General features: G+C 58.8%; 121 protein-coding genes, 2 tRNA genes and 1 pseudogene (2 of these 124 running past the window's edge). 78 read left to right on the top strand and 46 right to left on the bottom strand.

Features of this window, described 5'->3' with window-relative positions; genetic code table 11:
* The 3 genes from BLP23_RS06815 to pncB all read left to right on the top strand — a co-directional run.
* Positions 1-824 carry the 3' portion of a 2-hydroxyacid dehydrogenase gene (locus tag BLP23_RS06815; protein ID WP_092584061.1) on the top strand. 136 nt of this gene lie to the left of the window's left edge, so only the last 824 of its 960 coding nucleotides appear in the window; its start codon lies off the left edge, out of view; the stop codon is at positions 822-824.
* Positions 825-921: 97 nt separating this feature from the next.
* The gene (locus BLP23_RS06810) at positions 922-1,290 is read left to right on the top strand and encodes a flagellar basal body-associated FliL family protein (RefSeq protein WP_092584060.1); all 369 of its coding nucleotides are present in this window, start codon (positions 922-924) and stop codon (positions 1,288-1,290) included.
* A gap of 165 nt (positions 1,291-1,455) precedes the next feature.
* Positions 1,456-2,760 (top strand): nicotinate phosphoribosyltransferase, encoded by a 1,305-nt coding sequence (gene pncB / locus BLP23_RS06805; protein ID WP_092584059.1) that lies wholly within the window; start codon positions 1,456-1,458, stop codon positions 2,758-2,760.
* 6 nt (positions 2,761-2,766) lie between these two features.
* On the opposite strand, the gene BLP23_RS06800 is transcribed toward pncB, so the two are convergent.
* Together BLP23_RS06800 and BLP23_RS06795 are read right to left on the bottom strand one after the other, a co-directional pair.
* Entirely contained in the window at positions 2,767-3,738 is a 972-nt protein-coding gene (locus tag BLP23_RS06800) for a DUF72 domain-containing protein (protein ID WP_092584058.1), read from the bottom strand.
* Positions 3,739-3,791: 53 nt separating this feature from the next.
* Positions 3,792-3,983, bottom strand: coding sequence for a DUF2735 domain-containing protein (locus tag BLP23_RS06795; RefSeq protein ID WP_092584311.1), 192 nt, complete (start codon positions 3,981-3,983; stop codon positions 3,792-3,794).
* 407 nt (positions 3,984-4,390) lie between these two features.
* Here BLP23_RS06795 and BLP23_RS06790 point away from each other — a divergent pair, with 407 nt between their 5' ends.
* Both BLP23_RS06790 and BLP23_RS06785 read left to right on the top strand, forming a co-directional pair.
* On the top strand, positions 4,391-5,431 hold the full coding sequence (locus BLP23_RS06790; protein WP_022713293.1) for a glutamine synthetase beta-grasp domain-containing protein: 1,041 nt from the start codon (positions 4,391-4,393) through the stop codon (positions 5,429-5,431).
* Positions 5,432-5,546: 115 nt separating this feature from the next.
* Positions 5,547-6,785, top strand: coding sequence for a DUF763 domain-containing protein (locus BLP23_RS06785; RefSeq protein ID WP_092584057.1), 1,239 nt, complete (start codon positions 5,547-5,549; stop codon positions 6,783-6,785).
* Between the two features lie 42 nt (positions 6,786-6,827).
* On the opposite strand, the gene BLP23_RS06780 is transcribed toward BLP23_RS06785, so the two are convergent.
* Positions 6,828-6,917 (bottom strand) — tRNA-Ser (locus BLP23_RS06780).
* A 223-nt stretch (positions 6,918-7,140) separates the two neighbouring features.
* On the opposite strand from BLP23_RS06780, the gene BLP23_RS06775 reads away from it, so the two are divergent.
* From BLP23_RS06775 to deoA, 10 genes and pseudogenes are all read left to right on the top strand, one after another.
* The gene (locus tag BLP23_RS06775; protein WP_092584056.1) at positions 7,141-7,458 is read left to right on the top strand and encodes a hypothetical protein; all 318 of its coding nucleotides are present in this window, start codon (positions 7,141-7,143) and stop codon (positions 7,456-7,458) included.
* Between the two features lie 85 nt (positions 7,459-7,543).
* Positions 7,544-7,711 (top strand): annotated as a pseudogene (locus BLP23_RS33005) (peptide-methionine (S)-S-oxide reductase MsrA); the annotation flags it as partial.
* 228 nt (positions 7,712-7,939) lie between these two features.
* Positions 7,940-8,932: a BMP family lipoprotein gene (locus BLP23_RS06770; RefSeq protein WP_092584055.1), complete on the top strand. Its 993-nt coding sequence runs from the start codon at positions 7,940-7,942 to the stop codon at positions 8,930-8,932.
* 71 nt (positions 8,933-9,003) lie between these two features.
* Positions 9,004-10,515, top strand: coding sequence for an ABC transporter ATP-binding protein (locus tag BLP23_RS06765; RefSeq protein WP_092584310.1), 1,512 nt, complete (start codon positions 9,004-9,006; stop codon positions 10,513-10,515).
* A 7-nt stretch (positions 10,516-10,522) separates the two neighbouring features.
* Positions 10,523-11,626 (top strand): ABC transporter permease, encoded by a 1,104-nt coding sequence (locus BLP23_RS06760; RefSeq protein ID WP_092584054.1) that lies wholly within the window; start codon positions 10,523-10,525, stop codon positions 11,624-11,626.
* Positions 11,627-11,636: 10 nt separating this feature from the next.
* The gene (locus BLP23_RS06755) at positions 11,637-12,608 is read left to right on the top strand and encodes an ABC transporter permease (RefSeq protein ID WP_092584053.1); all 972 of its coding nucleotides are present in this window, start codon (positions 11,637-11,639) and stop codon (positions 12,606-12,608) included.
* A gap of 3 nt (positions 12,609-12,611) precedes the next feature.
* Positions 12,612-13,001: a cytidine deaminase gene (locus BLP23_RS06750; protein WP_092584052.1), complete on the top strand. Its 390-nt coding sequence runs from the start codon at positions 12,612-12,614 to the stop codon at positions 12,999-13,001.
* The gene (locus BLP23_RS06745; RefSeq protein ID WP_092584051.1) at positions 12,998-13,807 is read left to right on the top strand and encodes a purine-nucleoside phosphorylase; all 810 of its coding nucleotides are present in this window, start codon (positions 12,998-13,000) and stop codon (positions 13,805-13,807) included. Before BLP23_RS06750 ends, BLP23_RS06745 begins: the two co-directional genes overlap by 4 nt.
* Positions 13,800-14,576, top strand: coding sequence for a deoxyribose-phosphate aldolase (gene deoC, locus BLP23_RS06740; RefSeq protein ID WP_092584050.1), 777 nt, complete (start codon positions 13,800-13,802; stop codon positions 14,574-14,576). Before BLP23_RS06745 ends, deoC begins: the two co-directional genes overlap by 8 nt.
* Before the next feature lie 2 nt (positions 14,577-14,578).
* Entirely contained in the window at positions 14,579-15,886 is a 1,308-nt protein-coding gene (gene deoA, locus BLP23_RS06735) for a thymidine phosphorylase (RefSeq protein WP_092584049.1), read from the top strand.
* Here deoA and BLP23_RS06730 read toward each other — a convergent pair whose 3' ends face one another.
* The 7 genes from BLP23_RS06730 to BLP23_RS06700 all read right to left on the bottom strand — a co-directional run bounded on the left by BLP23_RS06730 (position 15,887) and on the right by BLP23_RS06700 (position 21,318).
* Entirely contained in the window at positions 15,887-16,459 is a 573-nt protein-coding gene (locus tag BLP23_RS06730; protein WP_092584048.1) for a TIGR02281 family clan AA aspartic protease, read from the bottom strand.
* A 126-nt stretch (positions 16,460-16,585) separates the two neighbouring features.
* Complete coding sequence (gene upp / locus BLP23_RS06725; protein ID WP_022713305.1) at positions 16,586-17,215, bottom strand: uracil phosphoribosyltransferase; 630 nt, start codon at positions 17,213-17,215, stop codon at positions 16,586-16,588.
* Positions 17,216-17,323: 108 nt separating this feature from the next.
* Positions 17,324-18,292, bottom strand: coding sequence for an adenosine deaminase (locus BLP23_RS06720; protein WP_092584047.1), 969 nt, complete (start codon positions 18,290-18,292; stop codon positions 17,324-17,326).
* Complete coding sequence (locus BLP23_RS06715; RefSeq protein WP_092584046.1) at positions 18,289-19,509, bottom strand: phosphopentomutase; 1,221 nt, start codon at positions 19,507-19,509, stop codon at positions 18,289-18,291. The genes BLP23_RS06720 and BLP23_RS06715 overlap by 4 nt, the downstream gene beginning before the upstream one ends.
* A 91-nt stretch (positions 19,510-19,600) precedes the next feature.
* A complete protein-coding gene (locus BLP23_RS06710; protein WP_092584045.1) occupies positions 19,601-20,185 on the bottom strand; it encodes a TadE/TadG family type IV pilus assembly protein in 585 nt (194 codons plus the stop codon).
* Positions 20,185-20,826 (bottom strand): TadE/TadG family type IV pilus assembly protein, encoded by a 642-nt coding sequence (locus BLP23_RS06705; RefSeq protein ID WP_092584044.1) that lies wholly within the window; start codon positions 20,824-20,826, stop codon positions 20,185-20,187. The genes BLP23_RS06710 and BLP23_RS06705 overlap by 1 nt, the downstream gene beginning before the upstream one ends.
* 78 nt (positions 20,827-20,904) lie before the next feature.
* Positions 20,905-21,318 (bottom strand): pilus assembly protein N-terminal domain-containing protein, encoded by a 414-nt coding sequence (locus tag BLP23_RS06700; RefSeq protein ID WP_092584043.1) that lies wholly within the window; start codon positions 21,316-21,318, stop codon positions 20,905-20,907.
* 413 nt (positions 21,319-21,731) lie between these two features.
* Between BLP23_RS06700 and BLP23_RS06695 the strand changes: the two genes are divergently transcribed.
* From BLP23_RS06695 to BLP23_RS06650, 10 genes are all read left to right on the top strand, one after another.
* Positions 21,732-21,914 (top strand): Flp family type IVb pilin, encoded by a 183-nt coding sequence (locus tag BLP23_RS06695; RefSeq protein ID WP_074066274.1) that lies wholly within the window; start codon positions 21,732-21,734, stop codon positions 21,912-21,914.
* Between the two features lie 162 nt (positions 21,915-22,076).
* Positions 22,077-22,589 (top strand): A24 family peptidase, encoded by a 513-nt coding sequence (locus BLP23_RS06690; protein ID WP_092584042.1) that lies wholly within the window; start codon positions 22,077-22,079, stop codon positions 22,587-22,589.
* 110 nt (positions 22,590-22,699) lie between these two features.
* Positions 22,700-23,512, top strand: a complete 813-nt coding sequence (gene cpaB / locus BLP23_RS06685) for a Flp pilus assembly protein CpaB (protein ID WP_092584041.1) — start codon at positions 22,700-22,702, stop codon at positions 23,510-23,512.
* A 10-nt stretch (positions 23,513-23,522) separates the two neighbouring features.
* Positions 23,523-25,028, top strand: coding sequence for a type II and III secretion system protein family protein (locus BLP23_RS06680; RefSeq protein ID WP_092584040.1), 1,506 nt, complete (start codon positions 23,523-23,525; stop codon positions 25,026-25,028).
* Positions 25,025-25,765, top strand: coding sequence for a CpaD family pilus assembly protein (locus BLP23_RS06675; RefSeq protein ID WP_092584039.1), 741 nt, complete (start codon positions 25,025-25,027; stop codon positions 25,763-25,765). Before BLP23_RS06680 ends, BLP23_RS06675 begins: the two co-directional genes overlap by 4 nt.
* Positions 25,766-25,781: 16 nt before the next feature.
* Positions 25,782-27,062, top strand: coding sequence for a CpaE/TadZ family protein (locus BLP23_RS06670; RefSeq protein ID WP_092584038.1), 1,281 nt, complete (start codon positions 25,782-25,784; stop codon positions 27,060-27,062).
* A gap of 32 nt (positions 27,063-27,094) precedes the next feature.
* Positions 27,095-28,570 (top strand): TadA family conjugal transfer-associated ATPase, encoded by a 1,476-nt coding sequence (locus tag BLP23_RS06665; RefSeq protein ID WP_092584037.1) that lies wholly within the window; start codon positions 27,095-27,097, stop codon positions 28,568-28,570.
* Positions 28,570-29,577 (top strand): type II secretion system F family protein, encoded by a 1,008-nt coding sequence (locus BLP23_RS06660; RefSeq protein ID WP_092584036.1) that lies wholly within the window; start codon positions 28,570-28,572, stop codon positions 29,575-29,577. The genes BLP23_RS06665 and BLP23_RS06660 overlap by 1 nt, the downstream gene beginning before the upstream one ends.
* A 15-nt stretch (positions 29,578-29,592) precedes the next feature.
* On the top strand, positions 29,593-30,576 hold the full coding sequence (locus BLP23_RS06655; protein ID WP_092584035.1) for a type II secretion system F family protein: 984 nt from the start codon (positions 29,593-29,595) through the stop codon (positions 30,574-30,576).
* Between the two features lie 133 nt (positions 30,577-30,709).
* Positions 30,710-31,342, top strand: a complete 633-nt coding sequence (locus BLP23_RS06650; protein ID WP_092584034.1) for a LysE family translocator — start codon at positions 30,710-30,712, stop codon at positions 31,340-31,342.
* A 7-nt stretch (positions 31,343-31,349) separates the two neighbouring features.
* On the opposite strand, the gene BLP23_RS06645 is transcribed toward BLP23_RS06650, so the two are convergent.
* Positions 31,350-32,174, bottom strand: coding sequence for a tetratricopeptide repeat protein (locus BLP23_RS06645; protein WP_092584033.1), 825 nt, complete (start codon positions 32,172-32,174; stop codon positions 31,350-31,352).
* A gap of 143 nt (positions 32,175-32,317) precedes the next feature.
* Between BLP23_RS06645 and BLP23_RS06640 the strand changes: the two genes are divergently transcribed.
* The 3 genes from BLP23_RS06640 to BLP23_RS06630 all read left to right on the top strand — a co-directional run bounded on the left by BLP23_RS06640 (position 32,318) and on the right by BLP23_RS06630 (position 35,035).
* A complete protein-coding gene (locus tag BLP23_RS06640) occupies positions 32,318-33,703 on the top strand; it encodes a leucyl aminopeptidase family protein (protein WP_092584032.1) in 1,386 nt (461 codons plus the stop codon).
* Between the two features lie 115 nt (positions 33,704-33,818).
* Complete coding sequence (locus tag BLP23_RS06635; protein WP_092584031.1) at positions 33,819-34,169, top strand: MarR family winged helix-turn-helix transcriptional regulator; 351 nt, start codon at positions 33,819-33,821, stop codon at positions 34,167-34,169.
* 17 nt (positions 34,170-34,186) lie between these two features.
* Positions 34,187-35,035 (top strand): C40 family peptidase, encoded by an 849-nt coding sequence (locus tag BLP23_RS06630; protein ID WP_092584030.1) that lies wholly within the window; start codon positions 34,187-34,189, stop codon positions 35,033-35,035.
* On the opposite strand, the gene BLP23_RS06625 is transcribed toward BLP23_RS06630, so the two are convergent.
* The 10 genes from BLP23_RS06625 to BLP23_RS06580 form a co-directional block, all read right to left on the bottom strand.
* Positions 35,036-35,887, bottom strand: coding sequence for an ABC transporter permease (locus BLP23_RS06625; RefSeq protein ID WP_092584029.1), 852 nt, complete (start codon positions 35,885-35,887; stop codon positions 35,036-35,038). It lies immediately after the preceding gene.
* A 2-nt stretch (positions 35,888-35,889) separates the two neighbouring features.
* On the bottom strand, positions 35,890-36,837 hold the full coding sequence (locus BLP23_RS06620; RefSeq protein ID WP_092584028.1) for an ABC transporter permease: 948 nt from the start codon (positions 36,835-36,837) through the stop codon (positions 35,890-35,892).
* Between the two features lie 246 nt (positions 36,838-37,083).
* The gene (locus BLP23_RS06615) at positions 37,084-38,616 is read right to left on the bottom strand and encodes an ABC transporter substrate-binding protein (RefSeq protein WP_092584309.1); all 1,533 of its coding nucleotides are present in this window, start codon (positions 38,614-38,616) and stop codon (positions 37,084-37,086) included.
* A gap of 123 nt (positions 38,617-38,739) precedes the next feature.
* Positions 38,740-39,645, bottom strand: a complete 906-nt coding sequence (locus tag BLP23_RS06610) for a LysR family transcriptional regulator (protein ID WP_092584027.1) — start codon at positions 39,643-39,645, stop codon at positions 38,740-38,742.
* A 40-nt stretch (positions 39,646-39,685) separates the two neighbouring features.
* Positions 39,686-40,672, bottom strand: a complete 987-nt coding sequence (locus BLP23_RS06605; RefSeq protein ID WP_092584026.1) for a P1 family peptidase — start codon at positions 40,670-40,672, stop codon at positions 39,686-39,688.
* Positions 40,673-40,794: 122 nt separating this feature from the next.
* Positions 40,795-40,989: a hypothetical protein gene (locus tag BLP23_RS06600; protein WP_027510551.1), complete on the bottom strand. Its 195-nt coding sequence runs from the start codon at positions 40,987-40,989 to the stop codon at positions 40,795-40,797.
* Between the two features lie 518 nt (positions 40,990-41,507).
* On the bottom strand, positions 41,508-44,435 hold the full coding sequence (locus BLP23_RS06595) for an aminotransferase (RefSeq protein WP_092584308.1): 2,928 nt from the start codon (positions 44,433-44,435) through the stop codon (positions 41,508-41,510).
* A gap of 94 nt (positions 44,436-44,529) precedes the next feature.
* A complete protein-coding gene (purU, locus tag BLP23_RS06590) occupies positions 44,530-45,414 on the bottom strand; it encodes a formyltetrahydrofolate deformylase (protein WP_074066290.1) in 885 nt (294 codons plus the stop codon).
* A gap of 214 nt (positions 45,415-45,628) precedes the next feature.
* Positions 45,629-46,873 (bottom strand): hypothetical protein, encoded by a 1,245-nt coding sequence (locus tag BLP23_RS06585; RefSeq protein WP_092584025.1) that lies wholly within the window; start codon positions 46,871-46,873, stop codon positions 45,629-45,631.
* A gap of 5 nt (positions 46,874-46,878) precedes the next feature.
* On the bottom strand, positions 46,879-47,943 hold the full coding sequence (locus BLP23_RS06580) for a glycoside hydrolase family 5 protein (RefSeq protein WP_233426641.1): 1,065 nt from the start codon (positions 47,941-47,943) through the stop codon (positions 46,879-46,881).
* A gap of 133 nt (positions 47,944-48,076) precedes the next feature.
* Between BLP23_RS06580 and BLP23_RS06575 the strand changes: the two genes are divergently transcribed.
* The 12 genes from BLP23_RS06575 to nusG all read left to right on the top strand — a co-directional run bounded on the left by BLP23_RS06575 (position 48,077) and on the right by nusG (position 58,336).
* Positions 48,077-49,666, top strand: a complete 1,590-nt coding sequence (locus BLP23_RS06575) for a GumC family protein (RefSeq protein ID WP_092584024.1) — start codon at positions 48,077-48,079, stop codon at positions 49,664-49,666.
* Between the two features lie 100 nt (positions 49,667-49,766).
* Entirely contained in the window at positions 49,767-50,114 is a 348-nt protein-coding gene (locus tag BLP23_RS06570; RefSeq protein WP_092584023.1) for a hypothetical protein, read from the top strand.
* 279 nt (positions 50,115-50,393) lie between these two features.
* Positions 50,394-50,960, top strand: coding sequence for a sigma-70 family RNA polymerase sigma factor (locus BLP23_RS06565; protein ID WP_092584022.1), 567 nt, complete (start codon positions 50,394-50,396; stop codon positions 50,958-50,960).
* Positions 50,947-51,582, top strand: a complete 636-nt coding sequence (locus BLP23_RS06560; protein ID WP_092584021.1) for an NrsF family protein — start codon at positions 50,947-50,949, stop codon at positions 51,580-51,582. The genes BLP23_RS06565 and BLP23_RS06560 overlap by 14 nt, the downstream gene beginning before the upstream one ends.
* Before the next feature lie 228 nt (positions 51,583-51,810).
* On the top strand, positions 51,811-53,004 hold the full coding sequence (locus BLP23_RS06555; protein ID WP_092584020.1) for a tyrosine-type recombinase/integrase: 1,194 nt from the start codon (positions 51,811-51,813) through the stop codon (positions 53,002-53,004).
* A 2-nt stretch (positions 53,005-53,006) separates the two neighbouring features.
* Positions 53,007-53,942 carry a hypothetical protein gene (locus BLP23_RS06550; RefSeq protein ID WP_092584019.1) on the top strand — a complete coding sequence of 312 codons (936 nt, stop codon included), beginning with the start codon at positions 53,007-53,009 and terminating at the stop codon, positions 53,940-53,942.
* Positions 53,943-54,108: 166 nt separating this feature from the next.
* Complete coding sequence (locus BLP23_RS06545; protein ID WP_092584018.1) at positions 54,109-54,306, top strand: helix-turn-helix transcriptional regulator; 198 nt, start codon at positions 54,109-54,111, stop codon at positions 54,304-54,306.
* A 14-nt stretch (positions 54,307-54,320) separates the two neighbouring features.
* Positions 54,321-54,545, top strand: coding sequence for a hypothetical protein (locus BLP23_RS06540; RefSeq protein WP_092584017.1), 225 nt, complete (start codon positions 54,321-54,323; stop codon positions 54,543-54,545).
* Complete coding sequence (locus BLP23_RS06535) at positions 54,545-55,261, top strand: DUF1376 domain-containing protein (protein ID WP_092584016.1); 717 nt, start codon at positions 54,545-54,547, stop codon at positions 55,259-55,261. Before BLP23_RS06540 ends, BLP23_RS06535 begins: the two co-directional genes overlap by 1 nt.
* Positions 55,261-56,991 (top strand): bifunctional DNA primase/helicase, encoded by a 1,731-nt coding sequence (locus BLP23_RS06530; RefSeq protein ID WP_092584015.1) that lies wholly within the window; start codon positions 55,261-55,263, stop codon positions 56,989-56,991. Before BLP23_RS06535 ends, BLP23_RS06530 begins: the two co-directional genes overlap by 1 nt.
* 3 nt (positions 56,992-56,994) lie before the next feature.
* Positions 56,995-57,414, top strand: a complete 420-nt coding sequence (locus tag BLP23_RS06525; RefSeq protein ID WP_092584014.1) for a hypothetical protein — start codon at positions 56,995-56,997, stop codon at positions 57,412-57,414.
* A 415-nt stretch (positions 57,415-57,829) separates the two neighbouring features.
* Positions 57,830-58,336 (top strand): transcription termination/antitermination protein NusG, encoded by a 507-nt coding sequence (nusG, locus tag BLP23_RS06515; protein ID WP_092584012.1) that lies wholly within the window; start codon positions 57,830-57,832, stop codon positions 58,334-58,336.
* A gap of 119 nt (positions 58,337-58,455) precedes the next feature.
* Here nusG and BLP23_RS06510 read toward each other — a convergent pair whose 3' ends face one another.
* Together BLP23_RS06510 and BLP23_RS06505 are read right to left on the bottom strand one after the other, a co-directional pair.
* Positions 58,456-58,809 (bottom strand): hypothetical protein, encoded by a 354-nt coding sequence (locus BLP23_RS06510; protein ID WP_092584011.1) that lies wholly within the window; start codon positions 58,807-58,809, stop codon positions 58,456-58,458.
* 11 nt (positions 58,810-58,820) lie between these two features.
* On the bottom strand, positions 58,821-59,000 hold the full coding sequence (locus BLP23_RS06505; RefSeq protein WP_092584010.1) for a hypothetical protein: 180 nt from the start codon (positions 58,998-59,000) through the stop codon (positions 58,821-58,823).
* Between the two features lie 100 nt (positions 59,001-59,100).
* Between BLP23_RS06505 and BLP23_RS06500 the strand changes: the two genes are divergently transcribed.
* On the top strand, positions 59,101-59,607 hold the full coding sequence (locus BLP23_RS06500; protein ID WP_092584009.1) for a DNA-packaging protein: 507 nt from the start codon (positions 59,101-59,103) through the stop codon (positions 59,605-59,607).
* On the opposite strand, the gene BLP23_RS06495 is transcribed toward BLP23_RS06500, so the two are convergent.
* Positions 59,588-59,878 carry a hypothetical protein gene (locus tag BLP23_RS06495; protein WP_092584008.1) on the bottom strand — a complete coding sequence of 97 codons (291 nt, stop codon included), beginning with the start codon at positions 59,876-59,878 and terminating at the stop codon, positions 59,588-59,590. The two genes, BLP23_RS06500 and BLP23_RS06495, sit on opposite strands and share 20 nt — an antisense overlap.
* A 61-nt stretch (positions 59,879-59,939) precedes the next feature.
* Here BLP23_RS06495 and BLP23_RS06490 point away from each other — a divergent pair, with 61 nt between their 5' ends.
* The 4 genes from BLP23_RS06490 to BLP23_RS06470 all read left to right on the top strand — a co-directional run bounded on the left by BLP23_RS06490 (position 59,940) and on the right by BLP23_RS06470 (position 64,705).
* The gene (locus BLP23_RS06490; RefSeq protein WP_092584007.1) at positions 59,940-61,514 is read left to right on the top strand and encodes a terminase family protein; all 1,575 of its coding nucleotides are present in this window, start codon (positions 59,940-59,942) and stop codon (positions 61,512-61,514) included.
* 209 nt (positions 61,515-61,723) lie between these two features.
* Positions 61,724-63,397, top strand: a complete 1,674-nt coding sequence (locus tag BLP23_RS06480; protein ID WP_092584005.1) for a portal protein — start codon at positions 61,724-61,726, stop codon at positions 63,395-63,397.
* A gap of 44 nt (positions 63,398-63,441) precedes the next feature.
* Positions 63,442-63,834: a hypothetical protein gene (locus BLP23_RS06475; RefSeq protein WP_092584004.1), complete on the top strand. Its 393-nt coding sequence runs from the start codon at positions 63,442-63,444 to the stop codon at positions 63,832-63,834.
* A complete protein-coding gene (locus tag BLP23_RS06470; RefSeq protein WP_233426640.1) occupies positions 63,761-64,705 on the top strand; it encodes a hypothetical protein in 945 nt (314 codons plus the stop codon). The genes BLP23_RS06475 and BLP23_RS06470 overlap by 74 nt, the downstream gene beginning before the upstream one ends.
* Positions 64,706-64,707: 2 nt before the next feature.
* Here the strand turns inward: BLP23_RS06470 and BLP23_RS06465 are convergent, their stop codons facing one another.
* Positions 64,708-64,926: a hypothetical protein gene (locus BLP23_RS06465; protein ID WP_092584003.1), complete on the bottom strand. Its 219-nt coding sequence runs from the start codon at positions 64,924-64,926 to the stop codon at positions 64,708-64,710.
* Between the two features lie 264 nt (positions 64,927-65,190).
* Here BLP23_RS06465 and BLP23_RS06460 point away from each other — a divergent pair, with 264 nt between their 5' ends.
* The 9 genes from BLP23_RS06460 (at position 65,191) to BLP23_RS06420 (ending at position 77,828) form a co-directional block, all read left to right on the top strand.
* Positions 65,191-66,027, top strand: a complete 837-nt coding sequence (locus tag BLP23_RS06460; protein ID WP_092584002.1) for a phage capsid protein — start codon at positions 65,191-65,193, stop codon at positions 66,025-66,027.
* Between the two features lie 12 nt (positions 66,028-66,039).
* Positions 66,040-66,348 (top strand): hypothetical protein, encoded by a 309-nt coding sequence (locus BLP23_RS06455; protein ID WP_092584001.1) that lies wholly within the window; start codon positions 66,040-66,042, stop codon positions 66,346-66,348.
* Positions 66,349-66,415: 67 nt separating this feature from the next.
* Positions 66,416-66,853 carry a hypothetical protein gene (locus BLP23_RS06450; RefSeq protein WP_092584000.1) on the top strand — a complete coding sequence of 146 codons (438 nt, stop codon included), beginning with the start codon at positions 66,416-66,418 and terminating at the stop codon, positions 66,851-66,853.
* A gap of 3 nt (positions 66,854-66,856) precedes the next feature.
* Positions 66,857-67,528, top strand: a complete 672-nt coding sequence (locus tag BLP23_RS06445) for a phage connector family protein (protein WP_092583999.1) — start codon at positions 66,857-66,859, stop codon at positions 67,526-67,528.
* Entirely contained in the window at positions 67,528-70,206 is a 2,679-nt protein-coding gene (locus BLP23_RS06440; RefSeq protein ID WP_092583998.1) for a phage tail protein, read from the top strand. The genes BLP23_RS06445 and BLP23_RS06440 overlap by 1 nt, the downstream gene beginning before the upstream one ends.
* Positions 70,199-70,564, top strand: a complete 366-nt coding sequence (locus BLP23_RS06435) for a hypothetical protein (protein WP_092583997.1) — start codon at positions 70,199-70,201, stop codon at positions 70,562-70,564. Before BLP23_RS06440 ends, BLP23_RS06435 begins: the two co-directional genes overlap by 8 nt.
* A 50-nt stretch (positions 70,565-70,614) precedes the next feature.
* Positions 70,615-71,076 carry a hypothetical protein gene (locus BLP23_RS06430; RefSeq protein ID WP_092583996.1) on the top strand — a complete coding sequence of 154 codons (462 nt, stop codon included), beginning with the start codon at positions 70,615-70,617 and terminating at the stop codon, positions 71,074-71,076.
* 123 nt (positions 71,077-71,199) lie between these two features.
* Positions 71,200-73,668, top strand: a complete 2,469-nt coding sequence (locus tag BLP23_RS34340; protein WP_233426639.1) for a hypothetical protein — start codon at positions 71,200-71,202, stop codon at positions 73,666-73,668.
* Positions 73,668-77,828, top strand: a complete 4,161-nt coding sequence (locus BLP23_RS06420) for a YtxH domain-containing protein (RefSeq protein WP_092583995.1) — start codon at positions 73,668-73,670, stop codon at positions 77,826-77,828. Before BLP23_RS34340 ends, BLP23_RS06420 begins: the two co-directional genes overlap by 1 nt.
* Here BLP23_RS06420 and BLP23_RS06415 read toward each other — a convergent pair.
* Positions 77,800-78,105 carry a hypothetical protein gene (locus BLP23_RS06415; protein WP_092583994.1) on the bottom strand — a complete coding sequence of 102 codons (306 nt, stop codon included), beginning with the start codon at positions 78,103-78,105 and terminating at the stop codon, positions 77,800-77,802. The two genes, BLP23_RS06420 and BLP23_RS06415, sit on opposite strands and share 29 nt — an antisense overlap.
* Before the next feature lie 90 nt (positions 78,106-78,195).
* Here BLP23_RS06415 and BLP23_RS34045 point away from each other — a divergent pair, with 90 nt between their 5' ends.
* The 4 genes from BLP23_RS34045 to BLP23_RS06395 all read left to right on the top strand — a co-directional run bounded on the left by BLP23_RS34045 (position 78,196) and on the right by BLP23_RS06395 (position 82,187).
* Complete coding sequence (locus BLP23_RS34045; protein ID WP_208603123.1) at positions 78,196-80,271, top strand: hypothetical protein; 2,076 nt, start codon at positions 78,196-78,198, stop codon at positions 80,269-80,271.
* A gap of 281 nt (positions 80,272-80,552) precedes the next feature.
* Positions 80,553-81,443 carry a glycoside hydrolase family 108 protein gene (locus tag BLP23_RS06405; RefSeq protein WP_092583993.1) on the top strand — a complete coding sequence of 297 codons (891 nt, stop codon included), beginning with the start codon at positions 80,553-80,555 and terminating at the stop codon, positions 81,441-81,443.
* On the top strand, positions 81,424-81,705 hold the full coding sequence (locus BLP23_RS33610) for a hypothetical protein (protein ID WP_167363831.1): 282 nt from the start codon (positions 81,424-81,426) through the stop codon (positions 81,703-81,705). The genes BLP23_RS06405 and BLP23_RS33610 overlap by 20 nt, the downstream gene beginning before the upstream one ends.
* A gap of 158 nt (positions 81,706-81,863) precedes the next feature.
* Positions 81,864-82,187 (top strand): DUF1515 family protein, encoded by a 324-nt coding sequence (locus BLP23_RS06395; RefSeq protein ID WP_208603130.1) that lies wholly within the window; start codon positions 81,864-81,866, stop codon positions 82,185-82,187.
* 40 nt (positions 82,188-82,227) lie between these two features.
* On the opposite strand, the gene BLP23_RS06390 is transcribed toward BLP23_RS06395, so the two are convergent.
* Together BLP23_RS06390 and BLP23_RS06385 are read right to left on the bottom strand one after the other, a co-directional pair.
* Positions 82,228-82,467: a hypothetical protein gene (locus tag BLP23_RS06390; protein ID WP_092583990.1), complete on the bottom strand. Its 240-nt coding sequence runs from the start codon at positions 82,465-82,467 to the stop codon at positions 82,228-82,230.
* A gap of 446 nt (positions 82,468-82,913) precedes the next feature.
* Positions 82,914-83,153, bottom strand: coding sequence for a hypothetical protein (locus tag BLP23_RS06385; protein ID WP_092583989.1), 240 nt, complete (start codon positions 83,151-83,153; stop codon positions 82,914-82,916).
* Positions 83,154-83,262: 109 nt separating this feature from the next.
* On the opposite strand from BLP23_RS06385, the gene ligD reads away from it, so the two are divergent.
* Positions 83,263-84,306, top strand: coding sequence for a non-homologous end-joining DNA ligase (ligD, locus tag BLP23_RS06380; protein ID WP_092583988.1), 1,044 nt, complete (start codon positions 83,263-83,265; stop codon positions 84,304-84,306).
* 28 nt (positions 84,307-84,334) lie between these two features.
* On the opposite strand, the gene BLP23_RS06375 is transcribed toward ligD, so the two are convergent.
* Genes BLP23_RS06375 through BLP23_RS06365 form a run of 3 tightly spaced genes read right to left on the bottom strand, consistent with a single transcriptional unit; the run spans position 84,335 to position 85,372 of the window.
* Complete coding sequence (locus BLP23_RS06375) at positions 84,335-84,739, bottom strand: hypothetical protein (RefSeq protein ID WP_092583987.1); 405 nt, start codon at positions 84,737-84,739, stop codon at positions 84,335-84,337.
* A gap of 13 nt (positions 84,740-84,752) precedes the next feature.
* Entirely contained in the window at positions 84,753-85,091 is a 339-nt protein-coding gene (locus BLP23_RS06370) for a helix-turn-helix domain-containing protein (protein WP_233426638.1), read from the bottom strand.
* Positions 85,088-85,372, bottom strand: coding sequence for a hypothetical protein (locus BLP23_RS06365; protein ID WP_092583986.1), 285 nt, complete (start codon positions 85,370-85,372; stop codon positions 85,088-85,090). The genes BLP23_RS06370 and BLP23_RS06365 overlap by 4 nt, the downstream gene beginning before the upstream one ends.
* Positions 85,373-85,798: 426 nt before the next feature.
* On the opposite strand from BLP23_RS06365, the gene BLP23_RS06355 reads away from it, so the two are divergent.
* The 3 genes from BLP23_RS06355 to BLP23_RS06345 are packed head-to-tail and all read left to right on the top strand — an operon-like array spanning position 85,799 to position 86,908.
* Positions 85,799-86,296 carry a hypothetical protein gene (locus BLP23_RS06355; RefSeq protein ID WP_092583985.1) on the top strand — a complete coding sequence of 166 codons (498 nt, stop codon included), beginning with the start codon at positions 85,799-85,801 and terminating at the stop codon, positions 86,294-86,296.
* Complete coding sequence (locus BLP23_RS06350; protein WP_092583984.1) at positions 86,296-86,688, top strand: hypothetical protein; 393 nt, start codon at positions 86,296-86,298, stop codon at positions 86,686-86,688. The genes BLP23_RS06355 and BLP23_RS06350 overlap by 1 nt, the downstream gene beginning before the upstream one ends.
* Entirely contained in the window at positions 86,675-86,908 is a 234-nt protein-coding gene (locus BLP23_RS06345) for a hypothetical protein (protein WP_092583983.1), read from the top strand. Before BLP23_RS06350 ends, BLP23_RS06345 begins: the two co-directional genes overlap by 14 nt.
* Positions 86,909-87,040: 132 nt before the next feature.
* Here BLP23_RS06345 and BLP23_RS06340 read toward each other — a convergent pair.
* Positions 87,041-87,127: transfer RNA gene (locus tag BLP23_RS06340), tRNA-Leu, on the bottom strand.
* Between the two features lie 203 nt (positions 87,128-87,330).
* On the opposite strand from BLP23_RS06340, the gene BLP23_RS06335 reads away from it, so the two are divergent.
* Positions 87,331-87,750, top strand: coding sequence for a BA14K family protein (locus BLP23_RS06335; protein WP_092583982.1), 420 nt, complete (start codon positions 87,331-87,333; stop codon positions 87,748-87,750).
* Between the two features lie 3 nt (positions 87,751-87,753).
* Here the strand turns inward: BLP23_RS06335 and BLP23_RS06330 are convergent, their stop codons facing one another.
* Positions 87,754-88,047 (bottom strand): Rdx family protein, encoded by a 294-nt coding sequence (locus tag BLP23_RS06330; RefSeq protein ID WP_092583981.1) that lies wholly within the window; start codon positions 88,045-88,047, stop codon positions 87,754-87,756.
* Between the two features lie 157 nt (positions 88,048-88,204).
* Between BLP23_RS06330 and BLP23_RS06325 the strand changes: the two genes are divergently transcribed.
* Together BLP23_RS06325 and BLP23_RS06320 are read left to right on the top strand one after the other, a co-directional pair.
* On the top strand, positions 88,205-88,750 hold the full coding sequence (locus BLP23_RS06325; RefSeq protein WP_092583980.1) for a sugar O-acetyltransferase: 546 nt from the start codon (positions 88,205-88,207) through the stop codon (positions 88,748-88,750).
* A 76-nt stretch (positions 88,751-88,826) separates the two neighbouring features.
* The gene (locus BLP23_RS06320) at positions 88,827-89,279 is read left to right on the top strand and encodes a GFA family protein (RefSeq protein WP_092583979.1); all 453 of its coding nucleotides are present in this window, start codon (positions 88,827-88,829) and stop codon (positions 89,277-89,279) included.
* On the opposite strand, the gene BLP23_RS06315 is transcribed toward BLP23_RS06320, so the two are convergent.
* Together BLP23_RS06315 and lepA are read right to left on the bottom strand one after the other, a co-directional pair.
* Entirely contained in the window at positions 89,213-89,494 is a 282-nt protein-coding gene (locus BLP23_RS06315; RefSeq protein ID WP_267890073.1) for a type II toxin-antitoxin system CcdA family antitoxin, read from the bottom strand. The genes BLP23_RS06320 and BLP23_RS06315 overlap by 67 nt on opposite strands.
* A gap of 88 nt (positions 89,495-89,582) precedes the next feature.
* Positions 89,583-91,415 (bottom strand): translation elongation factor 4, encoded by a 1,833-nt coding sequence (lepA, locus tag BLP23_RS06310; RefSeq protein WP_092583978.1) that lies wholly within the window; start codon positions 91,413-91,415, stop codon positions 89,583-89,585.
* Between the two features lie 143 nt (positions 91,416-91,558).
* On the opposite strand from lepA, the gene BLP23_RS06305 reads away from it, so the two are divergent.
* The 5 genes from BLP23_RS06305 (at position 91,559) to BLP23_RS06285 (ending at position 95,326) form a co-directional block, all read left to right on the top strand.
* Complete coding sequence (locus BLP23_RS06305) at positions 91,559-92,125, top strand: helix-turn-helix domain-containing protein (protein ID WP_092583977.1); 567 nt, start codon at positions 91,559-91,561, stop codon at positions 92,123-92,125.
* A gap of 17 nt (positions 92,126-92,142) precedes the next feature.
* The gene (locus tag BLP23_RS06300; RefSeq protein WP_208603122.1) at positions 92,143-92,664 is read left to right on the top strand and encodes a GNAT family N-acetyltransferase; all 522 of its coding nucleotides are present in this window, start codon (positions 92,143-92,145) and stop codon (positions 92,662-92,664) included.
* A gap of 61 nt (positions 92,665-92,725) precedes the next feature.
* Positions 92,726-93,751, top strand: coding sequence for a histone deacetylase family protein (locus BLP23_RS06295; protein ID WP_092583975.1), 1,026 nt, complete (start codon positions 92,726-92,728; stop codon positions 93,749-93,751).
* A 10-nt stretch (positions 93,752-93,761) separates the two neighbouring features.
* Positions 93,762-94,316, top strand: a complete 555-nt coding sequence (recX, locus tag BLP23_RS06290) for a recombination regulator RecX (RefSeq protein WP_092583974.1) — start codon at positions 93,762-93,764, stop codon at positions 94,314-94,316.
* Between the two features lie 98 nt (positions 94,317-94,414).
* Positions 94,415-95,326, top strand: coding sequence for an EamA family transporter (locus tag BLP23_RS06285; RefSeq protein WP_092583973.1), 912 nt, complete (start codon positions 94,415-94,417; stop codon positions 95,324-95,326).
* Here the strand turns inward: BLP23_RS06285 and BLP23_RS06280 are convergent.
* Entirely contained in the window at positions 95,323-95,790 is a 468-nt protein-coding gene (locus tag BLP23_RS06280) for a group III truncated hemoglobin (protein ID WP_092583972.1), read from the bottom strand. The genes BLP23_RS06285 and BLP23_RS06280 overlap by 4 nt on opposite strands.
* Positions 95,791-95,958: 168 nt before the next feature.
* On the opposite strand from BLP23_RS06280, the gene mbfA reads away from it, so the two are divergent.
* Complete coding sequence (gene mbfA / locus BLP23_RS06275; protein WP_092583971.1) at positions 95,959-96,942, top strand: iron exporter MbfA; 984 nt, start codon at positions 95,959-95,961, stop codon at positions 96,940-96,942.
* Between the two features lie 152 nt (positions 96,943-97,094).
* On the opposite strand, the gene BLP23_RS06270 is transcribed toward mbfA, so the two are convergent.
* Positions 97,095-97,694, bottom strand: a complete 600-nt coding sequence (locus BLP23_RS06270) for a transglutaminase-like cysteine peptidase (protein WP_092583970.1) — start codon at positions 97,692-97,694, stop codon at positions 97,095-97,097.
* 186 nt (positions 97,695-97,880) lie between these two features.
* Complete coding sequence (locus tag BLP23_RS06265) at positions 97,881-98,681, bottom strand: alpha/beta hydrolase (protein WP_092583969.1); 801 nt, start codon at positions 98,679-98,681, stop codon at positions 97,881-97,883.
* A gap of 171 nt (positions 98,682-98,852) precedes the next feature.
* Between BLP23_RS06265 and infC the strand changes: the two genes are divergently transcribed.
* The 5 genes from infC (at position 98,853) to pheT (ending at position 104,008) form a co-directional block, all read left to right on the top strand.
* Positions 98,853-99,389: a translation initiation factor IF-3 gene (infC, locus tag BLP23_RS06260; protein WP_074063010.1), complete on the top strand. Its 537-nt coding sequence runs from the start codon at positions 98,853-98,855 to the stop codon at positions 99,387-99,389.
* 299 nt (positions 99,390-99,688) lie between these two features.
* Complete coding sequence (gene rpmI, locus BLP23_RS06250) at positions 99,689-99,892, top strand: 50S ribosomal protein L35 (RefSeq protein ID WP_004108077.1); 204 nt, start codon at positions 99,689-99,691, stop codon at positions 99,890-99,892.
* A gap of 39 nt (positions 99,893-99,931) precedes the next feature.
* Positions 99,932-100,336 (top strand): 50S ribosomal protein L20, encoded by a 405-nt coding sequence (rplT, locus tag BLP23_RS06245; protein WP_092583968.1) that lies wholly within the window; start codon positions 99,932-99,934, stop codon positions 100,334-100,336.
* 150 nt (positions 100,337-100,486) lie between these two features.
* A complete protein-coding gene (gene pheS, locus BLP23_RS06240; RefSeq protein ID WP_092583967.1) occupies positions 100,487-101,569 on the top strand; it encodes a phenylalanine--tRNA ligase subunit alpha in 1,083 nt (360 codons plus the stop codon).
* A gap of 15 nt (positions 101,570-101,584) precedes the next feature.
* Positions 101,585-104,008, top strand: coding sequence for a phenylalanine--tRNA ligase subunit beta (pheT, locus tag BLP23_RS06235; protein WP_092583966.1), 2,424 nt, complete (start codon positions 101,585-101,587; stop codon positions 104,006-104,008).
* Positions 104,009-104,073: 65 nt separating this feature from the next.
* Here the strand turns inward: pheT and BLP23_RS06230 are convergent, their stop codons facing one another.
* On the bottom strand, positions 104,074-104,433 hold the full coding sequence (locus BLP23_RS06230) for a nuclear transport factor 2 family protein (protein WP_092583965.1): 360 nt from the start codon (positions 104,431-104,433) through the stop codon (positions 104,074-104,076).
* A gap of 117 nt (positions 104,434-104,550) precedes the next feature.
* Positions 104,551-105,051: a YciE/YciF ferroxidase family protein gene (locus BLP23_RS06225; protein ID WP_092583964.1), complete on the bottom strand. Its 501-nt coding sequence runs from the start codon at positions 105,049-105,051 to the stop codon at positions 104,551-104,553.
* 153 nt (positions 105,052-105,204) lie between these two features.
* Here BLP23_RS06225 and BLP23_RS06220 point away from each other — a divergent pair, with 153 nt between their 5' ends.
* The gene (locus BLP23_RS06220; RefSeq protein ID WP_092583963.1) at positions 105,205-105,822 is read left to right on the top strand and encodes a hypothetical protein; all 618 of its coding nucleotides are present in this window, start codon (positions 105,205-105,207) and stop codon (positions 105,820-105,822) included.
* On the opposite strand, the gene BLP23_RS06215 is transcribed toward BLP23_RS06220, so the two are convergent.
* Positions 105,812-106,255 carry a GNAT family N-acetyltransferase gene (locus tag BLP23_RS06215; RefSeq protein WP_092583962.1) on the bottom strand — a complete coding sequence of 148 codons (444 nt, stop codon included), beginning with the start codon at positions 106,253-106,255 and terminating at the stop codon, positions 105,812-105,814. The genes BLP23_RS06220 and BLP23_RS06215 overlap by 11 nt on opposite strands.
* A 9-nt stretch (positions 106,256-106,264) precedes the next feature.
* On the bottom strand, positions 106,265-107,212 hold the full coding sequence (locus BLP23_RS06210; protein WP_092583961.1) for an aldo/keto reductase: 948 nt from the start codon (positions 107,210-107,212) through the stop codon (positions 106,265-106,267).
* A gap of 179 nt (positions 107,213-107,391) precedes the next feature.
* Between BLP23_RS06210 and BLP23_RS06205 the strand changes: the two genes are divergently transcribed.
* The gene (locus tag BLP23_RS06205) at positions 107,392-108,378 is read left to right on the top strand and encodes a Gfo/Idh/MocA family protein (RefSeq protein ID WP_092583960.1); all 987 of its coding nucleotides are present in this window, start codon (positions 107,392-107,394) and stop codon (positions 108,376-108,378) included.
* Here BLP23_RS06205 and BLP23_RS06200 read toward each other — a convergent pair whose 3' ends face one another.
* The 4 genes in view from BLP23_RS06200 to BLP23_RS06185 are tightly spaced (at most 30 nt apart) and all read right to left on the bottom strand, a layout consistent with a single transcriptional unit that may run on beyond the window.
* Complete coding sequence (locus tag BLP23_RS06200; protein ID WP_092583959.1) at positions 108,379-108,771, bottom strand: hypothetical protein; 393 nt, start codon at positions 108,769-108,771, stop codon at positions 108,379-108,381.
* Positions 108,764-109,126: a DMT family transporter gene (locus tag BLP23_RS06195; RefSeq protein ID WP_092584303.1), complete on the bottom strand. Its 363-nt coding sequence runs from the start codon at positions 109,124-109,126 to the stop codon at positions 108,764-108,766. The genes BLP23_RS06200 and BLP23_RS06195 overlap by 8 nt, the downstream gene beginning before the upstream one ends.
* An 11-nt stretch (positions 109,127-109,137) precedes the next feature.
* A complete protein-coding gene (locus BLP23_RS06190; RefSeq protein ID WP_092584302.1) occupies positions 109,138-109,842 on the bottom strand; it encodes a class I SAM-dependent methyltransferase in 705 nt (234 codons plus the stop codon).
* Positions 109,843-109,872: 30 nt separating this feature from the next.
* A protein-coding gene (locus BLP23_RS06185) for a glycosyltransferase (protein WP_092584301.1) crosses the window boundary here: on the bottom strand, positions 109,873-110,401 show its 3' portion. It continues 473 nt past the right edge of the window; 529 of the gene's 1,002 nt are visible here — the last part of the coding sequence; its start codon lies off the right edge, out of view; the stop codon is at positions 109,873-109,875.

The following is a 110,401-nucleotide window of genomic DNA, read 5'->3' as shown; positions in this document are numbered from 1 at the left end:
CAATCGACTATGCGTTGCTGTGGAAACCGGATGTCGACCTGTTCGAACGCGCACCGAACTTGAAGGTCATCTTCTCGGGCGGCGCCGGCGTCGATAGTTTCATGAACCTTTCGGGGTTGCCGGACGTGCCGATCGTTCGCTTCGTCGACAGCAGCCTGACGGTGCGCATGAGCGAATGGGTGGTGCTGCAGTGCCTGATGCATCTGCGCCAGCAGCGCGAACATGACCGGCATCAGCGCGATCGGATCTGGAGCCAGATGGCGCCGCCGGAAGCTGCCGAAATCACCGTTGGCGTTATGGGACTTGGGGTATTGGGGCAGGATGCCGTTCGCAAGCTTAAGGTCATGGGCTTCAACGTCATTGGCTGGTCGCGAAACCGCAAAAGGCTTGATGGGATCGAAACCTTCGATGCGAGCGAACTCGATACCTTCCTGTCGAAGACCGATTTCCTCGTCGGCCTGCTGCCGCTAACTCCGGAAACGGCGGGCCTTTATGATGCGCAGCTGTTTGCAAAGCTCCGTCGGGAGGGCGCACTCGGAAAGCCGGTCTTCATCAATGCCGGCCGTGGCAGGAGCCAGGTGCAACGCGACATCGTTGCGGCGATTGAAAGCGGTGTGCTCGGCGGCGCATCGCTCGATGTCTTCGAGGTCGAGCCGCTCCCGGCGAACGATCCGCTCTGGGGTTTGGAGCGTGTCTTCATAACCCCGCATGATGCCGCAATCTCCGAAGAGAATGCGCTCTTCCGCCATGTCGAGGCACAGATTGCCCGCTACGAGCGCGGGGAGCCGCTGGAGTTCGTGGTGGATCGGAAGGCAGGCTACTAAGGCGGGGTGGAACCATGCCGCCGCATAGCCGTTGCTCCTAACGACAGTTCTGAGACGGGCCGGCATACGGCCCGCGAGACATCGAAGGGAGACGAAGATGGCTCATCAGATGGAAAAGCGCTGGGAAAACGCCGATGGAAAGCGGCATGCCGAAGAGCAGATCCCTGCGGTGAAGGCGAAACAGGGCCGCACTGGCGCCCGCATCCTGATGGTTCTGGTCGTTGCGCTCATTCTTGCATTCGTTGTTTGGATACCAGTCGAGATCTGGGGCAACCGCGAAGCCGATAAAGTAGCGCCACAGCAGCCCGGTCAGGAAATACAGTCCCAGTCGCCGGCACCGGCTGAGCCGCCAACCACGCAGAATGGCGGTGCGGTCCCCACGGAAACGCCGAACACGCAGCCGCCGGCACCGACCGCTGAGCCCGTGACGCCTGCCACACCAGCGCCGTCTCAGCCGGCGCAATAGGCTTGAGTCGAAGGCGATCATCGAAAGTGGCCCTGCCGCCTTGCTGCGGCGGGGTTTTTATTTGCGCTGGACATTACCCGCTGATTTTTCGATAAGAAGGCGCACGAGCCGGTCGTCGTGTGCCGGCCTTTTGCGGCACCCGACCGGATTGGGACGGGATGGAGCATGGCCAAGACAGATATCGCAAGGCGCGTTTACAATCACGCCTGGAAGCTTGATCCCATCGTCCGTAGCCTCATCGATACGGATTTCTACAAGCTTCTGATGCTGCAAATGATCTGGAAGCTTTATCCGGATGTCAGCACTACATTCACGCTTATCAACCGCACCAAGCGCGTCCGTCTCGCCGAAGAGATTGACGAGGGAGAACTGCGCGCTCAACTCGATCATGCCCGCACGCTGCGGCTCTCCAAGAAGGAGATGATCTGGCTCGCCGGTAACAGTTTCTATGGCCGTGCGCAGATTTTCGAGCCGGAGTTCCTCGCCTGGCTTTCTCATTTCCAGCTGCCGGAATACGAGCTGTCAAAGAAGGACGGCCAGTACGTGCTCGATTTCCATGGCTCGTGGAAAGAGACGACGATGTGGGAAATCCCGGCGCTTGCGATTATCAACGAGATGCGCTCGCGCTCGGCGATGAAGGCGCTCGGACCCTTCACCCTTGATGTGCTTTATGCACGTGCCAAAGCCAAGATGTGGGCAAAGGTCGAGCGGCTGCGCGAATTGCCTGGCCTGCGTATCTCAGATTTCGGCACGCGCCGCCGCCACAGCTTTCTGTGGCAACGGTGGTGCGTTGAGGCGCTGAAGGAAGGTATCGGCCCGGCTTTCACGGGCACAAGCAATGTCTTGCTCGCTATGGATTCCGATTTGGAAGCGGTAGGAACGAACGCCCACGAGCTGCCGATGGTGGCCGCTGCGCTTGCCGACACCGACGAGGAGTTGCGCAATGCGCCCTACAAGATCCTGCGGGATTGGAACAGGCTCTACGGCGGCAACCTGCTGATCGTCCTGCCGGATGCCTTCGGCACCGCGGCCTTTCTGCGCGACGCGCCCGAGTGGGTCGCTGATTGGACCGGCTTCCGCCCGGACAGTGCGCCGCCGATCGAGGGCGGCGAGAAGATCATCGATTGGTGGAAGAAAATGGGCCGCGATCCGCGCCAGAAGCTGCTGATTTTCTCGGACGGACTCGATGTCGACGCGATCATCGATACCTATAAGCATTTCGAGGGCCGTGTTCGCATGAGCTTCGGATGGGGCACCAACCTGACCAACGATTTTGCGGGCTGCGCGCCGACCGAAATTTCCGGCCTCAACCCAATCTCGATCGTCTGCAAGGTCAGCGAGGCAAACGGTCGCCCAGCGGTCAAGCTCTCCGACAATCCTCATAAGGCAACCGGAGATCCGGCAGAGGTTGAGCGTTACCTCAAATTCTTCGGCGCGGAGGACCGCACTGAGCAGACGGTTCTCGTCTGATACAGGTTACGGGGAAGGCCAGTGCGGCCTCGCCTCCTCCTTTTCGCTCCGCCGGCTTTTTCTGCGTGGTCTTGTTGACATGGCAGCCTCCGAAAATGGCGTGGCAACGCCAAGCCTCTCGGCAAGTGAGCGTGCATCTGCCGGCGCGCGCACCTTCACGTCATTGTCGAAATAGACAAAGACGTCACGGCCTTTGGTTGACTTCTTGAGCGGCGGCAGCACGCGACTGGCATCTTCGGGCTCGTGTCCGCGCGCCCATGCTGCGATACGTTTGGCCCAGACATCGAGCGCCGCATCGTCGTATCCGCTGACATAAAGCTCCTCGGATCCATGAAGGCGGCAATAGACGAAGTCGGCAGTGACATCCATCAGAAGCGGCCACTGGACCGTGTCGGCGCAGACGAGCCCTACGTGATGTTCACGCAGCAGTTCGATGAATTCCTTGGCGCAGAAACTGTCGTGGCGAATTTCCAGCGCGTGGCGAAGCGGCTGCTGCACATCGCTTTCCAACCAGTCACGGCCGTTCAGCCGGTCATCGTGCCGCTTTGCAAGCTTTGCCGCGTCATCGGTGTCTTTCGGCAGCATTGCCAGAAATCGCGCGAAAAGTTCTCCGTCGAATTTCATGGTCGGCGGAAACTGCCAAAGAATGGGGCCGAGCTTTGACCCCAGCCGCAGGAGGCCGGACGCCATGAAATTGGCAAGCGGCGTCTCGATATCGCGAAGCCGCTTCATATGCGTGATGTAGCGTGAGCCTTTAACGGCGAAGACGAAGCCATCCGGTGTCGCCTCCCGCCAGCGCGCGAAGGCGTCTGGCTTTTGCAATCCGTAAAACGTGCCGTTGATTTCAATGGAGGCAAAACTGCGCGCGGCAAAATGCAATTCGTGCTTCTGCGGCAGGCCCCCAGGATAAAATACCCCGCGCCACGGCGCATAGGTCCAGCCGGATATGCCGATACGGATGGTGCCGTTCCTTGCCATGAAAGACAAACTGACCGCGCGGCCGCTTGTTCCCCCGCCGCGTCGGTCAGATATCAGGCTTGCGGTTTTCGCTTTTCGTCAGCTTCGCGGATGGCGTCTTCGTGGTACCAGGTATCGAAGGCGGCGTCGCAGACATCGTTATCGATGTCGAGCGGCTGGCGGGTGCCAAAGCGTTCGCCCGACCTGCGGAATTTAACTGGAAACTGATAGATCTTCGCGGTTTCGCGATGGACATTTGCTGGCATCGAATTGCCTTCCATTATCTTCGCATACCGGTTGCCCGGGTATTCATAGTAGCAGAGTGCACATCATTTGCGCAAATCGCCTAAAAAAGCGCCAATAACTGTGGGATTCATAAGCATTTGATAAAACGAATAAAATGCCCGCAAGGCCTGCATCTTTTTGAGGCGTTAGGTGTAGATCAAAAAAACGTCCGGCGCGCCGATGAGTTCCATGGCCCTAAACCCTCGCTTTCGTTGAAAGTTGACGATTGTCTGAAGGTTGATTCTTGCCGCGCGTCTCATGGCAGCCCGTATGCCTACTCGAAACTGGCACGCCACGTGCTTGGTATCTGGCATCCGGTGGTGATCAAGCACGCGCTTAGCGGTCGCTTCGGAATTTGCTCACACCCTTACGTTTGAGAGACTGGCCAATGACAAAGTATAAGCTCGAGTACATCTGGCTCGACGGTTACACACCGACGCCGAACCTGCGCGGCAAAACGCAGATTAAAGAATTTGACGCATTTCCTGCTCTTGAGCAGCTTCCGCTCTGGGGCTTTGATGGTTCCTCCACGATGCAGGCCGAAGGCCGCAGCTCCGATTGCGTGCTGAAGCCTGTTGCCGTCTACCCGGACCCGGCTCGTACCAACGGCGCTCTCGTCATGTGCGAAGTCATGATGCCCGACGGCGTGACTCCGCATCCGTCGAACAGCCGCGCAACCATCCTTGATGATGAAGACGCCTGGTTCGGCTTTGAGCAGGAATACTTCTTCTACGAAAATGGCCGTCCGCTCGGCTTCCCGGAGCAGGGTTATCCGGCCCCGCAGGGCCCGTACTACACCGGCGTCGGCTACAAGAACGTCGGCAGCGTTGCTCGCGAAATCGTTGAAGAGCATCTAGACCTCTGCCTGGCTGCTGGCATCAACCACGAAGGCATCAATGCCGAAGTGGCCAAGGGCCAGTGGGAATTCCAGATTTTCGGCAAGGGCTCCAAGCGCGCCGCCGACCAGATCTGGATGGCTCGCTACCTGCTTCTTCGCCTCTGCGAAAAGTACGGCATCGACATCGAGTTCCACTGCAAGCCGCTCGGTGACACGGACTGGAACGGCTCGGGCATGCATTGCAACTTCTCGACCAAGTTTATGCGCGAAGTCGGGGGCAAGGCCTACTTCGAAGCGCTGATGGCGCAGTTTGACAAGAACCTGCAGGCTCACATCGACGTCTACGGCCCGGACAACCATCTGCGCCTGACCGGCAAGCACGAAACGGCCCCGTGGAACAAGTTCAGCTATGGCGTTGCCGACCGCGGCGCGTCGATCCGCGTTCCGCACTCCTTCGTCAAGAACGACTACAAGGGCTATCTGGAAGATCGCCGCCCGAACTCGCAGGGCTGCCCGTACCAGATCGCTTCGCAGGTCCTGAAGACGATATCGGAAGTCCCGACCTCCGGCTTCGCTTCGGCTGCTGCCTAAGCCTCAGGCTTTCCTCCCAAGGGCGCCGGTTGCCTCGCAACCGGCGTTTTTTATTTGCCGAAGCGTGTCCAAGGAAAACATTCCTTCACGCCGTCGGTCGCGCTATAGTCGCAGCATGGCACAAAGAGCAGGCAGCGCTGATCTCCCATTGCATGGCGGCAGAGTTCCGAAGTGGCTCGGCGAGCGGATGACGAAGCTCGGCGCCGTGATCACCGAAGCAGTCGTGCACCATTATGGCCGGGACGAACTGCTCCGGCGCCTCGCGCATCCTTTCTGGTTCCAGTCTTTCGGTGCCGTGATGGGCATGGATTGGCATTCGTCAGGCATAACCACCAGCGTGCTCGGCGCCCTCAAGCGCGGGCTCACTCCGCTTTCAAGCGAGCTTGGCCTGCATGTCTGCGGTGGCCGCGGTTCGCATTCCCGCAAGACGCCGGACGAACTAGTTGCGATCGGTGACCGTGTTGGTTTCGACGGCGGGGCGCTCGCGACTGCGAGCAGGCTTGTGGCGAAAGTCGACAGCGCCGCCGTTCAGGATGGCTTTGATCTTTATCTCCATGGCTTCATCGTCACGGATGACGGCAAATGGGTCGTGGTGCAGCAAGGCATGAATGGCGACAAGCGTCAGGCGCGGCGTTATCACTGGCTCTCGGAAGGTCTCGAGAGCTTCGTCAATTCGCCACACACGGCAATCGAGGGCCGCAGCCAGGGTAGTATCATCAATCTGGCCGACAGGCGTGCTGAGCGTTCGCGCACCGGGCAGCTTGATCTTCTAGCAACGCTCGGTCCGGATCGTATTTTGCGCGAAGCGGCAGCTCTGGCACTCGATATTGCAAAGCCCGCGCCGCAGCCCGACCAGCCGCTTCTGCCGCATCTCATCATGCCCGCCCATCACGACGTTCGCGAAAAGGACGTCAACATGAAGCGCCTGCACGGCAATCTTGCAGCCGCTGCCGACCGCGGACCGGAGGATTTTGAGCAGCTTCTGCTCGTGCGCGGGGTCGGAGCCCGAACGGTACAGGCGCTGGCGATGGTTGCCGAAGTGGTTCATGGTGCGCCCTGCCGCTTCTCCGATCCCGCGCGTTTCTCGCTTGCCCACGGCGGCAAGGACCGGCATCCCTTTCCCGTCCCGCTGAAGGTCTATGACGAGACGATCAAGATGATGAAGTCGGCCGTGCAGAAGGGCAGGCTCGGCCGCGAGGAGGAACTGCAGGCGCTGAAACGTCTCGACGACCAGTCGCGCCAGCTCGAGCGATATGTCACTGGTCCAGACCTTAAGGAGATCGTCGCCGGCGAATTCCGAAACTCACCCGACTGGGGCGGCAGAAGCGTCTTCGGCTGGGAGGAAGAGCGTTGAGGCGCCCTATACGATAGAAAATCTTTGATTTTTATTGAGAAATGGCGGACAGAGAGGGATTCGAACCCTCGGTACGCTTTCACGTACACACGCGTTCCAGGCGTGCGCCTTCAACCACTCGGCCACCTGTCCATTTGCGTTTCGCACCCGGAAAGGAGCAAATCGTCGGAACGGCGCGATATATACCGATGAATTTTCGCTGATCAACCTAAATCTAACAGTTTTTTGACTTCTTCCGATAAAACTCCGCCCGCGCTGTGCATTGCGCTATGGCCGTGAGATAATTATTTATTGGATAGGGTGGAGAATGGCGCGGCTGACCGGAAAATCCGGCGGTAGGGCGTCGGAGGTATTGATGCGTTTCTTGTTGCGTTTGGCTAGCCTTGTCGCGCTTGCTGTAGCCGTGATTGCAGGAACGATCGATTCAATTCAATCCGTTGCGGCGTCGGCAGTCGTGGTGACACCCATGGGCGATGCCTGGCAGGAATTGAGCCCTTCGTCGCTTTTGGCACTGCAATCGTCCGTTTCCTACTATGTGCACCCGCGCTTTTATGCCTTCGTATTCCAATGGCTGATGCTGCAGCCTGCTTTTGCCGTCTTTCTGGTGATCGCGCTGCTGCTTTGGATGATCGGCTACAAGAAGCCGCCGGTGGCGGGCCGCTTTACCGCGTAACGCGCCCTGGGCGTATCACCTTTAAGGCTCGTATCCACGGCGACGACGCAACAGCTAGCCATGGCAGGGCGCGTGCCGCGACACGTTCCAGACGGCGCTCAAATCTGCCGGCCGCGCGTCGAAGATCACCCCGGAGATCGCTCCGGCAGGTGAATTCTACTATGCCGAGAACTATTGCAAGCAATATCTGCCGAAGAATCCGGATGGCTGTCGCGGTCTTGGCGGAATGGGCATGAGCTGCCCAATTGGTTAGTAAAATCGCATTCTATCAGCTCATTTTGCGCAAAAATCAGCCCATCTGAACTGATTTTCAGCATCTACGCGGAATTTTTACCAGCCGAAAAATTTCTCGTGAATTTTTCCTTTAGCCATGCAAGGATGCGCGCAGCCAGGCCTCCGGGGGGAGGCCGGTGGTTCCGCAGACATGCCTGCCAAAGGCTTGCGGGAGGACCCAGACAAATAGCAACAATAGGGCTGCACTATGAAAAAAACCCTTCTTTCTTTCCTGGCCGTGGCCGCGATGTCCACGACGGCGCTCGCTGCCGACGTCAAGCCGGCTCTGGTTTACGGCACTGGCGGAAAGTTCGACAAGTCCTTCAACGAGGCAGCCTATAATGGCGCTGAGAAGTTCAAGGCCGAAACCGGCATAGCCTATCGCGACTTCGAGCCGACCGGCGACACACAGGGTGAGCAGGCGATCCGCAATTTCGCAAGCCGCGGTTTCAACCCGGTGGTAGCCGTGTCCTTCGCATGGACCTCGGCAATCGAAAAGGTCGCTGCCGAATTTCCGGACACCAAGTTCATCATCGTTGATTCAGTCGTCGACAAGCCGAATGTCCGCTCGGTCGTCTATAAGGAAGAAGAAGGTTCGTTCCTCGTCGGCGTTCTCGCCGGCATGGCTTCCAAGACCGGCAAGGTTGGTTTCGTCGGCGGCATGGATATTCCGTTGATCCGCAAGTTCGAATGCGGCTATGAGCAGGGCGCCCGCTCCGTCAAGGCGGACATCGAAGTCTTTCAGAACATGACCGGCACAACCGGTGCTGCCTGGAACGACCCGGTTCGTGGCGGCGAGCTCACCAAAAACCAGATCGACCAGGGCGCCGACGTCATTTACGCCGCTGCAGGCGCGACCGGCCTCGGCGTTCTGCAGACGGCTGCCGACAACAAGAAGTTTTCGATCGGCGTCGATTCCAACCAGAACCATCTGCATCCGGGCTCCGTGCTGACCTCGATGGTCAAGCGCGTCGATCTCGCCGTGTACAATGCCTACATCGATACGAAGAACGACAAGTTCACCGGTGGCGTGCAGGCTCTCGGCGTCAAGGAAGACGGCGTCGGCGCTGCGATCGACGACAACAACAAGCCGCTGATCACGCCGGAAATGCAGGCCGCCGTCGACAAGGCAAAGGCTGACATCATCGCAGGAACCATCAAGGTTCACGATTACACGACGGACAACTCTTGCCCGAAGTGATCCGCGACTGAGATGGGCGTATGGCGGCCAGATTTTTCCGCCATACGCCCTTTTCGTATTTGGAGCCTGCAGTGACAGACACGCCCGCTATTGAACTTGTGGGCATCGATAAGAAATTCGGTGCCGTTCACGCAAACAAGGACATCAACCTTACCGTCGCCAAGGGCACGATCCACGGCATCATCGGGGAAAACGGTGCTGGTAAATCGACGTTGATGTCGATTATCTACGGGTTTTATCACGCCGATGCCGGGGAAATCCGCGTCAACGGCACGCCGGTGACCATCCGCGACAGCCAGGCAGCGATCGCTGCCGGTATCGGCATGGTTCACCAGCACTTCATGCTGGTCGATAATTTCACGGTCCTGGAAAACGTCATGCTCGGGGCCGAAGGCGGCGCACTGCTGGCAAAGGGCGTTGCGTCTGCTCGCGCCGAATTGAAACGGCTGGAGAAGGAATACGGCCTCGAGGTCAATCCGGATGCGCTGATCGAGCAGCTCCCGGTCGGCCTGCAGCAGCGCGTCGAAATCCTCAAAGCCATGTATCGCGGCGCCGAAATCTTAATCCTCGACGAGCCGACCGGCGTCCTGACACCGGCTGAAGCCGACCACCTGTTCCGCATCCTCAAGGTGTTGCGTGATCAGGGCAAGACCGTCATCCTCATCACGCATAAGCTGCGCGAAATCATGGCCATCACCGACACCGTCTCGGTGATGCGCCGCGGCGAAATGGTCGCGACCCGTAAGACCGCGGAAACGACGGTCGAAGAGCTCGCCGAGCTCATGGTTGGCCGCCGTGTTCTTTTGCGGGTCCAGAAGGGCGAGGCGACGCCCGGCGATGTGCTGCTGTCAGTCCGCAACCTGACGGTCAAGGACAATCGCGGCGTGACGATGGTCGACAACGTCTCCTTCAATGTCCGGGCCGGCGAAATCGTCGGTATTGCAGGCGTTGCGGGCAACGGCCAGTCGGAGCTGCTGGAGGCGATCGCGGGCATCCGCAAGCCGCATTCCGGCGAGATTTTCCTTGATGGCCAGCCGATCGACAAGGCCGACGCGGCGCGGCTGCGCGAGCTGGGCCTAGCCCATATTCCTGAAGACCGCCACCATATGGGGCTCGTGCTGAAGTTCGAGGAATACGAGAACTCGGTTCTCGGTTATCACCGCAAGCCTGCCTACAGCAGAGGCCCGCTACTCGATCTCGATGCGATCCGCAAGGATGCCATGGAGAAGATCGAGAAATACGACATCCGTCCGCCGAACCCACGGCTGAAGACCGCCAATTTCTCGGGCGGCAACCAGCAGAAAATCGTGGTTTCCCGCGAAATCGAGCGCGACCCCGCCGTGCTCATTATTGGCCAGCCGACGCGCGGCGTCGATATCGGCGCCATCGAATTCATCCACCGCCGCATCATCGAGATGCGCGACGCGGGCAAAGCGATCCTGCTCGTCTCCGTCGAACTCGATGAAATCCGCGCCCTTTCAGACCGTATCCTTGTCATGTTTGCCGGCCATGTCGTCGGCGAGAAGACGCCCGATGCCGGTGAACAGACCCTCGGCCTGATGATGGCCGGCATTGCCGCGTGAGGCCTTAATGAGCACTGCTTCCGTTTCTCTTCCAAACTGGATCACCTACGGTCTCATCCCGGTTTTGAACCTGATCGTTGCCTTCCTGATCTCCGGCGTTGTCGTCTGGCTGATCGGAGAGAGTCCGCTTGGTGCTCTTTCCTTGCTGATCGAGGGTGCGCTCGGCAGCGGCGAAGGCATTGGGTTCACACTGTATTACGCCACAAGCTTCATTTTCACCGGCCTTTCCGTCGCGGTGGCGATCCATGCCGGTCTCTTCAACATCGGCTCGGAAGGTCAGGCCTATCTCGGCGGTCTTGGTTGTGCACTGGTTGCGCTGGCGCTCGACCGCTTCGTGCCCTGGTATGTCACCATGCCGGTTGCCGTCGTCGGTGCCGGCCTTTTCGGCGCCGCCTGGGCATCCATTCCGGCCTTCCTCCAGGCAAAACGCGGCAGTCACATCGTCATTACGACTATCATGTTCAATTACATCGGCGCGGCGCTGATGGTTTACCTGCTAGTCCACGTGCTGATCGTCCCCGGCAAGATGGCGCCGGAAACGCGCACCTTCCTCGAAGGCGGCCAGTTGCCGAAGCTCGGAGGGGTGATGAACCTCTTCGGTACGAAGCTCGGAGCCGCACCGTTCAATGTCTCCTTCATCATCGCCCTTGTCGCCGCCTACTTCGTCTGGCTGCTCATCTGGCGAACGAAGCTTGGATTTGAGATGCGCACGCTCGGCGTCAGCCCCACTGCCGCCTCTTATGCAGGCATCCCCTATGCCCGCACGGTCATGATCGCTATGCTGCTCTCAGGCGCGCTGGCGGGCATGATGGCGCTGAACCCGGTCATGGGCTCTTCCGCCCGCCTGCAGGTCGAGTTCGTCGGCGGCGCCGGTTTCGTCGGCATTGCCGTGTCGCTGATGGGACGCAATCATCCCGTCGGGATCATCTTCTCGGCGATCCTTTTCGGCATCCTCTATCAGGGCGGCGACTGGATCTCCTTCGAGATGCCGAACATTACCCGCGAAATGATCCTCGTGATTCAGGGGCTGGTCATTCTCTTTGCAGGCGCGCTCGAATATATGTTCCGCCCAGCGCTCGTCCGCGTCTACCAACAGTTCAAGGCCAAGTGAGGGGCGGACGATGGATTACTACGACATCCTTATCAACGTTCTGAGTTCGACGATCAGACTGTCGATCCCGCTGATCTTTACCGCCCTTGCTGGCCTTTTTTCCGAACGCGCCGGCGTCTTCGACATCGGTCTCGAAGGCAAGATGCTGGGGGCGGCCTTTGCCGCCGCCTGCGTTGCATATATCACCGACTCGGCCTGGCTCGGTCTCGTCGCGGGTATCCTGTGCTCTGTCGCGTTGAGTTTGGTGCATGGCTTTGCATCGATCACCAATCGGGGCAATCAGATCATTTCGGGCGTTGCCATCAACTTCTTCATCGCCGGTATCACCATTGTACTTGGCCAGGCCTGGTTCGGTCAGGGCGGCCGCACGCCGCAGCTCTCGCCTGCAAGCCGGTTCTCGCCAATTACGCTTCCGGGCGCAGGCGCGATGCGGGAGGTTCCGGTCATCGGTCCGCTCTATTCGAACGTGATCTCCGGCAATAACATCCTGACCTACCTCGCATTCCTGGCGGTTCCGCTTTCCTGGTGGATCCTCTACCGGACGCGCTTTGGGCTGCGCCTTCGCGCCGTCGGCGAAAATCCCGGAGCAGTCGATACAGCCGGTATCTCGGTCAGTTGGCTGCGCTATCGTGCCGTCATGTGCGCCGGTATTCTTTGTGGTTTCTCGGGCACCTATCTGGCGATCGCGCAGTCGGCGGCCTTCATCAAGGATATGTCGGCTGGCAAGGGCTATATCGCCCTTGCCGCCCTGGTCTTCGCGAAATGGAAACCGGTGCCGGTGATGTTCGCCTGTCTGCTCTTCGGCTTCCTCGATGCGCTGGCGAACTTCATGCAGGGCAAGCAGGTGCCGCTGATCGGCGCAGTGCCGGTTCAGATATTCCAGGCTTTGCCGTATATTCTCACCTGCATCTTGCTTGCTGGATTCATCGGTGTTGCAACTCCGCCGAAGGCTGGTGGCGTGCCCTATACGAAGGAGCGTTGAAACATGTCACACGACCTTTTCGAAGCCGCCCGCAGTGCCATGGCCTTTGCCCACGCACCTTATTCCAAGTTCCCGGTCGGCGCGGCGATCCGCGCAGAGGACGGCAAGGTTTATACCGGCGCCAATATCGAAAACCTCTCCTTCCCGCAGGGTTGGTGTGCCGAGCCGACGGCCATCAGCGCCATGATCATGGGCGGAGCGAAGAAAATCGTCGAGATGGCGGTCATCGCCGAGAAGCTGCCGCTTTGCCCGCCTTGCGGCGGCTGCCGGCAGAAGATTTCTGAATTTGCGTCGAAGGATACGAGGATTTATCTTTGCGATGAGATGGGCGTGAAGAAGACCATGACGATGGACGAGCTTCTTCCCTTTAGCTTCGAGACCGAACTCGGATGAACGCCGCTATCGATCTGCTCGTTGGCAAACTCGGTGGGCTTGTACCGCGTCACGGCATCGTACTCGGCTCCGGCCTTGGCTCGCTGGTAAGCGAACTGACGGATGCGGTGCGTATTCCCTATCGGGATCTGCCGGGCTTTCCTGTCAGCGCCGTCTCCGGGCATGCGGGCGAGGTCGTCGCCGGTCGTCTCGGCGGCGTGCCCGTCATCATGCTGTCGGGCCGCGTCCATTATTACGAAAAAGGCGATGCCGACGCCATGCGGCTGCCGATCGAGGTGCTGAAGGGCCTTGGTGTGCAATCGCTATTCCTAACCAATTCCGCAGGCTCGCTGCGTGAGGAGATGGCGCCGGGCTCGGTGATGCAGATCACCGACCACATAAATTATTCCGGCATGAATCCGCTGATCGGCGAAGAAAACGACCGCCGCTTCGTCGGCATGACGAGCGCCTATGATGGGGACCTTTCCGTGTCCATGCGCAATGCGGCCGAGAAGCTTGGCATCAAGCTCTTTCACGGCGTCTATATGTGGTTTTCGGGACCAAGCTTTGAAACGCCTGCGGAAATCCGCATGGCGCGGATTCTCGGTGCGGATGCCGTCGGCATGTCGACCGTACCGGAGGTCATCATCGCCCGAATGCTGGGTTTGAGGGTTGCCGCAGCTTCGGTAATCACCAATTATGGAGCTGGCATGACGGGTTCCGAACTCAGCCACGAAGAAACAAAAGACATGGCGCCCGTCGGCGGCGCGCGTCTCGCCGCAATCTTGAAAGAAATGATTGCGGGTGGAGGAAGCGATAATGAATAGTCACTCGCAGAAGGAAACGGCAGCTGTCGCGCTGTCGCTGCTTGATCTCACCAATCTCAAGGACGATTGTACGCAAGAGCAGATCGATACGCTTTGCGCCCGCGCGCAGACGCCTTACGGTAATAGTGCCGCGATCTGCATCTGGCCACGCTTCGTGGCACATGCCCGCACGGTTCTCGGCAAAGGTCATCCGGTCCGCATCGCAACGGTCGTCAATTTCCCGACCGGCGATATGGAGGTGGCCGATGTCGCCGCCGAAACACGGGAGGCAATTGCGGACGGTGCGGATGAGATCGATCTGGTCATTCCCTACCGCAAGTTCCGCGACGGAAACGAAAAGGCCGTAATCGACATGGTGACGGCGGTGCGTGCGGAATGCACCGGTGGCGTATTGTTGAAAGTGATCCTGGAGACGGGTGAGATCAAGGACCCCGGCCTCATTGGCCGCGCGTCCGAACTTGCAATCGATGCGGGCGCGGACTTCATCAAGACATCCACCGGCAAGGTCGCCGTGAACGCGACGCTCGAAGCTGCGGATATCATGATCCGCGCGATCCGTCACAGCGGCCGCAAGGTAGGCTTCAAGCCGGCCGGTGGCATTGGCTCCGTCGCCGATGCCGCCCTTTATCTCAGCCTTGCCGAAACGATCATGACGCCGGATTGGCCTATGCCATCGACTTTCCGTTTCGGGGCCTCCGGCCTGCTCGATGACATTCTCGCTGTCCTCAGCGGCGTCCAGTCAGCGCCCGCCAAGGCCTCGAGCTATTGAGCATGATCCCGCAGGAGATCATCCGGCAAAAGCGGGATGGCGGTGTCCTTTCCACGGATGAGATTCAGTCCTTCATTGCGGCTCTTTCCGCCGGTGAATTATCAGAGGGGCAGATCGGTGCCTTTGCGATGGCCGTCTGGTTCAAGGGCATGTCGCGCGGGGAGACCGTCGCGCTGACGCTCGCCATGGCGCGATCCGGCGACATGCTGACATGGCCCGGGATCGATCATCCGATCGCCGACAAGCATTCGACCGGCGGCGTCGGCGATAACGTTTCGCTGATGCTGGCGCCGATTGCGGCTGCTTGCGGGCTTGCGGTACCGATGATCTCGGGCCGCGGCCTCGGCCACACCGGCGGAACGCTTGACAAGTTGGAATCCATTCCCGGCTATCAAATCACGCCGGACGCTGCTCTTTTCCGCAACGTCGTCAACCAAGCCGGCTGCGCCATCATCGGACAGACGGGCTCGTTGGCGCCTGCCGACGGCAAACTATACGCCGTGCGTGATGTCACGGCGACGGTCGATTCCATTCCGCTGATCACGGCATCCATTCTCTCCAAGAAACTCGCCGCCGGGCTTCAGACCTTGGTGCTCGACGTGAAAACCGGCAACGGCGCCTTTATGGCAGATCATGAGCAGGCAAAGTTTTTGGCGCAATCTCTGGTGGATGTGGCAAATGGAGCAGGGATCAAGACCTCCGCCTTGATCACCGATATGAACCAGCCGCTGGCGGACGCAGCAGGCAACGCCGTGGAGATATGGAACTGCTTGGATTTCCTGGCCGGCAGAAAAGCTGGAACCCGGCTCGAGGCCGTCGTTGTGGCCTTCGCAGCCGAGATGCTGGTGAGCTCCGGTATTTGCCAGTCTCTGAAAAACGGCGAAGTGAAAGCCCGCGAGGCGCTGACGTCTGGCAAGGCGGCGGAGGTTTTTGCCCGCATGGTGCATATGCTCGGCGGTCCGGCGGATTTTGTCGAAAAGCCCGCAAAATATCTGGTGAAAGCGCCGATCGAAAGGCCGGTTCTCGTAAGTGAGAGCGGATGGCTTTCAGCTTGCAATGCGCGCGAGATCGGCATGGCCGTCATCGATCTCGGCGGCGGGCGGCGCCGTCCGGCAGACAAGATCGACCATCGGGTCGGCTTTGCTGCTCTGCTACCGCTTGGCACGCGTGTCGAGAAGGGCGATACGCTCGCGATCGTGCATGCTGCAAGCGAGGCGGCGGCGCAAAAGGCCGCAGCCTCGATCGCGTCAAGCTACCGCATCGGCGGCAACGCGCCTTCGCTGCCGCCGATTATTTCCGGCCGCATTTGATTACTGCTTCAGATTCAGTGAGCCGTCGGCAACGGAATAAGACTCGAGTTTCTTCAGGAAACTCATGCCGATCAGAGTCGTCGAAAGCGCGTCATCCTTGAGCACGAAGGCTTCCACGCCCTGCACGCGGATGCCGCCGATCTCCATGCGATCGAGCGTGACATGTGCGGCCTTGGTCTGGCCGTTGGCTGTGTTTACGGCGTACCGGAAATCGAGCTGATTGGCACTGTAGCCGAGACGGCGGGCAAGGCTTTCGTTCAGCGCCACATAGGTCGCGCCGGTATCGATCAGGCCCTTAACGGGTCTGCCGTTGATCTTGAAGTCGCCTGTATAGTGCCCCTGCGCATTGGCCTGAAGGCGCATGCGGCCATTACCGGGAACCTGCGCGGGAGTCGTCGGCTGGTCGGTCGCGGTTGAGACGATGTTGGCCGAAGCGGTCTCAGTAGCCGGCTGGCCGCCATTGCCTTCGAAGAAGGAGGGAACTTGCGTGGCGAGCGCGGCGACGATGCTCGCGAAAATGACGATACGCATGAGCATGACACAGAAATCCTGCCTGTATAAACCACGCCTCATGCGGGCTTGACTCTTCAAGATCGCTACGCCGCAATTGCTGAAAAGTCGCTAATGGCGATGTTAAAAAGACCCGGATTAATGCTCCGGGCCTTCGATATCGTTGGATTTGGTAAAGGAAAGCTGAAGTTACTTTGTACCGTACATGCGGTCGCCTGCATCACCAAGCCCGGGCATGATATAGCCCTTTTCGTTCAGATGGCTGTCGATCGCTGCCGTAAAGACCGGCACATCGGGATGCGCCGAACGGAAATTCTTGATGCCTTCGGGAGCAGCGAGCAGGCAAAGGAAGCGGATATTGTGTGCGCCACGTTCCTTCAGCTTGTCGATTGCGGCAATCGAGGAATTGCCGGTCGCTAGCATCGGATCGACGACGATGATGAGACGTTCTGCTACGTCCTCCGGCGCCTTAAAGTAATATTCCACAGGCTGGAGCGTTTCGTGATCGCGATAGACACCGATATGGGACACGCGGGCAGAAGGCACGAGATCGAGCATGCCTTCGAGCAGCCCATTTCCGGCGCGCAGGATCGAGGCGAAGACGAGTTTCTTGCCTTCCAGGATCGGCGATTCCATTGTCTGTAGCGGCGTTTCGATGGTTTCCATCGTCAGTTCGAGATCGCGCGTAACTTCGTAGCAGAGCAGCGTCGAAATCTCGCGGAGCAGCCGGCGGAAACTGCCCGTCGATGTCTCCTTGCGCCGCATGATGGTGAGTTTGTGCTGCACAAGCGGGTGATCGATGACGATGACGCCTTCCATGGCCAGGCCTTCCTCTAATTGTTCTTATCGGACGTTTCTTTCATGGAAAGCGCCTCAACTGCAAGAGTGGAGGCGATTTTCACGGCATGATCTTCAAGCCCGGTCGGCTCAAAGCCGGGCGAGCAGCGCCATGCGGGTTGCTTCATCGACGAAAGCCGCTTCGATGCCGGTCCGCGTCAGCTCGTTGATTTCGCTGTCGCTGAAACCGAACGCATCGGCGGCGAGCTCATACTCGCGCTTCAATGAAGTATGAAAAAAGGGTGGATCGTCTGAACTGATTGTCACGCGAACGCCTGTTTCCTTGAACTTGCGCAAGGGGTGCGAAGCGAAATCGGGAAAGACGTTCAGCGCAATATTGGAGCCAGGGCAAACCTCGAGGACGGTACCGAGATCGGCAAGCCGCCTGACGAGATCTGGGTCTTCGATCGCACGAACGCCATGCCCGATGCGCGAGGGACGCACGACGTCGAGCGCATCGGAGACGCTGAAGGCGCCACAGACTTCGCCGGCGTGAATGGTTAGGCCAAGACCGGCGTCGCGGGCGATATCGAAGGCGCGGGCATAATCCGCAACGCGTCCCATGCGCTCCTCGCCGGCCAAGTTGAAGCCGGCGATCAGCGGGTTGTTGGCCTTGGCCGCGTATTTCGCAGCGGCGATCACGCGCTCAGGCCCGAAATGCCGCTCGCCGGTGACGATCAGCCGCGCTTCGATGCCACTCTTTGCCTTGGCCTGGCGAATGCCTTCGCAGATACCGGCGATATAGGCATCTGCACCAAGCCCGATACGCTCGCCGTGGTCGGGTGAAACGATGAGTTCGCTATAGATCGTACCGATCCCCGCAAGCTCCTGCAGATAGGTCTCGGTAAGAAGCCCGTAGTCCTCGTCGGTCTGGTAGACCTCGGAAACCTTGTCGTAGCATTCGAGGAAGCTCGCAAAATCATGCCAGACATATGTTCCGTCGCAAAGATAAGCGCTGATGTCGGTGTTGTATTTTCTCGCCTGGGCTTCGGTCAGCGCAGGAGGTGCCGCGCCCTCCAGATGGCAGTGCAGCTCGACCTTCTTCAAATGTGACGTCACAGAAAGCTTCTCCCATGCTGTCCGGCGGCGATGCCGAGATGCCGGGCAACCGTCTCGCCGATATCGGCATATGTGCTGCGAATGCCGATATTGCGAGACTTCAGCCCCGGACCGTAAGCGATGATCGGCACGCGCTCGCGTGTATGATCCGTACCGCGCCAGGTTGGATCGCAGCCGTGGTCGGCCGTAAGGATGACGAGATCGCCGGGGGCAAGCTTGCGGTGCACGTCCGGCAGCCGCGCATCGAAGGCTTCGAGCGCGGCGGCATAGCCAGGCACATCGCGCCGATGGCCATAGACCATGTCGAAATCGACGAAATTGGTGAAGACGAGGTCGCCGTCCTTGGCCTCTTCCATTGCGGCGAGCGACGCGTCCATGAGTGCGTCGTTGCCGTTCGCCTTGATGATCCTCGAAACACCCTGATGCGCGAAGATATCGCCGATCTTGCCGATGGCATGAACGTTGCGCTCCGCCTTGAGGAGACGATCGAGCAGCGTCGGCTCCGGCGGTGGCACCGAGAAATCGCGGCGATTGCCGGTGCGCTCGAATGTTGAGGACGTCTGGCCGATGAAGGGCCGGGCGATCACCCGGCCTATGTTGTGGCTGTCGAGGAGTGTGCGGGCGATGCGGCAAAAGCCGAGCAACCGGTCGAGACCGAAGTGCGTCTCATGTGCCGCGACCTGAAAGACGGAGTCGGACGAGGTATAGCAGATTGGCTTGCCGGTGCGGATATGCTCTTCGCCGAGCCGGGCGATGATTTCCGTGCCTGAGGCGTGGCAATTGCCGAGAATACCCGGAACCTCCGCCGCGGTGCAGAGCGCCTCGATAAATTGCGACGGAAAGGCATCGCCTTCCGTGGGAAAATAACCCCAATCGAATGTCACCGGCGTTCCCGCGATTTCCCAATGGCCCGAGGGCGTATCCTTGCCACGGGAGATCTCATTGGCGCAGCCATGAATGCCGTAGACTTTATCTGGAACCGGCATGCCGGCTGGAGCGCGCCCGGTCGCGGTCTTGGCAATCTGCATCAGGCCGAGTGCCGACAAATTGGGAAGCGACAGCGGGCCAGACCGCAAGCCTTGCCTGTCGGCAGCGCCGGCCGCGCAAAATTCCGCGATATGGCCAAGCGTATCCGAACCCTCGTCGCCATACTGCGCCGCGTCCGGCCCGCCGCCGACGCCGAAGGAATCAAGAACGAAGAGAAATGCTCGTGCCATCGCAAACCATCAAGCTAGGCGGCTAAAAAGCCGCAATTCCGCTCAGGCATATAATGCCGCCGAAGGCTTGGCAAATTTCAATGGATCGCCATCAGCAATCGCTGCAGGCGACATTGTCGCCCTGCCGCTGGCGGTAATAGTAGGTGCGGTGGATCGTGAGTTCCTGCATGTCGCCTGGAAGAAAATCGGGGCCGAACGCGAACAGCTTGTAGGGGATGCTGAGATCGGCCCGCACGAGAAAGCTATCTGCCTTCTGCATGTCGGTCGGAACGCCTGTTACGGTAGAATTTGCCGCATAGGGCGCCGTCGTCGCGTCGTTTGCCCAAGACCATAAAACCTTGGCATTGGCACCGGCATCGATGGTGATGCCGGTGACTTTGATCTGCATGCCGGTCGAATCGAAGGGAGCGAAAATCGCGCCGGTAAGGGAACTGATATCGCTCAGCGAACTCCTGGTCACATTCTGCTGCTGCGTGATCAGGTCGGCGATCGAGCCGGCAGCGCGGCTGGTGCGTTTGCTGACGTTTAGTCCGATCGTGATTTCGAAGGCGCCGATATAGAGCATCACCAGGACGGGAAAGAGGATGGCGAATTCGATTGCGCCAACGCCGCTGCGATCGCGCCCGAGCCGGAGGAGCTTCTCTTTCAACCGCATCAGGGTTCTGCTCGCCGCCATCAGTATTGCTCGTTCTGGAAGGCGGCTGTGGCGACGATAAGGTAGTCGTTCAGCCTTGATCCGTCGGCTGTGCGGTATGGGGTGATATAGGGCCGGACAAGATCGGTGACGACCTGCCAGTGGTAGTAGGCGCGAACCATGTTGATCGAGCTTGAGCCGCCGGGTGAATATTGCATCGCTGTCGTATCGAGGCCTGTCGCATTCATCGGAATGGTGTCGGGGATATCGGCGAACTTGCTGAATGTGCGGACATCGAGCCAAAGCTTGTTCGGCGTGGCGATTTCGGTGTCGGAGCACTGGATCAGGATTGAGACTTCTTCGCAAAATTCCTGCCGGAATGCCGTCCGGTCCTTATAGGTCGTCTGCCCGACGACATTGGTGATCTGTCCGGTCCGCAGCTTGCGGCTCATGGTGTCGACAGCGTTGGAGACAAGTTCTTCCGCGGCGAAGGCGATGAAGGTCTCCAGGATTGCGAAGATCACCATGAAATAGGGAATGGCAAGCAGCGCGAATTCCATCGCTGCCGATCCGTCGCGCGAGCGCGCAAAGGCCCGCCATCCGCCACGCCTGCCGGGCGGCGTGCAGGTTCTATCTGCCTGGTGATCATTGGCCGCGACGGCGCCATCCGATGGAACGTTCATGCCGCGATCGTAAAGTGCGTTCGTTGATTTTCCGTTTCAGGGCGGGTCAACAGTTTAACGGATGACGACGATCCTGCGTCAGCCGCCGGCATCTGCCGCATTGTTCTGCTGCGTGTGTTGTTCGCAGTTCGGCGTGCAGGAAAGGACGGAGCGATCGGTCTGTCGGTAGACGCGAACGGTGTTGCCTTCGTCGATTGAAACGAGGACCGTCTCGTCGAGTATCGCATTGCCATCGGCATCGAGCAGCACCAGATTGGTCGTCCCGAAACTGCGGCCTGTCAGCACGATCGTCTTCGGATCGGCAACGGTCGCGTCGGCAACCTTGGAATTGCCGATGATCACTTTGCTGGCTGGCCGGTCGAGCTTCAAAACACGCGCGTGGTTCATATAGACGCGCAGTACGCCTTCCTCGGCGCGCACGGGAGCCTGAAACCCGCAAAGCACGAGGATGGCTGCCGCGGTAAAGGAGATAGTCTTGCCGCTCGATGGCATAGCGTTCTCTTTATTGGATCCGGATCAGAGTCCGGCAGAAATCTCAAGACACAATGGGAAAAAATGGTGAATGAAGCTTTAAGAACTGCCGGGCATGCCTGATGATGGCACGTGTTTATCCAAATTGGGTCAGGCAAGAAGGATTTCCTGAGGCATGGTGATCAGTAATGGCGCAGCCTATGTAATGTTTTGATGCATCCCGAAGATCGGTGTTTTATACGATTTGCAGTATAGATAAAATTGAATATATCCGGGTAACGCAATACTTACCATGGATGTTTCTACTTTAGCATTTACGATCTGGTAACCCTCTTCCTTAAGCCGATCGAAATAGCCGCTTGCTAGGTTGTGGCATCCGATCAACGGCAACAGTTGGCGGACGTGCTGAACCTCAACTGGAGTTAGGAGTAACCATGACCAAGCTTTTTAGCCGTTTTCTGAAGGATGAATCCGGCGCGACCGCAATCGAATACGGCCTGATCGCAGCGCTGATTTCCGTAGCGCTGATCGCCGGTGCGACGACCCTCGGCAATACGCTGAGCAACACGTTCAACAATCTCTCCACGAAGATGAATACCGCGACCGCGGCGCACTAACCATCGTTTCGACGATGCAGCGCACTACGGAAACCGCTCGCAAGGGCGGTTTTTTGTTTTGATTCCAAGTGCAGTCAATAATTTGGCACTCGCGCTCGCCGTTTTCGCGATTTATTAAGTCTGCACGGATCATGATCGTGCGAGTTTGCAAGGAAGCCACAGATGATCGCCGCCGCCGTTTTTGTGATCTTTCCTCTCTGCCTCGCGATCGCAGCATTCTCGGATCTGTTCACGATGACGATCCCGAACCGTGTATCGCTTATTCTCGCCATTTCGTTTCTGATCATCGCACCGCTTACGGGGATGGCAATCCCGGTGATAGGCATGCATCTTGCCGCAGGGCTTGCCGTGTTCTGTGGCTGTTTCGCCCTCTTTGCCTCAAATGTCATGGGCGGAGGCGACGCGAAGCTTCTAATAGCCGCTGCGCTCTGGTTTGGCTTCAATCAAAGCTTAATCCTCTTCATCGGCTGCGTCGGCGTGATCGGCGGCTTGCTGACGTTTGCAATCCTGATGATACGATCACAATCCAACACGATCCTGGCTATAGGCCTGCCTGTTCCGGGTTCGATTCTATTTGCGAAGAAAATCCCGTACGGCATCGCAATCGCGATTGGCGGTTTCATGGCGTTCCCGCACTCGCCGATGCTGATCAATGCGTTGGAAACGCTGAAGTAACGGCGATTTAAACCTCCGTTAACTTAAAATGTAAGTGTTCCGTTAACTATAATTACACCAATTCCTGAGCATTCTTCGGGGTGAAGATACCGTCTCCCGAGGACTGAATAATGAAGCCCGCCCGTTTGATGATACTTTCAGTGGCCGTCGTTGCCGCTGGGCTCGCCGGCTTTCTGGCGATGAAGCTTGCCGGGCGGGGCGGTGTCGTCACGCAGGTTCAATCGGTGGTCGAAAAGGAACCGACGGTCAACGTGCTGGTCTCGAGCGCCAATCTGCCGGTCGGCGCCCGCATTGACGACAAGGCGGTTCACTGGATGCCCTGGCCGCGGGGCGGTGTCATCCAGGGCTTCATCACCGAAGCCGACAAGCCCGATGCGATCAAGGTTATGTTAGGGGCGGTGGTCCGCCTGCCGATCTTCGAAGGCGAGCCGATCCGGCCGGAAAAAATCGCCGACTCCAACAGCCGAATACTCTCGGCACTTCTGCCGGCCGGCAAGCGCGCCGTCGCGACGGAAATCTCGGTCGCAACCGGCGCCGGCGGCTTCATCCTTCCGAACGACCGGGTCGACGTCATCATGGTCCGCAGGGCGCAGGGGAGCGACAAGTTCCTGACCGAAGCCGTGCTGAGCAATGTCCGCGTTCTCGCCATCGATCAGCAGATCCAAGAAAAAGACGATGGTTCCAAGGCCGTCGTGGGCACGACGGCGACCCTGGAACTGACGCCCGATCAAACCAAGGTTCTGACGGTCGCGCAGCAGATGGCCGACAAGCTGTCGCTTGCCTTGCGTTCCGTAGCCGACGCGCAGGAGCAGGATACGAGTGCCGCCGATTATCTCCTGAACGGAGACAATGGAAGCGCGCTGGTTCAGGTCATCAAGTCCGGTTCGATCGTCACAGACAGCAGTGCGCCAAAGGCCGAATGAGGGGAACTTAATGGTCAACACAATGCGGCGCAGCAAGTCTTTCCTCGCAGGCTTTCTTACACTGGCGATCGTCGTTTCGGGGCTGACGCCACCTGCCTTCGCGCCACTCGTTGGCGCAGGGATTGCCCATGCGGAATCGGAAGGCGTCATCCAGATCTCGCGGACCGGTCCCGGCGCCCACCGCCGCCTGAAACTCGGTCTCAACAAGGCAGTCGTCGTCGACCTGCCCGAGGAAGCACATGATATTCTCGTCTCCGATCCGTCGATGGCGGATGCCGTAACGCGCACCTCGCGCCGTATCTACCTCTTCGGCAAGAAGGTCGGCCAAACGAACATCTTCATTTTCGGGAGCGATGGACAGGAGGTCGTGAGCCTCGACATCGAAATCGAACGCGATGTCTCCGGCCTCGAGACGAACCTGAGACGCTTCATCGTCGACTCCAATATCAAGGTCGAGATCGTGTCCGACAACATCGTGCTGACCGGCACCGTCCGTACGCCGCAGGATGCCAAGCAGGCGGCCGACCTTGCCCAGGCATTTCTGAAGGGCGGCGAAGCGACGACGCGAACCGAGACGGCCGCCAGTAGCGCTCAGCAGGGCGATGTCGCGCTTTTCGCCGAGGCGCGCCAGGAATCGCAGGTCGTCAACCTGCTGCAGATTGAAGGCGAGGATCAGGTCACGCTCAAGGTGACGATCGCCGAGGTCCGTCGCGAAATCCTGAAACAGATCGGCTTCGACAATCTTGTATCGAATTCCTCTGGCATGACCGTGGCGCAGCTAGGCGTGCCTTCTGCGGATGGCGCCGCTGCGACGGTCGGTGGCGGACTTGCAGCCCTCTTCAAGAGCTCGATCGGCAAGTATGACATATCGACCTATCTAAACGCCCTGGAACAGGCGAAGGTCGTCAGAACGCTTGCCGAGCCTACGCTGACGGCGATTTCCGGTCAGGCTGCCACCTTCAATTCGGGTGGTCAGGTTCTCTATTCGACCACCGACAATGACGGCAACGTGACCGTGGTTCCCTACAACTACGGTATCAATCTGGCCTTCAAGCCGGTGGTTCTCTCTTCAGGCCGCATCAGTCTTGAAATCGTGACCAATGTGTCCGAGCCTGCACCATCCGTCTCGGGTTCGCAGCCGACCTACCAGCGCCGTTCGGCCGAGACATCCGTCGAGCTTCCCTCCGGCGGCTCGATCGCGCTTGCCGGCCTTATCAGGGACAACGTTTCGCAGACATCGAACGGCACGCCGGGTGTGAACAAGATCCCCCTGCTGGGCACATTGTTCCGCCAGAGGACTGTGCAGCGAGAAGAAACCGAGCTTGTCATTATCGCGACCCCCTATCTGGTACGCCCCGTCGCCCGCAACGAGCTTAACCGGCCGGATGACAATTTCAGTCCGGAACATGATGGCCAGGCGTTCCTCATGAACCGTGTCAACAAGGTTTATGGCCGCCGCGAAGCGCCGGTGGCAGACGCGCAATTCCACGGTTCCATTGGGTTTATCTACAAATGAGCGGCGCAGGATCGAAAACGATGAAACGATATGGTGACCGGGCCATGGCTCAAAGCGCGAAATCCACGATGCAGTGGGCCATGCTTGGCGCGGCGGCACTTGCGGGTGCGATGCTCTCCGGCTGCGCGGCTCCACGCGACAATCTGACAACCGGCGGTATCCCCGACGACTACCGCCAGCGCCATCCGATCGTGGTGGCAGAGGCCGAGCAGACGGTCGATATCCCGGTCGCCTCGACGGATCGGCGCTTGACGATTGCCCAGCGTGATATGATCCGCGGTTTTGCAGCCAATTATATATCCCGGGCTTCCGGCCCGGTTTACGTCATGACCCCGCAAGGTTCGCCAAATTCGGCTGCCGCAAGCCAGTTGCGCAACCAGGTGCGGGCCGAGCTCTCGAAGAGACGGATACCGAGCTCGAAGATCGTCAATGCGAGCTATTCGGCAACTCCTGGCGATGCAGCGCCGATCCGGCTCAGCTTCGTCGGCATGACAGCCATGACCACGCAGTGCGGCCAATGGCCGAAGGATATCGGCGGCGGCTTCGACAACCAGAATTATTACAATTTCGGCTGCGCTACCCAGAACAATCTGGCTGCACAGATCGCCAATCCGGAAGACCTGATTGCGCCGCGCGGCATGACGCCGATCGATGCTGCGCGCCGCAATGACGCCATCACTGAATATCGCGAATACAGGACCGTCCTTGAACACAACAACTCAGGCACCTTCCAATGAGGAGCGGATCCAGACGATGAGCCCGATCGAATACGAGATCAAGAACACGACGGAGCTCCAGCATGCTGAAGACGCCGTTCGCATGGGCGAGCTGGAAAATATGCGGCCGCTGCCGCGTATTTCCGTGCACGCTTTCTGCGAAAGTGAGGCGCTTCAGCGGGTGATGGAGCGCTGCGGCAACGACCGGCGGATGGCGAAGGTGAGCCTGCGGATCACCAGCGGCGGCATTGCGGCTGCTGCGAACATGTTCGCCAGCGCTCCGACGCCCAACCTGATCATCCTCGAAACCAAGGCCAATGCGGCAAGCCTTCTCTCAGAGCTTGCGCCGCTTGCGGCCGTCTGCGATCCGAGCACCAAGGTCGTCATCATCGGCCAGTACAACGATATCGCGCTTTACCGCGAGCTGATCCGCAACGGCATTTCCGAATACATGGTTCAGCCGATCGCGATGCCGGACGTCATGATGGCCATGGCGTCGATTTTCGTCGACCCGGATGCCGAGCCGCTTGGCCGCAGCATTGCCTTTATCGGATCCAAGGGAGGCACCGGTGCCTCGACGATCGCCCACAATTGCGCTTTCGGCATCTCCAATCTCTTTTCGACCGAGACGATCCTCGCCGATCTCGATCTGCCTTACGGCACGGCAAATATCGATTTCGACCAGGATCCGACGCAGGGGATCGCCGAGGCGGTCTTTGCTCCCGATCGGCTGGACGAGGTCTTTCTCGACCGATTGCTGACGAAATGTTCGGAACACCTGTCGCTGCTTGCGGCACCGTCGCTACTCGATCGCGCTTATGATTTCGATGGCCAGGCATTTCAGCCGGTTCTTGAAGTCCTGCAGCGCAGCGCGCCGGTGACGGTGCTCGATGTCCCGCACGCCTGGTCGGAATGGACGCGCTCGGTCCTGACTGCCGTGGATGAGGTCGTTATCTGCGCCGTGCCCGATCTTGCGAACCTGCGCAACGCAAAGAACATGCTCGATGCCCTGCGCAAGCTGCGTCCGAACGATAAGATGCCGCATCTGATTCTCAATCAGGTCGGCATGCCGAAGCGGCCGGAAATCGCCCCGTCCGATTTCTGCGAACCGCTCGAGATCGAGCCGATCGCGATCATTCCTTTCGATGTCGGTCTTTTCGGCAATGCCGCCAATAGCGGTCGCATGATCTCGGAGATGGATCCGAAATCGCCAACCGCCGAAACCTTCTCGCAGTTGGCACACATCGTCACCGGCCGTGTGGCCATCAAGAAGGCGAGGCGCGGCGGGCTGATGGGGCTGCTGAAGCGCGCCAAGTAAGAGTCGAAAACGAGTAGATTGGATTTTGTGGCATGTTCGGAAAACGCGGAAATGAAGGCTTCGGAAAGGGCGGGGGTGTAAGCGCACCGCCACCGCCGCCTGCCGCGGCGGTTCCTTCTTCCGCGCCCGCCGTGCTGGTCGAGCCGGCAAGAGAGCCTGGCCGGCCCCAGGTGACACCGCCGCCGATGCAGACGCCACAGCGCCGGCGACCGGCCCGCACCGACGAATATTACGACACCAAGGCGCAGGTCTTCTCGGCGCTGATCGATACGATCGACCTGTCCCAGCTTGCCAAGCTCGATGCCGAAAGCGCTCGCGAGGAAATTCGCGACATCGTCAACGATATCATCACCATCAAGAACTTCGCGATGTCGATATCCGAGCAGGAAGAGCTGCTTGAAGACATCTGCAACGATGTTCTCGGCTACGGCCCGCTGGAACCGCTGCTCGCGCGCGACGATATCGCCGACATCATGGTCAATGGCGCCGGCAAGACCTTTATCGAAGTCGGCGGCAAGACGGTCGAATCGGAAATTCGCTTCCGCGACAACGGCCAGCTTCTCTCGATCTGCCAGCGCATCGTCAGCCAGGTCGGCCGCCGCGTCGATGAATCGAGCCCGATCTGCGACGCCCGTCTTCCGGATGGCTCGCGTGTCAACGTCATCGCCCCGCCGCTCGCCATCGACGGACCGGCGCTCACGATCCGTAAATTCAAGAAGGACAAGCTGACGCTTGATCAGCTCGTCCGCTTCGGCGCGATCACGCCTGAAGGCGCAAAGCTGTTGCAGATCATTGGCCGGGTGCGCTGCAACGTCGTGATCTCCGGCGGTACCGGTTCCGGCAAGACGACGCTTTTGAACTGCCTGACGAACTATATCGACAGAGACGAGCGGGTCATCACCTGCGAGGACACGGCGGAACTGCAGCTGCAGCAGCCGCATGTGGTTAGGCTGGAAACCCGCCCGCCGAACATCGAAGGCGAAGGCGAGATCACGATGCGTGATCTCGTCAAGAACTGCCTTCGCATGCGTCCGGAGCGTATCATCGTCGGCGAAGTGCGCGGACCGGAGGTTTTCGATCTTCTGCAGGCGATGAACACCGGTCATGACGGCTCGATGGGAACGATCCACTCGAACTCGCCGCGCGAATGCCTGAGCCGTATCGAATCCATGATCGCCATGGGCGGCTACAGTCTCCCGGCAAAGACAGTTCGCGAAATCATCGCCGGCTCGATCGACGTCATCATTCAGGCAGCGCGTCTTCGCGACGGCTCGCGGCGCATCACGGCGATCACCGAGGTGATCGGCATGGAAGGCGACGTGATCATCACCCAGGATCTGATGCGTTACGAGATCGAAGGCGAGGACGCCGGCGGCCGACTGATCGGCCGTCATATGTCGACCGGTATCGGCAAGCCGAATTTCTGGGACCGCGCGCGCTACTACAACGAGGAAAAGCGCCTGGCCGCCGCCTTGGATGAGATGGAAGCAAAGTCGAAGGAGGTATGATGTTCGGTCTCGATCCGATAGTGCTCGCCATCATCGTGCTGGTTGCGGTCGCAGCCGGCGCGGTTTGCTATGGCCTGCTCTTCAGCCGTATGGAGACCGAGAAGAAGGCTGCCAATCGTGTCAGCCGCGTCGCTTCAACCGAGACCGACCGTGTGAAGGTCAAGGCCGCACGGGACCGTGTCCAGGAAATGTCGAAGCGCCGCAAGTCGGTGCAGGACAATCTCAAGGACCTCGAAAAGCGCCAGCAGGAAAACACAAAACGGAAACTGTCGCTGAAGTCGCGGCTGACCCAGGCGGGCTTTGCGATCACGCCTGCCAAATTCTACATGTTCAGTGCCGCCTTCGGCCTGTTCCTGATGCTCGTCGCGCTGCTTGCCGGCGCGCCGATGCTGGTCGTACTTGCGCTTCCGGTCGTTGCCGGCCTCGGCCTGCCGCGGTGGATTCTGGGCTTCCTGATAAAGCGCCGCCAGAACAAGTTCCTCGACGAATTTCCGAATGCGCTCGACGTCATCGTGCGTTCGATCAAGTCCGGCCTGCCGCTCAACGACGCGATCCGCCTCATCGCAAACGAGGGCCGCGATCCGGTGAAAACCGAATTTCGCCGTGTCGTGGAATCGCAGCAGGTCGGCCTCAGTGTTCCCGACGCCTGTGCGCGCATGACCAACTACATGCCGCTGCAGGAAGTGAGCTTCTTTGCGATCGTCATCGCCATTCAGTCGCAGGCCGGCGGCAATCTTTCCGAAGCGATCGGCAATCTCTCGAAGGTTCTCCGCGACCGCAAGAAGATGAAGGCCAAGGTGAAGGCGCTGTCGATGGAGGCCAAGGCTTCCGCCGTCATCATCGGCGCTTTGCCCTTTATCGTCGCCACGCTCGTCTATCTCACATCACCGCAATACATGATGGTCCTGTTCACCGATTCGCGCGGGCACCTCATCATGGGTGTATCGGCGGTGTGGATGTCGATCGGCATCTTCGTCATGCGCAACATGGTCAATTTCGACATCTAGCCGGAGGCAAGCGTCATGTCAGCAGATCTTGCAGCGCGATTGACCGATCCGGCCATGCTGGTCGCGCTTCTCGTTGCGATCGCTGTCTTTGCGACCTTCTACACGATCGCCGTTCCCTTCTTCGAGCGCGGTGATTTGAACAAGCGCATGCGCGCCGTTTCGACGGAGCGTGATCAGATTCGCGCACGCGAGCGTGCCCGTATGAACACGGAGGCGGGAAACAAGGCGTCGCTTCGCAACCAAAACAATCGCTCTGTCCGCCAGATCGTCGAGCGCTTCAATCTGCGCAAAGCGCTGGTCGACGAAAACACGATGAACAAGCTGCGTGCAGCCGGCTACCGCTCCGAAAACGCTCTGAACACATTCCTCGTCGCCCGCTTCCTTCTGCCCTTCGTTTTCCTCGCGCTCGCCGCCTTTTGGATTTTCGGTCTCGGCAACCTCGCAGCCAAGCCGCTTCCTATCCGCCTGCTTGCTATGATCGGCACGGGCTATCTCGGTTTTTATGCGCCGAACATCTTCATCTCGAACCGCATGTCGAAGCGTCAGCATTCGATCAAGCGTGCCTGGCCCGATGCGCTCGACCTGATGCTGATTTGCGTCGAGTCCGGCATCTCGATCGAAGCGGCGATGCGACGCGTATCGGAAGAGCTTGGCGAACAGTCGCCGCCGCTTGCCGAAGAAATGGTGCTGACGACGGCCGAGCTTTCCTTCCTGCCGGACCGCCGTCAGGCGCTGGAAAACCTCGGCACGCGTACGCAGATCGATCTCGTGCGTTCAGTCACCCAGGCGCTCATCCAGGCCGACCGTTACGGCACCCCGATTTCTCAGGCGCTGCGCGTTCTCGCACAGGAGGGCCGAGACGAGCGCATGAACGAGGCTGAAAAGAAAGCTGCTGCCCTGCCGCCGAAGCTGACCGTTCCGATGATTTTGTTCTTCCTTCCCGTTCTCGTTGCCGTCATCCTCGGCCCGGCCGGCATCCAGGTCGCCGACAGGTTCTGATGCCGCTTGCAGGCGAGGCGGAAACCAGCTAGCCGTAGTTCCGCGTGACTGGCGAATGAGATCGAAGACCATCGGGAAGCGCTGATGTGACCGACGCTCGCCTGGCGTCTTTCGAAATCAGGAGCGAGCCTTTATGTCTTCCGCAGCCATCCTCACGAACATTTTTGCAGCACTGATGGTCGGCGCGATGAGCCCCGGCCCGAGTTTCGTCGTCGTTTCCCGCATCGCCATTTCCCGCTCGCGCCTTGATGGCCTGGCAGCGGCGCTCGGGATGGGTGTTGGTGGCGTCATGTTCGGCATTCTTGCGCTCGCAGGCCTGACGGCTTTGCTGATGCAATTCGCGTGGCTTTACCTGGTGCTGAAGTTTGCAGGCGGTGCCTATCTCGTCTATATCGCATTTCGCATCTGGCAGGGCGCGAAGGCGCCTCTCGATGTATCCGGTGCGGTTGAGGGCAGGGTGGCGCTCGGCCGCAGTTTCTCGATGGCGCTTTTGACACAGCTCAGCAATCCGAAGACCATCATCGTCTATGCGAGCATATTCGCAGCGTTTCTGCCGAAAACCGTACCTGCAGGTGTCATGATCGGCCTGCCGATCGGAATCTTCGCGATCGAGGCCGGATGGTATGCGATCGTGGCGCTGGCTTTTTCCGCCCGCCGTCCCCGCCAGGTCTATTTGGCCGCCAAGCACTGGATCGACCGCGCTGCTGGGCTTGTCATGGGCGGGCTGGGTTTGCGCTTGATCTTCTCCGGCGCGATGCTTCGGTAGCCGGAGATCAGTTGGTGTTGCTTGCCGGGGCGCTGTCCTTTGCCGCGAGCTTCTGCCATGAATTCTGCTGGGAAAGCATCGAACGCAAATAGGCGACGTTGGCGTCTGCCTGCTGCGGCGCGAGCTCGCGGCGGGCGATCTCTTCGGCCTCCGGAAAACGTCCCTGCAGGCCGACTGCAAGGGCGAGGTTCTGCCTGACACGGCTATCGGCGCCCGGCTGGCTCGCCGCCTGCTTGAGATAGGTTTCGGCGGTCCTGAGATCGCCTGTCAGCACGTAGGACATGCCGAGATTTGAAAGCACGGAAGGCTCGTTCGGCATGATGTCCAGCGCATCGCGATAACGCGCTCGCGCATCGCTGGGCTTGCCCATCTGATCGAGAATCGCGCCCTGGGCAGAAATGAGCCTCCAGTCAGGCCGGTCGGGGGTTTGCGCCCGGCCTATCGTGTCGAGCGCTTGCTGGAACTGTCCTGCCGCCGCCTGGGCCTTGCCGTAGGCAGCAAGGACATTGCGGTCTTTAGGATTGGAAATCGCAACCTGCTGCATGACGGCAAGCGCCTGCGCGTCGCGCCCGGCCATGCGCAGCAGGTTGGCATAGTTGACGCCGTTTACCGGATCGCGGGGGTTTTTCTCGTAGGCCTGCCCGACCCGTTCCGTCATTGCGTGGAGCTCGTTCGCATCCATGGCCTCGACTGGCTTTGTCAGCTTCGGCACCGAACCCGTCGTCATCTTGTCCTTGGTCGTCGAGCAACCTGCGAGCGCGGTGACAACCAGCGCTGCCGTGACGCACTGGAGAATACGGTTCTTGAATGGATGGATGGCCGGGAGAGGCATTGCGCTTTCCTGAATTCAGAAACTGGCGTTTGACCTCTAAGCGGAACAGGGAAAGGTTTGACGCAATCTTCACTCCAGCAATAGTCTGTTAACCCTAACGGACCGTTAAAAAAACGATTCCCAGACATCGTCGAAGGATAAATATGGCCCCCTATCAGTTCATCGAGAGACCGACGCCTTTCAACACGAAAGGCGGTTCCACATTGCCGATCTTCGCGGTCACGCCGGCGCATATCGAGACCGGCACGATCGATCCGATCGCGCTCGATTGGGCGAAGAAGGCAGGCTACAAGGCGGAAAGCGGTTCACTGCTGCTGATCCCGACTGACGCCGGCCATCTTGGCGGGGCGCTTTTCGGCCTCGGCGCCAATCCATCGGAGCAGCCCTATATCACCGGCAAGCTTGCCCGGTCACTGCCAGCCGGCGACTGGCATATCGAAACCGCACCGCTGACGGCAAACCGCCTGTCGCTCGGTTTCGGTCTCGGCAGCTACCGTTTCGACCGCTATCGTTCCGACAAGCAGGCAGCCGCGACGCTGATGATCCCGCGCGATGCCGATGGCACCGATATTAAGCGCCAGCTCGCAGGCGTCTTCCTCGCTCGCGATCTCATCAACACACCGACCAATGACATGGGCCCCGAACAGCTCGAAGCTGCCTTCCGCGGCCTTGCCGAGCACTACAAGGCGGAAATGTCGGTCACCATCGGCGATGATCTGCTGAAGGAGAACTTCCCATTGGTTCACACCGTCGGCCGCGCCAGCGCTGACGCGCCAAGGCTTCTGGAACTGCGCTGGGGGAAGAAGGGTCACCGCAAGGTTACGCTCGTTGGCAAGGGCGTCTGCTTCGATACCGGCGGCCTCGACATCAAGCCGGCCTCCTCCATGCTCTTGATGAAGAAGGACATGGGCGGTGCGGCGAACGTGATGGGGCTTGCGCTGATGATCATGGACGCGAAGCTGAAGGTCGACCTCCGCGTCATCATTCCCGTCGTTGAAAATTCGATTTCGGCAAATGCGTTCCGCCCGGGAGACATTTACAAGAGCCGCAAGGGCCTGACAGTCCAGATCGACAATACCGATGCGGAAGGCCGCCTGATCCTCGCCGATGCGCTGGCTTATGCCGACGAGGAATCACCGGATCTCCTGATCGACATGGCGACGCTGACGGGCGCTGCCCGCGTTGCGCTCGGCCCCGATCTGGCGCCCTTTTTCACGGATGACGAAAACCTTGCCCACGATCTGACTGACGCAAGCCTCGAGACGGACGACCCGCTGTGGCGGCTCCCGCTCTATATGGGCTATGACAAGGATATCCGCGCCAAGATAGCCGACATCACCAACGCTCCGGCGGGCGGCATGGCGGGTTCGATCACGGCGGCGCTGTTCCTGAAACGCTTTGTCAGCAACGCGAAGAGCTGGGCGCATTTCGACATCTACGGCTGGGCGCCGACCGAGCGGGCTCATTCGCCAGGCGGCGGCGAGGCGCAGGCGATCCGCGCGCTTTACCACCATATCCGCCGCGGCTGACCGCGATCGTTAAAATTTTATTCACCTTGCGGGGCGGCAGATTCTGCCGCCTCTTGCCTGCCAGCATTCTCTCCGGGAAAATAGAACGCCAGCGTAATGATTTTCCGGAGGAGCCTTGCCGATCGAATTGACTGCTTCGCAGGCCCTGCGGCTTTGGCACGGCGTTACGCTCAGCCAGGTTCACCATGACGAGCGTGATTTGACGTTGCGCCAGATGGCGATCCTGCTGCATATCTATCTGGTTCCGCCGCCCCATACGGTGCGGGGGCTTGCCGCGACGCTGAACGTGACGAAACCGGTTATCACCCGGGCGCTGGATACCATGGGCGAAATGGGCCTTGTCGATCGGGCACGCGACGAAAGCGACCGGCGGAACGTGATCATCAAGCGCACCGTGGGCGGCGCGCTCTATCTCGAGAAGCTCGGCGACCTGGTGCGTGACCAGGGGCGCCGCCTGCCGATTTAAGTGGAATGGAGAAGACGATGCTCGACCGCCGCCTGAATGCCTATCGGCCGGATCTTGCCGATGCGAGCCTGGAAGGCAGGGTCGAAGCCTTGCGCTTCGTTTCCGGGACCTCGGCGCGGATCGCCGTTCCCGTTGCACCGCTTCGCCCGCAACCGGAACCTTCAGTCGGCATCGATACGGAGCTGCTCCTCGGGGAGGATGTAACGGTCTTTGACCGCGCCGGCGGCTGGTGTTGGGTAAAGGCCCGTTCGGACGGTTATGTCGGCTATATGCCTGAGAAAATGCTGTCGGCCCCCCAGGCGGAGCCGACACATGTCGTCACCGTGCAGCGCACGTTCCTCTATCCGCAACCGGAATTGCGAAAGCCCTATGAATCCGTGCTTTCCATGGGCAGCCGCGTCAGGGTCGCGGGTGAGGCAGAGGTGCGCGGAAATCACTACGTCGTTCTGGAGGATGGCACCGCAATTTTTGCAAGGCATGTCCAGCCGGTCACCGCCGGAAAGGATGACGATTATGTCGAGATCGCGTCGCGCTTCATGAATGCCCCCTACTTGTGGGGTGGCCGTTCGGGCCTTGGCATCGATTGTTCCGGTCTCGTTCAACTGGCCATGCTGATGACCGGCAAAAGCGCACCGCGCGACACGGACATGCAGGCATCAAGCCTCGGCGAGAGGATTGATCGCTCCGGACTTCGCCGTGGCGACCTCGTCTTCTGGAAGGGACATGTCGCAATCATGGAGGACCCGGAAACGATCATTCACGCCAATGGCTACACGATGACTGTCGCCCGCGAGAATTTCGAGGCAGCTGTCAAACGTATAGGCCAGCTCTACCAACAGCCGACCGGTTACCGCCGTCCGGTCTGATCAAGATCGCCGCGGGTCGAAGAAGTCGCGCAGTCCATCGCCCAGCAAGTTGAAGCCTAGAACGGCAAGCGCGATCGCAAGCCCGGGCAGGATGGCAAGCCATGGCGCCAGCCCAAGATAGGTTTGGGAATCGGCGAGCATCCGACCCCAGGTCGGCGCCGGCGGCGCCACGCCGAGGCCAAGGAAACTTAATCCGGCCTCGGTAAGGATCGCCAGCCCAAGCTGGATTGCGGCATGGACGATGATCTGGTTGATGATGTTCGGCAACACATGGCGCACCGAGATGGTCAAGCGGCTGTTGCCGATCGCGCGCGCCGCCAGCACATAGTCGCGGCTCCAGGCCTGGAGGGCAGCAGCAAGTGTCACCCGCGCGAAGACCGGGATCATGAAGACGGCAATCGCTGTGATCGCCGTGAACCTGCCGGATCCGAGAAAAGCGCCGAGGATCATCGCCGAGAGGATCGGCGGCAGCGCGAAGATGACGTCGCAGACGCGCATCAGCAGTGTTTCGAAAATCCCGCGGGTCGCTGCGGCCGAAATGCCGATAACCGAACCGATTGTGCCGCCGATGGCCACCGCGGTGATGGCGATCGACAGCGAATTCCAGCATCCGGCCATCAGCATCGAAAGAACGTCGCGTCCGAATTGATCGGTGCCGAGCACGCCGAAGGCGAAGGGTGGCTGCAGTTTGTAAATGATCTGCATCTTTGCAGGCGGCAGCGGCGTCCAGACGAGTGACAGAAGTGCAACCGCGACAAGCAATCCGACGATGGATGATCCGGCGAGAAGCCTTATTTGCCGGCTAATTATAAATGAAAGCCGTTTGATAGGGGTTTCGGAAGCGATCGCCATTGTCACACATCCCTTCGCAGTCGCGGGTCGATCGCGAGATAGGACATATCGACGAGGAAATTCATGATGACGACGAGCGCTGCAAAGAACAGTACGACGTCCTGCATGGCGATGATGTCGCGTTGCGACAATGCCTGAAACGCAAGCCTTCCAAGACCTGGAAGGTTGAAGACGTTTTCGACCAGAACCGCGCCCGCTACCAGGAACGTAAACTGCAGTCCAAGGGTCGTCAGGATCGGCACCAGCGCATTCGGCACGACGTGCCGCCATAAGACTGCCCGCGCCGACAGCCCCTTCGCGATCGCCGTCCGCGTGAAATCCTCATGCAGCGTTTCCAGTACCGCTGTGCGGGTGACGCGCGTCAGCACGCCGGCTTGCGGAAGCGCTAAGGCTGTGGCGGGCATAACCAGCGCCTGCAGTGCAGGCCAAAGCCCGGCACCCCAGCCCGGAAAGCCACCTGCCGGCATGAGGCCAAGCGTTGTCGAAAACAGAATGATCAGCAGCAGTGCCACCCAGAAAGCGGGAACGGCAATGCTTACCTGTGAAAATAGCGTCGCTATGATATCGACGATGCCGTCCCGCCGTGCTGCCGCGAAGGTGCCGAGCGGCACGGCGATGACGACGGAAAGGACGATCGCGAGCAGCGCCAGCGGCATCGTCACCGCCAGCCGCTCGAGGATCAGCCCCGCAACCGGCACCCCATAGGTATAAGAGTGCCCGAGATCACCGGAAAACACCCCGGCTACCCATTGACCGTAGCGAAAGAGCAGAGGCTGATCGAGCCCGAGTTCATGGCGAAGTGCTGTCAACGTCTCCGGCGTCGCCGATGTTCCGAGCATGATCGAAGCGGGATCGCCCGGCAGAAGGTCCATGACAGCGAAAATCAGGAAAGAGACGGCGGCAAGCGTCAGGATCAGTCCGGCAAGGCGGCGGCCAAGAAGCGCGATCATGGGCGTGGCTTACTTGCAGCCGACGCATTTGTCGTTCTCCTGATTCCTATCCTTCGACTTGCTCCGCGGATCAGTACAGGATTCCGGCCACGGCGCGTCGGCGTCGCGAATGCCTCGATCGAACGGGTCTTTTGCGCCCAAGGACTTCGGCGTTCTGGATCCCTGTGACAAGCACAGGGATGAGCGAGAAGAGAATTGCGCGTCACCTATTCACGGCCTTTTAGATATCCAGCACAAAACTCAGCCTCACTCCTTCCACGACACATCCGTCAGAACATTCGAAGGAATCGGCTCGTTTTCCCACAAGCCCTTCAGATTCTTGTCCCACACGCCGAGCTTGGGCATGACGAATAGATATAGCGCCGGCACATCCTCGGCGAGGATTTTCTGCGCCTCTTCGTTGATCTTGATCTGCAAGGCGGGATCTGTCGTCTCCTGCACCTTCTTCACCAGATCGTTGAAGACCGGGTTCTTGTAGTTGAAGTAGTAGGGATCGCGGGAATAGATGTCGATATCCATCGGCTCGGCATGCGCCACGATGGTCATTTCGTAAGCGCGGTCCTTCATCACATCCTGAACCCATTTTGCCGGAAATTCGGTCGGTTCAATGTTCATGGTCACGCCGATTTCGGCAAACATTGCCTGCATGACCTGGGCGCTGCGTGGCGCATATGCCATCTGCGGCGATTTGATCGTGAAGGTGAAGCCATTCGGATAGCCGGCTTCCGCAAGGAGTGCCTTCGCCTTTTCGGGATTGTAGGGCAACACGCCAGTCATGTCCTGATAACCCGGATCGTTCGGCGTATAATGGCTGCCGATCGCCGTGCCGAGGCCCGACCAGGCCCCGTCGATCACCGTCTGGCGGTCGATCGCCATCATCAGGGCCTGGCGCACTCGCTTGTCGTCGAAAGGCTTCCTGGAATTGTTCATGCCTGCAATGACCTTGAGCTCGGTATTGCCGATCTTCGTCACGAGCCGCGGATCACTTTCGAACGAGCTCATGAGCTCGGGTGCTGCGAATTCCGGAATGGCGTCCACGTCGCCTGCCTTCAGTGCGGCAGCCTGTGCTTGCGGGTCGGCTATGAAGCGAAAGGTCACCTTGTCGAGCTTCACGGATACTTGGCTGTTCCAATAGGCTTCGTTTTTCGCGAGCTCGACCTTGTCGCCCTTCGCCCAGTTGACGAATTTGAACGGACCGGTTCCGACCGGGTGCGTCTTGTCGCTCGCAGCGGACTTCGGACCAACCATGACCGATGCCGGCCAACCAAGCCAGTAAAGCAGGCTTCCCGTCGGCTGCGAGAGGTGCAGCACCAGCGTTTCGGAATCCGGCGTATCGATGGCGGCAATCGAGGCGAAGAAGCGCTTCTGCGGATTGACCGAATCTTTCCCGCGGGCACGCTCCAACGCGAACTTGGCCGTAGCGGAATCGAATGCTTCGCCGTCGTGGAACTTGACGCCGGTCTGCAGCTTGAACGTATAGGTCAGCCCGTCCGGCGAAATTTCCCAGCTCTTGGCAAGCTGCGGTCGGACCTTGCCGCTCTCATCGATAGACACCAGCCCCTCGAAGATATTCTGCCAGGTCACCTGACCGATCGCGACCGGTGCGGCGATTGTCGGATCAAGCCCCGTCGGCTCGACGCTCATGCCGAGATTGAGCACGGCCTTGCCCGCTTGAGCCGGCATGACGGCGCTCGCCATCATCACGACGGAAAGGGCAGCGCTGAGAAAGAGGCGGTGGGCAAGGCATGTGAAACGTGCCGGCAACAGGCTGGTGATCATAATCCTGCGGATCCCGAAAAAGCGGTTTGAAAGCGATGCGAACATTTTGTGTTCACAGTGTATCGAAAAAAGCTACACACTAAAAACAGAGAAAATGCAAGCTGTCTCCTTGCGCGACTGGCCTCAGCGGCTCTTCAGTTTCGTCCGCATGAAATTCTCGATGAAGCCGATGAGCTTGCCGGCCGCGAAGGAGAGCTGCCGGTCCGGTGCGATCGAGAGCTCGGCATGGGTGCGGATGGAGGTTTCGCTGGAAAGGGGGATTGCAGCAAGCTGACCCGCCTCGATCTCGCGGCGAACAGCAAGTGCCGGCAGTAGCGTCACTGCGCTGTCGCTGAGCACGAGTTCCTTAAGCATTTCCAGCGAACTTACCGTGAAAACCGGATCGATCGTCAGCCCCTGCCGCTCGATAAGTGCATCGAAGCTCTGGCGGAAACCAAAGGACTTCTCGGGCAGGGCGAGCGTATCGCGCGCAAGTTCGCGAAGCGTGATTTCCCTGCGGCCTGCCGCTGCATGACGCGCCGAAACGATCACGTCGTAAGCGATTTCAAAGCGCGTCACCACTTTTGCCTCCGACATCGGCGGCGCAAAAAGCGTCAGCGCCATATCGGCCTGTGCTGCGTTCACCGCTTCGATGGCCTGCCGCGCGCTGGTGATCATCACTTCGAAACGGATATTGGGGTAGCTGCGGCTGAATTCCGAAAGCGCGGGTGCGAGCAGGCTGGTGACGATCGCTCCATTGGCGTAGATGGCCACCCTACCGCGCGCGATCCCCTTGAGATCTTCGATCAGTTGTTGCACGTGCTCGAGTTCGCGAAGTGTCCGCCCGGCGCGCGCGGCAAGCAGCTCACCTGCGGCTGTCAGTGTCACGCCGCGCGCGCTGCGTTCGACGAGCGCCGCGCCGAAATGCTCTTCGAGATTCTCGATCTGGCGGCTGACGGCAGTCGGCGCAACGCCCAGGTTCTCGGCAGCCTGGCGCATGGACTTGGTCCTGACCAGCTCGTCGAAATACATGAGGGCCCGGATCTGCATTTTTTCTCTCCGCCGCTTGGCCTTCATACTGTCCAGGCAATCAGCGCCCGTCCGGGTAGAGCTCCCGCCAGGCCCGCTGCGCACCCTCGTAAGGCAGCGCGGTCGCTTCGTAAACACCGCGCGCGATGGCGCGGGCCATGACCGTCCCCGCGAGATGGCAAAGCTCCATCAGTTCGCCCATGTCGGCCATCGCTCGTGCACCGGTAGAGGCGGCAAAGACCGTATCGCCGTCGAGCGGCAGATGGGCCGGAAGCAATGCCCTTGCAAGCCCGTCATGTGCGCCCAGCGAAAGCCGGTGAGCCTCGGCCTTCGTCAGCACCGCATCGGTCACGACCGCACCGATCGTGGTTGCAGGCGCCATCACGCCCTTCAGCCGCAAGCGAGGATCAATCACCTCCGGCATTCCGAACCCGCCGAATTCGTTGTCTCGTTCGAAGGGTGCCGCCCAGAAATGCGGCCCGTCGCCGATCGCTGCCGAACCGAGCGCATTGACTGCGACGATTGCCGCCACCTGATGCCCAGTGCTGCTGACCGTGCTTGCCGAGCCGAGCCCGCCCTTGAATGTCGCTGTCGTCGCACCCGTTCCGGCCCCCACCGTTCCAAGCGGGAATTCGCCTTTCGTCGCCGCCTTGAAGGCCGCATAGCCCATCTCCCGGTAAGGCGAATGCAGACCCCAATCCTTGTCGCCGCCGTTTAAGAGATCGAAGAGGATCGCCTGGGGTACGATTGGCACGCGCACCGTTCCCACCTGGAATCCGCGGCCGGCTTCCCTGAGGCCGGCCTGGACGCCACCTGCCGCATCCAGCCCAAAGGCCGAGCCGCCGGAAAGAACGAAGGCATCAACCTTCTCGACCGTCATCGACGGATCGAGCAAGGCGGTGTCGCGGCCTCCGGGCGCGCCGCCGAGAGCGGTGGCCGAGGCTGTCGCCGGTTGGTCGAAGATAATCGCGGTGACGCCGGAACCGAGCTTCAGGTCCGTTGCGTGGCCGATCGAAACGCCTTGGATATCGGTAATGAGATTGAGCAAGTGCGTCGTCCTTGTTGACGCCGGATAGGATCGCAACCAGCACGAAAAAACAAGACCGGCCCCTTTTGGGGACCGGTCATAAACCCTGGAAAGCGATGAAGCGCGGAAGCCTAAGCCTGTTTTCAGGCATGGATCGGCTTTGGATGGCGTCGGGTCATCAGGTCATGGATCGCGAGCTTCACCTCATCCGGCGAGCTGAAACGCTGCTCGTCAAGGTCGTGCACGTGAAACTTCACGGCAATGAATTTCAGCCGGTCTTCATCTGGAATGACGATCCCCACGGGGACGCCTGCATATTCGATAACTTGCTTTTTCATGCGTAGAACTCCTGCCGCGCGGATTGCGAGGCGATGACGAATTGACTTGTCTGATACCGTTGAAAGGGGACGAAGGTCACATTCGACAGTTCGGGCGGGAGAGGGCGCCCGGACGGTCATTGCCGAGCACAATTCGCCCAAGGATGGTGGCGAGAATACCGATATCAATCATGTCTCGTTCCTTGTGTTGGCGTTGCACTCTTGAGGTCTCGAAAGGCTCAAGACCCGGCGACGACTATCTTTATAATCTACCTTGTTTGTAGAGAATATAGGACAGTCTGTCAGAAACATATTCCGAAACGTGTCAAAATCTCGACGATCCGAAAAAAATAATTCCACCACAGTCATAGTTGCTAAAAGAACGTTATCAGGTCTTTGTGCAAATTGCGTGACGGCCGGAAGCCTCGTTTCGATGACCGGGACAGACATAGGAAGTCGTTTTGATTCCGGCAATGGGGCTTTTGATTAAAAAACCGAAAGCCTCGAAATGACCGCATTGGTTAATGGCGAAGGAGAGGTCACCAGCCCTCGGAAAGGACCTTTTCCAGCATGTCCGCAAAGAAGTCGGCGCTCTCGGTGGTCAAGCAAAGCGGCGGTTTGATCTTCAACACATTCAGGTGATCGCCGGTTGGCTGCACGATCACGCCGAGTTCGAGAAGACGGTTGCAGATGGCCGCCGTCTCTTGCGTCGCCGGCTCCAGCGTCGTTCTGTTGCGCACGAATTCAAGGCCGAGGTAGAGTCCCATGCCGTGGACGGCGCCCGCAATCGGGTGCTTGTCGATCAGCGCTGCCAGTCGGCTCTTAAGATGATCGCCGACGTCGCGTGCATTGTCCTGGAGTTTTTCGTCCACCATGACGTCGAGCACCGTCATGCCGGCAACGCAACTGACCGGGCTGCCGCCGGAGGAGGAAAAGAAATAGCCTTCCTTCTCCAGCGATCCGGCGATTGCCTGGGTCGTGATCACCGCGCCGAGCGGGTGGCCGTTGCCCATGCCCTTGGCGATGGTGACGATATCCGGCACCACGCCCTGCTGTTCGAAACCCCAGAAGTGATGGCCAAGCCTGCCATAGCCGACCTGCACCTCATCGGCTATGCAGACTCCTCCGCGGGCACGCACTTGGGCATAGACTTCTGATAGATATCCGTCCGGCAGGGAAATGCCGCCGGCGTTCCCGTAGACAGATTCGGCAATGAAGCCCGCAACCCCTTGCCCGCCGGCATCGATCGACTGCAGCACAGGCGCCATCGCGGTGAGATAGTCTCCGGCCGAATCCGGCCCACGAAATTCGCCGCGATAGGTGTTGGGTGAAGCGACGGCACGCACCCAGTCCGGCCGGGTCGCCGGGGCCTGAGGGTTGTCAGCAATTGAGGTGGAGACGGCGTCGCTTGCCACCGACCAGCCATGATAGGCTTCCAGCAGGCATAGCATGTTGCGCGCTCCCGTATGCGCCCAGGCAAGCCGGATCGCCAGGTCATTTGCCTCCGATCCGCTGTTGACGAGGAAGACGCGGTCTAGTCCGTCCGGCGCCAGAGCTGCCAATCGCTCGCAGAACTCGCCGATCGCCGCATAGTGAAATCGCGAATTGGTGTTGAGCTTCAGCCATTGATCGCCGATCGCTTCTGCCAGGCGCGGATGCCCGTGGCCGAGAATCGTGACATTGTTGACCATGTCGAGATAGGCGCGCCCCTCGACATCGAACATGTATTCCCTCCAGCCGCGCTCGATCTGCGGGGGTACCTCGTAGTAATTCTTCTGCGGTTTTGCGAGATGCGCCTGGCGCCTGGAGAACAGTTCTGCGGTCTCTGGCTGGGGCGCACTGGCGCCCGGTCCAAGCAGGCCTGCAGGCGAGGGGCAAAGCACGGACCAGGCGGCTGCCTCCTGCGGTGCGGCAAAGAGCGGCGGTTCGAGCGCTGGAACCGTGCAAAGCTGGATACGCAAGCCGCCGAGCGAAGAGGCGTCGCCCGAGACCGTCCCGATGATCTGCCCCTGTTCCACCTCGGCGCCATCCTCAACGGACAGATCCAGGCCATCAAGATGCAGATTGATACCGTCGCCGATCAGGACGAGATGGTGGTTCTTGCAATCAATGCGCCCGGCAAATGGTGCGGCGACGCTGTTGCCGCCTGGGAGGCAGATGTCGGTATGCAACGCGTAGGTCGATGGCTGCCTGACGCTTCGAAGAACGGCGCGCGAAAGCCGGTATTCGCCGTAGCGGGTCGCGGCGATGCCCGCCTCGTTCGCCGCGCGTGCCAAAAGCCGCCAGTCCATTTCCGCGTTCAGCCAGTTTCCGGCCGCAAAATGCGGGCTCTGAACGCCGAGGTCGAGATAGACGATGTTCGCAAGGTCGATGTCTGGCAGAAGCGCGTGCCAGCCGGACATATCGACCGGCGTCATGTCGGCGCCTACGACGTCAAGGATTGCCGCCTCCATCAATTCGAAGGAAACGGACATGGCCGTGTCGAAGATTTGCCGTTCAAGCTCCAGATTGTCGCGAACGTAGTCGTTTTCCGGGTCGATCGAAATCTGCTGTTCGCTACTTGCGACGAGAATGACGGCGCGCGCGACAATCAGAGGCCAGAGCGCCTTCAGTTCCTCGTCCGTCAGCGGATAGATCTCGTGATAGGCCTTGACCGCGGGCAGGATGTAGAAGGGATCGCCATCAGCCTGATGCAGCAGCGATGCGCAGGTAACAGCAAGATCGCCGACGAGCCAGCCGCGAATGATATCGCCGAAATCGATGACGCCATCGGGCATCGGCCGCCCTTGCGCATCAATCCGGCAGACGACGTTGTCGCCTGTTACATCATGATGCACGGCCTGAACGCGAAGCGATGGTGCGAGCGGCTGGATGCGGCGTACGGCAAGCACCATGCTCTTGGCGATCCGGTCGCGCGCAGCGCTGTCGGTGATGGCCGAAAGCAGCTGAACGGCAACAGGCCCCGCCCGGCGCAGGTCCCATTGCAGGCTGCGGTCGAGGCCCGAATGATTGAAGTCCGCGAGCGCCTGTGCCAGCCGGGCGCAGAGTGCGCCAAGGGCCGCGACGGAAGCCTTCGGCAGGTATTTGCGATGCGTCAGTCCTTCGCCTTCGAGATATTCGAGCAGGCGCACCTTGAAGGTCTGTTCGCGAACTGTGACGGCGATGATATCCTGGCCATCCGTCGAGCTCATGACCCTCGGGACACGCGGCGTACCCTCCTTGCTGGTCAGATACCGGATTGCAGCATTCTGCGCTTCCAGCTCCAGCGTATCGTAAGCCATGTGGCAGATCTTCAGCACATAGCTGCCATCACCAGTATTGATCCGGTAATTGCGGTCCTGCTGGCTGCCGAGTTCGGTGATCGTGCCGTGGAGGCCATAGCGGGCTTGCAGGATGCTCTCTGCTTCGGCCGGCGTTACGTCCGGGCGCGGCAATTCCATACGATCGGCACGCGCATCATCGGTCATGGCATCCCCCAGCATGATTCGATCTTCCACATTAAGCAGATAATCGAATGCATGTCATAGGCAAGCGCTCACTACTACCCTTTCGGGTGAGGTTTCAACCCATACGTTCGGAGGCGTAGCTTCCTGGGCTTGCCGGAAAGACGATGGTGCGGTTGCCGTTCAGGAAGACGCGGCGATGGATATGGGCATGGATGGCGCGCGCCAGCACCTGGCTTTCGACGTCGCGGCCGATCGAGACATAGTCCTCGGCACTCTGGGCATGGGTGATGCGCGCCGTATCCTGCTCGATGATCGGACCCTCGTCGAGATCGGCGGTCACGTAGTGCGCCGTAGCGCCGATGAGCTTTACGCCGCGCTCGTAGGCCTGCTTGTAGGGGTTGGCCCCCTTGAAGGATGGCAGGAAGGAATGGTGGATGTTGATGATCCGGCCGGACATCTTGCGGCACATTGCATCGGAAAGCACCTGCATATAGCGGGCGAGCACGATCAGTTCCGTGCCGGTCTGGTCGACGAGTTCAAGCAACTGGGCTTCGGCCTGCGGCTTGTTCTCCTTGGTAACCTTGATGTGATGGAAGGGAATGTCGTGGTTGACCACGACCTTCTGATAGTCGAAGTGGTTGGAGACGACGCCGACGATATCGATCGGCAGGGCGCCGATTTTCCAGCGATAGAGCAGGTCGTTCAAACAGTGGCCGAAGCGGGAGACCATCAAGAGCACCTTCATGCGGCTGTCCCCATCGTGGATTTCAGCCTCCATGCCGAATTTCTCGGCGATCGGCTTGAAGCCTTCCTTCAGCGCCGGCAGTGCAACGCCTTCCTCGGAAATGAAGCTGACGCGGGTGAAGAACTTGCCGGTGTCGAGGTCGTCGAACTGCGAGCTGTCGACGATGTTGCAGCCCTGATCGGCGAGATAATTTGCAATCGCCGCTACGATGCCGCGTGTCGATTGGCACGATACGGTCAATACATAATGCGTCATGGCCCTCTTCCCTCTCGCGGCAACAGCCGACAGGTCTGCTTAGATCAAAGCAGCTACGCCGCATAGGCGAAGCTCTTTCATTCGTGCAACAATCTGCAGGAGACGCTGTCAAGGACATGCAGGCTCTTGCACCGTTCGTTACGCCCCAACTTACGGAAGTCATAGCGAGAGTCCGTTCCGCCTGCGCCGTCTCGTATCCCCGCCGCGCAGCCGTTCAAGCAGAAACCGAAATGCCTACTTTACCGGCCGCCCGTTTCCCGCGCACGCCCTCGTTGACCTTCAGGAAGCCGACAAGCAGCCAGACGAGGCCGGCCGTCTTCATGGAGAAGATCGCCGTGGAGCCGATCATCAGGTTCAGGAACATGAAGAGCGATAGCGAATGCGCAAGACGCTTCTGGTTCGGCGTCTCGCCTGCCGGGAAAAAGGAGACGAACAGCCAGAAGAGGATGAGACCGAAGATCGTCGCGCCATAGGTTATGTAGACATAGCCGCTGTCGACGAAAGTCGTGGCTTTCTCGAGTTCAAGGCCGAGTGCCGCCGGGATATCCATCGCGATGATGTTCCGGATTGTTCCGCTGATGCGGCCGACGAAGTCGTCCTCATGGGCATCGGGACGGTATGCATGAATGACGAAGCCCATGACGACAATCGTCGGCATCATCAAGAGATCGCAGATCTTCGGAATCCACGGAAAGATAAAATAGCCGCAGAGGCAGGCCATGCTGAAAATCAGCATCGTACGCGTGTCGTTGGTAATGAGGATCAGCAAGACGGTGAAGACGAAGAGCAGCCGGTCGGACAATCTCAGGCGATTGGAAAAGCTGACGAGATAGATGACCAGCACGCCGCAGAAATTGGCAAGGGATACCTGCTCCAGGAAGATCGATGAGGACCGGTGATCGATAATCCCGAAGGAAAAGCGGGATGGGAACCCGAGCGCGCCGCGAAAAAGCCCGATGTCACTATAGGTGGCGCGGGGCACGCCGCGGGTGTTTTCGAAATATTCAGCCGGATGGAATAGGGCCACATAGGCTTGCACCGAGACAATCTCGCAGATCAGCACCGCCAGCACCACAACGCTGCATATCTTGAAAATCAGCTTAAGCGTTCGTTCGTTCGTCCATCGGCCCATGATGACGAAAGCGAAAATGATCAGCACGTTGCGCAGGTGGTCGATATAGCCTGCGCGGTTGACCGCGATCACATAGACGGTGAGGAAGATCGTCGCCAGCAAATAGCCAAGCGGAGCGAGGTCTTCTTCGTAAAGGCCCCTCTTTAGAAGGAAGCCGAAACTATAGATCAGCAGCAGGATTTCGCTGAGTGCGACATGCGACGACGCAAGGGGCGTGATGTTGTGATTGATGAAGGCGAGAAGGCAATTATAGGTGACCGACAGCACGCCGACGGCCAGGATCCCGTAGTCGATCGGCTCCTCCGCTGCTGCATCTCGCTGTTTCATCGCCGCTACCTGCCCATTGTCCGGCACGCATCCGCGGCAGGAGAAGGCGCCTTGGCGGCGGCTTCCAGCACCGCGATCTGCTTTCGCTCATGGCTGTCGTGGGGCTGCACGTTCAAGGGCTCGCTCGCCGGCCACCAGTCACCGGCCACCCAATAGGTCCAGCCAAGCCAGACGTCGCCGTTCTCCTGCATCGCATCCAGAACCGTCTTCAAGCCGGCGACGCATTCAGGTGCTTGCGAAACGCCGAATTCGCCTAGCAGCACCTTGGTGCCGTGCTGGCGCGCCCAATCGGACATGCGGATGATGGCATTCCTGGCGTTCTCATTGCCGGAGCATTCCTCATGCGTACCGGAAGAATCGCTGTCGAAATACTGGTGAACTTCGTAGGCAAAGTTCTTGCGCGGATCCTTGACGCCGAGCATTACAGTGCCATTTGGCCCGCCTGGGCCATCGGCCTGCCAGGAATGGGCGCCCGTCCACTTCGTGCCCGGCACGAGGACGAGATTGTTGGCGCCGACCGCCCGGATGCCGCGGAACGCCGCATTGGCTGCGCTTAGCCATTTGTCGCTGGCAATGTCGTGGGGTTCGTTCATCAGCCCGAAAATCACGTCGTCCTGATTGGCAAATTCGGAAGCAAGCCTAGTCCAGAAATCCGCGAATGCGAGGGTCGTCGCCGGCGGTGTCCCGACCTGCGTTTTCTTGTACTGGGCATAATTGTGCGGATCGAGAATGGCAGTCATGTCATGTTTCCGCAAAAGGGCCACCGTATTCTTGATGCGCTGGAGTTCTGCGTCGTTCAGTGCCTGCCCGAGTTCGGGCTGCAGCCGCTCCCACAAAAACGGCAAGCGAACGATGTTCATCCCCTTCTGCTTGAAGTAGCCGATCGTCTCTTCGGAGGGGTAGGCATAATCCTTGGAAATCTCTCCACCCGGATTGCCGAATTCCGCACCGGAAAGATTGATGCCACGAAAGCAGGGCCCTGCGGCTTCGGCAAGGCCGGCGTGCCACGGCAGTATCGCTGCCGCGGCGATCGTCAGCATGAGGCGCCAGGGCGAAAACGCGGCTTTCATCGATCTCGCTTTCAGGAGTTCTGCCATGTTCCGGCAATATCGGGTAGGGTATCTTAACGCTCCGTTAGCTAAGGATTTCTAAAGTTGGTCTACCTCCGCCAAAGATCTGCGTCGGCGGGTCACGAGTGTGTTTATGAGCCAATTTGACAGGAACAGGGTTAGTCGGCTGCCTAGCTGGCGAAGCTACGAGCCTGCGCCAACCGCGCCGGAAAGCTCTCCCGCGCGCGCGCCTGTCCTGAGGCCCGGTGATTTCGCAAAACCCGTTCCGGAGGCGTCGCCGTCGCCTGCCACTCCCGAAAAGGACTTGCGCCAGACACAGCCCTTGCCGTCGCAGCCAGAGCGTTCAGTTGCCCGCGCAGCGCCGGTTTCCGTCGACCCTGACGCGCCGCTTGTTGATATGCGATCGGTCATCTTTGCGATCTGGAACAGAAGGCTGTTTGTCCTCGGCCTGGCCGCGCTCGGCGCTTTGGCGGGGGGAGCACTGCTGCCGTTGCTGCCGCAGAAATTCACCGCAAGCACCAGCCTTTATTTCGATCCGCGCCAGATCGGCCTTGCTGATCCGGCGACACAATCATCGACGATCTCGCCGGAGATGATTTCGTCGATGATCGACAGCCAGGTGCAGATCCTGATGTCCGGCAATGTGCTGCGCCGGGTTGCCGATACCATGAAGCTTGCGCAGGATCCGGAATTCAACGGCGGCCGGAGCGACGACGCGGCTGTCGTCAGCGCCCTGCAGAAGTCCCTTACGATCACCCGCCAGAGCAGCACCTATGTCGTATCGTTGACGGCCGTGACGAACAATCCGGAGAAATCCGCCAAGCTTGCAAACCAGGTCGTGACCTCGTTCATGCAGGAGGAAAGCAGTGCCTCGACCGGACTATACGAAAATACCACGGCGACGCTCGATGTTCGTTTGACCGATCTGCGCCAGAAAGTGCAGGAGGCCGAACAGGCCGTCGAAACCTTCCGCTCCGACAACGATATGGCGGCGACGGAGGGCAATCTGATTTCCGACCAGCGCCTTGCCTCGCTCAATACGCTGTTGCTGACTGCGCAGGAAAAGACAATTCAGGCCAAGGCCCGCGCGGATGCCGCCGCGAACATGAGCTTCGAGGATGTCGTCGCCAACAGCCGAACGGACGGCAATTCTGTCAACTCGTCGCTCGCGAGCCTTCGACAGCAATATGCCACTCAGGCCGCAGTCGTCGGTAGCCTCGAGAGTCAGATGGGCGCTCGCCATCCGCGACTGCAGGCCGCCCGCTCGTCACTGCAAAGCATTTCGGGCGAGATAAAAGTTGAATTGCAGCGCATGGTGACTTCGGCGCGCGCCGATTATGAGCAGGCGACAAAAGCCGAGGAGGCGATTGCCAAGGAACTGAACATTCAAAAGGCGCTGCAGGCGACCACATCCGACAAGCAGGTCGAACTCAACGAACTGCAGCGCAAGGCGACGGCCGCCAGGGAAATTTACGAGACCGTCCTGAAGCGCTCCAGCCAAACGACCGAGGAGCAGAACCTTCCGCAGAGCAACATTCGTGTCATTTCAGAAGCCGAACCGCCAACGAAACCGGACGGTCCCGGCAAGAAGGTTCTTTTGATCGCCGGCGTTATCGGCGGGCTCTTCACCGGCTTTGCCGTCGGCGCGGCATTTGCGATCCTCGCAAGCCTCTTTGCACATCCGGTCATTCGGGGCTACTTCCGCCGGGAGGCCCAGCGGTAAAGGTGCTCCGAAATCAATTTGTCGTGCCCGGCCTACCGCTTGATGGCTGCTTGGCTGCTTCCTAAATTTGAAGACAAATGTCGCTGGAGCCAGTGCTGCAATGAAAGGTCACCGATATGCGATCCCTGCCGATTTGCTCGCTGCCCTTTCTGTAGTCAGCAGCCTGATCGCCGAGCCGGCTTTTGCGACGGATTGGAGCCGGGCGGGCAAAGCAGCCGCTCAGCCGCTCTATCCCTATCCCGATCTCCCCGGCGTCAAGTCTCAGCCTGACAAGAAGGATGAGGAACAATATGTCTGCCGCACCGAAACGCGCGGCATCCGGCGTTCGGGGGACTGGATCTTCCGCTCCGGCGGCATGCCGACCACCGTCTATGTATGCGACCGAGACGGTTACGTGAGCCAAGGAACGCAAGTGCCTGCAAGAGGCCACTATCAGCCCGTGCGCTGACGCTTCATGCCATAAAGGGAAAAAGTCCGCGCGATGAAGTCGTCGATTGAGACGCGTCCCGGTGTGCCGGCGCACGCGGTCCTGTGTAATGATGCTGTTTCCTTGCATTGCGGGCTTCGGAGAAAGCAGACGGAAATGTTGCAGCTCTTCTCACGGTTTCCTTGCCGGCCCGGCTTTTGCAGGGGTAAACGCCAGACAACAAAGGCTCGCCCGCTACCGCGAAATAATCTCGAACGAGCGGTAACAAAGGTGTGTACCCTCTCGTAGAGGATGATGCGGGTGAAATACTCAGCGCGGGAAGAGGAATGGGCAGGCTGGATGCGTAGCGCGATGGCTGGCGATGCGCAGGCGTATCACCGCTTTCTTTGCGCTGTCACACCTCATCTGCGCGCCATGGCCCGCAGGCGCTGCGATCAGTTTGGCGCGCCGGCAGGCGAGGCGGAGGATGTCGTGCAGGAGGTGCTGCTTGCTGTTCACCTGAAGCGCGGAACCTGGGATCCGGGCCGCCCGATCGGCCCTTGGCTGTCGACGATCGTGCGCAATAAGATGATAGACGCCCTGCGCCGGCGCGGCCGTCACATCGATGTGCCGATCGACGACGTGATGGCAACGCTCGAAGCGGAAGAACAGGCGGGTAATTTGGATCGGCTCGACGCCGAACATATGTTGGTTCGCCTTAAGGATCCGCAGCGGGACATCGTGCGCTCGATTTCGATGGAGGGAGCAGGTGTTCGCGAAACGGCTGAAAGGCTGAAAATGAGCGAAGGTGCGGTGCGCGTCGCGCTGCACCGGGCGCTGAAGTCGCTGGCGGCCATATACCGGAGTGAGACGAGTGAAGACCGATGACCTGATCAGCCTCCTGGCACAAGATGCGCCCATCCGTACGCGGCTCGGCTCTTTGCTCCTGTGCGCCTTGCTGATCGGCGTCGTGGTTTCTGCAGCGTTGCTTTTGTCGGCAGTCGGTATCCGCCACGACATGGCAAGCGCGATCGAAACGGCACGCGTGCTCTTCAAGGTGGTCCTGACCCTGACGCTCGCCGTCACCGCTTGCGGGCTTGTCTTTCGCATAGGCCGTCCAGGCGTACCGTTGGGGCTTTCAAGCCTGGCGCTGTTCGTGCCGCTGGTCCTTCTCGCAGCGGGCACCGCGGCCGAATTGTCGGCCATTCCTCAGGATGCATGGGAAACGGCGATGCTCGGCCGCAACGCACGCTTCTGCCTGTTCTTTATCCCGGTCCTGTCGTTCGCGCCGCTTGCGGGTTTCCTCTGGGCGCTGAAGAACGGCGCTGCGGAACGCCCAAGCCTTGCAGGTGCCGCAGCAGGCCTTGCCGCCGGTGGTATAGCGGCAGCGCTTTACGCCTGGCACTGCACGGACGACAGCCCGCTGTTTCTCGCAGTCTGGTACACCACGGCAATCGCGGCAGTGACAGCCATCGGCGCGCTGATTGGATCACGATATCTGACGTGGTAAGAAAGCCAGGTCGCGAGACCACGGCCGTTGGCATCGGCTCTTCTGCTATCTTTTTAAGGGAATGGTGCCCAGAAGATGCACCAGACTAGAACATCAATGTAAATCATCCCGTATCAATCAATATCAAAATCCTTTATTTTCAGGACCTTACTTGTCTATTCGTGACTCATGATGTATCACCGAAGACCAGCAAATCTTCCTTTTTTGGGTGGATTAAAAGGTGGATATATGGGGCGTGAATTAAACAAACTGACAGCCTTATCCGTCAAGAAATTGGCGGCAGGCAAGTACGCTGACGGCGGTGGCTTGTGGCTCCACAAGCGCGACGATGGCGGCGGGCAATGGGTGCTCCGCGTGACGGTCCACGGGCGCCGGCGTGAGATGGGCCTAGGATCTGCCGCAGAGGTTTCTTTGAAGGATGTCCGCGACGAGGCGACAAAATGGCGAGCGCTAGCCAGGCAAAATGTTGATCCAATCAAAGAGCGGGAGAGGCTTAAGCGGGAAGCAGCTCGGCACCTCCACCTGTTGGAAGAGATTGCCGAAGATGCGTTTGAAAGCCGCAAAGCAGAGCTGAAGGGCGACGGCACCGCTGGGCGCTGGTTCACTCCTCTGAAGCTCCATGTCATTCCGAAGCTTGGCAAGGTTCCGATCGCCGAGATTGATCAGATCGATATCAGGGATACGCTGTCTCCGATTTGGCATAAGAAAGCTGAGACGGCCCGCAAGGCGCTGAACCGGCTTAGCATCTGCTTCAAGCACGCCGCAGCGCTGGGCCTCGATGCCGATATCCAGGCGCCGGAGAAAGCTCGCGCGCTACTCGGCCAACAGCGGCACAAAGTGAAAAACATCCCCGCGATGCCCTGGCGCGAGGTTCCGGCCTTCTATGGCACACTTGCGGATGGCAGTGTGACACATCTCGCCCTGCGTCTACTCATCCTAACCGGCGTGCGCTCAAGTCCTTTGCGCTTTATCCATGAGAGCCAGATCAGCGGCGATGTCTGGACGATCCCAGGCGAGGCCATGAAGGGTCGCAAGGACAAGACCCCGGACTTTCGCGTCCCGCTTTCGGAAGATGCGCTATCGATCGTCGAGAAAGCGCGCAAGCTATCCCGCGACGGCTTCCTCTTCCCGAGCGTTCAACGCGGCGTCATCAGCGATATGACCATGGGCCGGCTGATGGAGCGTGCGAAGCTTGAAGCGCGCCCGCATGGCTTCAGGTCCAGCCTCCGCGACTGGATTGCTGAAGTGACCGAAACACCACATGACATTGCTGAAACCATGCTCGGCCATGTCGTCGGTGGAGCGGTCGAGCGAGCTTACAGACGTACCGATTTCTTAGAGCAGCGTCGAGTTCTTCTGGCGCGATGGGCAAAACACGTCACGGGCCAAAACGGCCAGGTGATCCACCTTGTAAAGGAATGAAAATGGACCTGAGCAACAAACCAGCTTCATGGCAAAAGGTGAAGATCGCGGGACGGCAGTTCTGGAGGATTCCACACAAGGAATTCTCTGAAATGATGAACTCGATGTTTCCAAATAATCCGCGAGAAAGTGACGGCGCCGATTTTCTCATGCCTTGCTTCCCCGATGATGACAAGAGAGATTTTCCGACCCGTTACGAGTTCGAAGACGCTGGTCCGCTAATTGCTTCAGGCATTGCTCGCCACTCGTTAACGCTAGAGGGGATAAGTGCTGAGCGGTCGAACCGGGGGCTAAGTGCCAGACACCTGTCGGTATTCAACGAAACGGACTGGTATGGCGAATGCTTCGGCGTTCTGGAAGCGCATGGCTGGACGACAAGCGGAAACCTAACCCCCGAGATATTAGCGAAGGTTGAAGAGATCGAGGGCAAGTCAGTGATCGACGAAGCAAAGCAAAGCTATGGCGAAAACTGGGAAATTTACTTGATGGAACTCGCGGCGCAGCACCTGGCGAAGCCTCTAAGTAGGCTTTGGTATGCTGCGAACATGAAGTCGCTGTATTACTGCCACCATGACGATTTGCGCTTAGGATTTCTCTGGGCAGAGTATCAGATGAAAATGCAGTACGAATCCTTTGCCTTGAAGCATATGGAGGTGGTTGAGCGGAATTCCGAGAATGGGAAGAAAGGCGGCCAGGGTGCAGCGCGTGTCGAGCGCTACAGAGTCCTTGACCAGCTCGTGATGGCTCAGGGAGATAAACTGGCGTTTTCTGACAATGATGAAATTATTAAAGCCGCAAAAAAACTAGCGATGGATTACGACCGGCAAGAAGGCGCACAGCTTTTCCAAATCAATAATAAAAGCCTTGGGCCGAGCTGGTACAAGGATTGGGTTGGGCACTATCGCAGCCTGATAAAAGCCATGAGGGCAAGGACTTAGTGAAGGCTAACCAGTGGTTCTTCAGCTTTTTGCACCGGAACCACTGGTTAGAGAAAAATATAGCAACTAACCACCGCTTGTGACGATTTATAGCGTGTAACCGTCGGTTCTACGCTTTTTCGTCAAGTATGTTCAGCCTGTATCAATCGAACAGCAGGCTAGACAGATGCAAATCAACGATCCGCTTCTTACCAAAAAAGAAGCCGCTTCCATTCTGAATATCAGCGTTCCTACTTTTTACCGTAGAGTTGCTGACGGGACTTTACCAAAGCCCATTAAAATCGGCGCTCTTTCAAAGTGGCCGATGTCGGATATCCTTGGCGCAATAGAAGACGCCAAAGCCGCGCGCAACCCGAAGCAGTAGGGTAGGGCGCGTCAATGATTACAACTGAAGACCAAATTGCGGCCTGGAACCGCTACGCCGAGGCGAAGCGCCGCGCCGATAAGACGCTCGTCATGGAGGATGGCCTCGCTGCTATCCGGGCGTGGAAGGAATTCAACAACGTCTTCCTACCTGAGGATAGGCATTTTCCACTCGACGCCATCCCGAGCAATACCGCAGTTTTTCCAGTCCATAAGACGCGCCCGCCTGGTGTCCGCTAATGGCAGCAGGGAAGGCGCGCCACGTCGATTTTCACTTCGACGAATACATTGCCGGTGTCGCCGGCATACTCAACGCTGAAGAACAGGGCGTTTATTGGATGATATGCTCTCTCATCATGTCTGAAGGCGGGCCGGTCGACGAGAACCATAAGCGCCTATCGATGCTTTGCGGAGTGCGGCCGGCAGACATCAAAAGGATACTCGCAAGCCTGATCAATAAGGGCAAAATATCCCGGGGAAATGACGGCAAACTGTTGCAGAAGCGTGCGCAAAGTGAGGTTGAACGTTCACTGAACCGCATCCAAAGTGCATCCGAACGTGGTTCAAAGGGTGGCCGTCCGTCTGGAAAAGACAAGCAAGAACAACAGAACGCGAAAGCTACGGGTTTTTCAGAGCGAAACCTAACCACCAACCACCAACCACCAACCACCAACGTAGAAGAAAAAAAAGAACCTAGCGGTTCTTCCAAAAAGCGCGCTGCGCGACTTCCCGCCGATTGGTCTCCGCCATCCGAGTGGATCGACGAAGCCGTGGAGTACGGCATGCCCAGACCAACGGCGCTGGCATCGGCCGAGAAGATGAAAAACTGGTCCCTCTCGACGACTAACGGCGTCAAGCTTGACTGGCACGCGACCTGGAAAAATTGGTTTAAGCGTGAAATGCCTAAGCCGAGAGCGAGCGTCACGACCAAATCCCAACTGTTCGGGAGAATGTGATGGCGGACGTCTTCGCAGCCCTTGCCGAGCACAACATCCGGATACGCAGCACCAGCGTCGGAAACCACAAGACCACCTGCCCAGCCTGCTCGTCGACACGGCGGAAGAAAAACGACCAGTGCCTGTCCGTCACGGTGAAGCCCGACGACAGCGTCGTTTGGCACTGCCACCATTGCTCATTTTCCGGAGGAGCAGGCGGCAGTGAATATCGGCCCGTTCGGGAGCGCCGCGTCTATCGCAAGCCGGCGAGGGAAGCCTCTCCGCAGCGGCCCGACAGCCTGCGTGCTTGGTTCGAAAAGCGCGGCATCTCCCGCGCTGTCGTCGATCGCTTCGGCATCTACAAAACCCGCCAATGGTTTCCGCAGACCGACAAGGAAGAGGATTGCATAGCGTTCCCTTACGAGTGGGACGGCGAGTTGCGCAACGTCAAATACCGGACAGCGAACAAGCTCTTCCGGCAGGAGAAAGATCCGGAACCGGTGTTCTTCAACGCCGACAGCATTGGCGCTGGCGAGGATCTGATCATCTGCGAAGGCGAAATCGACGTTATGGCGCTGATCGAAGCTGGTTTTCACCATGTCGTATCGTTGCCGAACGGCGCGCCTTCCGGGCCTGAGACCAGCGAGAAACGCTATGAACCTTTCGGCACGCACTGGGAGTTGTTGCTGCAGGTGAAGCGGTTCCTGATCGCGACGGATATGGACGGTCCCGGTGAAGCGCTGGCAAATGAGATCGCGCGGCGCGTTGGCAAGGATCGTAGCTTCCGCGTGCGGCTTCCAGCCGAGAGCAAGGACGCGAACGAGTGCCTGCTCAATCACGGCAAGCAGATGCTCGTGGATTGCGTTAATGCGGCCGAGCCGTGGCCGATCGACGGCCTGCATGATATCGAAAGCTTCGCGAATGACGTCCTGGACATCTATCACGGCCGGGGCCCGCAGCCGCTGACGACCGGGTTCAAGGAATTTGATAAGGCGTTCAGATACATCCCCGGGCAGTTCATAGCCGTCACCGGTATTCCCAATCACGGCAAGTCCCGGTTCATTGACCAGGTGGCCGTTCAGACGGCGCGCCTACGCGATGAACGGTGGGGGTTCTTTTCTCCCGAGACCGGCGAATCCAATCACATCGTCGATCTAAGTGAGATCTGGGTAGGTCAGCCGTTCTATGATGGCCCAACGGTTCGGATGACAGAGGATGAGCTCGTCACGGCCATGGCGTGGTTGAACGAGCGGATTTTCCTCTTGGGCGCTGTCGATCATACACCGTCGATAGACTGGCTACTGGAACGAGCCCGCGCCGCGGTGATCCGATATGGCGTCACGAACATCGTCATCGATCCCTACAACGAAATCGAGGCGTCCCGTCCCGACAAACTGACGGAAACGGAATTCATTTCGCAGCTCATCTCGAAGTGCAAGCAGTTCGGCAAGCGGCACGGCTGCACGATCTGGATGATTATCCATCCGACCAAGCTCAAGGCCCACGGTGAAGGGAAAGAACCGATCCCCGGCCTCTATGACCTCGCCGGCAGTGCGCACTGGCGCAACAAGGCGGATGCCGGTCTCGTCGTCTATCGCGACTATGAGGAGCAGGTGACCTTCGTGATTTCAAAGAAGATCCGCAGGCAGCCGATTTGCGGCAGGCCGGGTTCCGTCACCTTTCAATTCGTCGGCGCCGATCGGCGCTTCGAAGAGATGCCAGCCAGTTTCAAAAATCTTGGGAGTGAATAGCCCGTGAGCACCCTCATCAACGTCACCCGAAACGACGACGGCCAGTTCGAGTTGACCGACCAAGGGGGCAATCTCGTAGCGGGACCATTCGAAACCAATGCCGCAGCCTGGAAAGCGCTTGATCGTATCGACGACGATAGCGCCAACCGGCCGGACAAGTCGCGCAGCTCCAAGAAGGTTCGCTGGGGAAAACCCGGGCTGCCGAAAGGCAAGTCCAAAAAGGCCCTGAAGCGTCAGGAAAAGCAGATGAAGATCAACGCGGCGAAGGCACCGGGATGGCTGAGAACCGTCGCGGCTAAGACCTTCGATCCCGTTGGAGAACGTAAATATAGGGATTACCGACTCGGTACCTTTGGCGCAGCATCCGAAGTGAAGCGCATCGATCCGGCAATCTATCTTGCAGAAAAGGCAGCGAAGAAATGACTATCAAGGAAAGGCAAGAGCGAGAGGCACACGACCGCGAAAACCCCTGGCGGCCGATGAGCGAGGCTCCGCGGGGTACCGGCTTGATCTGCGATCTACTATTTGATGACATGGCCGGACACTACGCGAATGAAGGCCTTCAGTACTTCCTGGACGCTAATGGCGACTGGTACCAAATCGAGCCCCCAAAATGGATAGCCCACGGACCAACGCCAATGAACTGGCGACCGTCCTACGTTCGCATGACACCTGAACGCCGGGGCATCATTAAGAAGAGGGCAAGAACCGAATAGGAATCCCCGGCGAAACTGGGGATTACCTCACGGAAGAGTACCGGCGCGTTATGGCCGAATAGCAAAATCAACTGGAAACTGATATTGTTACGTAGCCGTAACGATCTGTACGAGGGCAATCAATGAAGTGGTTTGTTGTTCGAACGGTGCCAGGGCAGCAGCAGCGCGCAATGGCGGAATTTGCAGAGGCCAGAATCGAAGCCTACTGCCCGATGATGAGGCGGGAGACCCGCCACTACCAGACAAAGAAATGGATCACGCGGGAGTATCCGCTCTTTACCGGCTACTGCTTCGTGCGATTGGTCGAAGGCGCCTATGAGCGGCTGCATGAGCTGGACTACACAGCGTCAATTCTCGGCGGCAGCGTGGGCCCGATTTCCATACCGGACAGCAAGGTTGCCGAGATCCAAGAAGAGCAGGCGAGAGGCGCGTTCGATATCCTCCGGCCGCCTCCGATGGCAGCGATCAAGCCTCAATCCCGCGTATACATCCAATCAGGTCCGCTGGCCGGTCACTATGCCTCGGTGACGAAGGCGCGCGGCAAGAAAATTGTGCGCGCAATTGTGGAAAGCTTCTCAGAAATGCGCGAGATCGACATAGATATTGCAAATTTAAAGCTCGTAGCATAGATTATGCGCAAGCGATTTGCGGCCTGATTGCTGCTGGGGGCCTTAAGTGTCACCCACGGGGCCACGGGAAATCTGGCCGATTTCCTCCAACGTCGAATATTGCCCAATTTTCAAGATGCTCAAGCAGAGTACGAGAAGTGCGCCGATTCGCCGTAGTCGTAAATGTCTGCATTATTGCCTCGGACGGTGACCTCGAAATGGCTGCTCGTATCATAGTCGTAGCCTGAGTATTTCCCGCCGCCCGTGATGTTCAAATCGATGTGTTTGCCGGTGCCGTAATGGTACATGCCCGGAAATGAACCGCCAAAATGGCAGCTGCTTCCGTAGTCGTAGCCATTAATTGTGTTGCCGCTCACGTTTGCGCTGATGTTCACATGGCAGGAATTCTTGTAGTCGTAGACCGACGAAACGCTCCGACCTCGTGCGTGTGCTATTGCCATAGCGGCTACCGCCGCTCTCACATTTGATTTCATGGCCGTCCTCCTTAGGCGTTTTCCGCGCGCGCAAGCCTGGACTGTTGTTGATAGTACGCCTGTGCCTCCGCCTTGCTGTAAAAGAAGCGTTCCTCCTTATCGACGCCGGCCACATTCCTCGTCACGACCTCCCAGCCATCCGGCTTCTGCTCGATCGTCGCTGACGCCAGCGGCTTTTCATGGAATCCCATTCACTTTCCTCCTGAAACCGAGAGAGAGAATGCACGATGAAGTTGCAGGAGTCGAGATCAGTAAGTGTTGCGACCGTTTTTACATTTGAGAGTATCCACAATGTCAGCACCACTGGGAAATCAGTTCTGGAAGGCCCGGAGCAGTCACGGCCGAACGCCAATCTTCGCAACGCCGGATGATCTGTGGGCTGCGGCCAGCGAGTATTTCGAATGGGTTGACGCCAACCCTCTATGGGAAGACAGGATCGTCTCCTATCAGGGAGCAACGACACATGAGCCCGTAGCAAAAATGCGCGCCATGACATTGGGTGGGCTTTTCATCTTCCTCGACATCACACGGCAAGGCTTCGATGAGTATCGCAGGCGGCAAGATTTTTCTGCGGTCGTACACGCGATAGAGGAAATCATCCGAACGCAGAAGTTCGAAGGCGCCTCGGCTGACCTGCTCAATGCCAATATCATTGCCCGCGATCTAGGCCTTGCCGACAAGTCGGAGGTGACTGGCAAGGACGGCGGCGCGATCGAGACCAAGGACGTCTCATCCAATGAATTGGCGCGGCGGCTTGGCTTTCTGCTCTCCAAGGGCCTCAGGCCGAAGGAGGAGTAAGAGAGCCCCATTCTTCCTTCCACAGTGAAGGATCATGAATGTGGATCAGGATCTTGGAGAAGTGAAACCTTCGCTTGGCATCCTCTGCAACGTCTAGCGCTACAGGAAATGGCAACGCGTTACCTAATGCGGGGCCATAAATGGTCTCGCCATCGGAGACCCGGGGCCAATCGGCCTCCGCAACCGTTTCGCCGTCTACCGCGAAAATGCGAACCGTAACCGCATCCTCCGTTTCTTCCTCGTTAGTCTGCTGAAACGTCCTAGCACTCATATCGGCCTCCTGGTTTCGGTTGATTGCAGCGTAGCAGATTCCTCCCGGCATAGGAGTGTCTATGCGTCTCGATGAAATCCTGCAGGCGCTAGACGTGCTACCGGCTACCGAGCGCGCGCAAATCGAGAAGATGGCGCTGGAAGCGACTATTGACCAACGATTCATCCCGAACCCCGGACCACAGACGGACGCTTGGTTCTGTGACGCGGACGAAACCTTTTACGGCGGATCTGCGGGTGGCGGCAAAACCGCACTGCTATGCGGTCTCGCGATCGATGAGTATCAGCCGGCATTGATCCTGCGCCGGCAGGCTACGCAGGTGAAGGGCATTGAGGACGAGCTTTCTCGCATCCTCGGTACTCGTGACGGGTACAATTCACAGACCCATATCTGGCGCCTCCCGAGCGGTGGCACCATCGAGCTCGGCGGCGTGCCGAATGAGTCCGACAAAGAGAAGTACCAGGGCCGGCCGCACAGGCTGAAGGGCTTTGACGAGATTACGCAGTTCACCGAAAGCCAATACCGATACATCATTGGCTGGCTTCGTGACGCTCACGGCAGGCGCTGCCGGGTTGTTGCGACGGGGAACCCGCCGACCTCTGCGCAGGGCCAATGGGTAGTCAAATACTGGGCGCCGTGGCTCGATCCTCAGCACCCGAACCCTGCCAAGCCTGGTGAACTGCGCTGGTTCACGACGATAGAAGGCGAAGACGTTGAAGTCGGCGAGGACTACGTAGGCCCAAAAGGCGAGCGCCCCAGATCGAGAACGTTCATTCGTTCCCGCCTCGAAGACAATCCGGACCTGATGGCGACGGGCTACGCGTCGACGCTCGAAGCCCTTCCAAAAGAGCTGAGGGACCGACTACGCGACGGCTCGTTTGATGTTGAGGGCGATGATGACCCTTGGCAGGTTATACCCACGAAATGGGTTAAGCTGGCCCAGGCCCGTTGGACCGACCGGCCGCCCGAAGATATACCTATGACCGCGGTAGCTGCTGACGTCGCGCAAGGTGGCGCCGACAAGACGCAGATCCAGACCCGCCACGACTGGTGGTATTCCCGTTTCGACAGCCACAAGGGCTCTGACACCCCGGACGGGCCAACGGTCGCTGGCCTCATTATCAAGCAGATGCGCGACCGTTGCCGCGTCGTCGTCGATGCAGGCGGCGGTTATGGCGGCGATACGCTGACACAGCTCGCTCATGCCGATGTCGATTGCTACGGGTTCAAGGGCGGAAATGCATCTGCTTCGCATACGCGCGACGGCATGTTCGGCTTCAAAAACCTTCGAGCGCAAGTGGTCTGGCAGTTCAGAGAGCAGCTTGATCCCGATTACGGCTCTAAAATCGCTCTGCCCCCTGACCCGGAATTGACCGCGGACCTCTGTGCCTTCCGGTACGAGATCCGGGCAGGGGGCGGCGGCGAGGAAATCGTCGTCCTGCCGAAGGAAGAGATGCGGGAAATGCTCGGCCGATCGCCCGACAAAGGCGACACGACCGTCATGCTGTCAGCCTCGAAGCTTGGCGGCTTGAAGCGACCGAAGGCAGCGCAGGAACGGCGCGATGCCGCCTTCCGTCGCGTGCAGTCGGTCACGTCAAACAGTGCCTTAAAGGCAAGACTGAGAGGAAAGAAGTAAATGGGCGGATTGTTCGGAAGCAAACCCAAGTACCCGGACCCGGAACCGCCGGCCCCGATGCCCGATCCGGAAGACCCGTTGGCAAAGCGCCAGCGCAAGCGCCAGGGTGGGGCTCTGGCGACGACCAGTAGTTCAGCGACAGACAGGCTTGCCCCCGTGCCTGGGACGATTGGCCAAGAATTCACACGTTCCACGCTGGGTGCAAACTGATGGTCGACCAGGCAGGCAAGGACCTGATGGCTATCGATTCTAGGCTGTTCACGGCTAAGGGATCTATCGACAGCCTTCATCAGGAAATTGCCGAGTTTTTCTATCCGGAGCGGGCCAGCTTCACGAAGGAAATCACGCTGGGTGAAGAGTTCGCTTCTCACCTGACGGATTTCTATCCGGTACTGGTGCGCCGCGAGCTGGGCGACCAGATCAGCTCCATGGTTCGGCCTTCCGACAGCCAGTGGTTCAAAGCCAAGGCATCGAACGAACGGATCTCGCGAGCGAGTGACGCGGCGTCCTTCCTTGAGTTCATGACGGACGTCAACCGCTCCATCCTCTATTCGCGCGACAGCGGCTATCGTCGTGCGGCGAAGGATTGCGAGCAGGATTGGGCCGCGTTCGGCATGGGTTGGACGCAGGTGGCGTACACCAAGAAGCGCGACAATCTGCTGTTCAAGACGCATCACCCGAAGAACATGGCGGGCTGTGAAGGTCCTGACGGTCAGGTGAACCACGTGCACCGCAAGTGCGACATGAAAGCGAATGCGATGGCTCATCTCTTCGGAGAGAGCAAGCTTCCGCAGCCGGTGAAGAACGCCCTTAAAGAGAAGAACTTGAAGGATAGCTTCAAGGTTCGTCACATCTTCATCCCGCTCGATATTTACGAGCCCTACCGCAAGTTCCCGAAAGGCGCGAAGTGGGCCGACATCTATGTGACGGAAGACGGCACAATCCTGCAGGAGATTCCCGCCTTCACGTTCGATTACATCGTGCCGCGGTGGCAGACGCTAGACGGTCATATGTACGCCGTCTCGCCCGCCACCATCATTGCGCTGCCGCAGGCCCGCATGATCCAGCGCATGATGATGACCATCATTGAAGCCGGCGAGAAGCAGGTAGACCCGCCGATGATTGCCACGCAGGATGCCGTGGTCTCTCCGATCGATCTGTCTTCGAATGGCATCACGTACATTGATTCAGAGTATGACGAGCGCCTTGGCGCCGCGCTTCGTGCCGTGGAACTTGGCAAGAACACCGGCCTCGGTGTTGACCTGGTCAACGACGCTCGCGCTCGCTTGGCTGATGCCTTCTACATCAACAAGCTTGCTCCGATGGCTTCTATTCAGGGCCAAGATGTGACGGCCTACCAGGCATCGCAGATCGTTCAGGAATACATTCGCCATGCTCTTCCGCTCTTTGAGCCGATCGAAGACGAATGGACAGGCCGCACGCTCGATCTAGTGACGGAAAAAGTCATGCGAGCAGGCGGATACGGGCCGGTCGATCGGAATGGCATCCCTGTCGACATGCCCGATATCCTGCTCGGCCAGAACATCACCTACGAGTTCAACAACTCTCTGAAGGAAGCACGGGACCGGCAGGTTATCGGAGCCTTTCAGGAGAGCGCGCAGCTTCTGCAAGCCGCAATGGCTCTCGATCCGACGCTTCGAACCGACGTCGACACGAGAACCGCATTCCGTGATGCGTTCGGATCGGTCCCGAACGGCCGATCGGACTGGCTTATCGACGCCCAACAAGCGGAAGCATCACGCCGGCAGATGCAGCAGGCCATGGCAGAGCAGCAGCAGATGCAGCAGTTAAGCCAAGGTGCTGAAGTAGCGGGGCAGGTGGGGAACGCAGCCCAGCAGCTACAGGCGGCGACAGCCGGTTAACCGGACTCGGACGGCTTCCGAGCTTTACATTTTGCAGGTGACCCATGACCGATCAGCGAAAATATCGCCCATGGCTACCGGTATCGGTCCGCGGCGACAATGAGCAGCCTAAGAACGATCTGGAAATCAGGAAGGCCGACTGCGCGGCTATCCAAGCTGTGGCGAATGGCGTTGCCAGCGCTGAACAACAGACACGCGCGATTGCCGCAATCATGCACATCTGCGGCGCGCATGACCTCGAATTCTTGCCGGAAGAGCACGGCGGGGAGCGCGACAGCGTATTCAAGAGCGGAAAGAGGCATGTTGGTCTTCAGCTCCGCAAGCTCATCACTTTCCCTTTAAATTTGCTGACAGGTGAAAAGAATGACGGACCAAAACACGACAGGCGCACTGGAAAGCCAGCCGACGAACGCAACGTCGAGCGCGCCAAATCCTGATGTAGCCAAGGCTGCCGCTGCGCCTGCTGACGGTGCTGCTACCGCGACAAGCGCCCCTGCAGCGGCTCCCGGTGCTCCTACAGACGGAGAACTGCAGAAGTTCCGCGAGGAACTGGCCGGCGGTGACGAAACGATGCTCAAGCAGCTTGAGCGTTACAAGTCGAAGGAAGCTATCCAGCGCGGCATGCGTGAAGCCTACAATGCGGCCAAGGCAGGCAGGAAGGCAGTCACGCTAACGGACAAGTCAACACCTGAAGAGGTGAAGGCCTATCGCGAGGCAATGGGCATTCCGGAAGATCCGGCCGCTTATCCCGGCGATTTCCGGGAGGACTACAAGGCAACTGACGCTGATAAGGCGATCCTGGGCGACTTCAAGGCCGCCATGCATGCCCGGAACGTTCCGCCCGCCGCCGCTTCCGCCGCTCTGGACTGGTATCAGGACTTCGCTACGGCCCAACAGCAGGAGCTGGATGGCAACCTGGCGAAGGTCGCCAAAGAGACGCAGGCCGCTCTCCGCAACGAATGGGGCGGCGAATACGACGGCAACATAGGCGCCGCACAGCAGCTCATGACGGCGCACCTCGGCAAAGAAGGCTTCGAGGGAATGATGGGCCTACGTCTGATGGACGGCTCCCGCCTTCAGGACAACATTGCATTCGTGAAAATGATGGCCCAGCTCGGCGCCGACTATTATGGCGGCAATGCCATCATGACCGGCGATGTGGAAACGACGGCAAAGACCGTTCAGGAGCGCATTGACGAACTGCTCGCGCTTCGTGTCTCCGATCCCGAGAAGTACAAGAGCGACGACGTCCAACAGAAGATTACCAAGCTCTATTCGCAGCGCGACAAGATCAAAGCCCGCAAATAGGGCTATTGCTGTGTGTGCGTTGTGAACTTCGGGGCGTCTTCCCCGGTCCCTTCCGCAAGGAATTCGAACAGCGCTGCGATCAGAAACTCGGCGACCTCCTTGTTTATCAGAAGGTCGAAGGTGCCTAAGTCGGTCTCAAGATTCAGGCGCCCAATCAATGGCTCTGACGAAATTGTCTGGAATTCACTGTCCAACAAACGGTTTTCTTCCGACTCTGACATCTTTTCCTCCTGCCTCGAACGACAACGATGCGCAGGAGTCCTGTTGATTGGCAACTAACTGTATCCGTCGATCAACGAAATAGACGCGGCATCCCGGCAACGGCCCCGCAACAGAACTACCGAACATACAAGCTGATGTGACGCCCCGTTGATCGCAACGAAGCGGCCCCTTGGTATGTCCAAGGCACCCCGCGAAGCGTGAAGCGGCACCCTGAACACGGCTGGAATCAACCTCCCAAATCATCAAAAGTGAAAGGTTTTCTAATGCCTTACGTCATTACGAAAGACCAGTACCGTGATGAGTGGGTCGTCGCATTTCAGCGCGGCGAAACCTACCTCAAGGACTGCGTCACAAAGGAAGTCATGATTTCCGGCCTGACTGCGAAGTTCGCTTTGCAGGGTGCGGCCGGTCGCATGACTGAGCGCGGCACGAACGGGCTCATCCCGTCGCGTAACAGGACCGATTCCCAGCCGTCCATTACGCTGAAGGAAAAGCATTCCAAGGAAACGCAGACTGGCTTTAACGTCTTCACGGCGCCGGCCAACCTCCGCGAAGCCATGCAGAATGCCGGCGCCCTGACTGCCGCTCGCGAAATCGATTACACCATCATCGATACACTGGCGACGGCAACCAACGTCTACGCCGGCGGTGCAGCTCAGACGCTTACCTACGGTAAGACCGTGGACGCCCTGACGGAGCTTTTCGAAAACGACGTCATGAGCGGCAATGAAATCACCTGCCTCTGGACCCCCAAGGCATGGGGCCGCCTACTGACGTTCCAGGAGTTCAAGTCTGCGGACTACATCGACGCCAAGCCGCTCGTCGGCCTCGCTCTCGATCGCCCGAAGATCTGGCTCGGCGCGAAGCACATCATGCACAACGGCCTTCCCGGTAAGGGTACGGCAACTGCTTCCAACTTCATCTTTGCGAAGCCTGCAGTCGGCCACGCCATCGCGACCGGGGAAATCCAGGTGGATGCCGGATACAATGGCGAGGACGATTACTCGTACTCCCGCCATACGATCTACGACGGCGGCACCGTTCTCCAGCAGGCCGGCATCATCAAGGTCGTCACCGACGACACAGCCGCGTTCACGTAAGGAGAGGCGCAAATGGCTTACGATACTTCTGGCTTCAAGCTGCTTCTCGGCGGCCTGTCCGGTGCCGGCAACATGAATACATGGCTGCTGGATTCCGTTGACGCAATCGCGACGGTGAACACGTCGAATTACGTCTCGGACGGATACAAGAAGGGCGCGCGACAGGGCGATATCGTCATTGTCCGAACCCGCACTACCACGCTTTCTGGTCCGGTCACAGCGGTAAACTACTGCTGGGTCATCGACGAAGCTACGGGCACCGACACCCTCGGCATCGACCTTACGGACGGCTTGGCCGTTACGCCGACTGACACCGACTGACGCCGCATCTGGGGAGTCCTGAAAACTCAGGGCTCCCTTTTCCATTTCCATTTCGAAGGTGAAAACCATGACCTCAGTTCAGAAACTGGCGGGCCATCGCTTCATGCAGGCTGATTATCTGATCGGCCGGTATGCTGCGACCGTCCCCGCCGAAACGACGCTCGAAGACGTGACGCATCCCGAATTCTTCGCGAACCATCTCAGCTCCTTCAGGGCTGGAATGGTGATCAATGTGATTTCCGATGACCACAAGCTTGATTGCGACTTGCGCGTCCTGACCGTCACGAAAACATCCGCGAAGGTCCGCGTTCTCCGCGTCTTTGACGAGAAGACGGCGCCCAAAGTCGCCGAGGCGAAAATCTCAGATCCGATCATCAGTCACGGCGGGCCGGCGCACAAATGGCGGTTCATCCACAACGGCGAAATCGTTCAGCACGGCTTTGACACCAAGGAAGCCGCGGAGAGAGCAGCCGGAAAATACATCGAGCTGCTGAAAGGCGAATAACGAATGGCTGATAAGCTGCAGATATGGAAGCAGGCTCTGGTCCACCTGGAGAAGACGACTATCACGACACTGACCGATGACGTCGAGGCGGTCTACACCTTCGGCGCCGCCTGGCCCGGTGTTGTCGAGGAGGCCTTCAATGCCGGTGATTGGAATTTTGCCAAGGTATCTGCAGCTCTTGCCCTCAATGGTACGGAAACCCCGGCGATCGGTTGGACTTATGTCTTCGACTATCCGGACGACTGGATGCGAACCGTCGCGGTGAACAACCGGCCTGAATTCCGCTCGCCATTCCGCGATTACGCCGATGAAGGCGGGTTCCTACATGCTAATACGAACATCCTCTACCTGCGATACATCAGCCGCGACCGGATGGCAGATGACCAGATTGGCGACTGGCCGTCGATGTTTTGGAAATACGTCGCGGTAAAGCTCGCATTCGATACGTGCGGCAGGCTTACGGCCGGCGACACTCTCGAACAGAAGCTTGAAAAGCGGCTCGATAAAGCACTTCGGCAGGCCAAGAGCGTCGATGCTCGCAACGAAAACAACAAGGTCATAGCTCCAGGCTCGTGGCTCCGATCGCGCTTTGGCGCGGGCTGCGGTCCCTTTGGGGGCGCCAATGGCGGCACGCTTGTAGGCGGTGAAATCACTTTTGAAGAGGGCGATGTCTGATGCCTCGCGTCTCTGCGCCGGTATATTCGCTCAATGGCGGTGAAGTGGGCGACGAAGCCCTGTCGCGCCTCGATCTGGAGCGATTGCAGTTCGCGGGCTCTCTTTATTCTAACATGCTGCCCCGTGTCATCGGCTCGATGACCATCCGCCCAGGCCTTGAGCATATCGCTGATATCGACATCGGCGACGTGCAACTGGTGGAGTATTCCTATTCCGGCGGCTCCAGCCTCGTTCCGATCCTTTCCGACCTTGAGATGCGCGTCGTCAAGGATAATGCGTTTATAAGCCGTGTTGCGGTTTCGACTGCGATTACCAATGGGACGTTTTCATCCTTCACCGGATGGACGGATGCGAGCTCAGGCGGCGCCAACGCCTCCGTGAGCGGCGGAAACCTCGTGTTACTCGGCACTTCCCAGGACAGAGCCATTGCACGCCAGACGGTCACCGTGTCTGCAGGGGATCAACCGAAAGAACACGGTATCCGTCTCGACGTGGTGCGAGGCCCCGTCAATCTTCGCCTTGGCACGACGCTCGGCGCATCCGACATCCTCAATGCTATTGCGCTTGACGACGGCGTTCATTCCATCGCCTTCACCCCAGGTGTTGCCAGCGTCTATCTTGAGCTATCGAATGAGAACGCCCGCGAGGCTCTGGTGAACTCCTGCACCATAGAGGCGGCGGGTGTCGTTGTCGTTCCGACTCCATGGACCGATGTGGATCTGAACGATAACCGCATTCGCTATAGGCAGCACAAGGACGTTCTTTACACGGCGTCCAGCATCTATCAGCAGCGCATGATCCAGCGCCGTGGAGATACCAGCTGGGGCGTTCAGCGCTATAAGGTTGATGACGGCCCTTTTGTCACGTCAGACGGGACCGTTTCCCTGTCACCTAGCGACTTTGTCGATGACGGCAATGTAACCTTGACCGCCAATCGATCGTTCTTTGACCCCGGTATGATCGGCCGTCTCTTTCGCATCTTCCAGAGCGGCCAGACTGTGGATGAAAGCTTTTCGACCGATCCGGCAGATGGCGCGTTTATCCGAGTGGCAGGCGTCGGGAGCGCAAGGCGCTTCAGCTATGAGATAACCGGCACATGGGTTGGAACCGTGCGCCTGCAGGTGGCTACCGATGATGGATCTGGAGCCCCTTCATCATGGACGAATCAAGCATCATTCACCTCGAATACGTCTGATACGTACACAGACCCTGACGATAACGTCGTCAAGTTCTTCCGCTTTGCTGTTGAAACGGGTGGGCACACCAGCGGCACGATAGTCACCAAGCTGGTTTACAGCGGTGGGTCGCAGTCTGGCATTGCCAGAATGAAAGGCTATGTGAGCCCGACCGTTGCGGACATCGAAATCATCAGCCGCTTCTATCGACTGCAGGCATCGTTCGAATGGGATTATTCAATATGGTCTGATTTCGACGGCTGGCCGGCAGCGGTCGAGACCTTCGGCGGTCGCGTCTACTGGGGGCTCGGAGATTTCATCTACGGTTCCGTGCCGGATGCCTACAAGAGCTTCGACGATGAGGTGGAAGGGGATTCCGCGCCTATCTCGCGCTCAATCGGGTCAAATACCGATCGAGGCATCCTCTGGCTGCTCGGCCTCCAGCGCCTTCTCGCAGGAACGGATGCATCTGAGGTTTCCGTCAAGTCATCGAGCTTCGATGAACCGTTGACCGCTTCAAGCTGGTTCCCGATCGAGAGTTCGACGCGCGGATGCTTTAACATCCGTGCCGTCAAGTGCGACAAGGATGGCATCTTCGTTCAGTCATCCGGAACGGCGATGTTCTCGCTGACAACGGATCAAGGCACGCTCGACTATGGCTCGATTGACCTGACGGCCATGCATGAAATGATCTGCGACGGCTCAGATGTGGTCGACATCGCGGTCCAGCGTCGGCCTGACACAGTCATTTGGCTTATCCTAGCGAATGGCGAAGCAAGGGCGCTCACGTATGAGCCGGCTGACAAGGTTGTTGCCTGGTCGCGTGTCGTCACCGATGGCGATTTCAAGCGCGTCATCGCCAATCGCGGGGCAGGGCAGGACAACGTCTATTTTGCAGTGGTGCGCGACGGCACGCAGCGCCTTGAGCGCCTTGCCAACCTCGAAGACTGCCGCGGCGGCGCGCTGAACTGCCTTGCCGACGGCTTCAAGCGCTTCACGGTATCATCGCCGCAGACGACATTTTCCGTTCCGCATCTGAACGGCCTCGATGTGACTGTCTGGGTCAACGGCGTTGCAGTTCATGACCAGGATAACCTTTATACGGTTTCCGGAAACCAGGTCGTCATTCCATCCGTGGCGTCCGGCTCTGTCGTCATAGGCCTGCCATACACCGGACGGTGGCAGTCGGTGAAGCTTGCGTATGGCGCGGCGGGCGGCACGGCCTTGTTCCACAAGAAACGAGTCTCGCAGCTCGGCATCTACATGACAAACACGATGCTCGACGGTCTGAGGGTGGGGCGCTCGTTCACCGAACTGCGCAGACTCACAACGACGAAAGGCGACAAGCCCATCCAGTCTGGAACTCTGTTTCCAGCCTTCGACGCCGACATGATGAGCATATCGAGCGATTGGGACACCGACAGCCGCCTGTGCATTGAGGCGCGCGCGCCCTATCCCTTCACGGCTGCGTCTCTGGTCATGGACGTGAAAACGAATGGCTGAGATCGGGCCGGCTGACGATATCGATTTCGCTCGATACTTCGGGGGCATGCACGTGACCGGCCGATGGGTGGGACGCGCCCTGCGTCGCGGGCGGCTCATTGCTGGGTTCGGCGGACTACTTGAGGTGAAGGATGCCGAATGGTTTGCCTTTCTTGAGGTGCCTGCGGGCGATCGGAAGCCGCACGTATACCGGCATGTCCTGGCAGCCTTCGCGGAAGCAAAGGCACAAGGCGCGAAACGTATCACGGCATGGTGCGACACGAGCATTCCTGGGGCTGAGAAGCTGATGAACCGGCTTGGGTTCAAGAAGACGGACGAAATCATGCAAGAAAAAGAGGTTTGGGCATGGGAGCTTTAGCGCCTGCACTCGGGGCAATATCCACTGTTGCGGGGGTGGCAGGCACTATAATGCAGTTTGCCGGGACGCTTCAGCAAGGGGAAGAGGCCGAAGCTCGCTACCAGTATGAGCAGAAGGTGCAGCAGCAGCAGGCAGACGAGGCTGAAGCCGCAAGTCAGCGTGATGCAGCCCAGCGCTACAAGCAGGGAGCCTTCCTTGAATCCCAGCAGCGCGCGGCCATCGCCGGTTCCGGTGGCGATCTAAGTGACCCTTCCGTCATCGACCTGATGGACGACACCAGGGAGGCCACGGCCTATGCGGCAGGCTCCGAAATCTACAAGGGTAAGCAGCAAGCCAGAGGCTACAACGATGCCGCTAAGGTGGCGGGCATCAATGCCGACAATGCCATGAAGGCGGCGCAAATCGGCGCTGTTGGCGGCCTCTTCTCTGGCGTCTCCTCCATGTTTAGCCGCTTCGGGCAGCAGTCCAAAAAGATTGCCCCGGCTTCCTCTGTTTTGCTCCCATACGGTTGATAAATGGTCGAAATTCCTACTTCTCGGAATGTCTCGTATGCCGGTACACGATCCGGTCGCATAGCGCCGAACGGTCCTTCCGTTAGCGTTGGTGCGGCCGTAGCCGGGTTCGGTCAAGATCTGGTGCAGTCGGCATTCAACCTGAACGACCTTCGCACGCAAGAGCAGGCGGACATTCTGAATGACAAGTCGAATGCCGTCTCGACTAATCTCAACAAGTTCATTCAGGAGGAGGAAGAGCGCTTCCTGAAGGCTCGGGACGAGGCCAGCGAAAGCGGCATCGGCTTCACGCGCCAGTTCATGGAGAGCTACAAGGAGCGTGCCAACGCGTTCGCGAAGTCGAATTTCGAAGGCATCTCGAAGGACGCCCTGACTGGCTACAACAACAATCTATTGAGCGCTGGCAATTCCATCTTTGACAAGGCCAACGCGTTCGAGCGTGAGACCAAGGCGAATTATTATGACCGCTCGACGAAGTCATCGCTCGACGGAATCCGAACGCAGATCCAGTCGAATAGCGCGTCTTTCGACGACCTGAAAAAGCGTGGCCTTGAGGCGATCGACGCCACCAACATGCCGGAAGCATGGAAGGCAGAGCGCCGCGCTCAATGGGATGCGGACGCAGCCGAAAGCAAATGGAAATGGAAATACGCGCAAGATCCGCAGACCGCTCTTCGCGACATCAAGGGCGGGGTGAAGGTTGATGCGAAATCACTTGCCGGCGCCATCACTCAGACCGCGACGCAGCTCGGCATCAGTCCGAACGACCTTGCTACCGTCATGTCCTATGAGACGGGCGGGACGTTCGACCCTTGGAAGAAGGGGCCGACAACGAAATACGGGGAGCACCGCGGTCTTATCCAGTGGGGCGAACCGCAACGGCAGAAGTACGGTGTCACCGCTGACATGCCAATCGAACAGCAAGTAGCTGCTGCAGGGCGCTATCTTCTCGATGCAGGCGTGAAGCCTGGCATGGGCTTACTCGATATCTATTCCGCCATCAACGCGGGTGCGCCCGGCCTTTACGATCGATCGGACTATAAGGCTGGCGGCGCTCCCGGTACTGTAGCCGACAAGGTCAAGTATCAGATGGAGCAGCACAAGGCGAAGGCTGCAGCTCTTCTCGGCGGCACGTACACGCCTACCGTCAGCGATCCAGACGTCGAGAAAATCCCCTACGAGCGCCGCGAGCAGCTTCTAAGGCAGGGCGAGCAGGAGTATGCGCAGGAGCAGACGCTCCAGCGAACGCAGGTCAAGGATGCTTTCAGCCTGCAGATCGCTCAAAACCCTCAGCCACAGATCGAAGCCCAGATCATGGGCAGCAATCTCGACAACGGCGATAAGGCATCGCTCATCAACTCGCTGAATGCGGCGATGAAGGAAAATCAGGGCGTTCCTGAACTCATCCAGGCGATCGGAGCCGGCAAGGGCTCGATCAACGCGTTCGACCCCGACCAGACGAAAGTTGCGGAGAAGGCCTATGACAAGATGGTTGCAGGCTCTTCAAGCGAAGACCGGCAAGCCATCACGTCAGGGTTCATCGCCCAGACCGGTTACATTCCCAAGGCAGTTCAAGCAGACCTTCGGCGTGGTGCGGTCTCGACGGATGCAGCGGTCATGGCGCAGACCATGCAAGCTGCCGACGTCCTGCAGAAGAATGCCGCGACCTCTTTCACCTCGTTCGAGGGCTCTGCCGGCGTCCAGAAGAAGCTAGACCTCTATCGATCCTACACTCGCGATATGGGCTACTCGGCAGAGGAAGCGGCGAAGCGTCTGGTCGAGGCCGACAACCCGGAAAAGGCTGCGAAGCGCGAGGCTTTGCTAAAATCCCGAACCGTTGCGGACGCGGTGAAAGCCGTCGATTCCTCTACCGTTGCCGCATCGTTCGATGACAGCACGGCTGGATGGCGCCCGAACCCCTCGCTAGGCCCGACACCGGCAGCAGAGGCAGCAATGGTGGCTGACTATCGGTCGCTGTATCAGGAAGCCATCATCGATGCGAATGGCGACCTGACAGTCGCGAAGAAGACGGCGGACGAGCGCTTCAAGCGTACCTATGGCGTCACGAGCTTTACCCCAATGGGCTCCAAGGTCGTGGTGAAGTATCCGCCCGAGAAGGTCTACCCACCAGCGCCGGATGGCACGCACACCTACATTCAGAACCAGCTCAACGAGGTCATGAAGGAAGAGGGGATTACAGCCGATCAGTTCTACCTTCAGCCGGACGACATTACCGGCCAGGACGTACGAGCCGGCAAGCCTCCGCGCTACGCTGTCTTCTACAAGAAGGATGGCAAGATCGAGCGTTTCAATCTGCCATTCTATGCCGATCCAGTGGAAATGCAGAAGCGCTTTCAGGAGCAGAAGGAAGGCATGGTCCGGAATGCAGAGCGGCGCATGCTTGAGAACCGCGAGCGCACCGTTCGCGAGGGCAAGGCTGTCGATGACGCTCTCATCAATACCGTTGGCCCTGCCTGGATGAAGGCGCGGGCTGCAGAAACCGCACAAGAGAAGCTGCGAATGAACGAAATAATGCCTGGCCCGATCAACCCGTCCACCGCTGATGCAGGTGGCGGCGGAGGTGGTTTCTAATGCCCCTCGACCGAAGCAGCCCGCTCTTCCCAGCCCAGGCGGAAACGGTCGGCATTTCCGACTATGACACACCCGAGCCGTCCTTCCTTGAAAAGCTCACTGCAGCCTATCGGCAGGATAACAGCATCGTCTCAGGCTTTGCTCAGGCTGGCGTGAACATAGCTGCCGGAAACAAGCAGGAGATAGACCCGACGTACAATCCGTACGAAGACCCCGACCTGAAAGAATACGTCGATCGTGATCCGGATCGCTGGATAAACACGTTCAGCAAACCGGCTGCCAACGCTATGCGGGCGCAGATTGATATGGAGGACGCCGATAAGCAAACTCAGGCGGCAAGCGGCTGGACGGGCGTTGCGTTGCGGTTCGCTGCGGGCTTCACCGACTGGCCTACCCTGATTCCCGGTGGCGCACTTGTGGCCGAGGCTCGTGGCGGCTTTTCGGCCGTCCGCTCTGCTGCGTCGGTTGGTCTGGCTGCCGGGATGGGCGCTGCGGCACAAGAGGCAAGTCTTCATGCAACGCAGGAAACAAGAGTCCTTGAAGAGAGCGCCTACACGGTTGGTGGGTCGGTGCTCTTGGGCGGCATCATTGGAGCGGCCGCGGCCAAGTTCTTCAGTCCCGGCGAATGGACTCAGGTCGGAAAGAAGCTCGAACTCGATCTTGATGACACTTCACTGGATATCGGGGACATCACCAATACAGCCGTGCAACGGGCGCAATCCACTGGCGCGGCGGCTGTCGATGAGATCGACATCTCGGACCTAGCTGTCGGCGGGGGCAAGGCTGCGGATCTGGTCACGCGCGCTACCGCTGCGGCTCGCATCAACCCCGGCGTCCAGACGATGCTTTCGCCTTCGGTGAAGGTGCGCGAGGTCTATAATAAGCTGGTCGACAACCCGATCTACACCCGAATGAACATGGAAGGCCGATCGCTCGGCGCTGACGTGGAAAACTCCGTGAAGCTTTACGAGCGCGGCGCCGTGGGTGACTGGCTTGGGTCCGCGCGCAAGCTCTATCGGGAAGCTCGAAAGAACGGCTTTCAGGGCACGCTTGCCGACTTCAATCAGGCGGTGGCGCGCGCCGGCCGCCGTGGAGACAGCGACGTCAACGGCAATCCATTCGTGACACAGGCGGCGCAGGAAGCCCGCAGCAAGATTTTCAATCCGCTGCTTGAGCGTGCAAAGGCCCTTGCGCTTCTGCCCGATGACGTGAAGACGACGACGGCCGCAAGCTACGTCACCCGCTTCTGGAATCGCCAGCGTCTCATCGGTGAAGAAAACCGCTTCCGCGAAATCGCGCGTCGCTACTTCAACGAGGAGATGGATAAGGCCCTTATCCGGCAGGAAGAGCGCAAGCTTGGAAACAAGATTGTCGACACGCTCTATGTCGATGACCGCCTCGACCGTGCTTTCCAGCGCCTGAATAGCATAGAGAGCCGCTTGAACGAACGCGCGGTTGCCCGCAGCCGGAAGAATGCAGCGATCGACAAGAACGTTTCGACGCGCATGGATCTGGTGCGTCAGCGCCCGCCGCGTGAAGTCCTCGACGTAATCAAGACCGCCAAGGACGATGACACCCTCATGCCGGCGATCAAGGAATCGAAGAAGGCAGAGCGTGCGCTGAACCGAAAGCCCACCTACGCGGAAAAGTACCCGGTGCTTAGCGTTTTCAGGCAGTGGGGTGGCGTGCGCGTAGGGAGCCCGTTGGACTCGGAAATGCGTGCCATGGGTGTCACGCCTACCTCGCACCCCGGCCTCTTTCACAAAACTAAGGGAATGGGAGCGGCAGACACCATCGTATGGGCAGAGCACCCGGTGCTGCGCGACAACATGCACGAAGGGGCCAACGGCTACGCGGACCCGGGCGACTTGCTTGAAGCCATCCGGCGCGAAGTCGGCGGCGATCCTATCCGAACGGTCGCGGACGCTGAGAAGCTGTCGACGGCCGAAGCCCTCACGGACAACGTCAGCGACTGGCTCAGGTCAGTTGGCCTCTCCGAAAACGCATCGGTGAAGGAGATCCGCGATCTGCTGCAAAAGACCACCGGGCGGGAACGCCAGCTTGGCGAAGTCGACGAACGCATCGCACGCATGCAGCAGGAGCTTCGCGAGTTTGATGAGGCTACCGAAGGCATCCGCAACGAGCGCATCATCTCTGACGCTGAGGCCCGTAAGGTTGCCGACGAGTTGAGGGACCTTGAGGAGCAGATCAACGCCAGTGCCGACCTCGCGAGGGAATCCCCCGCGATCGGCCGGATGGTTGACTATGCCAAGACCCGCCGCGATTTCGGCGCCGCTCGCTACGAGCAGGCGAAGGTGGCGAACCGCCTTGAAGCTCTTCGCCTTCTGGAGACAGAAGGCCGCCTGACGCCCGCCATGAAGGCTGACATGGACAACCTTGTCACCCAGGCAAAGGACATCGAGAAGCGCATCGCCAGAGCAACCGAGAAATCCGACAAGCTAAAACCGACCCTTCCGAAGCAGAAACAGGATATCCCCGATTTCATCAGCGACGAGGACCGCGACGACTACATCGAGGAGATTGTAGGCTCGGTTTTCAACAATCTCACCGGAAAGGGCGCTGGCGACGTTCCCGAATGGCTGGTCCCGGTCACGCGCGGGCCGCTGAAGGAACGCACGTTCAACATCAAGGACGAACTCGTCGAAGACTTCCTCGAAAACGACATCGAAGTCGTGTTGCGCCGCTATGCCCGCACAATGGGCGCAGAGGTAGAGCTTGCGCAGCGCTTCGGCCGCCCCGACATGAAAGAGCAGTTCGACGAAATCACCCGCGACTATGAGGCTCTGCGCTCCCAGGCAAAGACGCCGGCCGAACGCGAGAAGTTGAGCAGGGACGAAACGCGCGACGTCAAGAACCTAGCCGCCTTCCGCGACATGATCCGGGGCACCTACAAGGCAGCGGACGAAAGCAGTGACTGGAGCAAGATCACCCGCGCGGCGCTGACGTGGAACTATCTGCGTCTCATGGGTGGTGTAGCTCTTACCAGCATGACGGACGCAGCAAGCATCCTCGGCAAGTTCGGCGCTCGCCAGATCATGACGGACGCCCTGCCGGCGCTGGTCTCCGGTACAAAGGCCGCGCAGATAGCTCGGCAGGACGCAAGGGACCTCGGCGTCGTCACTGAGCGCGTGCTGCAATCCCGTCTGGCGAACCTTGCAGAGTTGCAGGACCCGTACCAGTACGGCTCCAAGTTCGAGCGGTTCCTTTCGAACACCTCGAACATCTTCACGAAGGCTACCGGCCTTGGCTACTGGAACGACACGCTGCGCACCATCGTCGCGGTTATGTCGCAAAACCGCATGCTGAAGAACGCTCTCGATTGGACAGCCGCGGACAAGTCCGAGCGCGCCTACATGGCAATGCTCGGCATTGATGAGGACATGGCCCACCGCATCGGCGGCCAGTTCAAGCGCTACGGCGTCGAGGAGGACGGCATCTACGGCGCAAACGCTTCTGCATGGGATGACGATCTAGCCCGCCGCGCGTGGGCTGCAGCGCTAAACAAAGATGCTGACAGGGTCGTGATTATGAAGGGCGTGGCCGACAATCCGCTCTGGATGAAATCGAATGTTGGCAAGCTGCTCTTTCAGTTCAAATCGTTCTCGCTGGCAAGCCATCAGCGTGTCTTGATCGCTGGCCTTCAGGAGCGACCGCACAGGCTCGCGGAACAGCTTGTCTTTGCGACCGGCCTTGGAATGCTGATTTCCTACTTGAAATACGTCGAGCGCGGCGACGTCGAGGAGGCAAACAAGCTGCTTGAAAATCCCGGCCTTTGGGTTGCCAACGGCGTGGATCGCTCGGGCATCCTGTCCATCCCGTTCGAGTTCTCCAACACGATCGAGAAGGTTGGCCTTCCTGGCATGATGTCGGGTGCGCAGACTATCGCTGGCGATCAGGATAAAGGAGGCGCTTCACGCTATGCCTCGCGCGGCACGTTCGGCGCGCTGGCTGGTCCTACGATCGGAGCTTTCGAGGACTTGACCCAGATCGTCAGCCAGATAGCGGGCGGTGACCTGAAGAAGTCGGGGGCGAATGCGATCATCCGGCAGATCCCAGGCGCCACGCTTCCCGGCATCAGGTCTGCGGTTCACATCGGGCTGAAGCCGGCGCTTACCGATGCTGTTGACGACGCGCGCTGAAGAATTTGACGCAGCCAAAAATGATGCCGGCGATGATCCAGGTCGCGACATAGCCAATGATCGTTTTGACGACGAGTTCACCAGCAGACGACGGCACAACATGCATACTCTCGATGAGAAGTTGCAAGATAGCCGCAATGATGGCGAGAGAGACGGCGGTAACCAGTAGCCGGCGGCCAGGCGCGTAGGTCTTGCAGATGAAGGCAACGCACAAAAGCACGGCGACGATCCGAATGGGATCGGCCACCATTGCGATGAGTATAGCAAGCAGGCCCATGTGCCCCTCCAAGTGAAGGGCTCCATACAACTCCAAATCCATAACGAAGACAAGGCTGCGCGAGCGGCCTCTTTTCATTGAGGTAAACGCATGGCAACGGAATTCAACGACGCCTCCCACTACGGCTTCTTCATGACCGGCACGACGCTGACGAGCGCAACCGGGAAATACATTCGGGCGTCAGAGCTTGTAGTTGCATCCCTGAGAGCGTCCGGACTGCTCGACAACGTCGTTGACGGTATCGTTGCCCCGGCCACAGACAAGCTGTGGTTAGATAAGAATTTCGATCCGGCCATCCTGAAAGAGTGGAACCCCATCGGCGCAGCATGGGAGCAGGTCACCAGCCAGACGCTGTTTGGTCGTGTGCCTTGGCGTGGTCCTTGGGACGATGAACCGATATATCGCCGCGGTGATGTAGTGAGTTATGGCGGCAACATCTGGATCGCTGTCCTCCCGAGCCAGAATCACGCGCCGGCTGAAGACGCATACTGGGATCTTTTTTTATCATCTATCGCCGACAATTCGGTAAGTACCCAGAAGCTTGTCGATGGGGCTGTTACCACAGCAAAGCTTGCCGATGATGCAATCACCGACGAGAAGATCGATCCGGCGTCGGACTTCTCTGGCATGAGCTTCACCGCATGGACGAACGGAGAGCTTCGCACTCTGCGGGAGCGTGCCACAGATACCTATTGCATCCTCGATGCCCCCGGCTCTCCTGATCCGACTGGCGCGAATGAAAGCACAGCATCATTTGAGGCTATGCTTGCTGAAGGCATCCGGTGCGAAATCGTCCACGGTACGTATGTCGCAACTCGGAAACTCGTGGTTCCCGATGGCGTTTCACTGGAAGGGCAGGGCGGCGGCTATCAGTTCGAACATCGCACCAAAATCCTGTTCTCTGGAACGGGAACCAAGGCAAACGCGATAGCAAACGCAACGTCTGCGCTTGCCGTTGCAAACCCTGCTGCCGGGGCCGCTTACCTTGCGGATAGCGGCACGCGCGGCAACACCTATCGGACGCTCGATCTTGCCAGCAACTTCAGCGCTGCCGTTATCCTGGGGAAAGGATCAAAGCTAAAGGACGTTGGTCTATTCCCTGTTCTCAATGGCGGAATTGCTGACTACACCAACAGCGAAAATTACGCGCTGTCGGATGATTGGGACGTGGGCGTGTGGGCCGATAACGCGGACGGTGCCTCGATTGAGGGCGTCATCTCTTATGGTCATTGGCGCAAGTCGGCGCTGCTTCTTAGCACGCGCGATAAGGGCGACGGGAAAGTTCCATCCTGCGAAGCGGTTCACGTCATCAATAGCCGCTTTCAGGGTTTCCGGGGTGTTACGATCCGGACACCTGATGTGGATGACGGCAGCTATGGATTTGCGGGAACCGATTTCATCAACTGCAACATTCGGCCGCTTCAACACCAGTCGGCGCACCTTGCTACATCGTCAATGCTGGCGGCTCCGTTCGCTTCTCCATCGGCCTGCCTGGAAATGCACGGCTTCGCCAACAAGATCCGCGGCGTGCAGTTCTTGCACACGACGTTTATCGGCCGCGATGATCTTTGCATTGTCATGGATAAGGCAAGCGAAATCCTGTTCAACGGCTGCTACGAGGAAAGTCAGAATATCCGCGTAAGCGGTTCTTGGCTGACTGGCGCTGTTGGATCTCGATTGCTCGCCACGGCAAACTCAACGCCTCGGTTTAAAAACAACACGAAATACGCAATCGACTTCTCGCCATATCAATACCGCGACGGAAGCCTTGTTGGCGGCCGATACAATGCCTTCCTAAATCTCGGCGTGTGCAATGCTTCTACATTGTTTGACGATGATTTCATGAACCCGGTCTATAGCACGAAGATCGGTTATCGAATGCGGTCGGCTTCGCAGAAGTTCGGCGTTGATAGTCATGACAATGTGGAAGTGTTTGGCGTCTCCGATACCGGGAGAGTGACCTATCACATGGGCGGCGGCCTTGAGTTTCCAAATCTGACTACGGCGGAACTCACAAGCGCAGCGCATGCAATTAACACAACTGGGAAGTTCCTTGGGAAAATCGTCTTTAACACGACGACGGGGCTTTACATGCGGGCCAACGGCAGCGGCACAACGTCAACTTGGCGAGACTTTGCAAACGGCAATACGATCACGCCGGTATAATGAAAAACGGGCCGCAAGACCCCAGCCAGTGCGACCCGCCTTGATAGCGCAGCGACTATATACAACTGCCGCGAAGGCATGCGTAACATAAGCACTTGCTAATGCGAACTACCCTTATGGGGGATATCTCTCTCAATCTGGAGAACTTGACCCACGGACTCCGCGTGCAGGTGCAGCATCCGGGCGAATTTTTGTGAGCATCATTCAGGATTGTTCGGGGTTTTCCCCAATATCCACAGGCCAAGTCAATCCACGCTTCCCCACAATCTGGAGCATTCCCAATGCCGGTCTATGACCCTGCAAACGAATTCGCACGTTCTCTCGCCAAGGTGCTGGTGCACGAAGGCGGCTATTCCAATCATCCGAAAGATCCCGGAGGCGCGACCATGCGTGGCGTGACGCAGCGCGTCTATGACGAATATCGGCGCTCGCTCGGTCTGCAGCTGATGACCGTCAAGAACATCAGCGACAGCGAGCTTCAGGCGATCTATCGCAAGAAGTACTGGAACGAGATCAAGGGCGACAAACTGGCCCCCGGTATTTCCTACGTCGTCTTCGATGGCGCGGTTAATTCCGGGGTTGCCCAGTCCGTCAAATGGCTGCAGCGCGCTCTTCAGGCGATGGGTCTCTATCAGGGCGGCATCGACGGCAACCTTGGTCAGGGGACGCTTCTGGCGCTCTCCGGCGTCAATGACAATGATAGTCTCATCTGTCGCATCCTTGATCGCCGCATGGCCTTCCTGCGGGCTCTGAAGACGTGGAAGACGTTCGGGAAGGGATGGACTGCCCGCGTCAACGGCGTGCGCGCTGTCGGTCAGGCGTGGGCCTCCGGTTCGGTCGGGCCAGAGGTGCAGTATATCGTCGGCGGCGATGCCAAGGCGTTCCTGTCTGATGCCAAGGCAGCGCCGACGCTTGCTGTTGCCGATGCGACGACGGGCGGCGGTATCGGCTCTGGCGGTCTCGCCGGCACACTCCAGCAGGTGCAGGATCAGCTCTCTCCTCTCAGCTATAGCAGCGAGCTCATCGGCAAAGTCGTGGCCGGTCTGATTGTCGTCGGCGCCGTTCTGACGATCGGGGGCCTCGGCTATCGCTGGTATGCCAACCGTCGCAAGGCCGAACGCCTCGACGCCCTCGATCTGCAGGTGAAGACCGATGCTCAAGCTGCTGCCTGAATGGCTCAAACTCGGCGGCGCGCTCATGGTCGGCGCCCTGATCGTCACCTATCCCGCAATCCTCATTGGGCGCTCCGAGGGGCGCCAGCAGGCCGCAACCCAGGCGCTGGAATCCGCGGTGAAGCGCTTTGCCGAAAAAGGAAAGATCAATGGTCAGGTTTCTTCTCTTGATGCCGCTGCTCTGTGCAATGATTTCGGGCTGCCAGACAGCGACAAAGCCGATTGCATGCGCCGGGTTCGAGAAGCTTCAGCCAAGCCTTGAAACGTCGGTAACGATCCTGACGAAGGACCGGCCATTCGCCAATCAGGTCGCTTCACACAATCGCTTCGGCAAGTCGCAAGGCTGCTGGAATTAACAAAAACGAATACGCATTTGAAGCAGAGGGCAGGGAATTGACGCCAACCGAATTTGATCCCCGGATGCATCAGCAGATGGGTGAGGTGCTTGCCGAGATTCGCAACCTGCGTGATGCCTTTCGCCAATCGGAGATCAAGTCAGACAGCAGCCGCGCCACCATGCATCAGCGCATGGATATGCTAGTCGACCGCGTCGGCAAGGTTGAAGGCAATGTCGCGGCCGTTCAGGAAGATATTTCAGAGATGCGACCTGTCACGGACGATGTGAAGCGGTGGAAGCTGATGGGTATCGGGGCGCTCGCCGTCATCGGCATCGGCGGCATGGCAATGGGCGTTACGTTTGCAGATGCGATCCGGCGGATTGGGACGATCATTCTAGGACGTTAGGGCATACGACGAAGGGCCACCTAGTCGCCACTAGCGTTTACTAGTCAACAAGAGACCTCGGATACTCGGGGGCGGGCGGCGCGCAAACCTCATCGAGCCTCCCCACGATGGCACCCGGCGACCTCATGCCGGAACTGACGAGGGCCACGGCTTGCGTTAGCGCCGCCTGGCCGTGTTCGCTTTTGATATCGACATGATTTCTCTCTGACCAACGGCCGACTACGGACGTTACCAGTTCAATCTCATCATCGGTAAAGGCAACCAATTCGAAAAGAGACATGAAAGCTCTCCTATTTCAGGTAAGAGCAGACCGTCTCTCAAGCGGCCCGGGCACCCGGTTAAAATTGTCGAGCCGATAAATAAGAATACCCTTAAGTACCCTTTAGGGCAAACGAAGCCATCGGGAATCATGGTCACCGTACGCTAACAGACCGATGCGCGAATAATTCGAGGCGGATCGCACAGCCGCGTGCAAGGGGTTTAAGCACGGTGACAGGAGGGCTTGGCCGCACGATCCATTCCGCCGAACATCCGAGGCGGTTGAATGTTCCCCCGTGGCCTTCAGCGGCGCATTTTTTCCAAAATCTACGATAATTTGCGGATATTATCGAAGTTCGCCGCGGCCTATCATTATTCCGCGCCGATCAACGGCTGATTACCGCGGCGCAGGGGCCGGCTCCTTGGCCGGGGTTACGTGGAAATAGCCTCGGCCTAAATCCCTCAGCTTCAGTCATCGCCGATATAGCTTCCAAACAGCAGCTTGCCGGATTTCGCGCCGCAAGCCGAGCATTTCAGCCGCTCCTCGATTTCAGTGATGAGCGCATGCCGCATTGCCATGGATAGCTTGTCTCGCTGAAATTCCCGTGTCACTCCGCAGGCCGTGCATCTCACCAGGATGTCGAGGTGATGGGGGCAGGTGTTGATATATCCGGGTGTCCAATCCCGTATCGGCTGAAAACGGCGCATGCTTAAATCCTCGCAAGGATCGACCGCCGCATGTCGAAATGATTATGGAAAGCTCCCGCCCGAGCTACATATGACATGGCGCTAGTTCAGCGTAGGGTCAAGCCGTTCCATGTCGAGGCCGCCAAAATCAAAGCCTCTCCTCAGCGATGCCAGCGCGCCGGTTCGATCCCGGCCGCGCAAGCCGCGAGACCCGGCACAGCCTAATCTTCCCCTCGATCCGATGCCAGACCGCATAGAACCGTGCCTGGCGCTGCTGAAACCCAGACCGCCCAAGGGGCCGGAGTGGGCATTCGAAATAAAATGGGATGGCTACCGCATCGCCGTCCATATCGAACCGAAGGGCGTTCGTGTGATAACCCGCGGCGGCCACGACTGGACGGATCGCTTCCCAGCCATCGTAAAAGCAGCGAAGAAGCTCGACGTGGCGACCGCGATCCTTGATGGCGAGGCTGTCGTTCTCGACGAGCAGGGCAGGTCGGATTTCGGACTTCTGCAGCAATCGCTTGGCGACCGAGGCGGCAAGCGCATCTCAACCGAAGCGATTTTCATGGCGTTCGATCTTCTGTATTTCGACGGTCATGATCTGAGGAAGTTGGAATTCACCGCTCGGAGACATCTGCTTGAGGGGCTTATCAAGACCCGGGACGATGTCATCCGCCTATCGGAAGAGATCGAGGCCGACGGAGATCGATTGTATTTTGCTGCCTGCGAACACGGTCTTGAAGGTATCATAGCGAAAGACCGTGAGAGCACCTATCGCTCCGGCCGGCTTGGCGACTGGTTGAAGATCAAATGCATCCAGAGCGACGGCTTCGCTATCGTCGGCTACGAGCATTCCTTTGTCGCCCGTGCCGGTATCGGTTCACTACTGCTCGGAGCGCGCCAGGGCCGCAAGCTGGTCTATGTCGGATCGGTCGGGACTGGCTTCAACGAACGCACGGCGCATGAGCTGCGCGAAGCTCTCGACAAACTGAAGGTGAAGAAGCCACCCGTGGAATACTCCGGCCGGCGAAAATATATTGTCTGGGTGAAGCCGACGCTGGTGGCGGAGGTCGAATACCGGGCCTGGACGCATGACGGCAAGCTGCGACAGTCGTCCTATAAGGGGCTGCGCGATCCGGAGGAGAATGCGGCCGTGTTCGAGACGGAGTAAGTGGGGCCATGCTCAGAATGCGAAGTCGTTAGGTACGGGGTTGCCGAACTTGAGAAGTCTTATTGGTCCCTCGTTTGTCCCTCTTGTCCTTTGCTGGAAGCATCAAAGCCGCCCGTAATTTTTGCTCCCGCTCAGCCTCTTCCTTGCGGTCAACTTCTGCCCAAAACTCATCATCATCCGCCCAGGCGTCTAGCAGCTTGCGTTCGATCAATGTCTGTTCCCGCTTTCGGAGGATTACTGCCCATCCGAAACTGCCCGTGTGCTGCACGAAGTATCGCCCTTCGACGGAATAAAATTCTTCTTCTCCGCGTAGCGTTTCGCAAATCACATCCCCTATTTGCGGGCAACTGCCGAAATGACTCAGGGGCAGGATCGAGTCGGACTGAAGTTCACCATCATCGCCAACGATATAGAACCGGATTTCGATAGGCATCGAAAGTCTCGCTTTATGATTTGCCCGGGCGACAAGCTCGGGCTCTCTGCCTTGCTGCCCTCAAATCAGCAAGACGTTTCTCAATGTCGATAATTTCATAAGTGGCTGACGCAGCCGATTTGATCTGCTGTTTCAAAACCAGCGGCATCGCCGTCGTGCGCCGTCTTGCGATGAACTCGTCAATGTCTGTTGGAAGGTATCGGCGAGTAGGGCGCTTGTTGCCGAGCCCAATGTTCACAAAGGGTATTTCGCCGGCAAGCGTAAGGTGGGTCAGCTGCTTGACGGAAACGGCAAGTATTTTTGCGGCTGCGGCTGGTGTGAGTAGAGGAGATGGATCGGTTTGGTCTATCACCCTTCACCTCTTCGCCGCTGCAATTTCAGGCGGAGTGCCTCCTGCGCGCTGATCCCCCGTTGATTTGAAGAGGTCTGTTGAGCGGTTTTTTGAGTGCAGCTCTCGATCATCCTTCTGATCGCATTCCTGGTGACGAAGTCCTTGTTTGCGATCCGGACTATTTCAAGATTGCCTTTACGTGCCTCGGTGCGGAGCGCCGATTTCGTAAGGCGACCATGGAAGAAGAATTGTGCGGCGTCTCGTAGGGGAATTGGCTCATCGTCGCCAACATCATCGCTCATGGGCCACCTCTGTCGTTCAGAGCAGGGTGCCTTTAAGGCCCGTTTATTGTCAATCGATAGGAGGAATTTACGCCTCTTTCTTGCCAACAAGGCGAACTCCTGGCTGCCCATGATTCAGGAATTGTATCCCCCGCGATTCTAGAGCGCGCTGCACGGCTTGCACGTTCTGTGCTCGTCCCGCGATTGGCATCCCCCCAGAAGCCTCCATTGCCCTTATCGTATTGACATGCACGCCAGCTGCACCGGCGACCTCTATTTGTTCAATTCCTACTAGAGCCCTGGCGGCCTTTAGCTGGTTTCCCGTAGTCAGCATGTTCATCTCCAATTTCAAAAATGTGTATCACACACAGAAATAAGTTGACAACAAACCTTTTCATATTAGGTTACTAAACACAGTTAACAGTGGACCACACACAGGAGATGGAAATGCCGAACACACCGATTCAGGCAACCGCCGAAGGTATGCCCGCACCCAGCCGCCGCCGCTTCCTGCAGATGTTGCCGGCAGCAATCGCCGCTGTACCGAGCCCCGCTCCCGCGGCGCCAATAGAGCCAATGGAAGCCGCCCGCTACCACGCAGATCAGCTCGCCGCAGCAATGAATGCAATCAATTCGGAACGCATGTTCCGTGTCGCCTTCGACACCGAGAGCACATTTGTGCTGATCTGCGGAGATCGGAAGGATGGCAGCGACCGCGTCACACCGGCAGCCTACGACGGCCCGAATTTCTATGAGATCGAACTTACGAACGGCACACGGCCGATATGGTGGCTTGAGCGGGTCGAATACCGCACCACGCCTGGTCACTACTACGTCGCTGAAAGTCGCTGGAAGGGACGCCTCGAATCCAAGCCGCAGCGCTTGAAGGAAAAACACTTCAGGATCGTGCGCAAGGTCGAGGATTATGGCGGGAGGGTGATTTGATGGATGCGGTCACCATTAAGTTCTGCGCCGATAGCTTCCGCGCGCTGAGCATGAAGGATCTTGGATTAATCCTCGACGGGCTTGTTGCCGCGCGCGACGGTCTCGTAAGTGTACTCAACCAGCCTCGCTGTACTGGCGAGGCAGAAGATGAGCTCGATGACACGGTCGACGCTGTCCATGACGCGATTGATTTGCTGGCATCGATCGCCAACGAAGCAACCCCCATTGAACCCGACGAAGTTAAGGCGCGGGCTTGGCTGCTGCTTGGTTATCATGCTCGCCTAAGAGACGACCTCCCGCAGCTAGCCGCCTTGGCAACGTCTTTGGCTGCCGACCTTTCGAAGGCTAATTTCGCACAAACTCACAGGGAGAAGAGAAATGGAGACGCCTGATCCTGCCTACCAACTTTCTGATCTGTACTATGAGCTGCTGGATCTGCACCAACTTACCGAGACAGTCCGCGAGATTTTGGGTGAGATGGACTACGTTCGGCAAGACGGGAGAAGAAACACCGAACTTGCTCGCGTCGCAGCTATCAACCGGTTTATTTCCGACACCGTTGGCCGCATGGCTAATTTCACCAGTCGATATGACAAGCCTGATAACAATTAACTCAAACGACCTCGTACTTATGCCCGCCTCGCGAATGAGGTGGGTTTTTTATGAGGGTGGATAGACGTGGGGATGCGCAAAAACCGAGTTTTGCGTATCTTATTGTTTATAAACAATAAAATGTAAATGGAATGGTGCCCAGAAGAGGACTCGAACCTCCACACCCTTTCGGGTACCAGCACCTGAAGCTGGCGCGTCTACCAATTCCGCCATCTGGGCGACGGAGAGGCATGTAAGGGGGTGGCTCTTTGCTGTCAACTGGCTTTTTGAAGTTTTCCTGACAGGCTGGGAAAAAGAGCGAATATGCCTCCCGAAGACGCTGGAGCGGGGCGATCACGCCGAACTGAACGGCTTTCGATCTTGTGGTGGATGCCATCCGGCGGCGGGTGTTCTATATCTGCAGCAGCAGAAAGGAATCAGTGATGTCTGCTCTTCGAACGATCATCTTCGGCTCCGTCGTTGGCTTCGTGCCGCTTGCGGCCAGTGCCGCGCCTCCGCTTGCGACGTTGCAACAGCGCAATCCGGCGATCATCAATGTGCAATCGACCTACTGCGATTATCGCGGGTGCTTCGGCTTCGGGCCGCAGCAGTGGCACCGCCCTGCCTATGTCCAGCCGAACTATCGTCCGCTGGGAGCGAGAGGGCCGACCTATTACCAGCCGCGCGCCCAGCCAAGGCCGCAGCTCACCTATGATCCGCCGCCAATCCGCCGGATACGACCGCCAGCAAAGGACATGCATGTCGAATGGTGCCGAAATCAGTATCGGACCTACAATCCGAGGACCGATCGTTTTGTGACCTACGAGGGCATCTACAAGACCTGCAATTCGCCCTTTGACTGAGGGTCAGCTCTCCAGCGAAACGCGGTCGGCATGGCCGAGATCGCGGTCGGGTTCGATGATGTCCCGCACCCGCTGTTTGAGTTCCTTCGGCCCCGGGAAGCCGCCGTCGCGTTTGCGTTCCCAGATGAGGTCGTCGTTCACTCGGATCTCGAAATTGCCGCCCGTACCAGGAATGAGCGCCACTTCGGCGAGGCTGTCCGAAAAGGTGTGCAGCAATTCCTGCGCCATCCAGCCGGCGCGCAGCAGCCAGTTGCATTGGGTGCAGTAGAGGATCGTCACACGGGCTTTTTCAGTCATGGGCGGATTCCTTTCAATGGTTCGATTTAAGGCCTTCGCGGCCGCTTCGCAACGTCCGGTTTGCGCGGGGAGGCCATCGCATGTTCATGTCACGAAGTTAGCTGTGGTGCTGCGCGACACGGTTCGCTTAATAGGCGTTCAGCACCGGGAGAGGCAGATGAGTGAGCGGGAAAAGATGGCGGCTGGCGAGTGGTATTGCTGCCTTGATGACGAGCTCGAGGTGCTGCGCCGGCTGGCGCGCAAGGCCGTTCACCAGCACAACACGATGGCGCCGGACGAACGCGGCAATATGGCACCGGCGCTGGCGGCGCTGCTTGCGAAGGCGCCTGCCGACGCTTTCATCGAGGCGCCGTTTCATTGCTCCTATGGTGTGAACATAGCCCTGGGCAACCGCGTCTACCTCAATGCCGGCTGTACCATCCTCGATTCGGGAACGGTGGTAATCGGCGAGCGGTCCATGCTGGGGCCGGGCGTGCATATATATTGTGCGGAACATCACAAGGATGCGGCTCTTCGTAAAGCCGGGATCGAGATGGCGCGCCCGGTTTCGATCGGGGAGGATGTCTGGATCGGCGGCGGCGCTACCATTCTGGGCGGCGTGTCGATCGGGGACGGCGCAATCGTCGGAGCAGGCGCGGTTGTAACGAAAGATGTGCCGAGCGGTGCGACGGTCGTCGGCAATCCGGCGCGGATCCATAAGTGATTGCGATGCATTTCGGCCGTGGCCTTGATTGACGTCGGATGACGCTAGATTAGGGGCGAACACGGAGGATAGGCCGATGAGCAATAAGAACCTGCCATGGGAAGGTGGCTGCCGTTGTGGCCGGGTCAGGCTGAAGATCAGCGCAAAGCCGCTGCTCACCATGGCGTGCCATTGCACCGGCTGCCAGAAAATGTCGTCCAGCGCCTATTCGTTGAGCGCCGCGATTCCGGTGGAAGGCTTCGAAGTGACCCGGGGCGAACCCGTGATCGGCGGCCTGCATGGCGTAACAAGGCACTATTTCTGTCCGCATTGCATGAGTTGGATGTTTACGCGGCCCGAGGGCATGGATTGGTTCGTCAACCTGCGTGCCACCATGCTGGATGATACAACTTGGTTCACACCGTTCATCGAGACTTGGACGAGGGAGAAGCTGTCATTCGCCGAAACCGGCGCGGTATATAGCTATGAAACGCTGCCGGAAATGAATGCATATGAGGGGCTGGTGAAGGAGTATGTGGCGCGGGGATGAGTTGTCGAAGACGAGCCGTCAAATTTGCCGTACTTCACAAACGGTAGCCCGTGCCTTTCAACGCAAGCGTCTGCTTCGGCTCTCGTCTCCGCATTCTCCAGTCGCCGCAGGCGTTCGCGCGCGGCTTTTATCGCGCGGGCGATCCTCTTCGGCGGCGCGGGAGATGTTGACATTGGTTGGCGTGCGGAGGAGACGATCTGAGCATCGAGAGACAGATTCGAGTCTTTTCAGACAGGCTGGCGCATGGCGATTGCCCTTCGAGTTATGCGCATAAAATTGCGCATAACTCGAAGCGAAAAGAATTTACTCGTCGCCCATTTTCAGCGCCGCGATGAACGCCTCCTGTGGGATTTCTACCTTGCCGAACTGGCGCATGCGCTTCTTGCCGGCCTTCTGCTTGTCGAGCAGCTTGCGCTTGCGGGTGGCGTCGCCGCCGTAGCACTTGGCGGTCACGTCTTTGCGTAGCGCTGAGATGGTTTCGCGGGCAATCACGTTGCCGCCGATCGCGGCCTGGATCGGGATCTTGAACATGTGCTTCGGGATCAGCTCCTTGAGCTTCTCACACATGTCGCGGCCCCGCTTTTCAGCCGCCGTCCGGTGCACCATCATCGAAAGCGCGTCGACCGGTTCGCCGTTGACGAGGATCGACATCTTTACGAGGTTGCCTTCGCGGTGGTCGGTCAACGCATAGTCGAAGGAGGCGTAGCCTTTCGAAATCGACTTCAGCCGGTCGTAGAAATCGAAGACAACTTCATTGAGCGGCAGATCGTAAGTCAGCATTGCGCGCGTGCCGACATAGGTAAGTTCGATCTGGATGCCACGCCGGTCCTGGCAGAGCTTCAGGATGCCGCCGAGATAATCGTCTGGCGTCAGGATCGTGGCTCTGATCCAGGGTTCGTGGATTTCGGCGATTTTTACGACATCTGGCATGTCGGCTGGGTTGTGCAGCTCGCGCTCCGTACCGTCGGTCATATACATCTTGTAGACGACGGAAGGCGCGGTTGCGATGAGGTCGAGGTCGAATTCGCGTTCCAGGCGTTCCTGGATGATTTCGAGATGAAGCAAGCCGAGGAAGCCGCAGCGGAAGCCGAAGCCGAGGGCTGCGGAAGATTCCATCTCGAAGGAGAAGGACGCGTCGTTGAGGCGCAACTTGCCCATCGCGGCGCGCAGATCTTCGAAATCGGCAGCATCGACCGGGAAGAGGCCGCAGAAGACGACGGGCTGGGCCGGCTTGAAGCCCGGCAGCGCTTCCGCAGTCGGCCGCTTGTCCTCGGTGATCGTATCGCCGACGCGGGTGTCGGCCACTTCCTTGATGCTGCCGGTGATAAAACCGATCTCGCCAGGACCGAGGGAATCCACATTGACCATCTTCGGCGTCAGCACGCCGACGCGCTCCACCTGATACTTGGCATCGGTGCCCATCATGCGAATTGTCTGGCCCTTGGTCAGTACGCCATCGATGACGCGCACCAGAACCATGACGCCGAGATAGGCGTCGTACCAGCTATCGACGAGCAGTGCCTTCAGCGGCGCCTTCTCACCGCCCGGGCTCTTCGGTGGCGGCAGCTTGTGAACGATCGCTTCCAGCACAGCCGGAATGCCGAGCCCGGTCTTGGCAGAAATCAGTACCGCGTCGGAAGCGTCGATGCCGATCACTTCCTCGATCTGCTCCTTGATGCGCTCAGGTTCTGCCGCCGGTAGGTCGATCTTGTTGAGGACGGTGACGAGCTCGTGGTTGTTGTCGATCGCCTGGTAGACATTGGCAAGCGTCTGCGCCTCCACTCCCTGGGACGCGTCAACGACAAGCAGCGAGCCTTCGCAGGCCGAGAGCGAGCGCGAGACTTCGTAGGCGAAGTCGACGTGTCCGGGGGTGTCGATCAGGTTCAGGATGTAGGTCTCGCCGTCATCCGCCTTGTAGTGCAGGCGCACGGTCTGCGCCTTGATAGTGATTCCGCGCTCGCGCTCGATGTCCATGTTGTCCAGCACCTGCTCGGACATTTCGCGATCGGCAAGGCCGCCGGTCGTCTGGATCAGGCGGTCGGCAAGCGTCGATTTGCCGTGGTCGATGTGGGCCACGATCGAGAAATTGCGGATATGGGACAGCGGAGTCGTCGGATTGGTGCTCATGCGCGCCATATAGCAGCGCCGCCCCCCGCCGCAAAGCGGAAAAGCAGGACTCCGTTTAGGATAAAATGCGCGCCTCAGGCGGTGATTAAAAATCACTTGATTCCATTATCGGACCATGCATTTCTCTTATAGTAGAATCAATGGATCGGACGATGGAACAGGAACTCGAAACGGCGATCGGCATTCGCATTCGCAAGCTCAGGATCGAAAAGGGCCTGACGCTGGATGATCTTGCCAATGCCTCCGGCGTCAGCCGCGCGATGATCTCGCGCATCGAGCGGGCGGAGGCCAGCCCGACAGCCTCTCTGCTTGCAAGGGTCTGTGCCGCGCTCGGGCTTTCGCTTTCAGCCTTCTTTGCTGATGAAAGGCAGGCCTCGCCACTTGCCAGACGCCACGAGCAGCAGGTCTGGCGCGATCCGGAAACCGGTTATTTGCGCCGCTCCGTCTCACCGCCCGCAACGTCGTCCGAGGTCGATATCGTCGACGTCGAGTTCCCTGCGGGCGCCTGCGTCAGCTTTCCGCCGCATACGGCAAGCCACGGCATGACCCAACACGTCTGGGTGTTCGAAGGCGAGATGGAGATGACCACTGGCGAAACGGTGCATCACCTTTTGCCCGGCGATTGCCTCTTCATGCCGGTCGGGGAGGGACATGTCTTCCGCAATCCCACCAGCAAACCCGCCCGCTATTGCGTCGTGCTCAACCGTAGCACCCGCTGATGATTTCAGGAGAGACCGTGACCGTCATTCGTATTCTTGATGCACAACAGGCCAATGCGGCTATTCCGGAACTTTGCGAGATACTCGCCGACTGCGTGGAGGGCGGCGCCTCAGTCGGCTTCATGCAGCCTTACACGGCCGCCGACGCCGAGCCCTATTGGAGGAGCGTTGCAGAAACAGTCGAGGCGGGCGTCAACCTGCTCGCCGTGGCTGAGATCGACGGAAAGATCGTCGGGACGGTGCAGGTCGGATTTGCCTCGATGCCGAACCAGCCGCACCGTGGCGATTTGAAGAAGCTGCTCGTGCATCGTTTTGCACGTGGCAAAGGTTTGGCACGGCTGCTGATGGAGGCGATCGAGCTCGAAGCCGCAAAACATGGCAAGCGCCTGCTGGTGCTCGACACAGCAACCGGCAGCGAAGCGGAGGCGATCTATCCGCGACTCGGCTGGGAGCGCGCTGGCGTCATCCCGGATTATGCGATGTGGCCGGAGGGCGGCTATTGCGCGACCACGCTGTTCTACAAGCGCATCGCTACCTAAACCATTGACAAGGCGTGCGTCCGCCGCGCCTTATTCGACAAAACAAATCAGGGAAAAGCCAATGCGCGTCGTCTATTCCGAAGACCACAAGCTGCGCGATGCGAAGACAGAGCTGCATGGCGGTCTGCTGGTGACGCCGTTCGAAGGACCGTTTCGCGCTGAGTGGATCCTCGAAGCGGTCAAAGGGGCGGGCTTTTCGGATGTTGTTGCGCCCGAACGACATGGACTGGAAACGGCTCTGAAAGTGCATGATGCCGGCTATCTCGATTTCCTGTCGAAGGCCTGGACTTTGTGGCAGGCGAGCGGAGCCGCGGGCGAGGCGATCCCGACCTCGCTGCCGGTGCGCCGCGCAACGCAGCGCGTGCCGAACGATATCGACGGCATGCTCGGCTACTACGCCAATGCCACCGAAACCTCGATCACCAACGGCACCTACGAGGCGGCCGTCGCCTCGATGCAATGCGCGATCACCGGCGCCGATTGGCTAGATGCCGGAAACCGGTTCGCCTTCTCGCTCTGCCGGCCTCCCGGCCATCATGCGGGCGTCGATCTCTTCGGCGGCTATTGCTTCATCAACAACGCTGCCGTCGCGGCACAACGCCTGCTGGATATGGGCGCAAAGAAGGTTGCGATCCTCGATGTCGATTTCCATCACGGCAACGGCACGCAGGACATCACCTACCGCCGCGGCGACATTTTCTTTGCGTCGCTGCACGGCGAACCGGCCAATGCCTTTCCCTATTTCTGGGGCTATGCCGATGAAACCGGTGAGGGCGACGGCGAAAATTGCAATGCGAACTACCCGCTGCCGCGCGGCACGGCCTGGGCTGCATGGTCGGAAGCGGTTGCGGATTCGCTTGCGCGCATCAAGACTTTTGGCGCCGAAGCCATCGTCGTCTCGCTCGGCGTCGATACCTTCGAACGCGATCCGATCTCCTTCTTCAAGCTGACTTCCGATGATTTCACACGCATGGGCGCGTTGATCGCCAAGGTGGGCCTTCCAGTCCTGACCTGCATGGAGGGTGGCTATGGCGTGACGGAAATCGGCCTCAACGTCGCCAATATGCTGAAAGGGCTGGAGGCCTAGAAAGCCTTCGATGGACGATCAAAATCAACCCCCCGATGTTCCGACGCCGCGCATGCTCTCCTGGGCACGCAACTCGACGATCTATCGCCTCGAGCGTCGGATGATGACGGAAAAACAGCTGTTCGATGCGATCACGCGAAAGGCGAAGCAGAAATTCGAAGACATCAGTCCGGCGCAGCTGAAGGCGCTTGCCGATTCGGCGGTCAAATTCGCCTACGATCAGAAGGCTCTGGACGACGTCGCCTATGCTGCGGTGAGCACCCGCTCGGCGGTACGCGGCGGCAAGTCGAAACGGATCATCGCGCAGAAACTCTCCTCGAAAGGGGTGGCAAGCGAAATCGTCGATACCGCGCTTGAGCGTGCAGACGATCTGTTCGCCGCCGTCGTCTTCGCCCGCAAGCGCGCCTTTGGTCCGTTCAGGCGTGGCGACCTCGATGAGAAGCGAAAGGTGAAGGAACTTTCAGCCTTCGCCCGTAATGGATTCAGCTTTGAGATCGGCAAGAAAGTTTTTGGCATGAGCCCCGGCGAAGCTGAAGAGGTGCTCGAAACCAGGCTGGCGCTTTAGCGTCTCGGTTCATAAAGCCCGCTTATGTTCGGATCAGAAGTTTGCATTTGCCGCTGTGCGATTGCGTTCGTATCAGTGGTGCAAATCAGGAGCGGGAAATGGATCGGAAGACGGGCGAGCCAGCGGCAAACGGCAGTGCCGTTGCGTTACCTGCAGCAGCGCCCCCCTTTTCCGGCGCTGCTGCGGCCGGTGCACTCATGTGCCTGCTGTCGATGTCGTCCATTCAGTTTGGTGCGGCATTCTCTTCAAGCGCGATCGCAGCCTATGGATCGGCCGGCGCCTCCTGGCTGCGGCTCGCCTTCGCGGCAGTCATCCTTGCAATCGCCGTTCGTCCGCCATTGCTGCGCTACAGCCGCGAGCAATGGATCGGTGCAGTGGTTCTCGGCACGACGACAGCGCTGATGACCATGTCTTTCTTCGCGGCGATCGAGCGAATTCCTTTGGGGCTTGCGGTAGCGATCGACTTTCTTGGTCCGCTTTCCGTCGCGACGTTTGGTTATGGCCTGACGCGGCGCCTGGTTTGGCCGGTGATGGCCGCAGCCGGTGTTCTCTTCCTTGCCTATGATGGCGAGCAATGGGTCAGCAATCTGCCCGGCGTGCTCTTTGCCTTCGGCGCCGGCGCGGGCTGGGCATGCTATATCATGCTGACGAAAAAGGTCGGAGCGGCGTTCAAGGGGCTCGAAGGCCTTTCCATGTCGCTGATCGTGGCAGCGGTGGTGGCGACGCCCTTCGGCTTTGCCGGGGCCGCGTCGAACGTCGATGGCTACGGTCTCGTCGAAATGGCAGGTCTGGCGATCCTCGTTCCGCTCCTGCCCTATACCCTGGAAATGATTGCGTTACGGCGGATGTCGACGGCCGCGTTCGGCATCCTCATGAGCCTGGAACCGGCAATCGGTGCGCTCGCAGGCTTCCTCATCCTTGCCCAGCCCATGACGCTGTTGCAGATGCTCGGGACCGCGCTGGTCGTTGCGGCGAGCGCAAGTGCGACGTTTTCGACGCAAAAAGCTTAGGCGGGCTTGCGCGCCGGATCGTCGAGTGCGGGGTTGTAGAATAGCGATAGCGTCAAACTCGTCGCGATGCGTTCCGCTGTCGCCATGAACCAGGCCTTTACCGCGGCATTCGGAGCGATATCGTCGAGCGTTGCGGCAAAGAGCTCCAGCCATTGCGGAAAGAGAGCCGGCGACATGTTTGCAACACCGACATGTGCTTGCACCGGCTTGCCGCCATAGGCGCCGCTGCGAAATGCGACGGACGACCAGAAGCTCTTCATCTTCGCCATGTGCTCCGGCCAACGGCCGGAAAGCCGCGCATCGAAAATCGGGCCGAGTTCGGGATGCGCAAGGACGCGGCCGTAGAAAGTCTCGACCAGCCTGTCGATGAAGGCATTGTCGATTCCCATGGCATTCATTTCCGTTTCCGCTCGCTGGCGGATCGCGGCGGCATGCGCCGCCCGGCCTTGCAGTTCACTATTCATCTCAGACCCCGGTCGATTGGTTGCGGCACGCCCTATATAGGCACCTGCCGCTTCCAACTGAAGTCCACAAGCCGTCTTGCGGCAATCTGTCGGGATCGATCGCCCGATGCTTGACGCCTTGCTGTGCGCTGTTTAGATTTAGAATAATTCTAAAATGGAGCTGTTGTTATGCTGCCGCGGTTTTTCAGGTCGTCCAAACGTTCATTCAAATCATTGTCGGAACAGGAAATTCTGGCGCTAGCGATTGCCTCCGAAGAGGACGACGCCCGCATCTATCGCGCCTATGCCGACCAGCTGAAGGCCGCATATCCCGCCTCGGCGCAGGTCCTCGAGGACATGGCGGAAGTCGAAAACACACACCGCAAGTCGCTGATCGAGATACATCGGCAGCGTTTCGGCGAACGCATTCCATTAATTCGCCGCGAGCATGTGCAGGGCTTTTATGAGCGCAAGCCGGATTGGCTGCGCAAGAACCTGTCGTTGGAAGCAGTGCGGCAGGAAGCCGAGACGATGGAGGAGCAGGCTTATCGCTTCTACGTCGAGGCGGCAAAGCAGACTTCGGATGCCTCGACACGCCAGCTTCTCGGCGATCTCGCGCTCGCCGAACAGGGTCATGAAGACATTGCCAGAATGCTCGGCGACAAACATACGCCGGAGGGCGTAAAAGACGCCGAGGACGATACGGCGCGGCGGCAATTCGTGCTTACCTACGTGCAGCCTGGCCTTGCAGGCTTGATGGATGGTTCGGTCTCGACGCTGGCGCCGATCTTTGCCGCCGCCTTTGCGACGCAGGATACGTGGCAGACCTTCCTCGTCGGCCTCTCGGCTTCGGTAGGCGCGGGTATATCAATGGGTTTCACCGAAGCTGCGCATGACGACGGCAAGATTTCCGGGCGCGGTTCGCCAATCAAGCGTGGTCTCGCCTGCGGCATCATGACAACGCTCGGCGGTCTCGGCCACGCACTGCCCTATCTCATTCCGCAATTCTGGACCGCGACGATCACTGCTGTCGTCATCGTCTTTTTCGAGCTCTGGGCGATCGCGTTCATCCAGAACAGATACATGGAAACGCCATTTCTGCGCGCCGCCTTCCAGGTCGTGGTCGGCGGAGGCCTTGTGCTAGCTGCCGGCATCCTGATCGGCAATGGGTGAGGCCCGGTCCGGCGCGCAGCCGAAGCAATCGACCCAGTGACACGATTGCAGCGCCCAACGCCTTGAACTCAAAGCGAAGGGCCGGGAGTGCGGCAAAAAAGTCTCATAAAGCGGCCGACGGTCGCAGGTCCTAGTGCTGAAGGGTGAATTTCTTACTTCAGAGCGCCGACCAGGACGTCGCGGCCGTTTTCGATCGTCACCCAGCGGCCGGCATTGTAGCTCGACTGGCGCTTGACGAAGGAATAAGCCGTATCGAACCAAGGCTTCACGCTTGAAGCGAGGTTGTCGAGAATGAAGTCGCCTTCGGTCGTGCGAAGCGTCAGCACGGCATGGCCTTCGCCATCCGGTTTGCGCACCACCGTCATCAGAAGGTTTGCCGGCTCAAAGCCGCGCTGGATCAGGATGCGGCGCTTCAGGAGCGCGAAATCTTCACAGTCGCCCGCCGTTGTCGGATAAGCCCAGATTTCGTCCCTGCCGTAGATTTCCTTGTCGGTCATCGGGGTGATGGTGCTGTTGACGGTGGAATTGACCGAGCGGACAAGAGCCCACTTCTCGCCATTCATTTCCGCGGGCCCCGCGTTGCGGTCCGCACCGCATTCGATCCGGTGCAACTGGCAGAAATCATAATGGCCGATTGGCTGCGAGGTGGCGCCGCCGGTGACCATCGAGAGGTTTTTTGTGGGGGCCGGTAATGCGGCCGAAGACATCGCAAACATGGCCATCATGACCATCAAGTAACCCTTGATCCGCACGCCCGTTTCCCTGCATCGCCCTTGTATTTGTTAACAAAGAGTTAACGGAGAGGGCGTTGAGGAGTCAATCATTACTTCTCACAGGGCTGCCCTAACAACCCGACATGGTTAAAATGCCACACAGCCGGAGGTTTCATGCTGCGCATGACATCAAACACTGGTGGAGGTGGCAGGCGTCTGCTTCGGTTAACGAATGAGGCCTTTAACGGCAGATAGTATCCGCTCGATATCCTGCGGCCGTGAAAGCCGATGGTCGCCATCGCGAATGAATGTCAACACGACATTGTCGGCGGGTAGGTGTTCAACCAGCTTCATGGCGTGACTGTAGGGAACGTCCGGATCTTTCATGCCTTGGAGGACATGCACCGGGCAGCCTGTGTTGATAATGCCGGTCAGAACCCGGTTTTCGCGGCCGTTTTCCAGAAGTGCTCGGGTGTAGATGTTGGGCTCCGGGCTATAATCTGACTTCTCTTCGACATAGCCGCGTTCGGCGAGTAAGGCGCGATCCTTTTTCCTCAGATGCGGCTCGATGAGGTCCGATGTGAAGTCGGGTGCCGGCGCGATCAGTACCATACCGTCGAGCTTTGGCGTACCCTCCAACTTTGCAAGTTCCTGCGCCAGCCGCAACGCTATCCATCCGCCCATCGAGGAACCGACGACGATGACGCGCTCGGGTTTTGCATGGAGGAGGACGGCGAGCGCTTCTTCCAGCCAGCGGGAAATCGTCCCATCCTTAAACTCTCCACCGGAAAGTCCATGCCCCGAATAGTCGAGGCGGATGCAGGTATGTCCGAGTTCGCCGGCCAGCCGATCGAGCTCTATCGCCTTTGTGCCGCTCATGTCCGACCGATAGCCGGAGAGCCAGACGAAGGTCGGCCCGCGGTCCTTCGAGGTGGCTTGGCGAATGATGAAAGCGATCTTTCGTTGCGCGTCGCCTTCGCCCACCGTCAGGAACTGCGGCTCGGATATGGCTGTTGCTTCGGACATAAGCACAAACTCCCATTGTCTGTGCCTATAAAACAGATTCTCGATAGGCTGACAGCAGGTGATTTTTCCGCTAAAGCGTGTTATTGACGACATCGCAGCGATAGCGAGACTTCGTTGCGCCCCAATGGAGCGCGAAGCTGCGATCTGAAACAACTCGAGGAGAGTACGACCATTCGCAGACCTTTTAAAACCGACGCGCCCGTGAAGGAAGGGCCGCGTTCGAACCGGGAAATCCGTATTCCTAAGGTTCAATTGATTGATGCTGAAGGACAGAATTTGGGCGTGGTGCCCACCGATCAGGCCTTGAGAATGGCTGAAGAAGCCGGCCTCGACCTTGTGGAAATTTCTCCCAACGCCGAACCGCCTGTGTGCAAGATTCTCGATCTTGGCAAGCTAAAGTACGCCAACCAGAAGAAGGCCTCCGAGGCGCGCAAGAAGCAGAAGATTGTCGAAGTCAAAGAAATCAAGATGCGTCCGAACATCGACACCCATGATTATGAGGTGAAGATGAAGGCTATGGGCCGCTTCTTTGAGGAAGGCGACAAGGTGAAGGTGACGCTGAAGTTCCGTGGCCGCGAAATGGCCCACCAGGAACTCGGCATGAAGCTTCTGCAGCAGGTCAAGGCCGACACACTGGAATTTGCAAAGGTCGAAGCCGAACCGAAGCTTGAAGGCCGCCAGATGATGATGGTGCTCGCGCCGAAGTGAGCGGTCCTCATCAATACATCAAAGCCGTCTGTAAGGGCGGCTTTTGTGTTTTTCAGCACGCCTGAAGAATCCTCGTCTGCCCCGTTGCACTTTCGCGGCGCTGCGGGTATAAGCGCGCGTCCGAACTGACCGGCAGGGCATGCCGTGGCAGTTTCGAATGCTTGCGGGGATGGTTTCGTCGCCATGCCGCAGATCAACAACAAACGCTCCCGCACCTTGTTGCGACGGCCGGAAGACCGGACATCGCAGGAGGGCTTTTTTGAAGAAGCGCGCAGGGAGGATAGAAACGGAGTAGCAAAATGCCCAAGATGAAGACGAAGTCCTCGGCCAAGAAGCGGTTCAAAATTACCGCGACCGGCAAGGTCAAGGCCGCCGCTGCTGGCAAACGCCATGGCATGATCAAGCGTACCAACAAGTTCATTCGCGATGCACGTGGCACGATGGTTCTCGCAGAACCCGATGGCCGCAAGGTTGTGAAGAACTACCTGCCGAACGGTCTCTAAGACTATTCCGCGAACGCTTTAGATTAAGGAGATCATGAAATGGCACGTGTAAAAAGAGGCGTTACAGCCCATGCCAAGCACAAGAAAGTTCTGAAGGCAGCAAAGGGCTTCTACGGCCGCCGCAAGAACACCATCCGTACCGCCAAGGCTGCCGTCGATCGCGCCAAGCAGTACGCCTACCGCGACCGCAAGGTCAACAAGCGCAATTTCCGCGCGCTTTGGATCCAGCGCATCAACGCTGCCGTCCGCGAATTCGGCCTGACCTACGGCCGCTTCATCGACGGCCTGAACAAGGCTGGCATCGAGGTCGACCGCAAAGTCCTCTCGGACATGGCGATCCATGAGCCGGAAGCATTCGGCGCGCTCGTCGCAGCCTCCAAGAAGGCCCTCGAGTACCTCAAGGATGCCGGTACGAAGAACGAGTTTGAAAGCGCGGTTCGTTAACCAGCGCTTCCCAAGCTTGACGCTATTTGAATTTTGGGAAACCCGCGCTGGTTTGGGCTGGCGCGGGTTTTTCTTTCTCTCTACTGCTTGCCCGGCCGGTTCTAACCAGCCTCCGATTGCCCGCCTGATCCCGGACGGAAAGAATTGACGATGTCAGATATCGACCAGCTCAAATCATCGCTGCTTGCGGAAATTGTTGCCGCCAACGACGAACCGGCACTCGAAGCCGTGCGCCTTTCGGCCCTCGGGAAAAAGGGCTCCGTTTCCGAGCTCCTGAAGACCCTCGGCACGATGTCGCCTGAAGAGCGCCAGACCAAGGGTGTTGCAATCAACGTCCTCAAGAATGAGGTCGCTGATGCGCTTGCCGCTCGCAAGGCGACGCTCAAGGAAGCGGCGGTCAATGCCCGCCTCAGGGCCGAGACGGTCGACGTCAGCCTGCCGGTCCGCTCTTCGCCCGCCGAGCGCGGCCGCATCCACCCGATCAGCCAGATCGTCGACGAAATCACCGCAATCTTCGGCGACATGGGCTTCTCGATCGCCGAAGGTCCGGATGTCGAGACCGACTATTACAATTTCACGGCGCTGAATTTCCCCGAAGGCCACCCAGCCCGCGAAATGCACGACACCTTCTTCTTCCAACCGGATGAGAACGGCGCGCGAAAAGTGCTGCGTACGCACACCTCGCCCGTACAGGTGCGCACCATGGAGGCGCAGAAGCCGCCGATCCGCATCATCATCCCTGGCAAGACCTATCGCCAGGATTCGGACGCGACCCATTCGCCGATGTTCCATCAGGTCGAGGGCCTGGTGATCGACACGAAGGCGAACGTCGCCAACATGCGCTGGGTGCTCGAAGAGTTCTGCAAGGCCTTCTTCGAGGTCGACAGCGTCACGATGCGTTTTCGCCCGTCCTTCTTCCCGTTCACCGAGCCGTCCTTTGAAGTCGATATCCAATGCGACCGCTCGGGCCCGATCGTCAAATTCGGCGAGGGAACGGATTGGATGGAAATCCTCGGCTGTGGCATGGTCCATCCGAACGTGCTGCGCTATGGCGGTCTCGACCCGGACGAATATCAGGGCTTTGCTTGGGGCATGGGCCTCGACCGCATCGCCATGTTGAAATATGGCATGCCCGACCTGCGCGACTTCTTCAACGCCGATGTCCGCTGGATGACCCACTATGGCTTCCGCCCGCTCGACATGCCGACGCTGTTCGGCGGCTTGAGCGTGTAAGGGAGGATTGAGATCATGAAATTCACGCTCTCCTGGCTGAAGGATCATCTGGAAACGGATGCCACCCTCGATGAAATCTGCACCCGCCTGACGATGATCGGGCTGGAGGTCGAACATGTCGATGACAAGGCGGCCTTCAGGCCCTTCGTCATCGCCAAGGTTCTCTCCGCTGAGAAACATCCGCAGGCCGACCGCCTGAAGGTTCTCTCGGTCGATACCGGCAGGGGTGCACCGATCCAGGTCGTCTGCGGGGCGCCGAATGCGCGGGCGGGCCTCGTCGGCGCATTTGCCGCATCGGGCACCTATGTTCCCGGCATCGATGTGACGCTTTCGGTCGGCAATATCCGCGGCGTCGAAAGCCATGGGATGATGTGCTCCGAAAAGGAGCTCATGATCTCTGACAATCATGAGGGCATCATCGATTTGCCCGACGACGCGCCAATTGGGACCAGCTATGCGGCTTATGCCCATCTGGACGATCCTGTCATCGAGATCAACCTCACCCCGAACCGTCCGGACTGCACGAGCATTTACGGCATCGCCCGCGATCTGGCCGCTTCGGGTCTCGGCACGCTGAAGACGCGGCCTGCGCCGTCCTTCGCCGTCGAAGGCGAGACGCCTGTCAAGGTGAAGCTCGATCTTGACGACGAAAAGCTCTGCCCGGGTTTTGCGCTCCGCCTCGTGCGCAGCGTCAAGAACGGCTCGAGCCCGCGCTGGATGCAGCAGCGGCTGCTGGCGATCGGCCTGCGTCCAATTAATGCGCTGGTCGATATCACCAACTACATGACCTTTGATCAGGGCCGGCCGATGCACGTCTTTGACGCTGCCAAGGTAAGCGGCAATCTGACCGTCCGCCGTGCGAGGGAAGGCGAGACGGTGCTGGCGCTCGACCAGCGTGAATACAAGCTTGGCCCCAACAATGTCGTGATCGCCGATGCGGACGGCATCGAGTCGATCGGCGGCATCATGGGCGGCGAGCATTCCGGCTGCGACGAAAACACGACCGACGTGCTGATCGAATGCGCGCTCTGGGACCCGATGAACATCGCCAAGTCCGGCCGCGGTCTGGGCATCATCACCGATGCCCGCTATCGCTTCGAGCGCGGCGTCGATCCGGAATATATGGTTCCCGGTCTGGAGCGCACCACGGAACTCGTTCTTGAACTTTGCGGCGGCACGCCGGCGAAGGCGGATGTCGTCGGCTACAAGGGCTATCAGCCGAAGATCGTCGATTTTCCTTACTGGGAAGTCAGGCGCCTGACCGGCCTAGAAGTCTCGACTGAGGAGAGCAAGGATATCCTGACCCGCCTCGGCTTCGTTGTGTCGGGCTCGGGCGAAAGGGTCTCAGTCGCTGTTCCTTCCTGGCGTCCGGACGTCGGCGGTAAGGCCGACCTCGTTGAGGAAGTCATGCGCATCCACGGCGTCGACAATATCAAGCCGGCGCCGTTGGAAAGCCATGCCGCCGTGAACGGAAAGATTCTGACGACGCTGCAGATCCGCACGCGTATGGCCAAGCGGGCGCTCGCCTCGCGCGGCATGCTGGAGGCCGTCACGTGGTCCTTCATTTCGCAAGAGCAGGCGAAGCTCTTCGGCGGCGGCTCGCCGGCACTCAAGCTTGCGAACCCGATCGCAGCCGAAATGTCCGACATGCGTCCGTCGCTCCTGCCGGGTCTGTTGATGGCTGCGCAGCGAAACGCCGACAAGGGCTACGGCGATGTGGCGATCTTCGAAGTTTCAGGAACCTACGAGAATGACAGGCCGGAAGGCCAGCGTCGTGTTGCCGGTGGCATTCGCCGCGGCACGGCGTCGCTCACCGGCGCTGGCCGCATGTGGTCGAACAATTTGAAGGGCGGCGGCAAGCTGGTCGATGTCTTCGACGCCAAGGCCGATGCGCTAGCGGTGATCGAGGCCTGCGGCCTGCCGATGGGCAACATCCAGATAGAGCAGGGCGGACCGGAATGGTATCATCCCGGCCGTTCCGGCACCATCAAGATAGGCCCGAAGGTCGTTCTTGGCTATTTCGGCGAATTCCATCCTTCGACGCTCGAAGCGCTCGATGTCTCAGGCGCGCTCTGCGGCTTCGAGGTCTATATCGACGCTATGCCCGAGCCTAAGAAGAAGGCGACGCGCACGAAGCCGGCGCTGGACCTTTCGCCCTTCCAGGCCGTCAAGCGCGATTTCGCTTTCGTCGTCGACAAGGCGGTTGAAGCAGGCGCGATCATAAAGGCTGCGAGCGGTGCCGACCGCAAGCTGGTCACCGGCGTCAATGTCTTCGACATCTTCGAAGGCGGATCGCTTGGCGAAGGCAAGAAGTCGGTTGCGATTGAAGTGCAGATCCAGCCCGTCGAGCGGACGTTGACGGACGAGGATTTTGAGGCTTTGACGCAGAAGATCGTGGCGAGCGTGACGAAGTTTACCGGCGGTATGCTACGAAGCTGACAAAGCATACGATAGGCCTCCGGGCCGGCGGCCGGGCCGGCCTGAAGCAGTGAAAGCTGCGCCGCCTAGGAATGCAGGTAGTAAAGCTTGTTGACGATGGTCCATCGACCGTCGATCTTCAGCATCGACAGATAGTCGGTAAAGCGCATCCCGGCGAATTCGTCGGTCACCTTCGCCATCGCGGCATCGCCTGCGACATCGATCATTGCTATATCCATATACGGTTGCGTTCCCGGCGGGGCGGTGCCTTCGGCGGTGATCGCAGCGATGAATTCGTCGCGCGTCAGCCATTCAACCGCATGTTCATAGTGACCGATGATTGTGCTTTGCGGATGGAAGGCCTTTCGCAATGCGGCTTCGTTGGCAAAGGTCATGCCTTCGACGTAGAGATGGACGACTGCTTCGATTGCCTGCTGTTCGGACATCTTGCACCCTCCGTATCGGCGCCATGATAGCTGGAAGATTTAGAGGCAGGCGGTCCTTTGGCAAGCCATGCCAAGTGTGGAGCAGCCGGTCCGACCGGCTGCTCCAGGTGATTGTCGTCAAGCTGCGCGGGCGGCTTTCTGGTTTGCGGCGGTGACGGCGAGTTTCGTGAGTAACTTGTCAGTTGCCGCTTCTTCCTGCAGGGTCTGGTCCAGCAGCACAACGGCGTCTTTGTAGCCGAGGTTTTGCGCCCAGGTCTTCAGAGTGCCGTAACGGGCGATCTCGTAGTGCTCCACGGCCTGCGCCGCAGAGATCAGGCCGGCGTCGACTGCGGCCGTCCCCTTGAATTCTTCCATGATCTCTTCGCCTTCAGCGATGATGCCTTGAATTGCTTCGCAGGTCTTGCCCTGAGCACGTTTGCCGGCAATCTCGAACACCTGCTGCAGGCGTTCTACATGGGCTTCGGTTTCTTCCTTATGCTTTTCGAAACCGGCCTTCAGTTCGGCGGACTGAGCAGCGCGGGCCATCTTCGGCAGGGCGCGCAGAATCTGCCGCTCGGCGAAGTAGATATCCTTCAGAGTGTCGTAGTAGAGATCCTCAAGTGTCTTTCCCTTGGCCATTTCTTCGATCCTTGTTCTCGTTTTGGAATCACGCAGTCGTGAACCCTTAGAGAAGCGACCTGATTGGAAATTGTTCCGCTGGAGCCCGCGATTTCCGGGTGGCAATAGCTGGATGACGGGATAGGTTCGTGCCGGCGGACGGAGGAGAGACGCATGAAAAAGCCTGGGTCGATGAAATCGCTCGAGGATATGGGCCGGGCGCGGCTTTCGAAGAATTTCTTCCTCCGCGATTTCCTGCATTCCGAGATCGCCGATTTCTATCGCATTCCAAATATTCCAGACGACCCGGATCTTGCAATTGAGGCGGGTAGACGGCTTTGCAAGGAACTGCTCGAGCCGCTTCAGGCAACGTTCGGCAGGCTGCACATCCGCTCGGGCTACCGTTCTGCCGCCGTCAATGAATTTGGAAACAAGAACAAGCTCAATTGCTCGACGAATGCCTCGAGTACGGCGGACCATATCTGGGACATGCGCGATTTCGATGGCTGCATGGGGGCGACGGCCTGTGTCGTCGTGCCCTGGATGATCGATACTTATCGTGATGAGGAAGATTGGCAGAAGCTCGCCTGGTGGATCCACGATCATCTGCCCTATGCATCGCTCTGCTTCTTTCCAAAGCTATGGGCCTTTAATATCCAATGGCACGAGCGGCCAAAGCGTGCGATCCATAGCTATGTGCGGCCGCGCGGAACTCTCACCAAGCCCGGCATGGCGAATTGGCAAGGCGATCATTCGAAATTCTACGAGGGCTTTCCGCCGTTCAGAAACTGATGCGATAGCGGATGTGTCCGTCGCTTTCGACATAGCTGTCGTAGAGCGCACGTGCCGTCTTGTTCTGTTCATTGGTGTGCCAGTAAAGGCGCGACCAGCCGTGCTGCTTGCAGAGCAAAATCAGGTCATCCAAAAGCGCCCGACCGACCCCTTTGCCGCGGGCGCCGGGGTCGACGAACAGGTCTTCGAGATAGCAGTCCTTGCCCCGAATCCATGTGCCTTCATGCGTCAGTGATAGGGAAAAGCCCATCACCTCTGCGTCGACTTCCGCAACGCGCATGAAGATTGCTGACGCCGGATCGAAAACCCGGCGCCAGGTTGAATCGGTAATGTCGCCATCGACCGTGACTTCATAAAAGGCGAGGTAATCCTTCCAGAGTTCGCGCCAGCGCGCTTCGTCTTCCGGTCTCGCATCGCGGATCGTCACGGTCATGTCATCCCCTCAGGCGCCTGCTCTGTCGAGCAGTCTCATTGCTTCGCCAGAGAGCTCAAGCTTCGCTGCCTTCACCAGGCTATCGAGCTGTGAGGTGCTGGTAGCACTGGCGATCGGTGCCGTCACGCCTTTCTTGTTGAGCAGCCAGGCGAGCGAGATCTCGGCTGGTTTCGCGCCCGTCTCGGCGGAAATCTGATCGAGCGCGGCGAGAAGGCACATGCCCTTATCATCGAGATACTTCGCGACCCGATCTTTGCGGGCGCTGCCCTGCGTATCGGCCTTGCTGCGGTACTTGCCGGAGAGAAAGCCGGCTGCGAGGCTGAAATAGGTGATGACACCGACATCTTCCTTCACGCAAAGATCGGCAAGCTGGCCTTCGAAGCTCGATCGCTCATAAAGATTATATTCGGGTTGCACCACATCGTAGCGAGGAACGCCAGCCTTCTCGGCGGCATCGAAGGATGCCTGAAGCTGGCCGGCATCGAGATTGGAGCAGCCGATCGCTCGGATTTTGCCCTGCTGCTTCAGCTTGGCGAAGGCGCCGAGCGTTTCTTCATAAGGGGTATTTTCGTCGGGCCAATGGGAGAGGTAGAGGTCGATGTAATCCGTCTGCAGGCGGCGGAGCGAATCCTCCACGGCCTTTAGGATATACTGCTCTTTCAGCGTCTTGCCTTGGCCCATGTCGGAGCCGACCTTGGTGATGATGACCGCCCTGTCGCGGGAGAGCTTTCCGTTCTTCAGCCACTTGCCGATGATCTCCTCGGAATCGCCGCCTTTGTTGCCCGGCACCCAGGAGGAATAGACGTCGGCCGTGTCGATGGTATTGAGACCCGCGTAGAAAAATGCATCGAGGATATCAAAAGACGTTTTCTCGTCGGCCGTCCATCCGAAGACATTGCCGCCGAAGACGATAGGCGAGATTGAAAGACCTGTTTTTCCGAGCCGGCGCATTTCCATGGCGCTATCCTAAATTGCTGATTTGATTGAAAGTACGGATGCGGCAGAGCGTCGCCTTGAGTAAACTAGCGCAGGTTCCGGCAGAGGAAACCAATCTTTCGTGATTTGCGCGCACGCCATTGCGTCACCCGCTACCCCTGAATAAGGTTGCACCCATTCAAGCTCTGGGAGGCTAAGCCATGCTCCGTTTCGGTATCATTTCGACGGCAAAGATTGGCCGTGAACTCGTCGTTCCGGCCATTCAGGACGCGGAAAACTGCGTCGTCACCGCGATTGCCAGCCGCGACCTGAAAAAGGCGCGCGAGATGGCCGACCGCTTTTCCGTGCCGCACGCCTTCGGCTCCTATGAGGAGATGCTCGCCTCCGACGTGATCGACGCCGTCTACATTCCGCTGCCGACGTCGCAGCATGTCGAATGGACCATCAAGGCGGCAGACGCCGGCAAGCACGTCCTTTGCGAAAAACCGATCGCCCTCAATGCCCACGAAATCGACAGCCTCATTGCTGCGCGTGATCGCAGCAAGGTCCTGATTACCGAAGCCTATATGGTGACCTACGCGCCGGTCTGGCGAAAGGTCCGCTCGCTGATCGCCGACGGCGCGATCGGCAAGCTTCGCCATGTCCAAGGTGCCTTCACCTATTTCAATCGCGATCCCGGCAACATGCGCAACATTCCCGCACTTGGCGGCGGCGGCCTGCCCGATATCGGAGTCTATCCGACCATCAGCACGCGCTTTTCGACGGGCAAGGAACCACTGCGCATCCAGGCCGTCACCGAACGTGACCCGGAATTCGGCACCGATATCTATTCGAGCGTGAAGGCCGACTTCGGCGATTTCGAGCTGAGCTTCTACATCTCCACCCAGATGGCAAACCGCCAGGTCATGGTGTTCCACGGCACGGAAGGCTACATCGAGGTGAAATCGCCTTTCAACGCCGACCGCTGGGGTCCGGAGGAACTGGAACTCGCCAACCGCAACCACAACGAGTCGACCATCTTCCGCTTCCAGGACAGCCGCCAATACAAATGTGAAGCAGAAGCTTTCGCCCGCGCTGCCAAGGGCGAGAAGGAAGAGGTCGTCACGCTCGAAAGCTCGAAGCTGAACCAAAAGGTGATCGACGCGATCTACCGCGCGAGCGAGAAGGACGGCTGGGAGCCTGTTTGATTATTCGCGAAAAGCGAAGCGGATGTAGCCGAAAATTGCAAAGCACAGTGTAGAGGCGGAGGCGAGAACCATCGCCGCCAACGGCTGCAGAGACGGCAATACCGTTATGAGCGTGGCGTAGAGAGCATAATTCAAGATCGCCGCAATCAGCAGGATGGCGACGATACCGGTGCGACCGACCGACAGCCGGCCACCCGTCGTGAGATCGATGCGTCGCAGCATAGCGAGCATAATGCCAAGGATTGCAACAAGGCTCACTGCCCGCGTCAAAAGAGGGCCTTGCATCACCTGCAGCAGCAAATGGAAGAGTAGCGTTTCGGCCGCCAATCCAAGCAGCGACAATGCGGCAAAGCGCAGAAGCGACCCGCTTCGATTGAGAGAGGCGTCAGCCATTGATCGCGAGCATGCCGGCAATGATGAAAGCCGCGCCAATGGCGTAGCGAACAGTAAGGGCTTCTCCAAGGAAGACCTGCGCCAGCAAAGGCACGAAACAGAAGGTCAATCCCATAAAGGAGTAAGCAATCGTCAGCGGGACGGCTTTCAGGACGTAAATCCAAATAATCGTTCCGAGACCGTAAAGGAGCAGCGCTGCAAGCAACACCGGATTGAGAAGCAGAGCAAGAATATTGCGGACACTGAGCTCGCCTGTGGCCGCGCTCGCCAGCTTGAACAGCACTTGGCCCGAGGCAATCAGCAGCGGCGTGCCGATAAGCCCAATCCATGTTGCTGTCGAAAAAGTGGAAATCATCGAACCGTCCTTCAATCCGCTGCACCTCTCTCTTCCGAATAGAAGATGTCGCGACCGATATCCTCGCAGACAAAGGCCGGAGGCACCGGGTGGACAGCTCTCAGGAAGGAGTGCGTATAAGGGAAGAAGTTGAAGTGCGGATTGAACGTGTAGCGGTATTCGCGTTCCCTCGGCACAATGATGATCAGGCGGCGTTTTGCAATCCGGCGCAGTTCCGCAATCGCTTGCCGGTAGTCGAGAATATGCTCGATCACATGCGTGCAGATGACCGTGTCGAATTCCGCATCTGCAAAGGGGAGGTTTTCGACCTTGGCCGCGACATATTCGATGCCAGGCAGCCGTGCTGCGTCTTCAATCACGAAGTCGACGCCTGTAAGGCGATTAAGCCCGGGATGCGCCGCCTGGATGCTGCGGAGCAGCGCACCCGTACCGCAACCGATATCGCAGACGCTCTCTCCCGCGATCGATCCGAGGATGCGGTTGATACAGGCCGCAGAATTGTCCGTGCCTTCGTGAACACGGGGATGCTTGCGGTAAAGCTCGGCATATTCCTCTGCCGAAAGAAACGGTGCTCGCTCACGAAATTTCGCCAAGTGCGTGATATGGTCGCCCCAGACGCGCCGCGCTGCCCAGCGAAACGCACCGGAATCACGGACAACCGGCGGCAGGATATCTTCCAGCACGAAACGAATGCGGTTTGTGGTTTCTCTGTTCATGGAAAGGGCATCACCTTTGAGCGGAAGCAACTATGCGATACGCGTGGTCTTGCCATCTGGCGCGGTTTCAATGGACTTTTCCGGCGTTAGACCCTGGCTCGACGCGGCGACGTTGAGGTAATGAATGCGAAGCTGCTCGGCCCTCGAGCGTGCGACGGAATCAAGGATCAGACCCGCTGTGAAGACCATGAAGGAGATCATCATCAGCGCCATGGAGAGAACCCATGTCGGCATGCGGTTGACAAGCCCGGTCTCGAAGTATTCCGCCAGCACAGGCGCCATGAAAGCCATGCTCGACAGCATGAAGCACGCGCTGATGAGGCCGAAGAAGGCAAAGGGCCGCGTTTCCTTCATCAGCATGGCGAACATCCAGAGAATCTTGCCGCCGTCCTTCAAGGTCGAGAGTTTCGAGTGCGAACCTTCCGGGCGGCGGCCGTAATCGAGTTCCAGCTCGGCGACCGGCAGCTTGAGCCGAGAGGCGTGGACAGACATTTCGGTCTCGATTTCGAAACCGGCGGAAACGGCCGGGAAGCTCTTGACGAAACGGCGCGAGAAGGCC

The organism is Rhizobium mongolense subsp. loessense (genome assembly GCF_900099775.1).
In the GTDB taxonomy this organism is placed as follows: domain Bacteria; phylum Pseudomonadota; class Alphaproteobacteria; order Rhizobiales; family Rhizobiaceae; genus Rhizobium; species Rhizobium loessense.
Note: the sequence above shows the minus strand (reverse complement) of the source record. Positions and strands in the feature narration are given on the sequence as shown.

Coding starts and splice junctions, on each gene's coding strand:
- BLP23_RS06810 (WP_092584060.1), top strand. CDS start 922: ATGGCTCATCAGATGGAAAAGCGCTGGGAAAACGCCGATGGAAAGCGG.
- pncB (WP_092584059.1), top strand. CDS start 1,456: ATGGCCAAGACAGATATCGCAAGGCGCGTTTACAATCACGCCTGGAAG.
- BLP23_RS06800 (WP_092584058.1), bottom strand. CDS start 3,738: ATGGCAAGGAACGGCACCATCCGTATCGGCATATCCGGCTGGACCTAT.
- BLP23_RS06795 (WP_092584311.1), bottom strand. CDS start 3,983: ATGCCAGCAAATGTCCATCGCGAAACCGCGAAGATCTATCAGTTTCCA.
- BLP23_RS06790 (WP_022713293.1), top strand. CDS start 4,391: ATGACAAAGTATAAGCTCGAGTACATCTGGCTCGACGGTTACACACCG.
- BLP23_RS06785 (WP_092584057.1), top strand. CDS start 5,547: ATGGCACAAAGAGCAGGCAGCGCTGATCTCCCATTGCATGGCGGCAGA.
- BLP23_RS06775 (WP_092584056.1), top strand. CDS start 7,141: ATGCGTTTCTTGTTGCGTTTGGCTAGCCTTGTCGCGCTTGCTGTAGCC.
- BLP23_RS06770 (WP_092584055.1), top strand. CDS start 7,940: ATGAAAAAAACCCTTCTTTCTTTCCTGGCCGTGGCCGCGATGTCCACG.
- BLP23_RS06760 (WP_092584054.1), top strand. CDS start 10,523: ATGAGCACTGCTTCCGTTTCTCTTCCAAACTGGATCACCTACGGTCTC.
- BLP23_RS06755 (WP_092584053.1), top strand. CDS start 11,637: ATGGATTACTACGACATCCTTATCAACGTTCTGAGTTCGACGATCAGA.
- BLP23_RS06750 (WP_092584052.1), top strand. CDS start 12,612: ATGTCACACGACCTTTTCGAAGCCGCCCGCAGTGCCATGGCCTTTGCC.
- BLP23_RS06745 (WP_092584051.1), top strand. CDS start 12,998: ATGAACGCCGCTATCGATCTGCTCGTTGGCAAACTCGGTGGGCTTGTA.
- deoC (WP_092584050.1), top strand. CDS start 13,800: ATGAATAGTCACTCGCAGAAGGAAACGGCAGCTGTCGCGCTGTCGCTG.
- deoA (WP_092584049.1), top strand. CDS start 14,579: ATGATCCCGCAGGAGATCATCCGGCAAAAGCGGGATGGCGGTGTCCTT.
- BLP23_RS06730 (WP_092584048.1), bottom strand. CDS start 16,459: ATGAGGCGTGGTTTATACAGGCAGGATTTCTGTGTCATGCTCATGCGT.
- upp (WP_022713305.1), bottom strand. CDS start 17,215: ATGGAAGGCGTCATCGTCATCGATCACCCGCTTGTGCAGCACAAACTC.
- BLP23_RS06715 (WP_092584046.1), bottom strand. CDS start 19,509: ATGGCACGAGCATTTCTCTTCGTTCTTGATTCCTTCGGCGTCGGCGGC.
- BLP23_RS06710 (WP_092584045.1), bottom strand. CDS start 20,185: ATGGCGGCGAGCAGAACCCTGATGCGGTTGAAAGAGAAGCTCCTCCGG.
- BLP23_RS06705 (WP_092584044.1), bottom strand. CDS start 20,826: ATGAACGTTCCATCGGATGGCGCCGTCGCGGCCAATGATCACCAGGCA.
- BLP23_RS06700 (WP_092584043.1), bottom strand. CDS start 21,318: ATGCCATCGAGCGGCAAGACTATCTCCTTTACCGCGGCAGCCATCCTC.
- BLP23_RS06695 (WP_074066274.1), top strand. CDS start 21,732: ATGACCAAGCTTTTTAGCCGTTTTCTGAAGGATGAATCCGGCGCGACC.
- BLP23_RS06690 (WP_092584042.1), top strand. CDS start 22,077: ATGATCGCCGCCGCCGTTTTTGTGATCTTTCCTCTCTGCCTCGCGATC.
- cpaB (WP_092584041.1), top strand. CDS start 22,700: ATGAAGCCCGCCCGTTTGATGATACTTTCAGTGGCCGTCGTTGCCGCT.
- BLP23_RS06680 (WP_092584040.1), top strand. CDS start 23,523: ATGGTCAACACAATGCGGCGCAGCAAGTCTTTCCTCGCAGGCTTTCTT.
- BLP23_RS06675 (WP_092584039.1), top strand. CDS start 25,025: ATGAGCGGCGCAGGATCGAAAACGATGAAACGATATGGTGACCGGGCC.
- BLP23_RS06670 (WP_092584038.1), top strand. CDS start 25,782: ATGAGCCCGATCGAATACGAGATCAAGAACACGACGGAGCTCCAGCAT.
- BLP23_RS06665 (WP_092584037.1), top strand. CDS start 27,095: ATGTTCGGAAAACGCGGAAATGAAGGCTTCGGAAAGGGCGGGGGTGTA.
- BLP23_RS06660 (WP_092584036.1), top strand. CDS start 28,570: ATGTTCGGTCTCGATCCGATAGTGCTCGCCATCATCGTGCTGGTTGCG.
- BLP23_RS06655 (WP_092584035.1), top strand. CDS start 29,593: ATGTCAGCAGATCTTGCAGCGCGATTGACCGATCCGGCCATGCTGGTC.
- BLP23_RS06650 (WP_092584034.1), top strand. CDS start 30,710: ATGTCTTCCGCAGCCATCCTCACGAACATTTTTGCAGCACTGATGGTC.
- BLP23_RS06645 (WP_092584033.1), bottom strand. CDS start 32,174: ATGCCTCTCCCGGCCATCCATCCATTCAAGAACCGTATTCTCCAGTGC.
- BLP23_RS06640 (WP_092584032.1), top strand. CDS start 32,318: ATGGCCCCCTATCAGTTCATCGAGAGACCGACGCCTTTCAACACGAAA.
- BLP23_RS06630 (WP_092584030.1), top strand. CDS start 34,187: ATGCTCGACCGCCGCCTGAATGCCTATCGGCCGGATCTTGCCGATGCG.
- BLP23_RS06625 (WP_092584029.1), bottom strand. CDS start 35,887: ATGGCGATCGCTTCCGAAACCCCTATCAAACGGCTTTCATTTATAATT.
- BLP23_RS06620 (WP_092584028.1), bottom strand. CDS start 36,837: ATGATCGCGCTTCTTGGCCGCCGCCTTGCCGGACTGATCCTGACGCTT.
- BLP23_RS06615 (WP_092584309.1), bottom strand. CDS start 38,616: ATGATCACCAGCCTGTTGCCGGCACGTTTCACATGCCTTGCCCACCGC.
- BLP23_RS06610 (WP_092584027.1), bottom strand. CDS start 39,645: ATGCAGATCCGGGCCCTCATGTATTTCGACGAGCTGGTCAGGACCAAG.
- BLP23_RS06600 (WP_027510551.1), bottom strand. CDS start 40,989: ATGAAAAAGCAAGTTATCGAATATGCAGGCGTCCCCGTGGGGATCGTC.
- BLP23_RS06595 (WP_092584308.1), bottom strand. CDS start 44,435: ATGACCGATGATGCGCGTGCCGATCGTATGGAATTGCCGCGCCCGGAC.
- purU (WP_074066290.1), bottom strand. CDS start 45,414: ATGACGCATTATGTATTGACCGTATCGTGCCAATCGACACGCGGCATC.
- BLP23_RS06585 (WP_092584025.1), bottom strand. CDS start 46,873: ATGAAACAGCGAGATGCAGCAGCGGAGGAGCCGATCGACTACGGGATC.
- BLP23_RS06580 (WP_233426641.1), bottom strand. CDS start 47,943: ATGAAAGCCGCGTTTTCGCCCTGGCGCCTCATGCTGACGATCGCCGCG.
- BLP23_RS06575 (WP_092584024.1), top strand. CDS start 48,077: ATGAGCCAATTTGACAGGAACAGGGTTAGTCGGCTGCCTAGCTGGCGA.
- BLP23_RS06570 (WP_092584023.1), top strand. CDS start 49,767: ATGAAAGGTCACCGATATGCGATCCCTGCCGATTTGCTCGCTGCCCTT.
- BLP23_RS06555 (WP_092584020.1), top strand. CDS start 51,811: ATGGGGCGTGAATTAAACAAACTGACAGCCTTATCCGTCAAGAAATTG.
- BLP23_RS06550 (WP_092584019.1), top strand. CDS start 53,007: ATGGACCTGAGCAACAAACCAGCTTCATGGCAAAAGGTGAAGATCGCG.
- BLP23_RS06545 (WP_092584018.1), top strand. CDS start 54,109: ATGCAAATCAACGATCCGCTTCTTACCAAAAAAGAAGCCGCTTCCATT.
- BLP23_RS06540 (WP_092584017.1), top strand. CDS start 54,321: ATGATTACAACTGAAGACCAAATTGCGGCCTGGAACCGCTACGCCGAG.
- BLP23_RS06535 (WP_092584016.1), top strand. CDS start 54,545: ATGGCAGCAGGGAAGGCGCGCCACGTCGATTTTCACTTCGACGAATAC.
- BLP23_RS06530 (WP_092584015.1), top strand. CDS start 55,261: ATGGCGGACGTCTTCGCAGCCCTTGCCGAGCACAACATCCGGATACGC.
- nusG (WP_092584012.1), top strand. CDS start 57,830: ATGAAGTGGTTTGTTGTTCGAACGGTGCCAGGGCAGCAGCAGCGCGCA.
- BLP23_RS06510 (WP_092584011.1), bottom strand. CDS start 58,809: ATGAAATCAAATGTGAGAGCGGCGGTAGCCGCTATGGCAATAGCACAC.
- BLP23_RS06505 (WP_092584010.1), bottom strand. CDS start 59,000: ATGGGATTCCATGAAAAGCCGCTGGCGTCAGCGACGATCGAGCAGAAG.
- BLP23_RS06500 (WP_092584009.1), top strand. CDS start 59,101: ATGTCAGCACCACTGGGAAATCAGTTCTGGAAGGCCCGGAGCAGTCAC.
- BLP23_RS06495 (WP_092584008.1), bottom strand. CDS start 59,878: ATGAGTGCTAGGACGTTTCAGCAGACTAACGAGGAAGAAACGGAGGAT.
- BLP23_RS06490 (WP_092584007.1), top strand. CDS start 59,940: ATGCGTCTCGATGAAATCCTGCAGGCGCTAGACGTGCTACCGGCTACC.
- BLP23_RS06480 (WP_092584005.1), top strand. CDS start 61,724: ATGGTCGACCAGGCAGGCAAGGACCTGATGGCTATCGATTCTAGGCTG.
- BLP23_RS06475 (WP_092584004.1), top strand. CDS start 63,442: ATGACCGATCAGCGAAAATATCGCCCATGGCTACCGGTATCGGTCCGC.
- BLP23_RS06470 (WP_233426640.1), top strand. CDS start 63,761: ATGACGGACCAAAACACGACAGGCGCACTGGAAAGCCAGCCGACGAAC.
- BLP23_RS06465 (WP_092584003.1), bottom strand. CDS start 64,926: ATGTCAGAGTCGGAAGAAAACCGTTTGTTGGACAGTGAATTCCAGACA.
- BLP23_RS06460 (WP_092584002.1), top strand. CDS start 65,191: ATGCCTTACGTCATTACGAAAGACCAGTACCGTGATGAGTGGGTCGTC.
- BLP23_RS06455 (WP_092584001.1), top strand. CDS start 66,040: ATGGCTTACGATACTTCTGGCTTCAAGCTGCTTCTCGGCGGCCTGTCC.
- BLP23_RS06450 (WP_092584000.1), top strand. CDS start 66,416: ATGACCTCAGTTCAGAAACTGGCGGGCCATCGCTTCATGCAGGCTGAT.
- BLP23_RS06445 (WP_092583999.1), top strand. CDS start 66,857: ATGGCTGATAAGCTGCAGATATGGAAGCAGGCTCTGGTCCACCTGGAG.
- BLP23_RS06440 (WP_092583998.1), top strand. CDS start 67,528: ATGCCTCGCGTCTCTGCGCCGGTATATTCGCTCAATGGCGGTGAAGTG.
- BLP23_RS06435 (WP_092583997.1), top strand. CDS start 70,199: ATGGCTGAGATCGGGCCGGCTGACGATATCGATTTCGCTCGATACTTC.
- BLP23_RS06430 (WP_092583996.1), top strand. CDS start 70,615: ATGCAGTTTGCCGGGACGCTTCAGCAAGGGGAAGAGGCCGAAGCTCGC.
- BLP23_RS06420 (WP_092583995.1), top strand. CDS start 73,668: ATGCCCCTCGACCGAAGCAGCCCGCTCTTCCCAGCCCAGGCGGAAACG.
- BLP23_RS06415 (WP_092583994.1), bottom strand. CDS start 78,105: ATGGGCCTGCTTGCTATACTCATCGCAATGGTGGCCGATCCCATTCGG.
- BLP23_RS34045 (WP_208603123.1), top strand. CDS start 78,196: ATGGCAACGGAATTCAACGACGCCTCCCACTACGGCTTCTTCATGACC.
- BLP23_RS06405 (WP_092583993.1), top strand. CDS start 80,553: ATGCCGGTCTATGACCCTGCAAACGAATTCGCACGTTCTCTCGCCAAG.
- BLP23_RS33610 (WP_167363831.1), top strand. CDS start 81,424: ATGCTCAAGCTGCTGCCTGAATGGCTCAAACTCGGCGGCGCGCTCATG.
- BLP23_RS06395 (WP_208603130.1), top strand. CDS start 81,864: ATGCATCAGCAGATGGGTGAGGTGCTTGCCGAGATTCGCAACCTGCGT.
- BLP23_RS06390 (WP_092583990.1), bottom strand. CDS start 82,467: ATGTCTCTTTTCGAATTGGTTGCCTTTACCGATGATGAGATTGAACTG.
- BLP23_RS06385 (WP_092583989.1), bottom strand. CDS start 83,153: ATGCGCCGTTTTCAGCCGATACGGGATTGGACACCCGGATATATCAAC.
- ligD (WP_092583988.1), top strand. CDS start 83,263: ATGTCGAGGCCGCCAAAATCAAAGCCTCTCCTCAGCGATGCCAGCGCG.
- BLP23_RS06375 (WP_092583987.1), bottom strand. CDS start 84,739: ATGCCTATCGAAATCCGGTTCTATATCGTTGGCGATGATGGTGAACTT.
- BLP23_RS06365 (WP_092583986.1), bottom strand. CDS start 85,372: ATGAGCGATGATGTTGGCGACGATGAGCCAATTCCCCTACGAGACGCC.
- BLP23_RS06355 (WP_092583985.1), top strand. CDS start 85,799: ATGCCGAACACACCGATTCAGGCAACCGCCGAAGGTATGCCCGCACCC.
- BLP23_RS06350 (WP_092583984.1), top strand. CDS start 86,296: ATGGATGCGGTCACCATTAAGTTCTGCGCCGATAGCTTCCGCGCGCTG.
- BLP23_RS06345 (WP_092583983.1), top strand. CDS start 86,675: ATGGAGACGCCTGATCCTGCCTACCAACTTTCTGATCTGTACTATGAG.
- BLP23_RS06335 (WP_092583982.1), top strand. CDS start 87,331: ATGTCTGCTCTTCGAACGATCATCTTCGGCTCCGTCGTTGGCTTCGTG.
- BLP23_RS06330 (WP_092583981.1), bottom strand. CDS start 88,047: ATGACTGAAAAAGCCCGTGTGACGATCCTCTACTGCACCCAATGCAAC.
- BLP23_RS06325 (WP_092583980.1), top strand. CDS start 88,205: ATGAGTGAGCGGGAAAAGATGGCGGCTGGCGAGTGGTATTGCTGCCTT.
- BLP23_RS06320 (WP_092583979.1), top strand. CDS start 88,827: ATGAGCAATAAGAACCTGCCATGGGAAGGTGGCTGCCGTTGTGGCCGG.
- lepA (WP_092583978.1), bottom strand. CDS start 91,415: ATGGCGCGCATGAGCACCAATCCGACGACTCCGCTGTCCCATATCCGC.
- BLP23_RS06305 (WP_092583977.1), top strand. CDS start 91,559: ATGGAACAGGAACTCGAAACGGCGATCGGCATTCGCATTCGCAAGCTC.
- BLP23_RS06295 (WP_092583975.1), top strand. CDS start 92,726: ATGCGCGTCGTCTATTCCGAAGACCACAAGCTGCGCGATGCGAAGACA.
- recX (WP_092583974.1), top strand. CDS start 93,762: ATGGACGATCAAAATCAACCCCCCGATGTTCCGACGCCGCGCATGCTC.
- BLP23_RS06285 (WP_092583973.1), top strand. CDS start 94,415: ATGGATCGGAAGACGGGCGAGCCAGCGGCAAACGGCAGTGCCGTTGCG.
- BLP23_RS06280 (WP_092583972.1), bottom strand. CDS start 95,790: ATGAATAGTGAACTGCAAGGCCGGGCGGCGCATGCCGCCGCGATCCGC.
- mbfA (WP_092583971.1), top strand. CDS start 95,959: ATGCTGCCGCGGTTTTTCAGGTCGTCCAAACGTTCATTCAAATCATTG.
- BLP23_RS06265 (WP_092583969.1), bottom strand. CDS start 98,681: ATGTCCGAAGCAACAGCCATATCCGAGCCGCAGTTCCTGACGGTGGGC.
- rpmI (WP_004108077.1), top strand. CDS start 99,689: ATGCCCAAGATGAAGACGAAGTCCTCGGCCAAGAAGCGGTTCAAAATT.
- rplT (WP_092583968.1), top strand. CDS start 99,932: ATGGCACGTGTAAAAAGAGGCGTTACAGCCCATGCCAAGCACAAGAAA.
- pheS (WP_092583967.1), top strand. CDS start 100,487: ATGTCAGATATCGACCAGCTCAAATCATCGCTGCTTGCGGAAATTGTT.
- pheT (WP_092583966.1), top strand. CDS start 101,585: ATGAAATTCACGCTCTCCTGGCTGAAGGATCATCTGGAAACGGATGCC.
- BLP23_RS06230 (WP_092583965.1), bottom strand. CDS start 104,433: ATGTCCGAACAGCAGGCAATCGAAGCAGTCGTCCATCTCTACGTCGAA.
- BLP23_RS06225 (WP_092583964.1), bottom strand. CDS start 105,051: ATGGCCAAGGGAAAGACACTTGAGGATCTCTACTACGACACTCTGAAG.
- BLP23_RS06220 (WP_092583963.1), top strand. CDS start 105,205: ATGAAAAAGCCTGGGTCGATGAAATCGCTCGAGGATATGGGCCGGGCG.
- BLP23_RS06215 (WP_092583962.1), bottom strand. CDS start 106,255: ATGACCGTGACGATCCGCGATGCGAGACCGGAAGACGAAGCGCGCTGG.
- BLP23_RS06210 (WP_092583961.1), bottom strand. CDS start 107,212: ATGGAAATGCGCCGGCTCGGAAAAACAGGTCTTTCAATCTCGCCTATC.
- BLP23_RS06205 (WP_092583960.1), top strand. CDS start 107,392: ATGCTCCGTTTCGGTATCATTTCGACGGCAAAGATTGGCCGTGAACTC.
- BLP23_RS06200 (WP_092583959.1), bottom strand. CDS start 108,771: ATGGCTGACGCCTCTCTCAATCGAAGCGGGTCGCTTCTGCGCTTTGCC.
- BLP23_RS06195 (WP_092584303.1), bottom strand. CDS start 109,126: ATGATTTCCACTTTTTCGACAGCAACATGGATTGGGCTTATCGGCACG.
- BLP23_RS06190 (WP_092584302.1), bottom strand. CDS start 109,842: ATGAACAGAGAAACCACAAACCGCATTCGTTTCGTGCTGGAAGATATC.